At 61.8% G+C, this 111,882-nt stretch carries 107 protein-coding genes, 5 tRNA genes, 1 other RNA gene and 1 riboswitch (2 of these 114 running past the window's edge); of the genes, 64 read left to right on the top strand and 49 right to left on the bottom strand.

Annotated features, from left to right (window positions below):
• A protein-coding gene (locus tag ACVDHI_RS07485) for a class I SAM-dependent methyltransferase (protein WP_010675078.1) crosses the window boundary here: on the top strand, positions 1–363 show its 3' portion. It extends 387 nt beyond the left edge of the window; the window shows 363 of its 750 coding nt (coding positions 388–750); its start codon lies beyond the left edge, outside the window; its stop codon occupies positions 361–363.
• A 124-nt stretch (positions 364–487) separates the two neighbouring features.
• Here ACVDHI_RS07485 and ACVDHI_RS07480 read toward each other — a convergent pair whose 3' ends face one another.
• Entirely contained in the window at positions 488–733 is a 246-nt protein-coding gene (locus ACVDHI_RS07480; protein WP_214005624.1) for a hypothetical protein, read from the bottom strand.
• Positions 734–848: 115 nt separating this feature from the next.
• Here ACVDHI_RS07480 and ACVDHI_RS07475 point away from each other — a divergent pair, with 115 nt between their 5' ends.
• Entirely contained in the window at positions 849–2,168 is a 1,320-nt protein-coding gene (locus tag ACVDHI_RS07475; protein ID WP_447211917.1) for an MFS transporter, read from the top strand.
• Positions 2,169–2,239: 71 nt separating this feature from the next.
• Here the strand turns inward: ACVDHI_RS07475 and ahpF are convergent, their stop codons facing one another.
• The 3 genes from ahpF to ACVDHI_RS07460 all read right to left on the bottom strand — a co-directional run bounded on the left by ahpF (position 2,240) and on the right by ACVDHI_RS07460 (position 5,612).
• The gene (gene ahpF / locus ACVDHI_RS07470; RefSeq protein ID WP_447211916.1) at positions 2,240–3,826 is read right to left on the bottom strand and encodes an alkyl hydroperoxide reductase subunit F; all 1,587 of its coding nucleotides are present in this window, start codon (positions 3,824–3,826) and stop codon (positions 2,240–2,242) included.
• 142 nt (positions 3,827–3,968) lie between these two features.
• A complete protein-coding gene (gene ahpC / locus ACVDHI_RS07465; protein ID WP_010675074.1) occupies positions 3,969–4,535 on the bottom strand; it encodes an alkyl hydroperoxide reductase subunit C in 567 nt (188 codons plus the stop codon).
• Positions 4,536–5,165: 630 nt separating this feature from the next.
• A complete protein-coding gene (locus tag ACVDHI_RS07460; protein ID WP_010675073.1) occupies positions 5,166–5,612 on the bottom strand; it encodes a CBS domain-containing protein in 447 nt (148 codons plus the stop codon).
• Between the two features lie 211 nt (positions 5,613–5,823).
• Between ACVDHI_RS07460 and queA the strand changes: the two genes are divergently transcribed.
• From queA to nlpI, 7 genes are all read left to right on the top strand, one after another.
• Positions 5,824–6,891: a tRNA preQ1(34) S-adenosylmethionine ribosyltransferase-isomerase QueA gene (gene queA / locus ACVDHI_RS07455; protein ID WP_183149846.1), complete on the top strand. Its 1,068-nt coding sequence runs from the start codon at positions 5,824–5,826 to the stop codon at positions 6,889–6,891.
• A 118-nt stretch (positions 6,892–7,009) separates the two neighbouring features.
• Positions 7,010–8,146 carry a tRNA guanosine(34) transglycosylase Tgt gene (gene tgt / locus ACVDHI_RS07450; protein ID WP_447211915.1) on the top strand — a complete coding sequence of 379 codons (1,137 nt, stop codon included), beginning with the start codon at positions 7,010–7,012 and terminating at the stop codon, positions 8,144–8,146.
• A 50-nt stretch (positions 8,147–8,196) separates the two neighbouring features.
• Positions 8,197–8,532, top strand: a complete 336-nt coding sequence (yajC, locus tag ACVDHI_RS07445; protein WP_010675070.1) for a preprotein translocase subunit YajC — start codon at positions 8,197–8,199, stop codon at positions 8,530–8,532.
• A gap of 18 nt (positions 8,533–8,550) precedes the next feature.
• Positions 8,551–10,404: a protein translocase subunit SecD gene (gene secD, locus ACVDHI_RS07440; protein WP_183149847.1), complete on the top strand. Its 1,854-nt coding sequence runs from the start codon at positions 8,551–8,553 to the stop codon at positions 10,402–10,404.
• Positions 10,405–10,413: 9 nt separating this feature from the next.
• Entirely contained in the window at positions 10,414–11,361 is a 948-nt protein-coding gene (gene secF, locus ACVDHI_RS07435; protein WP_039038736.1) for a protein translocase subunit SecF, read from the top strand.
• Between the two features lie 100 nt (positions 11,362–11,461).
• The gene (locus ACVDHI_RS07430; protein WP_041213021.1) at positions 11,462–11,830 is read left to right on the top strand and encodes a rhodanese-like domain-containing protein; all 369 of its coding nucleotides are present in this window, start codon (positions 11,462–11,464) and stop codon (positions 11,828–11,830) included.
• 90 nt (positions 11,831–11,920) lie between these two features.
• Positions 11,921–12,853, top strand: a complete 933-nt coding sequence (gene nlpI / locus ACVDHI_RS07425) for a lipoprotein NlpI (RefSeq protein ID WP_280520777.1) — start codon at positions 11,921–11,923, stop codon at positions 12,851–12,853.
• Positions 12,854–12,928: 75 nt separating this feature from the next.
• Here nlpI and ACVDHI_RS07420 read toward each other — a convergent pair whose 3' ends face one another.
• Both ACVDHI_RS07420 and ubiU read right to left on the bottom strand, forming a co-directional pair.
• Positions 12,929–13,801, bottom strand: coding sequence for a U32 family peptidase (locus ACVDHI_RS07420; RefSeq protein WP_183149848.1), 873 nt, complete (start codon positions 13,799–13,801; stop codon positions 12,929–12,931).
• A gap of 12 nt (positions 13,802–13,813) precedes the next feature.
• The gene (ubiU, locus tag ACVDHI_RS07415; protein WP_447211914.1) at positions 13,814–14,809 is read right to left on the bottom strand and encodes a ubiquinone anaerobic biosynthesis protein UbiU; all 996 of its coding nucleotides are present in this window, start codon (positions 14,807–14,809) and stop codon (positions 13,814–13,816) included.
• A gap of 188 nt (positions 14,810–14,997) precedes the next feature.
• Between ubiU and ubiT the strand changes: the two genes are divergently transcribed.
• The 21 genes from ubiT (at position 14,998) to ACVDHI_RS07310 (ending at position 34,743) form a co-directional block, all read left to right on the top strand.
• Complete coding sequence (gene ubiT / locus ACVDHI_RS07410) at positions 14,998–15,510, top strand: ubiquinone anaerobic biosynthesis accessory factor UbiT (RefSeq protein WP_201888248.1); 513 nt, start codon at positions 14,998–15,000, stop codon at positions 15,508–15,510.
• 190 nt (positions 15,511–15,700) lie between these two features.
• Complete coding sequence (gene trmJ, locus ACVDHI_RS07405; protein WP_447211913.1) at positions 15,701–16,435, top strand: tRNA (cytosine(32)/uridine(32)-2'-O)-methyltransferase TrmJ; 735 nt, start codon at positions 15,701–15,703, stop codon at positions 16,433–16,435.
• 93 nt (positions 16,436–16,528) lie between these two features.
• The gene (gene iscR, locus ACVDHI_RS07400) at positions 16,529–17,032 is read left to right on the top strand and encodes a Fe-S cluster assembly transcriptional regulator IscR (protein WP_025327241.1); all 504 of its coding nucleotides are present in this window, start codon (positions 16,529–16,531) and stop codon (positions 17,030–17,032) included.
• Between the two features lie 52 nt (positions 17,033–17,084).
• Positions 17,085–18,299: an IscS subfamily cysteine desulfurase gene (locus tag ACVDHI_RS07395; RefSeq protein ID WP_010675060.1), complete on the top strand. Its 1,215-nt coding sequence runs from the start codon at positions 17,085–17,087 to the stop codon at positions 18,297–18,299.
• A gap of 54 nt (positions 18,300–18,353) precedes the next feature.
• Positions 18,354–18,737: a Fe-S cluster assembly scaffold IscU gene (gene iscU, locus ACVDHI_RS07390; protein ID WP_010675059.1), complete on the top strand. Its 384-nt coding sequence runs from the start codon at positions 18,354–18,356 to the stop codon at positions 18,735–18,737.
• A gap of 15 nt (positions 18,738–18,752) precedes the next feature.
• Positions 18,753–19,076: an iron-sulfur cluster assembly protein IscA gene (gene iscA, locus ACVDHI_RS07385; protein WP_010675058.1), complete on the top strand. Its 324-nt coding sequence runs from the start codon at positions 18,753–18,755 to the stop codon at positions 19,074–19,076.
• A 190-nt stretch (positions 19,077–19,266) separates the two neighbouring features.
• Positions 19,267–19,785 (top strand): co-chaperone HscB, encoded by a 519-nt coding sequence (gene hscB, locus ACVDHI_RS07380; protein WP_042863981.1) that lies wholly within the window; start codon positions 19,267–19,269, stop codon positions 19,783–19,785.
• Positions 19,786–19,813: 28 nt separating this feature from the next.
• Positions 19,814–21,661 (top strand): Fe-S protein assembly chaperone HscA, encoded by a 1,848-nt coding sequence (gene hscA, locus ACVDHI_RS07375; RefSeq protein WP_104453035.1) that lies wholly within the window; start codon positions 19,814–19,816, stop codon positions 21,659–21,661.
• 1 nt (position 21,662) lies between these two features.
• Positions 21,663–22,001 (top strand): ISC system 2Fe-2S type ferredoxin, encoded by a 339-nt coding sequence (fdx, locus tag ACVDHI_RS07370; RefSeq protein WP_005299781.1) that lies wholly within the window; start codon positions 21,663–21,665, stop codon positions 21,999–22,001.
• A 157-nt stretch (positions 22,002–22,158) separates the two neighbouring features.
• Positions 22,159–23,460, top strand: coding sequence for an aminopeptidase PepB (pepB, locus tag ACVDHI_RS07365; RefSeq protein ID WP_109112004.1), 1,302 nt, complete (start codon positions 22,159–22,161; stop codon positions 23,458–23,460).
• A complete protein-coding gene (gene pepB / locus ACVDHI_RS07360) occupies positions 23,457–24,740 on the top strand; it encodes an aminopeptidase PepB (RefSeq protein WP_039038726.1) in 1,284 nt (427 codons plus the stop codon). The genes pepB (ACVDHI_RS07365) and pepB (ACVDHI_RS07360) overlap by 4 nt, the downstream gene beginning before the upstream one ends.
• Positions 24,741–25,017: 277 nt before the next feature.
• Positions 25,018–25,446, top strand: a complete 429-nt coding sequence (gene ndk, locus ACVDHI_RS07355) for a nucleoside-diphosphate kinase (protein ID WP_039038725.1) — start codon at positions 25,018–25,020, stop codon at positions 25,444–25,446.
• A gap of 167 nt (positions 25,447–25,613) precedes the next feature.
• Entirely contained in the window at positions 25,614–26,717 is a 1,104-nt protein-coding gene (locus tag ACVDHI_RS07350) for a bifunctional tRNA (adenosine(37)-C2)-methyltransferase TrmG/ribosomal RNA large subunit methyltransferase RlmN (RefSeq protein WP_039038724.1), read from the top strand.
• A gap of 11 nt (positions 26,718–26,728) precedes the next feature.
• On the top strand, positions 26,729–27,520 hold the full coding sequence (tapF, locus tag ACVDHI_RS07345; protein WP_080768047.1) for a PilW family type IVa pilus biogenesis/stability lipoprotein TapF: 792 nt from the start codon (positions 26,729–26,731) through the stop codon (positions 27,518–27,520).
• Positions 27,510–28,430 (top strand): RodZ domain-containing protein, encoded by a 921-nt coding sequence (locus ACVDHI_RS07340; RefSeq protein ID WP_041213013.1) that lies wholly within the window; start codon positions 27,510–27,512, stop codon positions 28,428–28,430. Before tapF ends, ACVDHI_RS07340 begins: the two co-directional genes overlap by 11 nt.
• Before the next feature lie 10 nt (positions 28,431–28,440).
• Positions 28,441–29,571, top strand: coding sequence for a flavodoxin-dependent (E)-4-hydroxy-3-methylbut-2-enyl-diphosphate synthase (gene ispG / locus ACVDHI_RS07335; RefSeq protein ID WP_010675049.1), 1,131 nt, complete (start codon positions 28,441–28,443; stop codon positions 29,569–29,571).
• Between the two features lie 138 nt (positions 29,572–29,709).
• The gene (hisS, locus tag ACVDHI_RS07330) at positions 29,710–30,987 is read left to right on the top strand and encodes a histidine--tRNA ligase (RefSeq protein ID WP_324061931.1); all 1,278 of its coding nucleotides are present in this window, start codon (positions 29,710–29,712) and stop codon (positions 30,985–30,987) included.
• A gap of 3 nt (positions 30,988–30,990) precedes the next feature.
• The gene (locus ACVDHI_RS07325) at positions 30,991–31,641 is read left to right on the top strand and encodes a YfgM family protein (protein WP_039038720.1); all 651 of its coding nucleotides are present in this window, start codon (positions 30,991–30,993) and stop codon (positions 31,639–31,641) included.
• Positions 31,634–32,818: an outer membrane protein assembly factor BamB gene (gene bamB, locus ACVDHI_RS07320; RefSeq protein WP_039038719.1), complete on the top strand. Its 1,185-nt coding sequence runs from the start codon at positions 31,634–31,636 to the stop codon at positions 32,816–32,818. The genes ACVDHI_RS07325 and bamB overlap by 8 nt, the downstream gene beginning before the upstream one ends.
• 74 nt (positions 32,819–32,892) lie before the next feature.
• Positions 32,893–34,389, top strand: a complete 1,497-nt coding sequence (der, locus tag ACVDHI_RS07315; RefSeq protein ID WP_010675045.1) for a ribosome biogenesis GTPase Der — start codon at positions 32,893–32,895, stop codon at positions 34,387–34,389.
• A 123-nt stretch (positions 34,390–34,512) separates the two neighbouring features.
• On the top strand, positions 34,513–34,743 hold the full coding sequence (locus tag ACVDHI_RS07310) for a zinc ribbon domain-containing protein (RefSeq protein ID WP_039038718.1): 231 nt from the start codon (positions 34,513–34,515) through the stop codon (positions 34,741–34,743).
• Positions 34,744–35,065: 322 nt separating this feature from the next.
• Here the strand turns inward: ACVDHI_RS07310 and mltF are convergent, their stop codons facing one another.
• On the bottom strand, positions 35,066–36,559 hold the full coding sequence (gene mltF / locus ACVDHI_RS07305) for a membrane-bound lytic murein transglycosylase MltF (RefSeq protein WP_198497801.1): 1,494 nt from the start codon (positions 36,557–36,559) through the stop codon (positions 35,066–35,068).
• A 149-nt stretch (positions 36,560–36,708) separates the two neighbouring features.
• Between mltF and purL the strand changes: the two genes are divergently transcribed.
• Positions 36,709–40,602, top strand: a complete 3,894-nt coding sequence (gene purL, locus ACVDHI_RS07300) for a phosphoribosylformylglycinamidine synthase (RefSeq protein WP_183149852.1) — start codon at positions 36,709–36,711, stop codon at positions 40,600–40,602.
• A gap of 269 nt (positions 40,603–40,871) precedes the next feature.
• On the opposite strand, the gene nuoN is transcribed toward purL, so the two are convergent.
• The 21 genes from nuoN to mepA all read right to left on the bottom strand — a co-directional run bounded on the left by nuoN (position 40,872) and on the right by mepA (position 61,876).
• Positions 40,872–42,335 (bottom strand): NADH-quinone oxidoreductase subunit NuoN, encoded by a 1,464-nt coding sequence (gene nuoN, locus ACVDHI_RS07295; protein WP_039038715.1) that lies wholly within the window; start codon positions 42,333–42,335, stop codon positions 40,872–40,874.
• A gap of 43 nt (positions 42,336–42,378) precedes the next feature.
• The gene (nuoM, locus tag ACVDHI_RS07290; RefSeq protein ID WP_010675038.1) at positions 42,379–43,896 is read right to left on the bottom strand and encodes an NADH-quinone oxidoreductase subunit M; all 1,518 of its coding nucleotides are present in this window, start codon (positions 43,894–43,896) and stop codon (positions 42,379–42,381) included.
• Positions 43,897–43,965: 69 nt separating this feature from the next.
• Positions 43,966–45,813, bottom strand: coding sequence for an NADH-quinone oxidoreductase subunit L (gene nuoL, locus ACVDHI_RS07285; RefSeq protein WP_201926024.1), 1,848 nt, complete (start codon positions 45,811–45,813; stop codon positions 43,966–43,968).
• Positions 45,810–46,118: an NADH-quinone oxidoreductase subunit NuoK gene (gene nuoK / locus ACVDHI_RS07280; RefSeq protein ID WP_010675036.1), complete on the bottom strand. Its 309-nt coding sequence runs from the start codon at positions 46,116–46,118 to the stop codon at positions 45,810–45,812. Before nuoK ends, nuoL begins: the two co-directional genes overlap by 4 nt.
• 79 nt (positions 46,119–46,197) lie before the next feature.
• A complete protein-coding gene (gene nuoJ, locus ACVDHI_RS07275) occupies positions 46,198–46,737 on the bottom strand; it encodes an NADH-quinone oxidoreductase subunit J (protein ID WP_010675035.1) in 540 nt (179 codons plus the stop codon).
• 9 nt (positions 46,738–46,746) lie between these two features.
• Entirely contained in the window at positions 46,747–47,289 is a 543-nt protein-coding gene (gene nuoI / locus ACVDHI_RS07270; RefSeq protein WP_010675034.1) for an NADH-quinone oxidoreductase subunit NuoI, read from the bottom strand.
• 90 nt (positions 47,290–47,379) lie between these two features.
• Positions 47,380–48,345, bottom strand: coding sequence for an NADH-quinone oxidoreductase subunit NuoH (gene nuoH, locus ACVDHI_RS07265; RefSeq protein ID WP_010675033.1), 966 nt, complete (start codon positions 48,343–48,345; stop codon positions 47,380–47,382).
• Entirely contained in the window at positions 48,342–51,071 is a 2,730-nt protein-coding gene (nuoG, locus tag ACVDHI_RS07260) for an NADH-quinone oxidoreductase subunit NuoG (protein WP_324061929.1), read from the bottom strand. The genes nuoH and nuoG overlap by 4 nt, the downstream gene beginning before the upstream one ends.
• Before the next feature lie 57 nt (positions 51,072–51,128).
• Positions 51,129–52,514, bottom strand: coding sequence for an NADH-quinone oxidoreductase subunit NuoF (gene nuoF / locus ACVDHI_RS07255; protein WP_324061927.1), 1,386 nt, complete (start codon positions 52,512–52,514; stop codon positions 51,129–51,131).
• Positions 52,511–53,050: an NADH-quinone oxidoreductase subunit NuoE gene (nuoE, locus tag ACVDHI_RS07250; protein WP_010675030.1), complete on the bottom strand. Its 540-nt coding sequence runs from the start codon at positions 53,048–53,050 to the stop codon at positions 52,511–52,513. Before nuoE ends, nuoF begins: the two co-directional genes overlap by 4 nt.
• Positions 53,051–53,122: 72 nt before the next feature.
• Positions 53,123–54,928, bottom strand: a complete 1,806-nt coding sequence (gene nuoC, locus ACVDHI_RS07245; RefSeq protein ID WP_410488116.1) for an NADH-quinone oxidoreductase subunit C/D — start codon at positions 54,926–54,928, stop codon at positions 53,123–53,125.
• A 2-nt stretch (positions 54,929–54,930) separates the two neighbouring features.
• Positions 54,931–55,605 (bottom strand): NuoB/complex I 20 kDa subunit family protein, encoded by a 675-nt coding sequence (locus tag ACVDHI_RS07240; protein ID WP_010675028.1) that lies wholly within the window; start codon positions 55,603–55,605, stop codon positions 54,931–54,933.
• Between the two features lie 29 nt (positions 55,606–55,634).
• Positions 55,635–56,039: an NADH-quinone oxidoreductase subunit A gene (locus tag ACVDHI_RS07235; RefSeq protein ID WP_039038710.1), complete on the bottom strand. Its 405-nt coding sequence runs from the start codon at positions 56,037–56,039 to the stop codon at positions 55,635–55,637.
• A 256-nt stretch (positions 56,040–56,295) separates the two neighbouring features.
• On the bottom strand, positions 56,296–57,171 hold the full coding sequence (locus ACVDHI_RS07230) for a flagellar motor protein MotB (protein ID WP_041211562.1): 876 nt from the start codon (positions 57,169–57,171) through the stop codon (positions 56,296–56,298).
• On the bottom strand, positions 57,149–57,907 hold the full coding sequence (locus ACVDHI_RS07225; RefSeq protein WP_039038709.1) for a flagellar motor protein: 759 nt from the start codon (positions 57,905–57,907) through the stop codon (positions 57,149–57,151). The genes ACVDHI_RS07230 and ACVDHI_RS07225 overlap by 23 nt, the downstream gene beginning before the upstream one ends.
• Positions 57,908–58,576: 669 nt before the next feature.
• Positions 58,577–58,705, bottom strand: a non-coding RNA gene (locus ACVDHI_RS07220) — RtT sRNA.
• Positions 58,706–58,760: 55 nt separating this feature from the next.
• A tRNA-Ser gene (locus ACVDHI_RS07215) sits at positions 58,761–58,848 on the bottom strand.
• A gap of 265 nt (positions 58,849–59,113) precedes the next feature.
• Entirely contained in the window at positions 59,114–59,731 is a 618-nt protein-coding gene (locus ACVDHI_RS07210; RefSeq protein WP_039038708.1) for a TPM domain-containing protein, read from the bottom strand.
• Between the two features lie 22 nt (positions 59,732–59,753).
• The gene (locus ACVDHI_RS07205; RefSeq protein WP_182936180.1) at positions 59,754–60,488 is read right to left on the bottom strand and encodes a TPM domain-containing protein; all 735 of its coding nucleotides are present in this window, start codon (positions 60,486–60,488) and stop codon (positions 59,754–59,756) included.
• Entirely contained in the window at positions 60,485–61,090 is a 606-nt protein-coding gene (locus ACVDHI_RS07200) for a LemA family protein (protein WP_324061925.1), read from the bottom strand. Before ACVDHI_RS07200 ends, ACVDHI_RS07205 begins: the two co-directional genes overlap by 4 nt.
• A 42-nt stretch (positions 61,091–61,132) precedes the next feature.
• Positions 61,133–61,876 (bottom strand): penicillin-insensitive murein endopeptidase, encoded by a 744-nt coding sequence (gene mepA, locus ACVDHI_RS07195; protein ID WP_041215028.1) that lies wholly within the window; start codon positions 61,874–61,876, stop codon positions 61,133–61,135.
• Positions 61,877–62,050: 174 nt separating this feature from the next.
• Between mepA and ACVDHI_RS07190 the strand changes: the two genes are divergently transcribed.
• Both ACVDHI_RS07190 and ACVDHI_RS07185 read left to right on the top strand, forming a co-directional pair.
• The gene (locus tag ACVDHI_RS07190; protein WP_447211912.1) at positions 62,051–62,593 is read left to right on the top strand and encodes a hypothetical protein; all 543 of its coding nucleotides are present in this window, start codon (positions 62,051–62,053) and stop codon (positions 62,591–62,593) included.
• Between the two features lie 212 nt (positions 62,594–62,805).
• Positions 62,806–63,084 carry an RNA recognition motif domain-containing protein gene (locus ACVDHI_RS07185; protein ID WP_029314670.1) on the top strand — a complete coding sequence of 93 codons (279 nt, stop codon included), beginning with the start codon at positions 62,806–62,808 and terminating at the stop codon, positions 63,082–63,084.
• Between the two features lie 69 nt (positions 63,085–63,153).
• Here ACVDHI_RS07185 and ACVDHI_RS07180 read toward each other — a convergent pair whose 3' ends face one another.
• Positions 63,154–64,053 carry an aldo/keto reductase gene (locus tag ACVDHI_RS07180; protein ID WP_324061921.1) on the bottom strand — a complete coding sequence of 300 codons (900 nt, stop codon included), beginning with the start codon at positions 64,051–64,053 and terminating at the stop codon, positions 63,154–63,156.
• A gap of 166 nt (positions 64,054–64,219) precedes the next feature.
• Between ACVDHI_RS07180 and ACVDHI_RS07175 the strand changes: the two genes are divergently transcribed.
• From ACVDHI_RS07175 to ltaE, 3 genes are all read left to right on the top strand, one after another.
• Complete coding sequence (locus tag ACVDHI_RS07175; protein WP_039038703.1) at positions 64,220–64,627, top strand: transcriptional regulator; 408 nt, start codon at positions 64,220–64,222, stop codon at positions 64,625–64,627.
• A 75-nt stretch (positions 64,628–64,702) separates the two neighbouring features.
• Positions 64,703–65,410 carry a short-chain dehydrogenase gene (locus tag ACVDHI_RS07170; RefSeq protein ID WP_221435764.1) on the top strand — a complete coding sequence of 236 codons (708 nt, stop codon included), beginning with the start codon at positions 64,703–64,705 and terminating at the stop codon, positions 65,408–65,410.
• An 86-nt stretch (positions 65,411–65,496) separates the two neighbouring features.
• Positions 65,497–66,513, top strand: a complete 1,017-nt coding sequence (gene ltaE, locus ACVDHI_RS07165; protein ID WP_324061919.1) for a low-specificity L-threonine aldolase — start codon at positions 65,497–65,499, stop codon at positions 66,511–66,513.
• Between the two features lie 63 nt (positions 66,514–66,576).
• Here the strand turns inward: ltaE and ACVDHI_RS07160 are convergent, their stop codons facing one another.
• From ACVDHI_RS07160 to ACVDHI_RS07145, 4 genes are all read right to left on the bottom strand, one after another.
• Positions 66,577–67,008 (bottom strand): PAS domain-containing protein, encoded by a 432-nt coding sequence (locus ACVDHI_RS07160; protein ID WP_039038700.1) that lies wholly within the window; start codon positions 67,006–67,008, stop codon positions 66,577–66,579.
• Positions 67,009–67,040: 32 nt separating this feature from the next.
• Positions 67,041–68,063: a response regulator gene (locus tag ACVDHI_RS07155; protein ID WP_042016635.1), complete on the bottom strand. Its 1,023-nt coding sequence runs from the start codon at positions 68,061–68,063 to the stop codon at positions 67,041–67,043.
• Positions 68,064–68,109: 46 nt separating this feature from the next.
• On the bottom strand, positions 68,110–69,054 hold the full coding sequence (locus ACVDHI_RS07150; protein ID WP_039038698.1) for a LysR family transcriptional regulator: 945 nt from the start codon (positions 69,052–69,054) through the stop codon (positions 68,110–68,112).
• Positions 69,055–69,136: 82 nt separating this feature from the next.
• On the bottom strand, positions 69,137–69,685 hold the full coding sequence (locus tag ACVDHI_RS07145; RefSeq protein WP_447211943.1) for a DUF2982 domain-containing protein: 549 nt from the start codon (positions 69,683–69,685) through the stop codon (positions 69,137–69,139).
• Between the two features lie 322 nt (positions 69,686–70,007).
• Here ACVDHI_RS07145 and ACVDHI_RS07140 point away from each other — a divergent pair, with 322 nt between their 5' ends.
• The 5 genes from ACVDHI_RS07140 (at position 70,008) to ACVDHI_RS07120 (ending at position 75,924) form a co-directional block, all read left to right on the top strand.
• Positions 70,008–71,948: a putative bifunctional diguanylate cyclase/phosphodiesterase gene (locus tag ACVDHI_RS07140; protein ID WP_201893876.1), complete on the top strand. Its 1,941-nt coding sequence runs from the start codon at positions 70,008–70,010 to the stop codon at positions 71,946–71,948.
• A 154-nt stretch (positions 71,949–72,102) separates the two neighbouring features.
• Complete coding sequence (locus ACVDHI_RS07135) at positions 72,103–73,665, top strand: AbgT family transporter (RefSeq protein ID WP_010675009.1); 1,563 nt, start codon at positions 72,103–72,105, stop codon at positions 73,663–73,665.
• Positions 73,666–73,732: 67 nt separating this feature from the next.
• Positions 73,733–74,458, top strand: coding sequence for an oxygen-insensitive NADPH nitroreductase (nfsA, locus tag ACVDHI_RS07130; RefSeq protein ID WP_041215036.1), 726 nt, complete (start codon positions 73,733–73,735; stop codon positions 74,456–74,458).
• 153 nt (positions 74,459–74,611) lie between these two features.
• The gene (locus ACVDHI_RS07125) at positions 74,612–75,376 is read left to right on the top strand and encodes a hypothetical protein (protein ID WP_010675007.1); all 765 of its coding nucleotides are present in this window, start codon (positions 74,612–74,614) and stop codon (positions 75,374–75,376) included.
• Positions 75,370–75,924, top strand: a complete 555-nt coding sequence (locus ACVDHI_RS07120; protein WP_447211911.1) for a VOC family protein — start codon at positions 75,370–75,372, stop codon at positions 75,922–75,924. The genes ACVDHI_RS07125 and ACVDHI_RS07120 overlap by 7 nt, the downstream gene beginning before the upstream one ends.
• Here ACVDHI_RS07120 and ACVDHI_RS07115 read toward each other — a convergent pair.
• On the bottom strand, positions 75,909–77,162 hold the full coding sequence (locus tag ACVDHI_RS07115) for an MFS transporter (RefSeq protein ID WP_447211910.1): 1,254 nt from the start codon (positions 77,160–77,162) through the stop codon (positions 75,909–75,911). The genes ACVDHI_RS07120 and ACVDHI_RS07115 overlap by 16 nt on opposite strands.
• 93 nt (positions 77,163–77,255) lie before the next feature.
• Between ACVDHI_RS07115 and ACVDHI_RS07110 the strand changes: the two genes are divergently transcribed.
• Complete coding sequence (locus ACVDHI_RS07110; RefSeq protein WP_109112336.1) at positions 77,256–78,158, top strand: LysR family transcriptional regulator; 903 nt, start codon at positions 77,256–77,258, stop codon at positions 78,156–78,158.
• 66 nt (positions 78,159–78,224) lie between these two features.
• Here the strand turns inward: ACVDHI_RS07110 and ribA are convergent, their stop codons facing one another.
• On the bottom strand, positions 78,225–78,818 hold the full coding sequence (gene ribA, locus ACVDHI_RS07105; protein WP_010675003.1) for a GTP cyclohydrolase II: 594 nt from the start codon (positions 78,816–78,818) through the stop codon (positions 78,225–78,227).
• Positions 78,819–79,081: 263 nt separating this feature from the next.
• Between ribA and cmk the strand changes: the two genes are divergently transcribed.
• The 6 genes from cmk (at position 79,082) to pyrF (ending at position 84,352) form a co-directional block, all read left to right on the top strand.
• Positions 79,082–79,774 (top strand): (d)CMP kinase, encoded by a 693-nt coding sequence (gene cmk / locus ACVDHI_RS07100; protein ID WP_041215039.1) that lies wholly within the window; start codon positions 79,082–79,084, stop codon positions 79,772–79,774.
• A gap of 93 nt (positions 79,775–79,867) precedes the next feature.
• The gene (gene rpsA / locus ACVDHI_RS07095; RefSeq protein ID WP_010675001.1) at positions 79,868–81,538 is read left to right on the top strand and encodes a 30S ribosomal protein S1; all 1,671 of its coding nucleotides are present in this window, start codon (positions 79,868–79,870) and stop codon (positions 81,536–81,538) included.
• Positions 81,539–81,630: 92 nt separating this feature from the next.
• Positions 81,631–81,915 carry an integration host factor subunit beta gene (ihfB, locus tag ACVDHI_RS07090; protein WP_005299934.1) on the top strand — a complete coding sequence of 95 codons (285 nt, stop codon included), beginning with the start codon at positions 81,631–81,633 and terminating at the stop codon, positions 81,913–81,915.
• Between the two features lie 156 nt (positions 81,916–82,071).
• Positions 82,072–82,356, top strand: a complete 285-nt coding sequence (locus ACVDHI_RS07085) for a LapA family protein (RefSeq protein WP_010675000.1) — start codon at positions 82,072–82,074, stop codon at positions 82,354–82,356.
• A 9-nt stretch (positions 82,357–82,365) separates the two neighbouring features.
• The gene (gene lapB, locus ACVDHI_RS07080; RefSeq protein ID WP_010674999.1) at positions 82,366–83,532 is read left to right on the top strand and encodes a lipopolysaccharide assembly protein LapB; all 1,167 of its coding nucleotides are present in this window, start codon (positions 82,366–82,368) and stop codon (positions 83,530–83,532) included.
• Between the two features lie 121 nt (positions 83,533–83,653).
• On the top strand, positions 83,654–84,352 hold the full coding sequence (gene pyrF, locus ACVDHI_RS07075; protein WP_042863968.1) for an orotidine-5'-phosphate decarboxylase: 699 nt from the start codon (positions 83,654–83,656) through the stop codon (positions 84,350–84,352).
• 86 nt (positions 84,353–84,438) lie between these two features.
• Here the strand turns inward: pyrF and rrtA are convergent, their stop codons facing one another.
• Entirely contained in the window at positions 84,439–85,017 is a 579-nt protein-coding gene (gene rrtA, locus ACVDHI_RS07070) for a rhombosortase (protein WP_447211909.1), read from the bottom strand.
• Here rrtA and ACVDHI_RS07065 point away from each other — a divergent pair.
• From ACVDHI_RS07065 to ACVDHI_RS07045, 5 genes are all read left to right on the top strand, one after another.
• Positions 84,983–85,636, top strand: coding sequence for a tRNA-uridine aminocarboxypropyltransferase (locus ACVDHI_RS07065; protein WP_174722086.1), 654 nt, complete (start codon positions 84,983–84,985; stop codon positions 85,634–85,636). The two genes, rrtA and ACVDHI_RS07065, sit on opposite strands and share 35 nt — an antisense overlap.
• 22 nt (positions 85,637–85,658) lie before the next feature.
• Positions 85,659–86,366, top strand: coding sequence for a 7-cyano-7-deazaguanine synthase QueC (gene queC, locus ACVDHI_RS07060; RefSeq protein WP_042863967.1), 708 nt, complete (start codon positions 85,659–85,661; stop codon positions 86,364–86,366).
• Positions 86,367–86,427: 61 nt separating this feature from the next.
• Positions 86,428–87,099 carry a 7-carboxy-7-deazaguanine synthase QueE gene (gene queE, locus ACVDHI_RS07055; protein ID WP_010674994.1) on the top strand — a complete coding sequence of 224 codons (672 nt, stop codon included), beginning with the start codon at positions 86,428–86,430 and terminating at the stop codon, positions 87,097–87,099.
• Position 87,100: 1 nt separating this feature from the next.
• Entirely contained in the window at positions 87,101–87,331 is a 231-nt protein-coding gene (locus ACVDHI_RS07050; protein WP_183149860.1) for a DUF3820 family protein, read from the top strand.
• The gene (locus tag ACVDHI_RS07045; RefSeq protein ID WP_041211547.1) at positions 87,328–87,891 is read left to right on the top strand and encodes a cob(I)yrinic acid a,c-diamide adenosyltransferase; all 564 of its coding nucleotides are present in this window, start codon (positions 87,328–87,330) and stop codon (positions 87,889–87,891) included. Before ACVDHI_RS07050 ends, ACVDHI_RS07045 begins: the two co-directional genes overlap by 4 nt.
• A 79-nt stretch (positions 87,892–87,970) precedes the next feature.
• Here the strand turns inward: ACVDHI_RS07045 and ACVDHI_RS07040 are convergent, their stop codons facing one another.
• Positions 87,971–88,369, bottom strand: a complete 399-nt coding sequence (locus ACVDHI_RS07040; RefSeq protein ID WP_041215041.1) for an H-NS family histone-like protein — start codon at positions 88,367–88,369, stop codon at positions 87,971–87,973.
• A gap of 317 nt (positions 88,370–88,686) precedes the next feature.
• Positions 88,687–88,858: riboswitch (Lysine riboswitch) on the top strand.
• 87 nt (positions 88,859–88,945) lie between these two features.
• Between ACVDHI_RS07040 and ACVDHI_RS07035 the strand changes: the two genes are divergently transcribed.
• Both ACVDHI_RS07035 and ACVDHI_RS07030 read left to right on the top strand, forming a co-directional pair.
• Complete coding sequence (locus tag ACVDHI_RS07035; RefSeq protein WP_447211908.1) at positions 88,946–90,526, top strand: Na+/H+ antiporter NhaC family protein; 1,581 nt, start codon at positions 88,946–88,948, stop codon at positions 90,524–90,526.
• Positions 90,527–90,611: 85 nt separating this feature from the next.
• Positions 90,612–91,193: a thymidine kinase gene (locus ACVDHI_RS07030; RefSeq protein ID WP_324061907.1), complete on the top strand. Its 582-nt coding sequence runs from the start codon at positions 90,612–90,614 to the stop codon at positions 91,191–91,193.
• A 70-nt stretch (positions 91,194–91,263) separates the two neighbouring features.
• On the opposite strand, the gene ACVDHI_RS07025 is transcribed toward ACVDHI_RS07030, so the two are convergent.
• The gene (locus ACVDHI_RS07025; protein WP_183149861.1) at positions 91,264–92,601 is read right to left on the bottom strand and encodes a flavohemoglobin expression-modulating QEGLA motif protein; all 1,338 of its coding nucleotides are present in this window, start codon (positions 92,599–92,601) and stop codon (positions 91,264–91,266) included.
• Between the two features lie 155 nt (positions 92,602–92,756).
• On the opposite strand from ACVDHI_RS07025, the gene ACVDHI_RS07020 reads away from it, so the two are divergent.
• Both ACVDHI_RS07020 and ACVDHI_RS07015 read left to right on the top strand, forming a co-directional pair.
• Entirely contained in the window at positions 92,757–93,212 is a 456-nt protein-coding gene (locus ACVDHI_RS07020; protein WP_160839247.1) for a type III secretion system chaperone family protein, read from the top strand.
• 248 nt (positions 93,213–93,460) lie between these two features.
• Positions 93,461–93,548 (top strand) — tRNA-Ser (locus ACVDHI_RS07015).
• 215 nt (positions 93,549–93,763) lie between these two features.
• Here ACVDHI_RS07015 and ACVDHI_RS07010 read toward each other — a convergent pair.
• On the bottom strand, positions 93,764–94,279 hold the full coding sequence (locus ACVDHI_RS07010; RefSeq protein ID WP_368219754.1) for a phosphoribosyltransferase: 516 nt from the start codon (positions 94,277–94,279) through the stop codon (positions 93,764–93,766).
• Positions 94,276–94,602, bottom strand: a complete 327-nt coding sequence (locus ACVDHI_RS07005) for a hypothetical protein (RefSeq protein ID WP_447211907.1) — start codon at positions 94,600–94,602, stop codon at positions 94,276–94,278. Before ACVDHI_RS07005 ends, ACVDHI_RS07010 begins: the two co-directional genes overlap by 4 nt.
• Before the next feature lie 213 nt (positions 94,603–94,815).
• On the opposite strand from ACVDHI_RS07005, the gene ACVDHI_RS07000 reads away from it, so the two are divergent.
• Both ACVDHI_RS07000 and ACVDHI_RS06995 read left to right on the top strand, forming a co-directional pair.
• Positions 94,816–95,268 (top strand): HAD family hydrolase, encoded by a 453-nt coding sequence (locus ACVDHI_RS07000; protein ID WP_447211942.1) that lies wholly within the window; start codon positions 94,816–94,818, stop codon positions 95,266–95,268.
• A gap of 43 nt (positions 95,269–95,311) precedes the next feature.
• Positions 95,312–96,076: a DeoR/GlpR family DNA-binding transcription regulator gene (locus ACVDHI_RS06995; protein ID WP_128343605.1), complete on the top strand. Its 765-nt coding sequence runs from the start codon at positions 95,312–95,314 to the stop codon at positions 96,074–96,076.
• Between the two features lie 113 nt (positions 96,077–96,189).
• Here ACVDHI_RS06995 and katG read toward each other — a convergent pair whose 3' ends face one another.
• The 4 genes from katG to ACVDHI_RS06975 form a co-directional block, all read right to left on the bottom strand.
• A complete protein-coding gene (gene katG, locus ACVDHI_RS06990; RefSeq protein WP_447211906.1) occupies positions 96,190–98,364 on the bottom strand; it encodes a catalase/peroxidase HPI in 2,175 nt (724 codons plus the stop codon).
• Positions 98,365–98,883: 519 nt separating this feature from the next.
• Positions 98,884–98,959: transfer RNA gene (locus ACVDHI_RS06985), tRNA-His, on the bottom strand.
• A gap of 46 nt (positions 98,960–99,005) precedes the next feature.
• Positions 99,006–99,082: transfer RNA gene (locus ACVDHI_RS06980), tRNA-Arg, on the bottom strand.
• Positions 99,083–99,118: 36 nt separating this feature from the next.
• Positions 99,119–99,195, bottom strand: a tRNA-Pro gene (locus ACVDHI_RS06975).
• A 203-nt stretch (positions 99,196–99,398) separates the two neighbouring features.
• Between ACVDHI_RS06975 and folD the strand changes: the two genes are divergently transcribed.
• On the top strand, positions 99,399–100,256 hold the full coding sequence (gene folD, locus ACVDHI_RS06970; RefSeq protein WP_010674955.1) for a bifunctional methylenetetrahydrofolate dehydrogenase/methenyltetrahydrofolate cyclohydrolase FolD: 858 nt from the start codon (positions 99,399–99,401) through the stop codon (positions 100,254–100,256).
• A gap of 84 nt (positions 100,257–100,340) precedes the next feature.
• Here the strand turns inward: folD and ACVDHI_RS06965 are convergent, their stop codons facing one another.
• The 3 genes from ACVDHI_RS06965 to ACVDHI_RS06955 all read right to left on the bottom strand — a co-directional run bounded on the left by ACVDHI_RS06965 (position 100,341) and on the right by ACVDHI_RS06955 (position 103,605).
• Positions 100,341–101,504: a trans-sulfuration enzyme family protein gene (locus ACVDHI_RS06965; protein ID WP_447211905.1), complete on the bottom strand. Its 1,164-nt coding sequence runs from the start codon at positions 101,502–101,504 to the stop codon at positions 100,341–100,343.
• A gap of 92 nt (positions 101,505–101,596) precedes the next feature.
• Entirely contained in the window at positions 101,597–102,619 is a 1,023-nt protein-coding gene (locus ACVDHI_RS06960) for an isopenicillin N synthase family dioxygenase (RefSeq protein ID WP_104454277.1), read from the bottom strand.
• A gap of 347 nt (positions 102,620–102,966) precedes the next feature.
• Positions 102,967–103,605, bottom strand: coding sequence for an NAD(P)-dependent oxidoreductase (locus ACVDHI_RS06955; RefSeq protein ID WP_323921717.1), 639 nt, complete (start codon positions 103,603–103,605; stop codon positions 102,967–102,969).
• Between the two features lie 100 nt (positions 103,606–103,705).
• Between ACVDHI_RS06955 and ACVDHI_RS06950 the strand changes: the two genes are divergently transcribed.
• Positions 103,706–104,605: a LysR family transcriptional regulator gene (locus tag ACVDHI_RS06950; protein WP_042016607.1), complete on the top strand. Its 900-nt coding sequence runs from the start codon at positions 103,706–103,708 to the stop codon at positions 104,603–104,605.
• 116 nt (positions 104,606–104,721) lie between these two features.
• Complete coding sequence (locus ACVDHI_RS06945) at positions 104,722–105,621, top strand: helix-turn-helix domain-containing protein (RefSeq protein ID WP_447211904.1); 900 nt, start codon at positions 104,722–104,724, stop codon at positions 105,619–105,621.
• Here ACVDHI_RS06945 and ACVDHI_RS06940 read toward each other — a convergent pair.
• Positions 105,618–107,186, bottom strand: coding sequence for an EAL domain-containing protein (locus ACVDHI_RS06940; RefSeq protein WP_202043579.1), 1,569 nt, complete (start codon positions 107,184–107,186; stop codon positions 105,618–105,620). The two genes, ACVDHI_RS06945 and ACVDHI_RS06940, sit on opposite strands and share 4 nt — an antisense overlap.
• Positions 107,176–108,699 (bottom strand): diguanylate cyclase, encoded by a 1,524-nt coding sequence (locus ACVDHI_RS06935; RefSeq protein ID WP_447211903.1) that lies wholly within the window; start codon positions 108,697–108,699, stop codon positions 107,176–107,178. The genes ACVDHI_RS06940 and ACVDHI_RS06935 overlap by 11 nt, the downstream gene beginning before the upstream one ends.
• Positions 108,700–109,125: 426 nt before the next feature.
• On the opposite strand from ACVDHI_RS06935, the gene ACVDHI_RS06930 reads away from it, so the two are divergent.
• A complete protein-coding gene (locus ACVDHI_RS06930) occupies positions 109,126–111,270 on the top strand; it encodes a TonB-dependent siderophore receptor (protein ID WP_447211902.1) in 2,145 nt (714 codons plus the stop codon).
• Positions 111,271–111,308: 38 nt separating this feature from the next.
• On the top strand, positions 111,309–111,882 hold the 5' portion of the coding sequence (locus ACVDHI_RS06925) for a siderophore ferric iron reductase (RefSeq protein WP_447211901.1). It continues 239 nt past the right edge of the window; 574 of the gene's 813 nt are visible here — the first part of the coding sequence; its start codon is at positions 111,309–111,311; its stop codon lies beyond the right edge, outside the window.

Raw genomic sequence — 111,882 nt, 5'->3', positions numbered from 1 at the left:
GGTGGCCAGGTCGCCCTCATCTGGAATGACAGGCTGACGAACACCCCGTTTCTCAAGGCCTATGAAGAGGGGCTGCACGCCTACTCGGGGGATTACGAGGAGGTCAATCATCGCAACCTCGGTGAGGCGGATTTTCGCGCCTTCTTCACCGGGGAGTACCGGCTCGATCGCTTCGAGAACAGTCAGCTGTTCGATCTTGACGGGGTGCTTGGACGGCTCAACTCCTCCTCCTATGCGCCTGTGGCGGGCACGCCGGCCCACGATCAGATGACGGCGCTCGTTCGCCGCGAGTTTGCTCGCCATGCCGTTGACGGCAAGATAGCCTTCAACTATTGCACCCTGGTCTACAGTGGCCGGGTGTAGAACCGTTCAGCGCTGACATCCGCAGTGAAAAGGCCCCCGCCAGTGATGGCGAGGGCCTTGTTTCATTTTGGCGGTCTGTATCCGGGCGATGCGAAAGAGACCGTCGCGCGGCGAAGGGGCGGTATCAGCCCTGATCGATGCCGAGAATGGCCATGGCCTTGGCCAGTGTATCGACCGATTCCTGATGCTTGCCCGCGTTGTGCAAGGTCTCTCCGTCCGCTCTCAACTGTTTTACCTCGGCCAGTTGTTCGGCACTGAGGGCGGGGCCTGCGGCCAGGGCGTCGTCTATCTTCTTCATGTCCATGGGGCAGTGGAAGGCGAGGGCGCTGCCGCAAAAGAGCAGGACGGCCAACAACAGCATGAGTCTCATCTTTCGGATCTCCATGTGGGGTTCCCGTCAAGCATAGCCCGCAGGGGGAGGGCATTCGGGTTGAAGGGGGCGGGAGGCAGGGGCTACCATGACCCTTTTGTTGCGAGGAGGCTCCATGGCACTGACAAGGTTGCTGTCCCCCCTGACCAGTCTGGTGATCTTCATTCTGGGTCACGGTCTGTTCAATACCCTGCTGACGGTGCGTCTCTCCGCCGAGCAGGTGTCCGCCCAGGCCATCGGTCTGGTGTCGGCTGCCTATTTCGGCGGCCTGGTGCTGGGGACCTTCATCAATGCCCGCCTCATCATCCGGGTGGGTCATATCCGGGCCTATGCGGCTTACGCCTCCCTGCTCTGTTTTCTGTTTCTGCTGCACGGCATGGTGGTGGAGCCTGTCACCTGGGCGGCGCTGCGGCTGATCGGGGGGTTTGCCACCGGCGGCCTGTTCGTGGTGCTGGAGTCCTGGATGCTGGTCTCAAGCACCCCGGCGAACCGGGGGCGGTTGATGTCCCTCTACATGATCCTGCTGTACGGCTCACTCGCCCTTGGCCAGCTGCTGCTCAAGCAGGTGGACCCCATGGTGCTGACGCCGTTCGCCCTGTGCGCCATGGCGGCGACCCTCTCCGTGGTGCCTCTGGCTCTCTCCCGGGTGGCGACGCCGGCCATGGTGGCACCCCAGCCGGTGGGAGTGCTGGAGCTGGTGCGTCTCACCCCGGCGGGAATGGGCAGCAGCTTTACCTCGGGCCTCATCCTCGGGGCCATCTATGGGCTGTTGCCGCTCTATTTCACCGACAGCGGCGCCTCCCTCTCCCAGGTGGCGGACATGATGGCGCTGGTGATCCTGGGGGGGATGTGTCTGCAATATCCCATCGGACGTGCATCTGATCGTTACGACAGACGGTTGGTGATCCTGCTGCTCTGCGCCCTGCTGACCCTGATCGCGTTGTTGATGGTGCTGCTGCCGGGGCCCTGGCGCGAGCCAGTCGAGGGGACTCTTGTCTTCTTGCTGGGGGGCATGGCGTTCTCCATCTATCCCTTGAGCCTCAGCCATGCCTGCGATGAACTGCGCCCGGATCAGGTGCTGGGGGCAAACCAGGGGTTGCTGCTTGCCTACAGCCTGGGGGCCATGACGGGTCCGCTGCTGGCCCCCTTTACCATGGCAACGTTCGGACCACAGGGGCTGTTCGTCTACTTTGCCCTGTGCGGTCTGCTGCTGTCGGCCTATCTCGGCTGGCGCAGGCGTAAGCGAGCCCCCATTCCGCTGACGGAGCATCAGGTCTTCATGCCTGTGCCCCCCAACACCCCCATGACGGCGGAGCTGGAGCCAAGAACGGATCTGGAAGGGGAGGCAGTGCCGGCGAGCTATGCCGTGCCTGATGCAGAAGAGTGCGCGGTGAGTGAAGAGGGGCAGGAGAGGGACGCGCCGCAAGGGCGCTGAAGGCTGGCGACCCAACGACAGGGATAAAAAAACCGACTCCAGGGAGTCGGTTTTTTGTTGGGCGACGGTTATCAGGCGGTCACGGCATCGGCCTGGGTAGCTTGTGCTTCCGGCGCCGGGTTGCGAATGAGGTAATCAAACGCACCCAGGGCGGCGGTGGCACCTGCCCCCATGGAGATGATGATCTGCTTGAACGGTACCGTGGTGGCATCCCCTGCGGCATAGACGCCGGGCAGGGAGGTGGCACCCTTGGTATCGATCTCGATTTCGCCAAAGCGGGTCAGGGCAATCTCGCTTCCTTTGAGGAACTCGGTGTTCGGCACCAGGCCTATCTGCACGAAGATACCGGCTACCGCCAGGTGCTTGATCTCGCCGGTAGTGCGATCCTCGTAATCCATGCCGACCACCTTGCTGCCATCGCCGATCACTTCGGTGGTGCGGGCGCTCATGATGATGTCGATGTTGCCCATGGAGCGGGCCTTCTTCTGCAGCACCTCGTCGGCACGCAGGGTATCGGCGAACTCCACCACGGTGACGTGCTCGACGATGCCGGCCAGATCGATGGCCGCCTCGATGCCGGAGTTGCCGCCACCGATCACCGCCACGCGCTTGCCCTTGAAGAAGGGGCCGTCACAGTGGGGGCAGTAGGCCACACCCTTGGTACGGTACTCGAGTTCACCCGGCACGTTCAGGTCGCGCCAGCGGGCACCGGTCGCCAGGATCACGGCGCGGCTCTTCAAGGTGGCACCGGAGGCGAGGTCCACGTTGACGTAACCATCCTTGCTGATGGCGGCGGCGCGCTGCTCGGTGATCACTTCCACGCCGTACTGCTTGACGTGCTGCTCCAGGCTGGCGGCCAGCTTGGGGCCCTCGGTGTAGGGCACGGAGATGAAGTTCTCGATGCCGACGGTGTCCATCACCTGGCCACCGAAACGTTCGGCGACAATGGCGGTGCGAATGCCTTTGCGGGCGGCATAGATGGCCGCGGCGGCGCCGGCCGGGCCACCGCCCACCACCAGCACGTCATAAGGCGCTTTTTCGCTCAGCTCTTGCGCCTTGCGCTCGGCAGCGCCGGTGTCGAGTTTGGCAACGATCTCTTCCAGCGAGATGCGGCCCTGGCTGAACGGCTGACCGTTCAGGTAGACGTTCGGGACCGCCATGATTTGACGCTCGTTCACCTCATCCTGGAACAGGGCACCATCGATCATGGTGTGGGTGATGCCGGGGTTCAGGGTGGACATCAGGTTCAGGGCCTGTACCACGTCCGGACAGTTGTGGCAGGAGAGGGAAATATAGGTCTCGAAGTGGAACTCGCCCTTGAGGTTCTTCACCTGCTCCAGCACGGCCGGATCGGCCTTGGAGGGGTGACCGCCGCTTTGCAGCAGGGCGAGCACCAGGGAGGTGAATTCATGACCCATGGGAATGCCGGCAAAGTGCACGCGCGGGGCCTGGCCCTGGGGCGCGATGCTCATGGAAGGCTTGCGGGCGTTACGACCATCGGTCAGGGAAATTTTGGGGGACATCTCGGCTATCTCGCTGGCCAATGCCAGGAGTTCGGCGGATTTGTCGCTGTCATTGCCGGACACGCTGATCTCGATGGGATTGACGATGTACTGCAAGTAACCGTTGAGTTGTTGTTTGAGGTTGGTATCTAACATGGTCGAATTCCTTCTTGCTGAATGCGGGTCGGCACGATGACCGGATACAGAAAACAGAGGTCCACACAGCAGACCGGCGCATTTTCTGAGGGCCGTAAACAAGACCGGCCCTTGAACGGGCCGGTCTTCAGAGCGGGGAGGCTTAGATTTTGCCTACCAGATCCAGGGACGGGGCCAGGGTGGCGTCGCCTTCTTTCCACTTGGCCGGGCACACTTCACCCGGGTGGGAAGCAACGTACTGGGCAGCCTTGACCTTGCGCAGCAGTTCCAGTGCGTCACGGCCGATGCCGCCAGCGTTGATTTCAACGATCTGGATGACGCCTTGCGGGTCGATGACGAAGGTACCGCGGTCAGCCAGGCCAGCTTCTTCGATCATCACGCCGAAGTTGCGAGTGATGGTGCCGGTGGGGTCGCCGATCATCGGGTACTGGATCTTCTGGATGGTGTCAGAAGTGTCGTGCCAGGCCTTGTGGGTGAAGTGGGTGTCGGTGGAGACGGCGTAGATCTCGACGCCCAGCTTCTGGAATTCGGCGTAGTTGTCGGCCAGGTCGCCCAGCTCGGTCGGGCAGACGAAGGTGAAATCAGCCGGGTAGAAGAACACCACGGACCACTTGCCTTTCAGGTCAGCGTCAGACACCTGAACGAATTTGCCATTGTGGTAGGCGGTGGCGTTGAACGGCTTGATTTCAGTGTTGATGTAGGTAGACATGTATTTGCTCCTTGGTGATGTACATATGCCTGTCTGGTGTTGAAGAGTCGTGCCAGACGAGGCGCTTAACTTTCGATGGAGTCATCATAGTGACTTTTTCTAATCGGTCAAAGCCACAATTTTGAATCACATAAATCTATTTATTAGATAGACCATCACAACTGTACCTAACATGAATATCTCAGGCCTTCGGAGATAACTCATTGTCGAAGTTCAATTTCTGTCCTGCATGTCACATTTTCAAGGGCTGGGCCGGATTTGTTTTCATTGCGTGAGCAGAGAAGGGGGCAGACGAGGCGGCGCAGTAGAAAAAAATAGGGATAAAAAAATCCCGGCGCAGTCGCACAGACAGGGCCGGGTCATCAAACAAGGAATGGCGATAAATATGCTTTACAGCAAAGACTAACTACGGGGTGTGCAAACTTGCAGACATATGAAGAGAAGATGGCGGGTGCACAATCCTCATCTCCTCTTCGGCAACCATTGCATGGTGGGCATCATAGTGTGATGAATGTCACAATGCAAGTTTTGTGGTGTAATTTTACAGTCAAATTGAAAGTGTTTCACTTAAATAGCCGTTAAATTAGGCTGAAAACGCTTTTATTGTAATTTTATTACAGAGTTTTAAGATCAAAAGTCGGTTGGGGGCTCCTGCTCCTCCATCAGCTCCAGCAGATTGATGGCCACGGCGATGAAGTCCGACTCGGTGACGATGCCAACCAGCTTGCGCCCCTTGAGTACCGGCAGACAGCCATATTTGTGGCGCTGCAGATACAGGGCCGCCTCCTTGATGCCGGCGTGGGGATCCACGCTCGCCACCTGACGGGTCATGATCTCGTCGAGCTGGACGCTGTCGGTGAACTCTGCCTCCCGCTCGGGGTTGATCAGCAGCAGCTTGGATTCACGGGTGGCCAGGATGTCCGAGAGGGTGACCAGACCAAGCAGATGCTGGTGTTCATCGACGATGGGAACGTGACGGATCCGCTCCTGCTGCATCAGCTCCATCGCCTGCTTGACGCTGTTTTCCGGACCCAGGGTAAAGGGGTGTTCAGTCATGATCTCGGAGAGGGTCATCATGGTGGGCCTCCTTGTGTGTCTGCTTCCACCCTAGCCCAGCCCCCGTCGCCAGAACATGATCGGGGTCAATACAAAACCTTAAAGGTTTTTTAACGGGCCCAGCCTCACAAAATGGCCCGCTATCCCTTGTCTTCCTTGGGTTTTTAGTCTTTTGGGTTGCCTTGGAAGAGGGGGATAACTAGACTAGCCGCCGATTCCCCCGAGGTGAAAGATGCAAGTATCCGATTTTCATTTTGATCTGCCAGACGAGCTGATTGCCCGCTACCCCATGGCGGAGCGTACCGCCAGCCGCCTGCTGCAGCTCGATGGTCAAACCGGCGCCCTGCGCCACGGTCATTTTGTCGATGTGCTTGACCAGCTCAACCCCGGCGATCTGCTGGTGTTCAACAATACCCGGGTCATTCCGGCCCGCATGTTTGGCCAGAAGGCCAGCGGCGGCAAGCTGGAGGTGCTGGTGGAGCGCATTCTGGACGAGCACAGCGTGCTGGCGCACGTCCGCTCGTCCAAGTCCCCCAAGCCAGGTACCCGTCTCCTTCTGGATGGCGGTGCCGACGGCGTGCCCGTCGAGGCCGAGATGCGTGCCCGCCACGACGCTCTGTTCGAGATCCACTTCCTCGACCCGCGCCCTGTGCTGACCATTCTGGATGCCATCGGCCACATGCCGTTGCCTCCCTATATCGACCGCCCCGACGAGGATGCCGACAAGGAGCGCTACCAGACCGTCTACAACCAGAAGCCGGGTGCCGTGGCGGCGCCGACCGCCGGTCTGCACTTCGACGAGCCGCTGCTCGAGCAGATCCGTGCCAAGGGCGTGGAGATGGCCTTCGTGACCCTGCACGTGGGGGCGGGCACCTTCCAGCCGGTGCGCGTCGACAAGATTGAAGATCACCACATGCACTCGGAATACGCCGAAGTGCCCCAGGAGGTGGTGGATGCCATCGCGGCGACCCGCGCCCGCGGCGGTCGGGTGGTTGCGGTGGGCACCACGTCGGTACGATCCCTCGAGAGCGCAGCCAAGGCGACCCTGGCCCAGGGCAAGCCGCTGGCGCCCTTCTTCAATGACACCGACATCTTCATCTTCCCCGGTTACGAGTTCCAGGTGGTCGATGCCATGATCACCAACTTCCACCTGCCCGAATCCACCCTGATCATGCTGGTCAGCGCCTTTGCCGGCTATGACAACGTGATGGCCGCCTATCAGGCCGCAGTGGCGGGACAGTACCGTTTCTTCAGCTACGGGGACGCCATGTTCGTCACCCGTCGCCGGGGGCAGGGTTAAGCCTTGCCCTTCAGAAGTCGTTCAGGCTCTGCTTGTCAGTATGCCGACCGGCTTCATATTACCGGGCCCCTCGGGCCCTTTGTTGTCAGACTGTTTCTCTGACTGAATAGAGGTAGCAATGAAATTTGAATTGAAAACCACCGATGGGCGTGCCCGTCGCGGTCAACTGGTGTTCGAGCGTGGCGTGGTCCAGACCCCAGCCTTCATGCCGGTCGGCACCTACGGCACCGTCAAGGGGATGACACCGGAAGAGGTACGTGAGACCGGTGCCCAGATCCTGCTTGGCAACACCTTCCACCTCTGGCTGCGCCCGGGTCAGGAAGTGATGCGCGCCCACGGCGATCTGCACGACTTCATGAACTGGCAGGGGCCGATCCTGACCGACTCCGGTGGTTTCCAGGTGTTCAGTCTGGGGCACATCCGCAAGATCACCGAGGAGGGGGTGCACTTCTGTCATCCCATCAACGGCGAGAAGATCTTCCTCGACCCCGAGAAGTCCATGGAGATCCAGTACGATCTGGGTTCCGACATCGTGATGATCTTCGACGAGTGCACCCCGTACCCGGCCACCTACGAGGAAGCGCGCAAGTCCATGGAGATGTCCCTGCGCTGGGCCAAGCGCTCCCGTGACAAGTTCGATGCGCTCGGCAACAAGAACGCCCTGTTCGGCATCATCCAGGGTTCTGTCTACGAACCGCTGCGGGATGTGTCGCTGGACGGTCTCCTTGAGATCGGCTTCGACGGTTACGCGGTCGGCGGTCTCGCCGTGGGTGAGCCCAAAGAGGACATGCATCGCATCCTTGACCATGTCTGCCCGAAAATTCCGGCCGACAAGCCGCGCTACCTGATGGGGGTGGGCAAGCCGGAGGATCTGGTGGAAGGGGTACGCCGCGGTATCGACATGTTCGACTGCGTGATGCCGACCCGCAACGCCCGCAACGGTCATCTCTTTACCACCGATGGCGTGGTCAAGATCCGCAACGCCAAGTACCGGGAAGACACCAGCACCCTGGATGCGGACTGCGATTGCTACACCTGCAAAAACTACACCCGCAGCTATCTGTACCATCTGGACAAGTGCAACGAGATCCTCGGTGCCCGTCTGAATACCATCCACAACCTGCGTTATTACCAGCGCGTGATGCAGGGTTTGCGGGACGCGATCGAGCAGGGTAAATTAGACGACTTTGTAACTGAGTTTTACCGTCGGCAAGGGAAGCCTGTGCCTCCACTGGCTGAAAATGACGTGAAATAACAACGACATATAAGTTATTATTCAAATCTACATCAATAAGAGGTTGTTAAATGAGCATTATCTCCAAGGCGTATGCAGAAGGCGCGGCTCCGGCAGCACAGGGTGGTGGCATGGAAATGATCATCATGCTGGCCGTGTTCGGTCTCATCTTCTACTTCATGATCTACCGTCCCCAGGCCAAGCGTGCCAAGGAGCATCGCAATCTGATGAGCTCCCTCTCCAAGGGCGACGAAGTGCTCACTTCCGGTGGCCTGGTCGGCAAGATCGCCAAGGTTTCCGCCGACAGCGACTACATTGTGCTGGCCCTGAACGATCAGACCCAGGTCACCATCAAGCGTGACTTCGTCTCTGCCGTTCTGCCCAAGGGTTCTATCCAGTCCCTCTAATCTCCCGAGGAGCACAGCGTGTTAAATCGCTATCCGCTGTGGAAATACCTGATGGTGATCGTCGTGATCGCCATCGGTTTTCTATATGCAGCCCCCAATCTTTACGGCGAAGACCCGGCCTTGCAGGTCTCTGCCAGCCGTGGTGCCGAAGTCAAACTAGAAACCCTCGATCAGGTGAAGGAAACCCTCGACGAGGCGAAGATCCCGGTCAAGCATGCGGCGTTCGAGCACGGCTTCATCCTGATCCGTTTCAACAACACCGAAGACCAGCTCAAGGCGCGCGACATCGTGGCCAACAAGCTGGGCGACAATTTCATCACCGCCCTCAACCTGGCACCCTCCACCCCCGCCTGGCTTGAGGCCATCGGCGCGGCGCCCCTGAAGCTCGGTCTTGACCTGCGGGGCGGTGTGCACTTCCTGATGGAAGTGGACATGGCCGAAGCGCTGGCCAAGCAGCAGGAACAGATGGTGCAGGATTTCCGCGCCGAGCTGCGCACCCAGAAGATCCGCTACTCCGGTGTACGCCGGGTCGGGGAGCAGGTGCAGGTGGTCTTCCGTGACGAGGCCGATCAGGCCAAGGCACTCTCCTTCCTGCGTCGCCAGAATGCGGATCTTGTCTTCACCACAGACCAGAAAGGGGATGACTTCATCCTGCTGGCCAGTCTGAGCGAAACCAAGGTCAAAGAGGTGAAGAAGTATGCCCTCGAGCAGAACATCACCATCATCCGCAACCGGGTGAACGAACTGGGTGTGGCCGAGCCGTTGGTCCAGCAGCAGGGCGGTGAGCGTATCATCGTCGAGCTGCCGGGGATCCAGGACACCGCCCGTGCCAAGGAGATCCTGGGGGCCACCGCGACCCTGGAGTTCCACATGGTCGATGAGGCTGCCGATATCCAGGCCGCTGCCGCAGGCCGCGTGCCGCCGAGCTCCAAGGTCTACAACGATCGCAACGGTCGTCCCGTGGTACTGCAAAAGCGCGTGATCCTGACCGGTGACCACATCGTGGGTGCCCAGTCCGGTTTCGATGAATACAGCCGTCCCCAGGTCAACATCAAGCTCGATGGTCAGGGTGGCAACAAGATGGCCAACTTTACCAAGGACAACGTTGGCAAGGGCATGGCGACCGTCTTCATCGAGTACAAGCCGGTGGGTCAGCCTGGTCCGGACGGCAAGCGCAAGTTCCGCAAGCAGGAGGAGGTGATCAACGTCGCCACCATCCAGTCTCGCCTGGGTAGCCAGTTCCGCATCACCGGGATCGACAACGCCAACGAAGCCCACAACCTGGCGCTGCTGCTGCGTGCCGGTGCCCTGATTGCCCCCATCCAGATCGTCGAAGAGCGCACCATAGGCCCGAGCCTGGGTCAGCAGAACATCGACAGCGGGATGGAAGCCATCGGCTGGGCCATGCTGGTTATCGTGCTCTTCATGGGGATCTACTACCGTGCCTTTGGCTGGGTGGCCAATCTGGCGCTGACCATGAACCTGGTGCTCATCGTTGGTATCATGTCGATGATCCCGGGGGCCACCATGACCCTGCCGGGCATCGCCGGTATCGTGTTGACGCTGGGCATGGCGGTGGATGCGAACGTACTGATCTACGAGCGTATTCGTGAAGAGATCCGCAATGGTCGCGGGGTGCAGCAAGCCATTCACCTGGGCTTTGATCGCGCCTTCTCCACCATCGCCGACTCCAACGTCACCTCGCTCATCACCTGCGTGATCCTGTTCGGTATCGGTACCGGTGCCATCAAGGGCTTCGCCCTGACCCTCGGGATCGGCCTGACGGCGTCCATGTTCACTGCCATCACGGTATCCCGCGCCATCATCAACCTGGCCTGGGGTGGACGGCGCATCGACAAGCTGCCGATCTAAGGAAGAGACATGTTTCAAATTCTACATTTTGAAAAGCCCATCCCCTTCATGCGTTTCGCCAAGCTGGGTATGGTCCTCTCTGCTCTGGTGACGGTGCTCGCACTCTACGTTCTGTACGATCGTGGCCTGAACTGGGGGCTGGACTTCACCGGCGGTACCACCATCGAGGTGGGGTTCCAGCAGTCGGTGAGCCTGGACAAGATGCACGAGGCGCTGGATCAGCAGAAGATTGACGGGGCGACCCTGCAGTTCTTCGGCTCCAGCCGTGATGTGCTGGTGCGCATGGCCCCCCAAGAGGGCGTCAAGGTCGAGCAGCAGGGCAACGAGGTCCTGGCGGCCGCCAAGCTGGTCGACGAGAGCGCCGTGCTCAAGCGTGTCGAGTTCGTCGGTCCCTCCGTGGGTGACGAGCTGGCCACCGACGGTGCCCTGGCCATGCTGGCCTCCATCCTCTGTATCCTGATCTACGTGGCGGTGCGCTTCGAGTGGCGTCTGGCCACGGGGGGCATCCTCTCCCTGGCTCACGACGTGATCATCACCCTCGGCATCTTTGCCTACTTCCAGTACGAGTTCGACCTGACCGTGCTGGCGGCGCTGATGACGCTGGTGGGGTACTCCCTGAACGACACCATCGTTGTGTTCGACCGGGTGCGGGAGAATTTCCGCAAGGTACGCCGTGGGGACACCGCGGAGATCATGGATCTCTCCATGACCGAGACCCTGAGCCGGACCATCATCACCTCGGGGTTGACCTTCGTGGTGGTGGTGGCGCTGCTGCTCAAGGGGGGGCCTCTGATCCACGGTTTCTCCATCGCCATGGTGATCGGGGTGGCCTTCGGGACCTACTCCTCCATCTATGTGGCGAGCGCCTCAGCCATGTTCCTCGGGATCAAGCGGGAGCACATGCTGCCGACCCAGGTGGAAAAAGAGGGCGCGGATCAGCAAGAGATCCTGCCGTAACAGACAAGGGCGCCGCAAGGCGCCCTTTCTCTTGTGGCCGGGGTGAGTCATGATGCTCCCCACAACCCAGCATCCATTACCCAAAGCAAGGAGCAAGCCCATGCAACACAATCCCCGTTTTCTGGCCCTGGTAGAGGCCATCCGCCCACAGGTGCAGGAAACCGATGTGCACCAGATCAAGCGCTGGCAGGATGAGGGCCGAACATTTCATCTGATCGACGTGCGCGAAGAGAGCGAGTGGGCCAGGGGCCATCTGCCGGGGGCCGCCTATCTCGGGCGCGGGGTGATAGAGCGTGACATCGAGACCCGGTATCCGGATCCCGACACCGAACTCTACCTCTATTGTGGTGGGGGATTTCGCTCCATCCTGGTGGCGGATAACCTGCAGAAGATGGGTTATTCCCGGGTCGTCAGCGTCGATGGAGGCTTTCGCGGCTGGAGCGATGCCGGATACCCTGTCGAATCCTGATTTATTTGAGGGAGAGGGGCTGCGCCACATGACAAACGGCCCCGTGATCTTTACCATATGCGGGGTCAAGCGTAAGCGTCGGAGTGTTCATTGAACGTCAGGATAGGGATTGGATACCTCACGGGTATCCTGTTGTTGCTCCCCTTGTGGGGTTGCAGCAGTAGCAGTCAGGTAAAAGCGCCTCAAGTTCCCAAGCCGCAACCCGCTTCACTGGTATTGGCGACCCCCTTGCAGGTCTCCTACCAGAGCGAGTTGGCGTTGGCGCGACTCGGGCAGATGCTCAGTGAAATGGAATTGACGACCGAACAGCGGGCAGAACTCTTCTATGAGCGTGCCGTGGTGTTTGACCGGGTGGGCTTGCGTTCCCTGGCGCGACTCGACTTCAACCGCGCCCTGCGGGAGAAGCCGGATTTTGCCGAGGCCTACAACTTCATCGGTGTCTATCTGGTTCAACAGCAGAACTACGACGAGGCCTATGAGGCGTTCGACTCCGCCCTGGAGCTCGCCCCGGATTACGACTACGCCTATCTCAACCGGGGAATCGCGCTCTATTACGGCAATCGTCCCGAGCTTGCCGCGGCGGATATGAAGCGCTTCTACGAGGCGCAACCAGAAGACCCTTATCGGGTGATCTGGCTCTATCTGGCCGAGCAGAAGCTCAACGGACCGGCGGCCATGAGCCGGATGCGCGAGCGGCTCAACAAGTATGACGACGACGCCTGGAACTGGGATCTGGTGCGCCTCTATACGGGCGACATCAATGCCACCCAGTTGATGAGCAACGTGGTGAAAGGGGTCAAGGACAACAGGGAGCTCGCCGAGCGCCTGTGCGAGACCTACTTCTACCTCGGCAAGTTCGAGCTGGCCAAGGGCAACCGCAAGGAAGCCATCAGCTACTTCAAGCTGGCGCTGGCCAACAACGTCTATGACTTCATCGAGCATCGCTATGCCTTGCTGGAGCTGGAACTGATGGCGCGCAAGCCCCAGCCACCCGGAGCCCAGGGCAAGAGCGGCAAAGCGTGACTAAACGGGTTTGATCCCCACGAAAAAGGCCTCTTGACGAGGCCTTTTTGCTGTCTGGTGACACGGGGTGTGCCGCTACTCCACTAGGCTCATGCCGGGGATCTGGCGCCAGTAACCGTTGCAGTCCCGCTCCTGCAGCAAGGGCAGGGGGGCCATCCCCTGTTCGTTGGCCTTGAAGCGCTCCAGCATCGTCAGGGTCTCCATGCCTTCGGGCGAGAGGCGCACCACATCCACCAGGCCCTCCATCCCCTTGAGCTCGTTACCCAGGTTGTAGCAGTAACCGGACTGGGTCTGGATGCCGTTGAGGTTGAACACCTTCTGCCCCTCACGACTGCTGGCAAGTCGCCCGGTGGGGTAGTCGATGCAGGCCAGTTCGCAGTTGTCCTTGGGCCGGTCGAGGGAGCGGGCGGTGAAGCAGCGTGCCGAGTAGGCGAGCGGCAGATGACCATAGGCGAACACCTCCACCTCGAACTGCTGGCGCTCCCTGCCCAGATCCTGATTGAGCTGCATCAGCCAGTCGCGGGAGAGCTCCACCGGCATCACCCAGCGCTGCATTCCCTGTTTGAGCAGCATGCGCAGCACGTCGGCGTTGTAGGCGTTGATGGCGGGGCCGCAGACGAACGGCAGCCCGGCTGCACTGGCGAGCTGGACCGCCCCCAGATCGTTGGCCTCGATCATCAGCTCGCCGTTGTCGACCAGCCGCTTGACCTCCTTGAGCTCGGAGGGAGCTGAGATCAGCGCCAGCGTGGAGAGTACCGCCTGCTTGCCGGAGCCCGCCACCTGACGGGCGAGGGCAATCCAGTCATCCACTTTCAGTTCGCGCCGCTTGCTGCAGACGGTTTCCCCCAGATAGACGATGTCGGCCTGGCTGGCGGCGGCCGCCTGATAGAAGGCCTGGGTGTCGGCCTTGGGCCAGTAGAAGAGCAGGGGCCCGAGTGAGAATTTCATGAACAGGGCTCCTTATTGCCACTGGCGATGATAGGCACCGAGGGTGGTCTGGCTCCCCTCGGAGACACGGGCGAGCTGGGCATCCCACTCAGCCTTGACCTGATAGGCCTCGGGGTTGGCCTGATAGGCGTCGATGGCGGCGCGCCAGACCCGGGTCACCTGCTCCACATAGGCGGGGCTGCGCTGGCGTCCCTCGATCTTGACTGACTGGATGCCGGTCTGGAACAGCTCGGGCAGAAGGCCGAGGGTGTTGAGGCTGGTGGGCTCCTCCAGCGCGTGATAGGTCTGGCCATCCACCTCGAAGCGGCCCTTGCACAGGGTCGGGTAGCCGGCATTTTCCCCCGGGCCGTAACGATCGATCAGCACCTCGTTGAGGCGGGATTCGAGGCCGCTCGGGGTCTCCTCCCAGCGCACGAACTTGGCCGGTGAACAGGCACCGACGGTGTTGGGGCTCTCGCCGGTCATGTAGGAGGAGAGGTAGCAGCGCCCCTCCGCCATGATGCAGAGGCTGCCGAAGGCGAACACCTCGAGGCCGACGTCGGTCTCGCGGGCAAGCTGCCTGACCTGATGCATGGAGAGCACCCTCGGCAGCACCACCCGGCCGACGTTGAAGTGCTGCTGGTAGAAGCGGATGGCAGCGGCGTTGGTGGCGCTGGCCTGGACCGAGACATGCAGCTCCATGTCGGGATGGCGGCGGCTGGCATAATCGAGCACGGCGAGATCGGCGATGATCAGGGCATCGGCACCGAGCGTCACCCCTTTGTCCACGGCCTGCTTCCAGCGGGCATCGGAGCCCGGGTGGGCAAAGGTATTGATGGCGATGTGCAGCTTGCGGCCATGCTGGTGGACATAGTCAACCGCTCTTTCCAGCTTGCTGTCGGTGAAGTTGAGCCCGGCGAAGTGGCGGGCATTGGTGTCATCCTTGAAGCCGATGTAGACCGCATCGGCCCCGTTATCCACGGCTGTCTTCAGTGCCGGCAGGCTGCCTGCCGGGCAGAGTAATTCCATCGGGTACGCTCCGAGAGGGCAAAAATGCAAAGTGGCCCGATTGTATTCATGCTTGCCCTCCCGCTTTTTGACCTGAGGCAGCTTTAGGTGGCTTTACCCTTCTTGAGGTAAGTGGGCACAAGTTTGATTTTCAACAGGATCTTGCCGAAGGGGCTGTGCTTGAATGCGCAAAAAACTGGGAGTTTATCGTGTTTCAACATCTGCAACGTCGCCTGGTCGAACAGGCACCCCGTCTCTTGCGCCACCCCCTCAAGCTGGTGCCCTTCCCTTTGCAACAAAACCTGATGGAGGCCCTGCTGGGCAGGGTATTCCGGGAGGCCATCGAAGAGGGGGAATTTGCGTTTCTTGCGGGCAAGTGGCTGAAAGTGGAAGTCAGCGATCTGGGACTATGCTGGTTTATCAGCGAGCAGGAGGGCAAATTGGTAGTGGCGAGGAAGTGTGAGCACGTCGATGTCTGTTTCAGCGGCAATAGCCAGGATCTTGTTCTGATCGCCGGGCGCCGTGAAGACCCGGATTCCCTCTTCTTCCAGCGCCGACTGAAGATAGAGGGGGATACAGAGTTGGGCCTGGAGGTGAAAAATCTGATGGACAGCCTGGATCTGGACGGGCTGGGATTGATGAAATACCCCCTGATGGATCTGGCGACCTTTATCGAGCGGGCCCGCGAGACGCACGTGCCCACTGCCGCGACAATGAGCTGAGCCGTTTTCTTGCCCGAGTGCTGCGGAACAGGCGAACTTGAGCCGCAGTACCCCACTGTCAGCGTGACCACGCAGGGTGGGGAGGCGTCATCTGCCTGTCTGTGCAGAAATGCTTGGTTGGAAGCGGTGCCAAAATAGCGATTGGTTATGTTACAATTGCGCGCCATTTTTGACTGAAGATTGACTGGGCATGTTGGATCAGATTCGTATCGTGTTGGTAAACACCTCTCACACCGGCAACATGGGATCCGCGGCGCGGGCCATGAAGACCATGGGGCTGACTCAACTGGTACTGGTCGATCCCCAGGCCCAGCCGGATGAGGAGGCCGTCGCCTTGGCGGCGGGGGCCAGCGATATCCTGGCTCGCGCTCGTATCGTGCCGACCCTGGATGAAGCCATTGCCGACTGTACTCTGGTCATCGGCACCAGTGCCCGTTCCCGCACCCTGAGCTGGCCCATGCTGGATCCCCGTGAAGCGGGCGAGAAGCTGGTTGCCGAGGGCATGGAGCACCCGGTCGCGCTGGTGTTTGGCCGTGAACGTACCGGCCTCACCAATGACGAACTGCAAAAATGCCACTTCCATGTGGCCATTCCCGCCAATCCAGAATACAGCTCCCTCAATCTGGCCATGGCAGTGCAGACCCTTTGTTACGAGGTGCGGATGCGCTGGCTGGAAGTACAGAACCAGGAGCATTCGGCCCCGGAGGATGAGCGGGTCGAGTACCCCAGCGCCCAGCAACTGGAAGGGTTTTATCAGCATCTGGAGCAGACGTTGCAAAAGACGGGGTTCATTGCCGATGACCATCCAGGCCATGTGATGAGCAAACTGCGTCGTCTGTTCAATCGGGCCAGACCCGAAGCGGTGGAGTTGAACATCCTGCGGGGCATTCTCACCTCTGTCCAGAAGTCCAGGGCACAGGATTAATCCCGACTGATTTACTCAAGCATATACTTGACTGATTTAGTCGGGTATGTGACCATATGCCACATATTGATTGGTTCGCAAACGGTAAGGCATATGAGACTGACCTCAAAAGGACGTTACGCGGTGACAGCCATGCTCGACGTGGCGTTGCATGCAGAGCAGGGGCCCGTGCCCCTGGCTGATATTTCAGAGCGCCAGGGCATCTCCTTGTCCTATCTGGAACAACTGTTTGCTCGTCTGCGCAAACATGGTCTGGTGAGCAGCGTACGTGGCCCCGGTGGCGGCTATCGCCTCGGTCTGGCCCCTGGCGAGATCTCGGTCGGTCAGGTGATCACCGCGGTCGATGAATCGGTCGATGCGACCAAGTGCCTCGGCAAAGGGGGCTGCCACGGTGGTACCCAGTGCCTGACCCACTCCTTGTGGCGGGATCTGAGCGAACGCATCTCCAGTTTCCTGGGGGATATCACCCTGGCCGAGCTGGTTGGTCAGGCCGATGTACGCCGTATCGCCGGCAAGCAAGATGAACAAATGAAGACCGTGTTGTCCCTGGTTGATCGGGCCGAACGCGGTGATGTGAGCTTGAAAGTCCAACTATAAACGTGCTTTCCACGACGAGTCGCTGTGTGACCCCGTCGTAACGGAGAAAAAGATGAAACTGCCTATTTACCTTGATTATTCGGCAACCTGTCCGGTGGACCCGCGTGTCGCAGAAAAAATGATGCAGTGCCTCACCATGGACGGCCTGTTCGGCAACCCAGCCTCCCGTTCCCACCGTTTCGGCTGGCAGGCCGAAGAGGCGGTGGATCTGGCCCGTAATCAAGTGGCAGAGCTGATCGGCGCGGACCCGCGCGAGATCGTCTTTACCTCCGGTGCGACCGAGTCCAACAACCTGGCCATCAAGGGCATCGCCCATTTCTACGCCGGCAAGGGCAAGCACATCGTCACCTCCAAGACCGAGCACAAAGCCGTGCTGGATACCTGCCGCCAACTGGAGCGGGAGGGCTATGAGGTGACCTACCTCGAGCCCATGCCCAACGGCCTGTTCACTCTTGAGCAGATCGAAGGCGCCCTGCGTGATGACACCATCCTGGTCAGCATCATGCACGCCAACAACGAGATCGGGGTGGTGCAAGACATCGCTGCCATCGGCGAGCTGTGCCGTTCCCGCAAGATCCTGCTGCACGTGGACGCCGTCCAGAGCGTGGGCAAGATCCCGGTCGACGTGGAAGCACTCAAGGTTGATCTGCTCTCCATGTCCGCCCACAAGGTATACGGCCCGAAAGGCATTGGCGCCCTGTATGTGCGCCGCAAGCCCCGTGTTCGTCTGGAAGCCCAGATGCACGGCGGTGGCCACGAGCGCGGCATGCGCTCCGGTACCCTGGCAACCCACCAGATCGTCGGCATGGGGGAAGCCTTCCGCATCGCCAAGGAAGAGATGGCGAGCGAGAGCCAGCACATCATGGCCCTGCGCCAGCGTCTGTGGGATGGCATCAAGAACATCGAAGAAGTCTATATCAACGGGGATCTGGATCAGCGTGTACCGGGTAACCTGAACGTCAGCTTCGCCTATGTGGAAGGGGAATCCCTCATCATGGCACTGAAGGATCTGGCGGTCTCTTCCGGTTCTGCCTGTACCTCGGCCAGCCTGGAACCTTCCTACGTGCTGCGCGCCCTGGGTCTGAACGACGAGCTGGCACACAGCTCCATCCGTTTCAGCATTGGTCGCTTCACCACCGAAGAAGAGATCGACTACGCAATCAAGCTCATCTGCGACTCCATCGGTCGTCTGCGCGAGATGTCCCCCCTGTGGGAGATGTTCAAGGATGGCGTCGATCTGAACACGGTCGAATGGGCACATCACTGATCCTTGCCAGCATGGCAAGGATCTGGTGAACAACGGAATTAGCAGGAGTTAGATATGGCTTACAGTGAAAAAGTAATCGACCACTACGAGAATCCCCGCAACGTCGGTGGTTTTGACAAGAACGATCCCAGCGTCGCCACCGGCATGGTCGGTGCACCGGCCTGTGGTGACGTCATGAAGCTGCAACTGAAGATCAGCGACGATGGCATCATCGAAGATGCCAAGTTCAAGACCTACGGCTGTGGTTCCGCCATCGCCTCCAGCTCCCTGGTGACCGAGTGGGTCAAGGGCAAGACCCTGGACGAAGCGGCCGGTATCAAGAACACCGACATCGCCGAAGAGCTGGCGCTGCCGCCGGTGAAGATCCACTGCTCCATTCTGGCGGAGGATGCCATCAAGGCCGCCATCGCCGATTACAAGCAGAAGAAAGGTCTTTAAGGTCCGGAGAGCAGTATGGCCATAACCATGACAGATGCCGCAGCGGCGCGGGTTTCCTCCTTCATGATCAACCGGGGCAAGGGCATCGGCCTGCGCCTCGGCGTCAAGACGACCGGCTGTTCTGGCCTTGCCTATGTGCTCGAGTTCGTGGATGAGCTGGCTGCCGAGGATCAGGTGTTCGAGCAGAAAGGCGTCAAGATCATCGTGGATGCCAAGAGCCTGATCCACCTGGATGGCACCGAGCTGGACTTCGTGAAGGAAGGCCTCAACGAGGGCTTCCAGTTCAACAACCCGAATGCCAAAGGCGAATGTGGTTGTGGCGAAAGCTTCAGCGTGTAAGTGGTTCGATTGACCGATCGCCCATGTTTGCAACGCCTCGCAGCCCCAAGGGTGAGCCCTGTTGCGGCGAGTCTCTTGTGATCAACACCTTGCTCATCAACACAGTGGTGTGGACGCCAGTCCATGCCACTGCTTTCAAGTTCAAGACGAGTGTGGTTGCACTCCCAGCGCTATTGTCTGAGGACGAAGGATGAATCATTTCGAGCTGTTCGGGCTGGCTGAGGGCTTCGAGCTCGATACTCGCCAACTGGCTGACACCTATCGTCAGCTGCAGACCCAGTTCCATCCCGATCGTTTTGCGACTGCCCCCGAGCGGGAGCAGCTTGCTGCCGTGCAGCGTGCTGCCCAGATCAACGATGCGTTTACCACCCTCAAGGCCCCCTTGCGCCGAGCCGAGTACCTGCTCTCCTTGCGGGGCACCGATATTCGCGGCGAGCAGCAGACACTGCAAGATCCAGCCTTTCTGATGCAACAGCTGGAGTGGCGAGAGCGGCTGGCTGATCTCAAGGACGACGCCGACCCTGAGGGGGCCATCAAGGATTTTCGCCAGGAGATCAGGCATGATCACCAGGCGTTGATGCAACGGCTGACCGACTCTCTCACCAGGGGTGAGGATCTGCAGGCGGCGGATTGCGTTCGCAAGCTCAAATTTGTCGACAAGCTCCTCGAGGAGCTGGAACGATTCGAAGACTCGCTGTTCGAGTCTTGACCCTCTAACGCAGGAATTGTGATTACCCATGGCATTACTGCAAATTGCCGAGCCAGGCCAGAGCGCCGCGCCTCACCAGCATAAACGTGCCGTCGGCATCGATCTTGGCACCACCAACTCCCTGGTCGCCGCCGTGCGCAGCGGCCAGGCCGACACCCTCTGTGACGAGCAGGGGCGTGATCTGCTGCCTTCCGTGGTCCATTACCAGGCCGATACCATCCGGGTTGGCTTCGATGCCAAGCGTGAGGCGGCCCTCGATCCCCACAACACCATCGTCTCGGTCAAGCGGATGATGGGCAAGGGGCTGGCCGACATCGATACCCGCCAGCAGCCTTACGAGTTCGTGGCTACCGAGACGGGCATGCCCCAGTTGCGGACCCGCCAGGGGCTGGTCAATCCGGTGCAGGTCTCGGCCGAGATCCTCAAGAAACTGGCCGAGCGCGGTGCCGCGTCCCTCGGGGGAGACCTCGACGGCGTGGTCATCACGGTGCCCGCCTATTTTGACGATGCCCAGCGTCAGGGTACCAAGGACGCGGCCAGACTGGCCGGTCTGCACGTGCTGCGGTTGCTCAATGAACCCACGGCGGCCGCCATCGCCTATGGCCTCGACTCCGGTCAGGAAGGGGTGATCGCCGTCTATGACCTGGGTGGCGGAACCTTCGATATCTCCATCCTGCGCCTGCATCGCGGGGTGTTTGAGGTGATGGCCACCGGTGGCGACTCGGCACTCGGTGGTGACGATTTCGACCATCTGCTGGCGGACTGGCTCAAAGAGCAAGCCGGGTTGTCCGGTCAGCTCGATGCCCGTACCCAGCGCGAGTTGCTGGATGCGGCGGCCAGCATCAAGCACGGCCTCACCGATGCCGATGCCGTTGCCTGCACCTTTGCCGGCTGGCAGGGTACCGTCACCCGCAGCCAGTTTGACGAGCTGATCCAGCCCCTGGTCAAGCGCACCCTGCAGGCCTGTCGGCGCGCCCTGCGCGATGCGGGTCTCGAGCAGGAAGAGGTGCTGGAAGTGGTGATGGTCGGCGGCTCGACCCGGGTGCCGCTGGTGCGCGAGCGGGTGGGTGAATTCTTCGGCCGCACACCATTGACCAGCATCGACCCCGACAAGGTGGTGGCCATCGGTGCCGCCATCCAGGCCGACATCCTGGTGGGCAACAAGCCCGATGCCGAGATGCTGCTGCTGGACGTCATTCCGCTTTCCTTAGGGTTAGAGACCATGGGCGGCCTCGCCGAGAAGGTGATCCCGCGCAACACCACCATTCCGGTGGCCCGCGCCCAGGAGTTCACCACCTTCAAGGATGGCCAGACCGCGATGGCGATCCACGTGGTGCAGGGGGAGCGCGAGCTGGTGGCGGATTGCCGCTCCCTGGCCCGCTTCACCCTGACCGGCATTCCGCCCATGGCGGCTGGCGCCGCCCACATTCGCGTCACCTTCCAGGTGGACGCGGACGGTCTGCTGTCGGTCAGCGCCATGGAGAAATCCTCCGGCGTGCAGGCCGAGATCCAGGTCAAGCCCTCCTACGGGCTGGGGGAAGATGACATCCTCAACATGCTGAGCGCCTCCATCGCCAATGCCCAGCAGGACATGGACGCCCGCATGCTGGCGGAGCAGCAGGTCGAGGCCGACCGGGTGGTCGAGAGTCTCAACGCCGCCCTGGCCGCCGATGGCGAGGCCTTATTGAGCCCCGCCGAGCGGGCCGAGCTGGATGCCGCCATCGCCCATCTGCTGACCATGCGCAGCACGGGCACCACCAACCAGATCAAAGAGGCCATCGAGGCGGCGGACGCTGCCAGTGGCGAATTTGCAGCCCGCCGGATGGATGCCTCCATCCGCAAGGTGCTGACCGGACAAAACGTCAACAAGGTGTGATATGCCAAAACTGATTATTCTGCCCCATCCCGAGCTCTGTCCGGACGGCGCAGCCCTCGAAGGTGCGACCGGTGAAACCATTCTGGATATCGCACTGCGCAATGGCATCGAGATCGAGCACGCTTGCGAGAAGTCCTGTGCTTGTACTACCTGCCACTGCGTGGTGCGGGAAGGGTTCGACTCCCTCGAGCCTAGCGACGAGCTGGAAGACGACATGCTGGACAAGGCGTGGGGGCTGGAGCCGGAATCCCGTCTCAGCTGCCAGGCCAGACTGGCGGACGAGGATCTGGTGGTGGAACTGCCCAAGTACACCCTGAATCTGGCGTCCGAGCGCCACTGATGACCCCTTAATTACACATGAGTGAATTGCGCGTGCAGCATCTCATGGTGCAGTAATGATATGGTGAAGGCCGTGACCCTTGAGGGAGCGGCCTTTTTTGTGCCCGTGATTTCCCTATTCGTTGATGAAAGTGCCAATAAAAAGGAAGCAAGAGAACATGGCTGACATGATGAACGTAAGGTTGTCGTCCCAGGCTGCCGCCGCCCAGTGGGGCGAGGGTGCCCTGCTCAGTTTCAACGGGGACGAGGCCCATCTCCATCTGGCCGCTGGCCAGGAGAAGGAGGCGCTGCGCGCCATCCAGCGCGGGGCCAGACGCCTCGAGTCGAGCGGCATCAAGCGCATCAAGCTGGTGGGCGAGGGGTGGAATGGGGAGCGTCGTTACGCCTTTGCCCAGGGCTTCTATGCCGCCAAGGGGGTTCGCGAGCTCGATTTTGGTGAACAGAGCGAACAGGAAGCGGCCGAACTCGCCGCCTTGCTCAAGGCGACCCACTGGGTGCGCGAGGTGACCAACGGCTGCCCGGAAGCCATCTACCCCATGAGCCTGGCGGAGTCCGCTCTGCTGCTCATTCGCAGCCTCGGCGGTGACAAGGTGACCGCCCGCATCACCGCTGGCGAAGCCTTGCGTGAATCGGGTCATATCGGGATCTGGTCGGTGGGCCGTGGCAGCGAGCGCGAGCCGGTGCTGCTGGAGCTCGACTACAACCCGACCGGGGATGCCAACGCCCCCGTGGTCGCGGCGCTGGTGGGCAAGGGGATCACCTTCGATTCCGGCGGCTACTCCATGAAGTCCTCCGACAACATGCTGCCGATGAAGTCCGATATGGGCGGCGCCGCCATGGTGACCGGCGCCCTGGCGCTGGCCATCAGCCGTGGCCTGAACAAGCGGGTCAAGCTCATCCTCTGCTGCGCCGAGAACCTGGTCTCCGGCCACGCCTTCAAGCTCGGCGACATCCTCACTTATCGCAACGGCATCTCGGTCGAGATCCAGAATACCGACGCGGAAGGTCGCCTGGTGCTGGCAGACGGCCTGCTGGCCGCGAGCGAAAGCGGGGCTGCCTACATCCTCGACGCTGCCACCCTGACCGGCGCCGCCAAGACCGCGCTGGGCCGCGACTACAACGCCGTGTTTGCTCTCGATGAGGCGGAGCAGGTGCGCGCGCTGGCTGCCGCCAACGCCGAAAACGAGAAGGCCTGGCCGCTGCCGCTCGAACCCTGGCACGCAGGCCAGCTCACCTCGGCCTTTGCCGAGCTGGGCAATGTGGCATCCGCCGAAGGTACTGCCGGCGCCACCACGGCAGCGGCGTTCCTGTCGCGCTTCGTCCGTGACGAAGGCAAGGGCTGGGTGCACTTGGACCTGGCCGCTTCCTATCAGAAGTCGGGCAATGAGCTCTGGGCGACCGGGGCCAAGGGCCATGGTCTTCGCACGATTGCCCGCTGGTTGCAGGAGGTGTGCGCATGAACGTCTGGTTGAGCCGAGAGTTTGCACCGGCCGAGTGGGGGGAGGGGGCACTGCTCTCCCACCGTGCCGACGGCATGGTGATCCATCTGGTGAGCGCCACTCCCTTGCTGGATATCCAGCAGGCGGCGCGGCGCCTGTGCAGCCAGGGGATCCAGCAGGTGGTGCTGGCTGGCCACTGGGAGCGGGAGCAGCAGTGGGCCTTTGCCCAGGGGCTGCAGACGCCCAAGGCGGAAGTGGGGTTGCAGTGGGCCACTTCGTCCGAGGAGGACAGGGAGGAGCTGGAGGCGCGCTGGCTGTGCGGGCGCTGGGTGCGGGAGATGACCAACGCCACCCCGGAGCAGCTGGGGCCGCTGGAGTTGGCGGTCGAAGCCGCCGCCTTCCTCACCGAGCTGGCACCGGACCGGATCAGCCATCGCATCCTCAAGGGAGAGGCGCTGCAACAGGCGGGCTGGGTCGGTCTCTATCAAGTGGGTCGTGGCAGTGACCGCGAGCCCGTGATGCTGGAGCTGGATTTCAATCCGGGCAAGGATCCCAAGGCGCCGGTAGCGGCCGCCCTGGTGGGCAAGGGGATCACCTTCGATTCCGGCGGCTACTCCATGAAAACCTCCCAGGGCATGCTGACCATGAAACACGACATGGGCGGTGCCGCCATCGTCACCGGCGCGCTGGCGCTGGCCATTCTGCGTGGCCTCGACAAGCGGGTGAAGCTCATCCTCTGCTGCGCCGAGAACCTGGTATCCGGCCATGCCTACAAGCTGGGTGACATCCTCACCTACAAGAACGGCACCACGGTGGAGGTGGTCAACACCGACGCCGAAGGGCGTCTGATCCTGGCCGACGGCTTGCAACTGGCCGGCGAGTCTGGTGCGCCGCTCATCATCGACGCCGCCACCCTCACCGGGGCGGCCGTGATGGCGCTGGGGGGGCGTTACAACGCCCTGTTTGGACTGGACAAGGGGCTGGTGAGCCGCGCCATGGCCTATTCGGATGCGGAGCAGGAGCCAGCATGGCCGCTGCCGCTGGAGCCCTGGCATCGCCAGCAGTGCCCGTCCCACTATGCCGACACCGCCAACAGCCGCCCCGTGCCGGGCGGCGGACCGGGGGGGGCCTCCAATGCGGCAGGCTTCCTCTCCCGCTTTGTCCCTGATGAGGGAAGAGGCTGGCTGCATGTCGATCTCGCCGCCTGCTTCAGCGAGAACGGCGACAGTCTGTGGGCGCCAGGGGCCAATACCCTGGGGATGCGCACCATCGCCCATACCCTGATGGCGGAGACGCGCTGAGTCAGTGAACGGCATCACAAGGGCACCTCAGGGTGCCCTTTCCAGTGCTGCTTTGCTGAGCAATTGATACGGTTTTGAGGCATTAGCATGCCGATCGTGCGCAAGCGCACATTTTTTCTCTTTGCCCTGGCACAAGATGAGTCACCATGTTGTTTCAAGGATTCTTTTGTTTAACAAAAAGTTGATTTTTTGTGTGTTATTTCGTTTTTTGTTTACGTATAATCGCCGCCGAACATGGATTCCTACAATAAAACTCTGTAGTTAAGGAAAGAACTCAATGGCTATCGAACGTACCTTCTCCATCGTCAAGCCGGATGCGGTCAGCAAGAACCTGATTGGTGCCATTTACAGCCGCTTCGAAAGCGCCGGTCTGAAAGTGGTTGCCGCCAAGATGCTGCACCTGACCAGCGAACAGGCCGCCGGTTTCTACGCCGAGCACCAGGGCAAGCCGTTTTATGATGCTCTGGTCGGTTTCATGACCTCTGGCCCCGTCATGGTACAGGTGCTGGAAGGTGAAGACGCCATCCGCCGTCACCGTGAAATCATGGGCGCCACCAACCCGAAAGAGGCTCTGGCCGGCACCCTGCGCGCCTGCTACGCCGAGAGCATCGATCGCAACGCCGTCCATGGCTCCGATGCCCCGGCCTCTGCCGCCCGTGAAATCGCCTACTTCTTCTCCGACGACGAGATCTGCCCGCGCGGCTGATGTTGTCTGCTGGTGACCAAGGGAGCTTCGGCTCCCTTTTGTTTTTTGGTCATCCTGCCAATATCCACTTATTCTCCAGGTGGAAAGCCAGACCCATTATTTGTACAATGCCGCCCCCTGACGTAGGTCAGCCGATAATTTATGAAGTGTGTGAGCTGAGGCCCCTGATGAGCGAAACAAAAACCAACCTGCTGGATCTCGACCGGGATGCCATGCGTGCCTTCTTCGTCGAGTTGGGCGAGAAGCCGTTCCGGGCAGACCAGATAATGAAGTGGATCTATCACTTCGGTTGTGATGATTTCGATCAGATGAGCAACGTCAACAAGGCGCTGCGCGAGCGGCTCAAGGCCATTGCCGAGATCCGAGCCCCCGAGATCAGCCGTGAACAGCGCTCCGCCGATGGCACCATCAAATGGGCGCTGCAGGTGGGCGATCAGGAGGTGGAGACCGTCTACATTCCGGAAGCGGACCGCGCTACCCTGTGCGTCTCCTCCCAGGTGGGCTGCGCCCTGGCGTGCACCTTCTGCTCCACCGCCCAGCAAGGGTTCAACCGCAACCTGAAAGTCTCCGAGATCATCGGCCAGGTGTGGCGTGCCGCCAAAGTGGTGGGTGGCAAGCGCCCCATCACCAACGTGGTGATGATGGGTATGGGTGAGCCGCTGCTCAACCTCGCCAACGTGGTACCTGCCATGAAGCTGATGATGGATGACTTCGGCTTCAGCATCTCCAAGCGCCGCGTCACTCTCTCCACCTCCGGTGTGGTGCCGGCGCTGGACATGCTGGGGGACCAGATCGACGTTGCCCTGGCCATCTCCCTGCATGCGCCGAACGATGCGCTTCGCTCCGAGATCATGCCGATCAACGACAAGTACAACATCGAGTCCTTCCTTGCCGGGGTACGCCGCTATCTGGCCAAGTCCAACGCCAACGGCGGCCGGGTGACCGTGGAGTATGTGCTGCTCGATCACATCAACGACGACATGCAGCATGCCCATGAGCTGGCCAAGGTCCTCAAGGAAACCCCTTGCAAGATCAACCTGATCCCGTTCAACCCCTTCCCGGGCAACCCGTTTGGCAAGCCGAGCAACAGCCGTATCGACCGTTTCTCCAAGGTGTTGATGGAATACGGCCTGACCGTCATCGTGCGTAAGACCCGTGGTGACGACATCGACGCCGCCTGCGGCCAGCTGGTGGGGGAGGTGATCGACCGCACCAAGCGCACCATGAAAAATCGGATGCAACAGGATGGGATTTCCGTCAAAATGGTTTAACTCCTAAGCCATTGTATAGACAGGAAATGGATATCCGTACATTGATCGTAGTGGCAGCGCTCTGTGCGCTGCCAGGCTGTGTCACAGAGACCACTTACGCTGGCCAGAATTCGACCCAGCGTGAAGTGGGTCCTGACCTCAAGGCCGCCGCCCAGACTCGTCTCGATCTGGGTATCCAGTATCTGCGCCAGGGCAATGCCGAGCAGGCCAAATTCAACCTCGACCGCGCCCTTCAGTACGATCCCAACAATCCTCAGGTCTACATCGGTTTTGCCTATTTCTACCAGCAGGTGTCGGATTTCAAGGCCGCCGAGGCGAGCTACAAGAAAGCGCTGGCCATGGATCCGTCCAATGCTGACGCGATGAACAACTATGGCGCCTTCCTCTGCAACCGTGGCCGCTTCGACGAAGCAGAAAAGGCGTTCTTGCAGGCCGTCAGCCAGCCCGATTACGTGAAGATCGCCGATACCTACGAGAATGCGGCGCTCTGCTCGATGCAAAATCACAGAAATGACAAGGCTGGCGAGTATTATCGTCTGGCCTTGGGGTATAATCCCCGCAATCCTAGGTTATTGCTGGACATGGCCGAGCTTTCCATGAAAGATGGCAAGCTTCCTGATGTCCAGTCTTACCTCGCGCGCTTTGCCGACGTGGCAGAGGAGAACGAGGAGAGCCTCTGGCTCCGGCTGCGGCTGGCCCAGGCCATGGACAAACCGGCATTACTTCACCAATTCGGGACTGAGCTGGTAAGGCAATATCCCACTTCGCAACAAGCCAAGCGTTACTTAGCCAATGACTACTGAACAGCCACACGATTTCCAAGACGACTCCCAGGCAGCGGGCCCAGGCCAGCTGCTGCGCAACGCCCGTGAACAGCTCGGCTGGACCCGGGAACAGGTTGCGTCCCGCATTCACCTTCGTCTGACCCTGATCGCCGCCATCGAAGCGGATACCTATGACAAGCATACGTCCCATACCTTCATTCGTGGCTATCTGCGGGCCTATGCCAAGCTCGTGGGCATCCCCGAGGAGACCATCCTCGCCGCCTACGAAAAGCTGGGGCTGACTCCCCCCGACAACATCGACATGCAGAGCTTCTCCCGTCGCTCCCGCCAGCAGGCCAATGACAGCCGGCTCAAGGTGGTGACCTGGCTGGTGATCCTGGTGCTGATCGGGCTCTCCGTCGCCTGGTGGTGGCAGAGCACGGCGCGCCGCTCCGCCGGTGACGACGCCCTGGCGGCGACCGAGATGAGCGCGACCGTCAATACGCCGGAAGCGAATGTTGCCCCCGCCGTGGAGGTCGCCGAGCCCGTGCTGCCCGCAGCGTCCGATGCCGTGTCCACCCAGGTTGTGGTGAGCGGTGCCACCGCGACCCTGCCTGTGGTCGCTACGGATGCCAGCGCAGCCGTCCCGACGGACGTTTCCGGTGCGGTCTCGACTGCCGAGAGCACGACCACCGAGCCCGCCAAGGCGCCCCAGCTCAAGATGAGCTTCACCGCCGATTGCTGGCTGGACGTCAAGGATGCCAACGGCAAGACCCTGTTCAGCGGTCTGAAGAAGGCGAACGACGAACTGGTACTGGAAGGACCCGAGCCACTCAGATTCATCATTGGCGCGCCCATGGCGGTCAATCTCGAATATCAGGGCAAGTCCTTCGACATGAGCCGTTACAACAACGGCCGGACTGCCCGCTTCTCACTGCCGCAGGAGTAATCAGTCCGCCATGTCTGTTCACGAAAAGCCCGCACACGAATCACCCATCGTTCGTCGCAAATCCAGACAGATCATGGTCGGCAACGTGCCGGTTGGGGGCGATGCCCCCATCACGGTACAGACCATGACCAACACCAAGACCACGGACGTGGCTGCTACCGTCGAGCAGATCCAGCGGATCGAGCGGGTCGGCGCCGACATCGTCCGGGTCTCCGTCCCCACCATGGAGGCGGCGGAAGCGTTCAAGCTCATCAAGCAGCAGACCCGCATCCCCATCGTGGCCGACATTCACTTCGACTACCGCATCGCCCTCAAAGTGGCCGAGTACGGGGCCGACTGCCTGCGCATCAACCCGGGCAACATCGGCAACGAAGAGCGGGTGCGTGCGGTGGTGGATTGCGCCCGTCACTACAATATCCCCATCCGCATCGGCGTCAACGGCGGTTCCCTTGAGCGTGATCTCCAGGAGAAATACGGCGAGCCGACCCCAGAGGCGCTGCTGGAGTCCGCCATGCGTCACGTGGATTACCTGGATCGCCTCGACTTCCAGAACTTCAAGGTGAGCGTCAAGGCGTCCGATGTCTTCCTGGCGGTCGGTGCCTATCGCCTGCTGGCCAAGCAGATCGATCAACCCCTGCATCTGGGCATCACGGAAGCGGGCGGTTTTCGCGCCGGCGCGGTCAAGTCCGCCATCGGTCTTGGCATGTTGCTGAGCGAAGGGATTGGCGACACCCTGCGCATCTCCCTGGCCGCCGATCCGGTGGAAGAGGTGAAGGTGGGCTTCGACATCCTCAAATCCCTGCGCATCCGTTCCCGCGGCATCAACTTCATCGCCTGTCCCTCCTGCTCCCGTCAGGAGTTCGACGTCATCGGCACTGTCAACGCCCTGGAAGAGCGGCTCGAAGACATCATCACCCCGATGGATGTCTCCATCATCGGCTGTGTGGTGAACGGTCCGGGGGAGGCGCTGGTCTCCGATCTCGGCCTTGCGGGCGCCGCCAACAAGAGTGCCTTCTACGAGGGGGGCCAGCGGGTCGACCGGCTCGACAACAAGGATTTGATCCCGACCCTGGAGCGTCGCATCCGTGCCCGGGCCGCCATGCTGGATCCGGCCAACCAGATCCAGGTGGACAAAGGTTGAACCATGACGGGGCCACCTGGGGTGGCCCCGGCTTTAGGTTGTTGATTTTACATCCCGCATCCGGGCACCCGATTTTACCTCGGGGTCGAAAATCCCTATAATGCGGCCAAATTTTACCTCTTTTTCTCGAGTATCAACGTGGCAAAACAGATCCAAGCTATTCGCGGTATGAATGATTGCCTGCCGGAGCAGAGCCCGGTATGGCAGAAAGTAGAACAGATCCTGCGCCAGGTCGTGGCCAGCTATGGCTACAGCGAAGTGCGCATGCCCATCGTCGAGCAGACCCATCTGTTCAAGCGTGCCATCGGTGAAGTGACCGACGTGGTCGAAAAAGAGATGTACACCTTTGAAGACCGCAACGGCGACAGCCTGAGCCTGCGTCCGGAAGGGACCGCCAGTTGCGTGCGTGCCGGCATCGAGCACGGTCTGCTTTACAACCAGGAACGCCGGATGTGGTACATGGGCCCCATGTTCCGTCACGAGCGTCCCCAGAAAGGTCGCTATCGCCAGTTCCACCAGTTCGGGGTCGAGCTGTTCGGCATCAACGGGCCGGACATCGATGCCGAGCTCATCATGCTGACTCACCGCCTGTGGCGCCTGTTTGGCATCAGCGATCACGTGACTCTGCAGCTCAACACCCTCGGCCAGAGCAGCGAACGTGCCGCCTATCGCGATGCCCTGGTCGCCTATCTGGAACAGTACAAGAGCGAGCTGGACGAAGAGAGCCAGCGCCGCATGTACAGCAACCCCCTGCGGGTGCTCGACTCCAAAGACGAGAAAGTACAGGCCATCCTGGCAGGTGCCCCCCGTTTGTTCGACCACCTGGGCGAAGAGAGCCTGGCTCACTTCGAAGGGCTCAAGCGCCTGCTCACGGCGGCCGGCATCCAGTTCGAGGTGAACGAGCGTCTGGTGCGCGGCCTCGACTACTACAACCTGACCGTGTTCGAGTGGGTGACCAACAGCCTGGGGGCCCAGGGCACTGTCTGTGCCGGTGGTCGCTACGACGGCCTGGTGGAGCAGCTCGGTGGCCAGCCGACCCCGGCGGTGGGCTTTGCCATGGGCATGGAGCGTCTGGTGCTGATGCTTGAAACCCTCGCACTCAATGCTGACATCCGCCCGGCGGTGGATGTTTATCTCTGCATGGTGGGTGAGGGGACCGAGCAGGCTGGCTTTGCCCTGGCAGAGCGCCTGCGCGATGCCCTGCCGGACTTGCGCCTCATGAGCCACTGCGGCGGCGGCAATTTCAAGAAACAACTCAAGCGTGCCGACAAGAGCGGCGCGGCCATTGCCCTGATCCTTGGGGAGACCGAGGTGCAAAGCGGGGAGATCACCATTAAATATCTGCGTGGCCAGGCCGAGCAACAGACCGTCTCGGTCGATGCCGCCATTGCCCTGCTGGCAGCGAAAGGAGAGTAAGCTGTGGAAGTGTATACCACTGAAGAACAACAGGTTGAGGTCATCAAGAGCTGGTGGAAAGAGAACGGCACCTCGGTGATCGCAGGAACTGTTATCGGTCTGGTCGGCCTCTTTGGCTGGCGCTACTACAACGAGATGCAGCAGAACAACCAGGAAGCCGCCTCCCAGGCTTACAACGAGATGACCGCCCAGCTCGCCAAGGGGGACGACGCCGCCCTGGAGCAGGCAAAGAGCTTCATTACCGCTCACAAGGGTGACGCCTATGCCGAGCTGGCCGCCTTGCAACTGGCCGCGGCCGCCGTCAAGGCGGGCAAGCTGGATTTGGCTGCCGAGCAGCTGACCCAGGTGGCCGCCAGTGGCGACGACAGCATCAAGCCCATCGCCGCCCTGCGTCTGGCCCGGGTCCTGAGCGATCAGGGCAAGGCAGACGAGGCCCTGGCCCAGCTTGGCAAGATCAACAACGACGCCTTCAAGGCCCAGGTGGCGGAAGTGCGCGGCGATATCCTGCAAAAGCAGGGCAAGGCTGAAGAAGCGCGCGATGCCTATCAGGCGGCGGCGGATGCCGGCGGCCTGCAGAGCAGCGCCGAACTCAAGCTGAAAATGGATGATCTGGCGCTGCCAGCCGTCACTGCGGGCGAGGCTCCGGATGCGTAATCTGTACAAGCGAATGGCGCTGGGGGTGGCTGTCTCCTTCGCCTTGCAGGGCTGCTCCCTGTTCAGTTCGGAAGAAGATCTCAACCCCATGGCACCCCTGCCCAAGGTCGAGTCCGCGTTCACTGCCGATACGGCATGGTCCTCCTCGGTTGGGGATGGCATCGGCAACTTCTACTCCCAGCTCAAGCCGGTGGTGGAAGAGGACCGCATCTATGCAGCGGCCCGCGATGGCGATGTGACCGCCTTCGAGCGCGAGAGCGGCAAGGAGCTGTGGAGCGTGGATCTGGCAGATCTGCCCATCAACGCCGACAAGCGCAGTGCCCGTCTCTCCGGTGGCCTGGTCTCCCGCTACGGCAAGCTGTTCCTCGGGTCCGAAAACGGGGTGGTCTACGCCCTGAACGAGGCCAACGGTGAAGTGCTGTGGCAGACCACGGTGCCGGGTGAAGTGGTGGCGAGCCCCGCCGTTGAGGATGGCCGCGTGGTGGTGCTGACCACCTCCGGTCGCCTGGTGGCGCTCGATACCGACGAGGGCAAACTGCAGTGGACCCTGTCCGAAGAGCAGCCGCCCCTGACCCTGCGCAGTGCCGGCGCCCCCATTATCACCAACGGTGCCGTCATCTATGGCCGCGCCGATGGCAAGGTGGGCATCGCTCTGCTGAGCAACGGCCAGCCTGTGCGTCAATCCAAGGTGGCTGACCCGCGCGGCGCCACCGAGCTGGATCGGATGGTGGACGTCGATGCCAGTCCGCTGATTGCCGGTGATGAGCTCTACGCCATCGCCTACAACGGCCAGTTGATGGCGCGCAAGCTGATGAGCGGCGACGAAGTGTGGAAGCGCAAGTATTCCGGTTATCGCGACATGGCGGTGACCGGCAATGCCATCGTGCTGACCGACAGCCGCAGCCATCTGTTTGCGGTCGATCGTCGCAACGGTCTCGAGCTGTGGTCCAACACCCAGCTGGAAAACCGCACCGTGACTGCCCCCGTCATCCTGGGTGACTATGTGGTGGTCGGCGATGTGGAAGGTTACCTGTATTGGCTGGACCGTACCGACGGGACCATCAAGGCCATGCAGCAGCTCGACAGCAGTGGTCTCTATGCCGCTCCGCTGGTGGAGGGTGACACCCTGTATGTGCAGAGCCGTGACGGCAAGTTGTACGCCCTCAAGCGTCCTTGATCGTCCGATAATGTGAATATCCGGCTCCTGGTCTTCGGACCCGGAGCCTTTGTCGTCTTGAGAATGAGGCTTTTATGACTCCTGTAGTTGCCCTGGTGGGCCGCCCCAACGTGGGGAAATCCACCCTGTTTAACCGCCTGACCCGTACCCGGGATGCCCTGGTTGCCGACTTCCCCGGCCTGACCCGGGACCGCAAATATGGCCAGGCGAAGCTGGGCGAGCTGGAATTTATCGTGGTCGATACCGGCGGTATCGATGGCACCGAGGAGGGGATCGAGCTGAAGATGGCCGAGCAGTCCCTGCTGGCCATCGAAGAGGCCGATGTGGTGCTCTTCATGGTGGATGCCCGTGCCGGTCTCACCGCGGCGGATCAGGCCATCGCCGAGCACCTGCGCAAGACCCACAAGAAGGTGTTTCTGGTGGCCAACAAGACCGACGGCATCGACGGTGACTCCGCGGTGTCCGAGTTCTACGGTCTGGCCCTGGGCGAGGTCTACCAGATGGCGGCCGCCCACGGCCGTGGCGTACTGAGCCTGCTGGAGCTGGCCTTGGCCCCCCACCTCGAGACCCTGGTCGGCTCTGCCACCGAGGCACAAGAGGAAGAGGAGCTGGAGGAGTTCGACGAAGAGGCCCTGCTGCGCATGGTGGCTGCCGGTGAGCTCGACACCCGGGAAGACACCAAGGAGACGCCGTTCGCCGACCTGCCCATCAAGTTCGCCATCGTCGGTCGTCCCAACGTTGGCAAATCCACCCTGACCAACCGCATGCTGGGTGAAGATCGGGTCATCGTCTACGACATGCCGGGTACCACCCGCGACTCCGTCTACATCCCCATGGAGCGCGACGATCAGAAATACGTGGTCATCGACACCGCCGGCGTGCGTCGCCGTGGCAAGGTGCACGAGACGGTGGAGAAGTTCTCCGTCATCAAGACGCTCAAGGCGATTGAAGATGCCAACGTCTGCCTGCTGGTCATTGACGCCCGGGAGACCATCACCGATCAGGACTTGAGCATCCTCGGCTTCGTGCTCAACAGCGGCCGCTCCGTGGTACTGGTGGTCAACAAGTGGGACGGCCTGGATCAGAAGGTGAAAGAGGACGTCAAGAACGAGCTGGACAGACGTCTGGGCTTCATCGACTTCGCCCGGGTGCACTTCATCTCCGCCCTGCACGGCAGCGGCGTCGGTCACCTGTTCGAATCCATCAACGAGGCTTACGAGTCCGCGACTCGCCGTACCAGCACCGCCATGCTGACCCGCATCATGCAAATGGCCCAGGAAGATCACCAGCCGCCCATGGTGAATGGTCGCCGGGTCAAGCTGAAGTATGCCCACGCCGGTGGCTACAACCCGCCGCGCATCGTGATCCACGGCAACCAGTTGAACGACCTGCCGGACTCCTACAAGCGCTACCTCATCAACTACTTCCGCAAGTCGTTGAAGATCATGGGTACCCCGATCCGGGTGGAGTTCCAGGAGTCGGTCAACCCGTTCGAGGGCAAGAAGAACACCCTGACCCTGAGCCAGGAACGCCAGCGCAAGCGCCTGCTCAAGGCCAAAGCGAAGAAATAAAGCCCTGCGGCTGCCCTTACCGGCAGCCGTTTTTCTTGGTGGCCCTCTTCAGGGCAGACAAACCGGGGGAGGGGCTGCGGGTAATGCCGGTGCACAGTGACGTAAAGAGGAGTCGAGAAGAGAATGAACACGCTGACCTGCCCTGCCTGTCAGGGCGAACTGGACAGCCGCAGCCGGGAGACGACGTGTGGCCAGTGTCAGGCCCGTTATCGCATCCGGGCCCTGTGTCCTGCCTGCGGGCAGGAGCTGGAACGGCTTCGGGCTTGCGGCGCGGTGGATTATTTTTGCAACCACTGCAACACCCTGGTCTCCAAGCGCACCGTTCTGTTTGAAGCGCAGCCTGACAAGGCATAAAAAAACCCGGCTGATGCCGGGTTTATACTGTGTGCTCCGCTATCAGCAGCGTGAAGGAGCGGTTTCTGTGCCAGATCTTGCGTTTCATGTCGGCCAGCTTGAGCTTGCGTCTCGGGCTCCAGGCACATTTGGTTTTTCGGGCCAACATGGCTCTTCTGCGTGCTCGCATCCTGTTCTCCTCCCTGGTCTTGCGTGGGGTCGAAAGGGCCCTTGGCAGGAACTGCAACGCAATGAATACATTGCAATAAGTTCGCTCCAGCGCCCCTCGTATACCCAAGGATGGTAACAGAGAACAGGGCAGGAAAACACACCCCCGGCGAGGCTAGGGGGTGATGATCTGTTTGACCACTTCGGCGATGATGGCCGGACGCTGCGCTTGCACGTCCGGCTCGCTGCTGTCGTCCTCGTCCAGCTCCTCCCGACGATGGGCCTTCTGCTGTTCGTTGTCGAGCCAGAGCAGGCTCTGGTAGTACTGGCGCACGTTGTTGACATAGTTGCGCGCCTCGCCGCCACGGGCATAGCCATAGCGTACCTTGCGATGCCAGCGTGACTGCTGCAGCAGCGGCAACACCTCTTTCACGTCGCTCCAGGCGTCCGGGTTCTTGCCCAGCTCCTTGGTCAGGCGGCGGGCATCCATCATGTGGCCGTAGCCGATGTTGTAGGCGGTGAGGGCAAACCACACTTTCTCGTCCGCCGGGACCGAGTCGGGCACCTTCGCCATCATCTCCTGCAGGTAGCGGGCGCCCCCCTTGATGCTCTCTTCCGGGTGGGTGCGATCGTTTACCCCCATCGCCTTGGCGGTCGGACCGGTGAGCATCATCATGCCGCGCACCCCGGTGTAGGAGCGAGCCTGGGGATCCCAGTGGGATTCCTGATAGCTGATGGCGGCCAGCAGCCGCCAGTCGATATCCTTGGCGTGGGTTTGGAACAGAGCCTGGTACTTGGGCAGCAGGCTCTTGGCCCGTTGCAGGAAGGTACGGGTGTCGACGAAGTCGAAGTTCTGCACGTGGCCGAAGTACTTCTCGTCGAGCTTGGCGATGGCGCCATCCATGAAGCGCTGACCGAAGAAGTCGATGATGCTGGCGTAGAGGCTGTCGTCGGGCAGCTTGGTCATGGCCCAGGCCACGGTCTGCTTGCTGGCGAGGGTCAAGCCTTCGGTGAGTTCGGGGTAGTAGCGCTGGGTACGGGCCAGTATGGTGTCCTGCACCACGGTGTAGTCCACCTTGCCGTCGGCCACCTGCTTGAGCAGCTCCTCCACGTCCGCATCCCGATTGGTGCTCCACTTCAGGTTGGGGTACTGCTTGGCCAGCTCCTTCATCAGGTCCTCGCCGGTGGAGCCCGCCGGCACCACTATGCTGCCCTTGATGTCACCGAGGTTCTTGGGCCTGGGGGAGCCGTTGCGATAGACCAGCTTGGGGGAGACCTGGTAGAAGCCTGGGCCGAAGCGGAACAGCTTGCGCCGCTCCGGGGTCACGACGATGGCGGCGGCGGCGAGATCCAGCTTGCCCTTTTGCAGTTGCTCGACCAGCTCGGCGGTGCTGTAGGCCGGTACTATGGTCAGCTTGACCCCCAGCCAGTCGGCGTAGAGCTGCGCCAGCTCGTAGTCGAACCCCAGTGCGGTGTCGTCACGCTGGTAATAGGAAGTGGGGCCATAGAGGGTGCCAACCCGGATCTCGCCTCGCTGGCGGATCTGCTCCAGTTGGCTGGAGGGGTGGTAGAAGTCGCAACCGGCCAGGGCCAGCGTCAACATCATCCCGATGAACAGTCGAAAAATGCAGCGCAAGTAGGTGAGTACCCTTGTTGAAAAAAACGGCATTTGTCAAAAAAGAGGCACCTTTATACCAGAGAGTATGAAGGGAGTCACACCGCGCGAGATGAGAAAAACGTTTGTTCAGGATGGGCCTGATCCCTATAATACGCGCGTCTCAAATCCCCCCACACTCTAAAACTTGGTGAGAAAGGTATATGGAAATCTTGCGTGGTGCCCCAGCACTGTCTGAGTTTCGTGTCCACAAGCTGCTGCAGAGCTGCGCACAGAGAGGAGTAGAGATAGCAAGCGTCTATGCGGAATACGTGCATTTTGCCGAACTGACGAGCCCGCTGTCGCCCCCCGAGCGAGCGACCTTGGGCCAGCTTCTGCGCTACGGCCCGACCATCCCGGAACACACCCCCAGCGGTCAGCTGTTCCTCGTTACCCCCCGCCCCGGCACTATCTCCCCCTGGTCTTCCAAAGCAACCGACATCGCCCACAACTGCGGCCTGAAACAGGTCAAGCGGCTGGAGCGCGGCATTGCCTATTACGTGCAGGCCAAGGGTGAGCTGAGCGTGGCCCAGCGCAGCGAGATCGCGGCCCTGCTGCACGATCGCATGATGGAAGTGGTCTTTGCCGAGATGAACGAGGCCGCCGCCCTGTTTGCTCACCACGAGCCGCGCCCCTTTACCCAGGTAGATGTGCTGGGTGGTGGTCGCGCCGCCCTGGAAGAGGCCAACGTGACCCTGGGTCTGGCCCTGGCCGATGACGAAATAGATTACCTGGTGACCAACTTCACCCGGCTGGGTCGCAATCCCAACGACATCGAGCTCTACATGTTTGCCCAGGCGAACTCCGAGCACTGCCGTCACAAGATCTTCAACGCCGACTGGACCATAGACGGTGAACAGCAGCCCAAGTCGCTGTTCAAGATGATCAAGAACACCTTCGAGCAGACGCCGGATCATGTCCTGTCTGCCTACAAAGACAACGCCGCGGTGATGGAAGGCAGCCAGGGTGGCCGCTTCTTCCCGAGCCCCGCCAACGGTGAGTACCAGTATCACCAGGAGCGCGTCGACATCCTGATGAAGGTGGAGACCCACAACCACCCGACCGCCATCTCTCCCTTCCCGGGTGCCGCCACCGGCTCCGGCGGCGAAATCCGCGATGAGGGTGCGACAGGCCGTGGCGCCAAGCCCAAGGCGGGCCTGGTGGGCTTCTCCGTATCCAACCTGCGCATCCCCGGTTTCGAGCAGCCCTGGGAGCAGGACTTCGGCAAGCCGAGCCGCATCGTCAGCGCCTTTGACATCATGCAGGAAGGGCCCCTTGGCGGCGCCGCTTTCAACAACGAATTCGGTCGCCCTGCCATCCTGGGTTACTTCCGTACCTTCGAAGAGCAGGTGCCGAGCCACAACGGCGTCGAGGTGCGCGGCTACCACAAGCCCATCATGCTGGCGGGCGGTATCGGCAACATCCGCAGCGAGCACGTCCAGAAAGGGGAGATCCCGGTGGGGGCTGCCCTCATCGTGCTGGGCGGTCCGGCCATGAACATCGGCCTGGGTGGCGGCGCAGCCTCCTCCATGGCGTCCGGTCAGTCTGCCGAAGATCTCGACTTCGCCTCCGTGCAGCGTGACAACCCCGAGATGGAGCGTCGTTGCCAGGAAGTGATCGACCGCTGCTGGCAACTGGGGGACGACAATCCCATCGTCTTCATCCACGACGTGGGCGCCGGTGGTCTCTCCAACGCCATGCCGGAGCTGGTGAGCGACGGGGATCGCGGTGGTCGCTTCGACCTGCGTGCCATCCCGAACGACGAGCCGGGCATGAGCCCGCTGGAAGTCTGGTGCAACGAATCCCAGGAGCGCTATGTGCTGGCCGTGGCCCAGGACAAGCTGCCTCTGTTCAAGGCCCTGTGCGAGCGCGAACGCGCCCCCTATGCCGTCATCGGCACCGCCACCGAAGAGAAGCATCTCACTCTCTCTGATGATCACTTTGACAACCAGCCCATCGATCTGCCGCTGGACGTGCTGCTTGGCAAGGCGCCCAAGATGCACCGCGACGTGCAGAGCCTGCCCGCCCAGGGCAAGGCGCTGCAACTGGACGGCATCACCCTCGGCGACGCCGCAGAGCGCGTGCTGCGCCTGCCGACCGTGGCGGAGAAGTCCTTCCTCATCACCATCGGCGATCGCACCGTAACGGGCCTCGTCAACCGCGACCAGATGGTCGGCCCCTGGCAGATCCCGGTGGCTGACTGCGCCGTCACCGCCGCGACCTACGACAGCTACCACGGTGAAGCCATGTCCATGGGCGAGCGCACCCCGGTGGCGCTGCTCTCTCATGCCGCCTCCGCCCGCATGGCGGTGGCCGAGGCCTTGACCAACCTGGCACCAGCCAATATCGGCTCCCTCAAGCGGGTCAAGCTCTCCGCCAACTGGATGTCCGCTGCCGGCCATCCGGGGGAAGATGCGGGTCTCTACGAAGCCGTGAAAGCGGTGGGCGAAGAGCTCTGCCCGGCCCTTGGCATCACCATCCCGGTGGGCAAGGACTCCATGTCCATGAAGACCCGCTGGCAGCAGGACGGGGAAGAGCGCAGCGTCACCTCGCCGCTCTCCCTGCTCATCTCCGCCTTTGCCCGGGTCGAGGACGTGCGCAATACCGTGACTCCGCAACTGCGCACCGATCTCGGTGAGACCGACCTTATCCTCATCGACCTTGGCAACGGCAAGCAGCGCCTCGGCGCCTCGGCCCTGGCCCAGGTTTACCGCCAGCTTGGGCAAAGCGCTCCGGATCTGGACAACCCGGTCCAGCTCAAGGGCTTCTTCAACGCCATCCAGGCGCTGGTGGCGGATCGCAAGCTGATTGCCTACCACGACCGCTCCGACGGCGGCCTCTTCGTCACCCTGACCGAGATGGCGTTTGCCGGTCACTGCGGCCTCGACATCCAGCTCGATCGCGTGGGTGGCGACCTGCTGCCGGCCCTGTTCAACGAGGAGCTGGGTGCCGTCATCCAGGTTCGTCGCGAAGACAAGGAAGCGGTGCTGACCCTGCTGGCCGGTCACGGTCTGGCAGCCTGCTCCCATGTGCTGGGCACGGTGCGCGAAGACGACCTCATTCTGTTCCAGCGTGCCGGCAGCGAAGTGTATCGCGCCAGCCGCACCGCCCTTCGCACCATCTGGGGCGAGACCAGCTGGCAGATGCAGCGCCTGCGCGACAACCCGGAATGCGCCGATCAGGAGCATGCCGCCCGCCAGGACGCCACCGATCCGGGTCTGCAGGCCAGGCTCACCTACAACCCGTCCGACGACGTGGCCGCGCCCTATATCGCTCGCGGGGTTTCTCCCCGTCTGGCGGTGCTGCGCGAGCAGGGGGTCAACTCCCACGTGGAGATGGCGGCCGCCTTTGACCGCGCCGGCTTCACCGCTGTCGACGTGCACATGAGCGACATCCTCGAGGGGCGCATCAAGCTGGAAGATTTCCAGACCCTGGTGGCCTGTGGCGGCTTCTCCTACGGCGACGTGCTGGGGGCGGGCGAAGGCTGGGCCAAGTCCATCCTGTTCAACGACAACGCCCGTGAGCAGTTCCAGCGCTTCTTCGAGCGCGGCGATACCCTCTCCCTGGGGGTGTGCAACGGCTGCCAGATGATGTCCAACCTGCGTGACCTCATCCCGGGGGCCGATCTCTGGCCGCGCTTCGTGCGCAACCGCTCCGAGCGCTTCGAGGCGCGCTTCAGCCTGGTGGAAGTGCAGGACTCCCCATCCGCCTTCTTCGCCGGGATGGCGGGTTCCGTGATGCCGATTGCCGTCTCCCACGGGGAAGGGCGCGTGGAAGTGCGCGATGCCGCTCACCTGGCTGCGCTGCAACAGAGCGGTCTGGTGGGGCTGCGTTTCGTGGACAACCGCGGCAACGTCACCGTGCAATACCCGGCCAACCCCAACGGCTCCCCTGACGGTATCACCGCGGTGACCAGTGCGGACGGCCGCGCCACCATCATGATGCCGCACCCGGAGCGGGTGTTCCGCACCGTGGCCAACTCCTGGCACCCGGACAACTGGGGTGAGGATGGCGCCTGGATGCGCATGTTCCGCAATGCTCGGGTTCGCCTGGGCTAAGCGCCAGCAAGAAACCAAAAACCGGCCCCAGTGGCCGGTTTTTTTATGGGCATGGGTCTGAGAATGGGGAGGGCAGGAGGAGACGATCACGATGGGGGCGAGGCCATCTTCAGCTCGCTGCTCCGCCAGCTGCTTGCTGGAGGATATGGGATGGATTGAGGGGAGGGATCTGGTATCGCCTGCCAGATAGGCAAGCCGGACCGGGCCTTGGCGGACATAAAAAAAACCGGCCATGGAGGCCGGTTTTGCTGTGTGAGCTGAACCTGAGGCTAGCGCAGCACCACGTGTTGGAAGCCCTGCACCAGGCTGATGACGGGCTGGGGGTAGATGCCGAGCAATACCACCAGAATGGCGGAGAGCAGCACCACCAGGCCCCCGGAGGAGAAGGCCCAGTCGGCCCTGGCATCGCGCAGTTGCATGCCGGGTTCACGCAGGTAGAGGGTGACCATGACCCGCAGGTAGTAGTAGAGCCCCAGGGCACTGCCGAGCACGATGGCGCCACTGAGCCACCACAGCTTGGCATCGACGGTGACGCCGATGAGGTAGAACTTGCCGATGAAGCCCAGCGTCATGGGGATACCCGCGAGGGAGAGCATCATCACCGTCATCACCGCCGTCAGATAGGGGCGCTTCCAGAACAGACCGCGATAACTGTGCAGGGAGTCCGCATCCTTGCCGCGATAGGGGCTGGACATCATGCTGATGACGCCGAAGGCCCCCAGGCTGGTGAACAGGTACATCAGCAGGTAGACACCCGCCGCTTCCACCGGCATCTCGCCGAGGCGGCTTGCCACCACCACTGCCAGCAGATAGCCGAAGTGGGAGATGGAGGAGTAACCCATCATCCGCTTGATGTTGGTCTGGATCAGCGCCAGGAGGTTGCCGACCACGATGGAGATGACTGCCATGGCCGCCAGCAGCCAGTGGATCATGGGATCCGAGGTGGCGGGTACCGCCAGGTAGAAGCGCAGCAGCACGCAGAACACGGCGATCTTGCTCACGGTGGCGAGGAAGGTGGCCACCGGTGCCGGCGCCCCTTCATAGACGTCCGGGGTCCAGAGGTGGAAGGGGGCGAGGGACAGCTTGAACGCAAAGCCGACCAGCATCAGGCCAAAGCCCCCCATCAGCAGCGGATGGTGAGCCGGGCTCTGGGCCAGGGTCACACCGAGATCGCTGAAGCTCAGGCTTCCGGCCTGGGCGTAGAGCAGTGCCATGCCGAACAGCAGGAAGGCGGTGGCACTGGCGGAGAGCACCATGTACTTGATGCTGGCTTCCAGCGAGTGCCGCTCGCGATAGGCATACCCCACCAGACCGAACATGGGCAGGGTCAGCATCTCGATCCCGATGAAGAGCGAGGCGAGGTGACGGGAGGCCGCCAGCACCAGACCACCTGCGGTGGCGATGAGCAGCAGCAGGTAGAACTCTTCCCGGTTGTCCGGATAGCCCTTGAGCCAGGTGCGACCGAAGGTACAGGTGGCCAGGGCCCCGATGAGCACCAGCCCCATGTAGAAGACCGCGTAAGCGTCCACTTGCAGCAGGGGAGTGACCCCCTGATCCCCCTGGGCCATCACGATGGGCAGGGAGAAGAGCGCGAGGTTGAGGCCGATGATGGTGACCACGAAGGCGGTGTCGTCACAGCGCTTCCAGGCGATGGCCAGCATCAGGGCCACCATGGCCCCCGTGGTCAGCAACAGGGGCAGCAGGGCCAGCAGTTGAGAAACAGTAAACGTCATGACAGTGCTCCCGACATGGACAAGGAAGGCGAAAGAGAAAGCATCATTGCAGCGCCCCCGTGCCCGGCAGCGCGTACCAGTGCAGCACGCTCAGGAGGCTGCTGCTGGCGGTGTCGAGCACCGGCTGGGGATAGAGACCGAGCAGTACCAAGAGGCCGGCGATGGTCAGCATCATGGTCAGTTCCCGGGTATCCAGCCCCTTGAGCATGCTCTCCTCCCGGGGCGTCCCGAAGCAGGCCCGTTGCAGCATGATGAGGGAGTAGACCGAGGCCAGCACCAGCCCGAAGGTGGCGATGACGGTGATAACGGGGGCCACCTGGAAGCTGCCGATGAGGATCAGGAACTCGCCGACGAAGTTGCCGGTCCCCGGCATCCCGAGGGATGCGACGGAGAAGAACAGCATCACGCCGGGCAGGTAGCGCAGCCGTCCCCAGAGACCGCCCATCTGGCGCAGATCCCGGGTGTGCAGGCGCTCGTAGAGCTGACCGCACAGGATGAAGAGGCCGGCGGCCGAGAGCCCGTGGGCAATCATCTGTACCACTGCCCCTTGCAGGGCGAGCTCGCTGCCGGAGTAAATGGCGATCATCACGAAACCCATGTGGGAGATGCTGGTGTAGGCAACCAGCCGCTTGATGTCGGTCTGGGCAAAGGCCAGCAGGGCGCCATAGACGATGCCGATGAGGCCGAGCACCATGGCGTAGGGGGCAAACTCGGCGGACGCCTCGGGGAAAAGCGGCAGAGTGAAGCGCAGCAGGCCGTAGGCCGCGGTTTTCAGCAAGATGCCCGCGAGATCCACGGAGCCTGCGGTGGGCGCCTGGCTGTGGGCATCAGGGAGCCAGCCATGGAGCGGCACCAGGGGCATCTTGACCGCGAAGGCGATGAAGAAGCCCAGCATCAGCAGCCACTGTACCGTGCTGCTCATGGGGGTGTTGAGCAGTTCCTGATAGTTGAAGGTGAAGACACCGGTGGCGGCGTGGTGGGTCAGTACCAGGCCCAGGATGGCCACCAGCATGATGAGGCCGCTCGCCTGGGTGTAGATGAAGAACTTGGTGGCGGCGTTGATGCGCGACTTGCCATCGGTGACCGAGTGGCCCCAGAGCGCGATCAGGAAGTACATCGGCACCAGCATCATCTCCCAGAAGAAGAAGAAGAGGAACAGATCCACCGCCATGAAGACGCCGAGCACGCCCCCCAGGATCCACAGCAGGTTGAGGTGGAAGAAGCCGATGCGCTGGACGATCTCCTTCCAGGAACAGAGGATGGCCAGCACGCCGATGAAGCTGGTGAGGATCACCATCAGGAGCGACAGCCCGTCCACAGCGAGGTGCAGGGAGATGCCGAAGCGGGGGATCCAGGGTTGTTGCCACTCGGCTGCCCAGACGGGGAGGCCGGGGTTGGCGAGGGTGAAGTCACCACCGAGCCAGATGGCGCTGGAGAGCACCAGACAGGCGCTCATGGAGGCGAGGGCCACCCAGCGGACAAACTGTCCGCCGAGCCGCTCCATCTGCCAGCAGAGCAAGCCGCCGATGAAGGGAATTAGCAAGATCCAGAGTAAGGTCACGATATCAGCTCTCATCTAGGTTCTAGTCGGGCAGGCGCTGAGCCTGCCACACAATATTGGGCTCATGGATCAGCCGAGCAGCAGCAGGGCCAGGATCAGGGCGGCGCCCATCCCCATGGAGGCTGCGTACCAGCGCAACTTGCCGGAGACGGTCCAGGCCAGCAGCTGATGCCCCCCCTGGGCCAGCACGGCGGGCAGGTTCATCATCCTGTCCAGCGGATCCTTGCCGAGCAGGCGAGTCGCCAGCAGGTAGGGTTTGACCCAAATCAGGTCATAAAGCCAGTCAAAGCCCCAGGCATTGAACCAGAGGGTGGACAGAGCCCGCCCCGGTGCACTCTCGGCGATCCCCTTCGCCAGGCGACGTTCGCCGAGGAAGAGGAAGGCGGCCAGCGCAATGCCTGCCACGGCGATGACGCCGGAGAGGATCTCGAGGCCATGGCGTCCCTCTTCGATGTGATCCCCGGGGCCTGCCGGCAGTACTCCGGCGAGCGGCGGCACGATGAGGGCGCCGACGCCGGTGGAGAGCACCAGCAGCACCAGCAGTGGCAGATGGTGGGCAAGGCCCTGTCCGGCGTGAGCCTGGGTCTGCTCCTTGCCGTGGAAGGCGATGAAGATGAGGCGGAAGGTGTAGAGGGAGGTCAGGAAAGCCCCCCCCAGACCGGCCCACAGCAGGGCGCTCTGGCCACTGGCCTGCACCTGCCAGAGGATGGCGTCCTTACTGTAGAAACCGGCGGTCACCAGCGGCAGCGCGGCCAGGGCCGAGCCCCCCACCAGGAAGCAGGCGTAGACCAGCGGCAGGCGATGCCGCAGACCTCCCATCTTGAAGATGTTCTGCTCGTGGTGGGTCGCGATTATGACGGCCCCGGCGGAGAGGAACAGCAGCGCCTTGAAGAAGGCGTGGGTCATCAGGTGGAAGATGGCCCCTTCCCAGGCACCGACCCCCAGGGCCAGGAACATGTAGCCAATCTGGCTCATGGTGGAGTAGGCCAGGATCCGCTTGATGTCGGTCTGTACCAGGGCGGCGAAGCCCGCCAGTACCAAGGTAATGGCACCAACCAGCGCCACCAGATGGAGGATCTCCGGTGCCAGCAGGAAGAGGCCGTGGGTGCGGGCGATGAGATAGACACCAGCGGTCACCATGGTGGCCGCGTGGATCAGCGCCGAGACCGGGGTCGGGCCCGCCATGGCGTCCGCCAGCCAGGTCTGCAGCGGCAGCTGGGCGGATTTGCCGACCGCGCCGCCGAGCAGCATCAGGCAGGCGAACGACAGGGCAGGGGAGCCTTCTGCGAACATCGCGGGGGCGCGCACCAGCAGCTCGTGAATGTTGAGGGTGCCGAGCTCGCGATAGAGCACGAAGAGCCCGATGGCGAGGAAGACGTCGCCGACCCGGGTCACCACGAACGCCTTGAGGGCGGCGGCGCCGTTGTTGCGATCCTTGTAGTAGAAGCCGATCAGCAGGTAGCTGCACAGCCCCACTCCTTCCCAGCCCAGATAGACGAACAGCAGGTCATCGGCCAGCACCAGGAACAGCATGCTGGCGATGAAGAGGTTGGTGTAGGTGAAGAAGCGTGAATACCCCTCTTCCCCACGCATGTACCAGGAGGCGAACAGGTGGATGAAGAAGCCCACCCCGGTCACGACCCCCAGCATGGTCAGTGACAGCCCGTCCAGGGAGAGACGGAAGGCGGGCTGGAACTCGCCCACCGTCATCCACTGCCACAGGGTCTGGGTATAGACGCCGCCTTCCGGCATGGTATTGAGAAAATCGATGCCGACCCACAGGGTAGTGAGGGCCGAGAGACCGATGCTGCCGACACCGATGAGCGCCGAGGTGCGCTCGCCGAGGCGGCCGAGGGAGAAGGCCAGCAGCAGCCATCCCAGCAGCGGGAACAGGAAAGTCAGATATAGGAGGCTCATCCGCGCATCTCGCTCACAGTGTCCACGTTCAGGGTGTGGTAACGACGATAGAGCAGCAGTAACAGGGCGAGGCCGATACTGGCCTCCGCTGCCGCCAGAGAAATCACCAGTATGTACATGATCTGGCCGTCGGCCTGGGCCCAGCGGCTACCCGCCACCACGAATGCCAGGGCGGACGCGTTCATCATGATTTCGATACTCATGAGGATAAACAACAGGTTGCGGCGTATCAGCAGGCCGCACAGGCCGATGGCAAACAAAATGGCCGCCAGCAGGAGGCCGTGCTCCATGGGAATTCCACTCATCGCCATGCTCCTTGTGCTTGCTGGATGGAAAGGGGGCGGGCTGCCGGCAGCAGGCCATGCCTCACCACGGGGATGTCGCTCATTGCTGACCTCCTTCCTGTGTGGTGCGAGGCACGGAGAGCACTTCCCCGCTCTTGTCCTCGCGGCCCAGGTGATAGGCGGTGACCAGACCCGCCAGCAGCAGGATGGAGGCGAGCTCCACCGCCAGCACATAGGGGCCGAACAGGGCGATACCGACTTCCTTGGCGCTGACCTCGGTCAGACCCAGTTCACCGCCGGTCACGCCGAGAATGCCGTGGGCCAGAAAGCCCAGCAAAATGAGGGAGAGCAGGGCCGGGCCACCCCAGGTCATGGGGGTGAGCCACTTCTTCTCCTGATCCTGGGCGCTCCCCAGGTTCAGCATCATCACCACGAACACGAACAGCACCATGATGGCGCCGGCGTAGACGATCACCTGCAGGGCCCCCGCAAAGGCGGCGCCCAGGCAGAAAAAGATCATGGCCACGGCGATGAGGGAGATGATGAGATTGAGCAGCGCATGCATGGGGTTGCTGGTGCTGATCACCCGCAGCGTGCTGTAAACGGCGACCAGGGCCGCGGCATAGAATGCCAGTTCCATGATTGACTCCTAGGGCAGCAGGCTCTTGACATCGATGGGCTTGGCTTCGTTCTCGGCATCCCCTTTGGGTTTGCCGTCGATGGCCATCCCGCTCATGCGGTAGAAGTTGTAGTCCGGGTATTTGCCGGGGCCGCTTATCAGCAGATCTTCCTTCTCGTACACCAGATCCTGGCGACGATACTCCCCCATCTCGAAATCCGGCGTCAGCTGGATGGCGGTGGTGGGGCAGGCCTCCTCGCACAGGCCGCAGAAGATGCAGCGGGAGAAGTTGATGCGAAAGAACTCCGGGTACCAGCGGCCATCTTCCCGCTCCGACTTCTGCAAGGAGATGCAACCGACCGGGCAGGCGACCGCACACAGGTTGCAAGCCACGCAGCGCTCGTCGCCGTCAGGATCCCGGGTCAGTACGATGCGACCGCGAAAACGGGGGGCGGCGTAGACCGGCTGCTCCGGGTAGCTCAGGGTTTCACGGGGGCGCCAGGCATGGGAGAAGACCATCCCAAGACTGCGCAACTGGGTGCCAACACCCTTGATAATGCTCGTAATTTTCATAGGTGCCTCACTGCACATTTATCAGCACTGGCGTCTGGGCGTTTCCTTGCCGCAGACGGCCGAATCATCGTCATGTCCATCTCGTTTTGCTCACGCATTCATCAGCACCACGGCAGCGGTGACCAGCATGTTGAGCAGGGTCAGGGGCAGGCACACTTTCCAGCCAAAGGACATCACCTGGTCGAAGCGCGGGCGGGGCAGGGAGGCCCGCAGCAGGATGAAGAACACCATGAAACAGGCGGTCTTCAGGGCGAACCAGATGAAGGGCGGCAGCCAGGGGCCGTGCCAGCCACCGAAGAAGAGGGTCACGATGAGGGAAGAGATCAGCACGATGCCGATGTACTCCCCCACGAAGAAGAGACCCCACTTCATGCCCGCGTACTCGATGTGATAGCCGTCGGCGAGCTCCTGCTCGGCCTCCGGCTGGTCAAACGGGTGGCGGTGGGTGACGGCGACCCCGGCAAACAGGAAGGTGACGAAGCCCAGGATCTGGGGGATCACGTTCCACATGCCGGCCTGGGCCTCGACGATGTCACGCAGGTTGAAGCTGCCTGTCTGGATGACGATGCCCATGAGCGAGAGGCCAAGGAACACCTCGTAGGAGAGGGTCTGGGCCGAGGCGCGCAGGCTGCCGAGCAGGGAGTACTTGTTGTTGCTCGACCAGCCGGCGAACAGCACGGCATAGACCGCCAGCCCGGCGATCGCCAGGATATAGAGCAGCCCCACGTTGAGATCCGCCACGCCCCAGGTGGGGGTGATGGGCACCACCGCAAACGCCAGGATGAAGGCGGTGAAGGCGATGATGGGGGCCAGCACGAAGATCCGGCGATCCGCAAAGGGCGGGATCCAGTCCTCCTTGAAGAACATCTTGACCATGTCGGCCGCCAGTTGCAGCAGGCCGAAGGGGCCAACCCGGTTGGGGCCGTAACGGTCCTGCCACAGTGCCAGCAGGCGGCGCTCAATGAAGCTCATGAAGGCGCCAGCCCCCACGATCCCCACGAGCACGACCAGGGCCTTGCCGACCTCGATCAGCAGATCCATCAGAGAGTCGCTCATGCGATGACCTCCTGCAGGTTATCGATCAGGGCGTGGTGCAGGGCGGTCGGCAGGCCGTTCACCCCGAGTGGCAACCCTGCCAGACCCGGAGCCAGCGCATCGCTCAGGCGCAGACGCAGACGCCAGTGGTTGCCACCCCAGGAGAAGGCCACCAGTGCGTCAGGGGACAGTGCCAGGCGCGCGGCATCCGCCGGGTTCAGTACCAGGGTGGGTTCCCCCATGCGAGCCTGGATGACCGGGCTTCTGGCGGAGAGCTCCTCGCCCCCGAACAGCTGGTCATAACTCACCACCTGGAGGGAGGCGGTGGGCTGGAAGGGGACCGGGATGGCGCCAAACCAGCCCAGGTTGCCTTCGCCCGGCTCCAGCAGGCGGCGACCGGGATCCCCGGCACGCAGGTTGCCACCCACCTCGTCCTGGAACTTGTTCCAGGCGGAGGGGGAGTTCCAGCCCGGCGCCCAGGCAAACGGTACCTGGGAGAGGGGCTGGCGGGCACCGGCGTAGCCTTCCATGGAGAAGGCGAACGGCGAATCGGGATCCTGGGCGACTCTGGGCTCGCTCACGTTCTGGTTCGCCAGCATGGAGGTGCGACCACTGTAGCGGTGCGGCTCCCGGGCGAGCTTCATGCCGCGAATGCGCAGGCCGGCGTTGGGTGCAGCTTCACCCATGGTGGTGAGCAGCGGAGCGCTGGCGGCGCAATCGCGACTCACATCGTCGAAGGTGTTCCAGCGAACCGGACGCGGTTGCTGGCTCCCTTGCAGGGCATCCAGCCAGCGCCAGCTTTCGCGCACCTGGATATCGGCGTTGTAGAAGGCGGGAGCATAGACCTGGAAGAAGCGCTGGGCGCGGCCTTCCATGTTGACCAGGGTGCCATCGCCTTCGGCAAAACTGGCGGCAGGCAGCACCAGATCCGCCTTCTTCGCGGTGGCCGTCTCCTGATGGTCGATGACCAGCAGGTGTTGCAGGCGATCCAGGGCGGCGTCCACCCGGCTGCGGGGGGCTCGGCGGTAGAGGTCGTTCTCAAGAATGACCAGGGCAAGCCTCTCTTCCCCTTCCATGCGCTCGAGGGCTGCCTCCAGCGGGGCGGCATGCCGGGCCAGCATGGCCAGTCCCAGGCTGTTGGCTTCCTGAGCCACCAGGGCAAGCTCCGCGGCCTGGCCACGGCCCTTGAGGGCGCGGGCGATGTTGCTGGCCGCTTCGATCAGCGCCTCGTTGCGGGCACCATTGCCTGCGATGATGAGGGGCTTTTTGGCGTTGCCAAGCAGGTCTGCCCATTGGGCGGCGAGGGCCTGCTGTTCGGGGGAGAGAGCCGTTGGCGCCGGTGCACTGGCGTCCAGCAGATGAGCGATGGCAAACCCGAGGCGCGCCTGATCCGCGTGGGGGGCGTGCAGGGTGCTGCTCGCCACGTCATCCAGGCGGGTGGCATCCAGACTGGTGATGAGCAAGGGGTAGCGCTGGTTCTGGGCCAGGGTCTGCACGGCAGCGACCTGCCAGAGATCCACCTTCAGCTTGCGGGCAATGTCGCGCCCCTTGCCTTTCACCGCCTGGCGCAGGGCCAGGGCGATGCGGGCGGCGGTCTGGGTGACATCTTCCCCGAGCACCAGCACGGCGTCGGCCTCTTCCATGTCGCGCAGGCTGGGAGTGCGCACGCCGCCGTGCTCCAGAATGTCCAGCATCTTCTGCAGGCATTTCCATTCGCTCTGCTCGACCCCGGAGTAGAAGTTGGCGGCCCCCACCAGTTCGCGCAGGGCGAAGTTGCTCTCCAAGGAGGCGCGGGGTGAGCCGATGCCGATGACGCCGCTGGCGGTGCGCAGCGCATCCGCGGCCCGGTTCAGGGCACCATCCACCGTGATGGCCAGCCTGTCACTGCCATCCTGCAGCAGGGGCTGGCGCGGGCGGTCGGTCAGATTGACGTGACCGTAGCCGAAGCGGCCGCGATCGCAGAGGAAATAGTGGTTCAGGGCGCCGTGGAAACGGTTCTCGATGCGGCGCAGCTCGCCGTAGCGCTCACCCGGGCTGATGTTGCAGCCGACCGAGCACCCCTGGCAGATGCTGGGGGCGAACTGCATGTCCCACTTGCGGTTGTAACGCTCGGAGTGGGTCTTGTCGGTGAAGACGCCGGTGGGACAGACCTCCACCAGGTTGCCGGAGAATTCGCTCTCCAGGGTGCCATCCTCGACCCGGCCGAAGTAGACGTTGTCGTGGGCGCCATAGACCCCGAGATCCTCGCCACCGGCGTAATCCTTGTAATAGCGCACGCAGCGGTAGCAGGCGATGCAGCGGTTCATCTCGTGGTTGATGAAGGGACCCAGATCCTGATTCTGGTGGGTGCGCTTGGTGAAACGGTAGCGGCGGCTGTTGTGGCCCGTCATCACCGTCATGTCCTGCAGGTGGCAGGCGCCACCCTCTTCGCACACCGGGCAGTCGTGGGGGTGGTTGGTCATCTGCCACTCCACCACCGTCTTGCGAAACTCCTTCGCCTCTTCATCCTCGATGGAGATATAGGTGCCATCGGTGGAGGGGGTCATGCAGGACATGACCAGGCGGCCGCGCTTGTCGTCGGCATTCTGATACTGTTTGACCGCGCACTGGCGGCAGGCACCGACGCTACCCAGCGCCGGGTGCCAGCAAAAATAGGGGACGTCCAGACCCAGCGACAGACAGGCTTGCAGCAGGTTGTCTGCCCCGTCTACCTCGTACTCTTTACCGTCTACATGAATGGTTGCCATACAACTTCCCTGAAACCTGTTTTATGAAATCGGCTATTGCCCGATGCGTCCTGGCGCTTACCAGCGCTCGCCCAGCAGGTTGGGCTGGATACCCTTGAACAGCTTGTGATTGTCATGGGGGGCCTTGACCCCGGCCTCGAACTCGGACCGGAAATACTTCATCGCACTGCCAAGGGGCTCGACGGCGCCGGGGGCATGGGCACAGAAGGTCTTGCCCGGGCCCAGGAAACTGACGAGTTGTTCCAGGGTCGCGAGATCCTCGGGTTGGCCCTCGCCCCGCTCCAGCGCCCGCAGGATCTTGACGCTCCAGGGCAGGCCGTCGCGGCAGGGGGTGCACCAGCCGCAGGATTCGCGGGCAAAGAACTCCTCCATGTTGCGCAGCAGGGAGACCATGTTGATGCTGTCATCCACCGCCATGGCAAGACCCGTACCCATGCGGGTGCCCACCTTGCCGATGCCGCCTGCATACATCTGGGCATCCAGGTGCTCGGGCAGCAGGAAGCCGGTGCCGGCGCCGCCCGGTTGCCAGGTTTTCAGGCGATAGCCGGGCTTCATGCCGCCTGCGTACTCCTCGAACAGCGCGCGGGCGGTGATGCCAAAGGGCAGCTCCCACAGGCCGGGATTGTTGACCTTGCCGGAAAAGCCCATCAGCTTGGTGCCGTGATCTTCCGAACCCGGCAGTGCCAGCCCCTGATACCAGGCCACACCGTTGCCGATGATGGCGGGGACGTTGCACAGGGTTTCGACGTTGTTGACGCAGGTCGGCTTGCCCCAGACGCCGGAGACGGCGGGGAAGGGGGGTTTGGCCCGCGGGTTGGCGCGCCGTCCTTCCAGGGAGTTGATGAGGGCCGTCTCTTCGCCGCAGATGTAGCGACCTGCGCCGGTGTGGACGAACAGCTCGAAGTCAAAGCCCGAGCCCAGGATGTTCTTGCCAAGGAACCCCGCGGCCTTGGCCTCTTCCACGGCGCGGCGCAGGTGGATGGCGGCATCCACGTACTCGCCGCGCAGGAAGATGTAGCCGCGATAGGCCTTGAGAGCACGTGCACTGATGATCATCCCCTCGATCAGCAGGTGGGGCAGCTGCTCCATCAGCATGCGGTCTTTGTAGGTATTGGGCTCCATCTCGTCGGCGTTGCAGAGCAAGTAACGGATGTTCATGCTCTCGTCTTTGGGCATCAGTCCCCACTTCACGCCGGTGGAGAAACCGGCGCCACCGCGTCCCTTGAGGCCGGCATCCTTGACGGTGCTGACGATGTCATCCGGGCTCATCTGGCCAAGGGCCTTGCGGGCGGCCTCATAGCCCTGTTTTGCCTGATACTCTTCGAGCCACACCGGCTGGCCATCGTCCCGCAGGCGCCAGGTGAGAGGGTGAGTCTCGGCGGTGCGGGGGATGCGATTGGCGGTGCCGAGGGAGGCAAGCGTCTTGCCTGGCTGAATGCTCATGGGTAAGCCTCCAGGGTTTTCAGCAGGCTGACGGCATCGAGTCCGCCATAGGTATCGTCATCGATCATGATGGCCGGCCCCTTGTCGCAGTTGCCAAGGCAGCAGACGGGCAACAGGGTGAAGCGGCCATCCGGGGAGGTCTGACCGGGGGCCAGATTGACGACCTCTTTCAGACCGGCAAGCAACTGCTCGTGGCCGTTGATGTAGCAGACCATGCTGTCGCAGACGCGGATGATGTGACGACCCACCGGCTGGCGGAAGATCTGGCTGTAGAAGGTGGCGACCCCTTCCACGTCGCTGGCGGGGATGCCGAGCTCGGCGCCGATGGCGTGAATGGCGCCGTCAGGCACCCAGCCACGGGCCTGTTGCACTATCTTGAGCGCTTCGATGCTGGCTGCACGGGGATCTTCGTAGTGGTGTTTCTCGTGTTCGATGGCATCGCGCTCAGCCTGGCTCAGGACGAAATCTCCCTGCTGGCTGCTGCATGCCCCTTGCCCTTGTGGGGTCTGGTTATTGTGACACTGACATTGGCTCATGACTTGACCTTTTGTGGCTTGTCCCTTTACTGCGCGTCTTGCCCTTCGCCCCGGCTGCCGGGGCGAGAGGACTCAACGATCCACATCTGACATAACGAAATCGATACTGCCCAGGTAGACGATAAGATCCGACACCATCTGGCCGCGGATCACCGAGGGGATCTGCTGCAGGTGAGCAAAGCTCGGGGTGCGGATCCGGGTCCGGTAGCTCATGGTGGATCCGTCGCTGGTCAGGTAATAGCTGTTGACTCCCTTGGTCGCCTCTATCATCTGGAAGGACTCGGCGGCCGGCATGACAGGCCCCCAGGAGACTTGCAGGAAGTGGGTGATCAGGGTTTCGATGTCCTGCAGGGTGCGCTCTTTGGGCGGTGGCGTGGTGAGCGGATGATCCGCCTTGAAGGGGCCCTCAGGCATGTTTTTCATGCACTGCTCGATAATGGACAGGCTCTGGCGGATCTCCTCGATGCGCACGGTGGCGCGGTCGTAGGCGTCCCCGTTGCTACCCACCGGCACCTCGAACTCGAACTGATCGTAACCGGAATAGGGGCGCCATTTGCGCACGTCAAAGTTGAGCCCCGTGGCCCGCAGACCGCCCCCCGTGGTGCCCCAGGCCAGGGCCTGGGCCGTGTTGTAGGCGGCGACGCCGATGGTGCGGCCCCGCAGTATGCTGTTGCGCATAGCCGCCTTTTCATACTCCATCAACCGCTTGGGCAGCCAGCTCAACAGGTTGTCCTGGATGAGGCGGGTCCAGCCGGCAGGCAGATCGTGGGCCACGCCGCCGATGCGGAACCAGGCCGGGTGCATGCGGGCCCCGGTGATGGCCTCGATGATGGTGTAGATCTTCTGGCGGTCCGTGAAGGTGAAGAAGACCGGGGTCATGGCCCCCACGTCCTGAATGTAGGTGCCAAGGAACAGCAGGTGGCTCTGGATGCGGAACAGCTCCGCCATCATCACCCGGATCATATCGACCCGCGCCGGCACCTTGATGCCGGCCAGCTTCTCGACCGCCAGTACATAGGGCAGGTTGTTCATCACGCCGCCCAGGTATTCGACCCGGTCGGTGTAGGGGATGTAGCTGTGCCAGGACTGGCGCTCGCCCATCTTCTCGGCGCCGCGGTGGTGATAGCCGATGTCGGGCACGCAGTCGCGGATCTCTTCTCCGTCGAGTTGCAGCACCAGGCGGAAGGCGCCGTGGGCGGAGGGGTGGTTCGGCCCGAGGTTCAGGAACATGTAGTCCTCGTTCTCGTTGCCGCGGGCCATGCCCCACTCTTCCGGCTTGAACAGCAGGTTGTCCTGCTCCTGATCCTGCTTGACCGCATCGAGCATGAAGGGATCAAACTCGGTGGCGCGCGCCGGGTAGTCCTTGCGCAAGGGGTGCCCTTGCCAGCTCTTGGGCATCATGATGCGGGTCAGATGGGGGTGGCCATCGAAGGTGATCCCCATCAGATCCCACACTTCCCGCTCGTACCAGTTGGCGTTGGGGAAGTGGCGGCTGACGGTGGGCAGATGGAGATCACTCTCCTTGAGCGCCACCTTCAGCATCACGTCGGCGTTACGGTCGATGGAGATGAGGTGATAGAAGACGGTAAAGTCGCTCTCCGGCAGGCCGTGGCGATGGCTGCGCATCCGTTCGTCGGTGGCGCTGAGATCGAACAGCATCACGAAGGGGGAGGGCAGCTTTTGCAAGAAGCCCATCACGTCCAGCAGCAGATCCCGGGAGAGCCAGATGACCGGCACGCCGGTACGGGTGCTCTGCACGGTGAAGCGCTCGGCACCGAAGTAGGCGAACAGCTCGCCGACCACCTGGGCATCGGCGTGATCGGCGGTTTGCCACTGGGCCATGGTGTAATTGCTTGGGAATTCTCGAGTCAGTTTCATGATCAGATCTCATCCGGCGTGCGCAGGTTGGTCACGTTGATCCGCTCGCCGCGCTTGCGTTCCTTCTCGGATTGCATCTGGGGACGGTAGATCCCCTGATCCCCCACCACCCAGGAGAGGGGGCGGCGTTCCTTGCCGATGGACTCCTGCAGCAGCATCAGGGCTTGCAGGAAGGCCTCGGGGCGGGGCGGGCAGCCCGGAATGTAGACATCGACCGGCAGGAACTTGTCCACCCCCTGTACCACGGAGTAGATGTCATACATGCCGCCGGAGTTGGCGCAGGCCCCCATGGAGATGACCCACTTGGGTTCGAGCAACTGCTCATAGAGCCGCTGGATGACAGGGGCCATCTTGATGAAGGGGGTGCCGGCAATCACCATGAAGTCGGCCTGACGGGGGGAGGCTCGTATGACCTCAGCGCCGAAGCGAGCCACGTCGTGGGGAGAGGTGAAGGCGGTACACATCTCCACGTAGCAGCAGGAGATGCCGAAGTTGTAGGGCCAGAGGGAGTTCTTGCGGCCCCAGTTGACGGTGTCTTGCAGCACCTCTTCGAGGCGCCCGATCATGATGCCGCGGGTCGCTTGTTGCGCCAGTGGATCATCGACGGTCTGGCGCTGTTCCTGGGGGTAGCGCTCAACGGGCGCATCCGGGTCAATCCGGGTCAGGGTGTACTTCATGGTGCAACCTCAAAGAGATAATCGGTAGTTCAGTCTGGTTTCTTGTCAGTCAGGACACGCTTTTTCGGGGCCCAGTCGAGGGCACCAATGCGCCACAGGTAGAGGAGGCCTACCAGCAGCAGGGTGATGAAGATGGTGGCTTCGATGAAGCCGACCCAGCCGCTCTCCCGAACGGAGACGGACCAGGCAAAGAGATAGAGGGCTTCGACATCGAAGATGACGAAGAACATGGCGACCAGGTAGAACTTGGCGGAGAAGCGCAGGCGGGCGTTGCCGACGGAATCCACCCCGGATTCGAAGGGTTTGTTCTTGGCACGGCCATAGGCGCGTCCCCCCAGCAAGGCCGCCAGGCCTATCATGGTCAAGCAGATACAGATGGCGCCAATGACATAGACAGCAAAAGCCCAGTGCTGGACGGCAATATCAGCAAACATATAGGTTTTTCCCTAACCAAATTAATCATGTGACTTAACAATGACGTTACGTAGTATGCCACTTTCGTACTGATTTACATGTCATTTCAAAGGATTAATTATTAATCAACGGGATGAAAATTGTGTTTTGCTAGCGGGGTCAACTTTCTCGTTTGAGAATTGTTTTCAATCGTTTTTATTTAGCAGAAAAAAACCGGATAGTTTGAAAATCCGGTGGATGGCAGGAAACAAAAGACCCCGCATGGCGGGGTCTGTTTCAGGGTTGGAGAACGGGGAGGCTCTGCTCTGCCGCCTTGCCCTGGGAGAGCACGATCTCCACCCGGCGGTTGGCCTGGCGGTGAGCCGTGGTATCGTTTGGATAACGGGGTTGGGTATCCGCCACCCCCTGGGCGATCAGCCGTCGTGAATCCAGTTTGGGGTTGGTCAGTAGGGTGTGGGTGATGGTGGCTGCCCGCAGCACCGACAGCTCCCAGTTGTTGCGATAGAGCTCCACCGGCGCCTGGGAGTTGTCGGTGTGACCGGTGACCACCACCATGCCGGGGATGTCTGCCAGTACGTCCGAGACCTTGTTGACCAGGGGAATGAACTGGGGCTGCAAGAAGGCGGAGTCGGCGGGGAACAAGGTCTTTTCGCCGATGCGGATGACTAGCTGGCTGCCAAGCTGCTCCACCTCGATCTCCTTGGACTCGATTTGGCTCTTGAGCTGCTGATCCAGCTTCTGCTTGGTGACCGTGACCCAATCCTGCTCCTTGGTCTTGTGGGGCCAGGACTCCGTGGCCGTAGGTTTCTCCGAGGAGCCGATGGTCTCGTTGAAAGGGTCGGCCGCCGCTGCGGGCGTCTGGGTATCCAGCACCTGCTCTTTCTGGGAGGTATTGGGGGTGGTCTTGGACTCGGGTTCCAGTATGCCTGTGCCCCCCTGCATCACGGGGGAGCCGGCGGGAAGGGAGACCAGCCCTATCTTGCCAAGAGATTCGATAAAGCCCTGAATGAGCACGCGAGTCTCCGACTGCTTGGCCATGGCGAAGGAGTAGAGCACCACGAACAGGGCGAACAGCAGTGTCATGAAGTCGGCGTAGGAGACCAGCCAGCGTTCGTGGTTCTCCGGCGCCTCAGCCTTTTTCTTTTTCGCCACTGTGGCCTCCGAGGTAAGGCTCAAGGGTCACTTGCAGCCGTTGCTGTGACTCGCCGTCCACGATGCAGAGGATGCCGGTGAGGGTCATCTCCTTGTAGTGGCGGATCTGGTGGGCAAACGACTTGTAGCGGTTGCCGAAGGGCAGGAAGATGAGGTTGGCGGCCGACACCCCGTAGATGGTGGCGATAAAGGCCACCGCGATGGCGCCCCCCAGCTTGTCGGGGGCATCCAGCAGGCCCATGGCGTGAATGAGACCAAATACGGCCCCGACGATCCCCATGGTCGGGCAGTAGCCCCCCATGGCCTCGTAGAATTTGACGGTCTGTTCGATATCTTCCTGCTCGAACTCGATCTCGTTTTCCAGTACCTCGTGGATCTTGGTCTTCTCGTAGCCATCGACCATCATCTGTACCCCTTTTTGCAGGAAGGGATCCTTGATGTCGTCGATCATGCCCTCCAGTGCTAGCATGCCACTGCGCCGTGCATTGCCCGCCAGGGTTTCAAGCAGTTGGGCCTGCTCCAGCATGTCGAGGCGCAGGGGAGTGATGAGCCACTTGAAGCGCTTGAGGGTTTTACCAACCACGGAGAAAGGAAACTGGGTCAGTGCGGCACCGACGGTACCGCCGATCACGATGAGAAAGGCGGGCAGATCGAGCAGGGCGCTGGGGTGCCCCCCTTCTATCATGTTGCCACCCAGAATGGCTGCCAGGGCCAGCAGCAAGCCAATAAGACTCATTTGTCCATATCCCTATGCGATGTGTGAGGCTAGTGTAGCCATTTAACTATCAGTTTTTCAAAACGATATCCAATCGGTGAGCAATATCCGAGAGGTTGCGCAGACCCGGTAGTGTCCGGTGGCATCGGCCTGTGCCGCCTGATCTGCAGAGCAGGTTGACGGTGCCGGCATGGCAGGACGAGGCGGTTATCCAAGTGATATCACAATATACTGTGCTATCTGTGAGAGGGTGTTGGTTATTTATATCGTCACTTTCTCTTTGATTGGCGTAATGCGCTGTCAACGAGAGAGGGCTGGCTGCCCTCGGGGCATATCCCTTGTCGGCAGAGAGCAGAGAGCAGAGAGCAGAGAGGCGGAAGGGGTGGGATTGGCTGGGCGGCACTTGGCCAGGTATCGCGGCAAGCCGTTTTTTCTGGCCCCGCCGATGACGGGTTTCTCCTGCCAGGGGGTTGGCAGACTCCTTGAAGCAAAAACCGACCCTGGGGTCGATTCTTCAAGCTGTAAGCTGGTTCGGGATTGACTCGCACCATCCCTGGCGCTCGCCCTGCGGGCGGCCTCTGGCCGTCCAGTCGGGCTATCCTGCCCGCCTGTCGACAGGGTTCGAACCGAGCCGCCCATCTTCGGAAGAAGTAAAAGGCCCCGTCTTGCGACGGGGCCTTTTACTTTATTTGGCGGTGAGGGAGGGATGATTCACCACTGCGTGGCTCACCCCTTCGGGGCGACCTGCGGCCGTTCATCGCAGCAAGCTGCTCTGCTCGAACCCGACGAGGCTTCTCACCCTCCCTCCATCGGCATCGGATGTTGCCATGTCACCAGATGCAAAAAACCGACCCTGAGGTCGGTTTTTACAATTTGGCGGTGAGGGAGGGATTCGAACCCTCGATACGTTGCCGTATACACACTTTCCAGGCGTGCTCCTTCAGCCACTCGGACACCTCACCAAATTTTTACTGCTTGAAGTGGTTTTCGAAGCGCGCTGCGCGTGCATCTTGCCGACTTCGTCGGTGGGCAGCCTCTCGGATACCGCACCAAATTTTGTCTGTGGTTTAACGTGTTCAGCCAACACGGTGTTCGCTGCGCCGTTGCGCTGGAACGGGGCGTAATTTAGGGGAAAGGGCTGCCTGGGTCAACCACTTTTCCCCTTATTTTTCATAATCTTTATCGAGTGCCTATCCCTTGAACAGAATGCTGGTTTTTTAAGCCCATTCAGGGCTTGTCGAGAATGATCAGGCTGTCAGGCAGCTCGTTCTGATCCCGGGTTGCGGGGAAGGCGTCGGTCAGAATGGCGCTGGTGCGCTCCACGCACTCCAGGAACCCCTGCTCGACCTCCTTGTTGCGTACCCGAACCACGAAGTCGTCGATGATCTGCTGCCACTGGGTGTTGTCGATGTGCTGGGCGATCCCGTCGTCTACCAGGATCTCCACATAGTGCTCCGCCACCGAGACGAAGATAAGCACACCGAGCCGGTCCCGGGTGCGGTGAAGTCCCTGCTCGACAAACTGCAGGCGGGCCATCAGGGCGGCCCGGTGACGGCGTACCTTGTGGGGGATGAGCCGCATCTTGATGGGCGTCCAGTGGAACAGCAGGCTCAGCAGCAACCAGACCGACCACTGCACCAGCAGGATCTCGTACCAGCCAAGCCAGAAGCCGAGCTGGAAGACCAGCAGGGGGGTGAGCATGGCCAGCAGGGCGGCCCACAGGGTCGGGATATAGCGATAGCCATCGCTGGCCGGGGCCAGCACGGTGACCAGTTCGGCATCCGTGGCCTGCTCGGCCTGTCGAACCCTGGCCTGCAAGGTGTGGAAAAACTGTTTCGAAATCATCTTGTTGTCTCTTTTTCCCTGATTACCAACCGCCAGATGCACCGCCGCCGCCAAAGCTGCCGCCGCCACCACTGAAACCGCCACCACCACCGCCAGTGCGGCCGCCAAAGGAGCCGGCACCGAATCCACCGGCCATGTAGGCGGCCCGGCGACGTCCTCCCGGCCCACCGCCGCCGCCGCGTAGGTTGTGCAGCACGATCATCGCAATCACCACCAGGATGAAGAGCCAGGGACCTCCCTGCTTGTCGGCCTTGCTGGCGTGGTCCACGGGCTGATACTCCCCGGCCAGGGCCTGCATGATGCCCTGGCTGCCGGCGAGGATGCCGGCCACCATGTCACCGCGCTTGAAGGCGGGCAGGATCCGGGTCTGGATGATATTGGCGGCGATGGCGTCGGGCAGGGCACCTTCCAGGCCATAACCCACCTCGATGCGCACCTTGCGCTCGTCCTGGGCGATGATCAGCAGAACGCCGTTGTTCTTGCCTTTTTGGCCGATGCCCCAGTGGCGACCGAGCTGGTAGCCGTACTCTTCGATGGTATCCCCCGCCAGCGTGTCGATGGAGACCACCACCAGCTGGACGCCGCTGCGCTTCTCGAAGACGGCCAGTTGCTGTGCGAGTTGGTGGGCCTGCTTGCGGGACATCAGATTGGCCTCGTCCACCACCCGCCCGGTCAGGGCCGGGAAATCGGGGGCGGCATGCAGTGCCGTGGCACAGAGCAGCAGACAGAGCGCCAGCCAGTGTCTCATCACGTTCATTGGAAGCTGACCTTGGGCGCCTCATCGGCACCGGGTTTGGCGCTGAAGGTGGGTTTGGCTTCCAGATCGGAGTAAAGCAGCTTGGACCAGATGACCCCGGGGAAGGTACGGATCTCGGTATTGAACTGGCGTACTGCCTCGATGTAATCCCGTCTGGCCACCGCGATGCGATTCTCGGTGCCTTCCAGCTGGGCCTGCAGGGTCAGGAACTGCTGATCGGCCTTCAGATCCGGGTAGCGCTCGACCACTACCATCAGCCGGGAGAGGGCGCTGGAGAGCTGCTCCTGCGCCGCCTCGAACGCCTTGAGCTGGGAGGGGTCACTCACCTGCACGCTGCCGACTCGGGCACGGGCATCGGTGACAGCCTTGAGGGTCTCCTGCTCGTGGCTGGCGTACCCCTTGACGGTGGCCACCAGGTTGGGAATGAGATCGGCCCTGCGCTGGTACTGGTTCTCGACCTGTCCCCAGCTCGCCTTGACCTGCTCATCCAGGGTCGGAATAGTGTTCATGCCGCAGCCGGTCAAACCCAGCAGCAGGGTCAGGGTCAGCAGGGCATGGGTACCACGCTGCCAGAGTGAAGTGGCCATCTTGTTGTTCTCCATTGATATTTCTCTCGGAAATAGGTTCACCATAACAGCTTGTGGTCAGCCCTCACAACGCCTGGGTAAGAGGGGGGCGCGGTAGCTCATCGACACCTTGGGCAGCTGGGGTTTGTCCTTGAGCCAGGAGGCCAGCTCCTCCCCACAGCCATTGCCGGGGGGAATGGGAGCCTGGGGCTGGCAGTCCGGACTGTTTGCCGGGCAGCGCAGGCGCACGTGAAAGTGGCTGAAGTGGCCGACCCAGGGGCGCAGCTTGCCGACCCAGGCTTCACCGGGTGCCTGTTTGCACACCTCGGCCTTGATGACGGGGTTAACGAAGATACGCGCCACCTCGGGGCGATCAGCCGCAAGGCGCAGCAGATTGAGCTGCCTGGGGCCGAATCGGCCGGGCAGCATCCGGTAGCTGGGTTCGTCGATCAGCGCCCACTCCCTGGGGGCATCCTGCTCCCAGCGGCTGATGGGCCTGTCAGCCATCCTGAACCAGATGTCGGCATCCAGGCCGGTCTGGTGGCTGCGATGACCTGAGGTAAAGGGCCCCCCGTGCATCATGGCGAGGTCGGCGATATAGAGATCCGGCATGCCGGCCAGTCTGGTCTGGTTGGCCAGATGCTGCAGGTAATGGATGAGGTCGGGGTGACCGTAATAGCGCAGCCGTTTGGTGCGGATCACCTGATAACCAGGACCTTCGAGGGGCAGGGCCACGGCATTTTTCAGGCAGCCGGCGGAGTAGCCGCCGATGGCCTCGGCATAGAGTGTGCTCGCGGACAAGAGCAGGGCGGTGGCGAACATGGGACTCCCGGGATGGCGCCCAGTGCGGGCTCAGACAGCCCCAAGCATACCAAGAGTGGCCGCTGGCCGTCATCCGTGTCGCGGTGGCGGTTGCATCGCGGCGCGTCGCTCGCGCACAATGCGCGGCAACGCAGCGACGGCAAGGCCGTTCGCATCACAGAAGGAGAAGAGAAGATGAGAGTCAGTGAGCTGGCAGCGCAAGAGAACGTGAGCTGGCTGATGCCCCCGGCCCGGCGGTTTTACGGGGTCATGATCTGCCTGTTGCTGGCGAGTCTCGCCACTGTGGTGGCCGCCCTCTGGCTGGGATATCCCGACATGGGCCTGCTGCCCTGGGTCGGGGTGGTCTTTGGCGGCATCGTGCTGGTGATGATGGTGTTGCCGCGCAACTGGCAGCGCTGGCGTCTGGCGGAGCTTGCCTGGGATGAACGCCATCTCTATCTGCTCAATGGCGGCGAAGACCGGGCGTTGGCCCTGCCCAGAGCCGTGCTGGTGGGCATGGAGCGGGATCGCAAGGTGGGACACGATGGTCAGTGGCTCGATTTCAGCCTGGATCTCGGGCTGGATGAGGTGACCCTGGCGACGGCCACCAGCCTGCTCGGGTTGTCCCGGGAAGGGACTCACGAAGTGGCCCCCGGGGTCTATCGATTCGGGTTCAAACGTGCCTGGCATGGGCGTCGTGCCCTCGGCACATTGCTGGCCGAACTGCACCCGCGCTGACTATTTTCTCGACAATTCATCCCAATGCTCAGATACTGCCTCTGATTCGATTTGATCTTTCCTGCTCCGATAGCCCAAGAGATCAAGGACTTGGGATACGAAGCTGGAAGTGCCATGGCATGATGCCGTGGCTGGTCCGGCAGGGGGGTTGTGCCCTTACTCCCAGGTCGGTGGATGCATAGATAAGGCACCTTGAATCGAGAGTGGATGGCATGAAGATTTACGTAGGTAATCTGTCGTACCGGATGACGGCCGACGAACTGACAACCGTGTTCAGCCAATTTGGGCAGGTAGACAAGGTCGATATCATCATCGACCGCGATACCGGTCAGTCCAAGGGGTTTGGTTTCATTGAAATGCCGGTCAATGGTGAGGCCGAGAAGGCCATCGCCGAGTTGCACGGCACCGAGGTCGGCGGCCGCACCATCACGGTCAATCAGGCCAAACCGAAGACGGATGCACCCCGTGGTCGCCCCCAGCGCCATCGTTGAATCGTCTCGATAACGGAAAACGGCATGGAATCCTCCATGCCGTTTTTGTTTTCAGGGTCTGGTGCAGACTCAGGGAACGTCATAACCCAGAGCGGCCTTGCGGATGCGGAACCACTGCTGGCGAGTGAGCTCAATGGACTCGGCTGCCACGGCGGCGGCGATCCGCTCCCGTTTGCCGGAGCCGATGAGGGGCAGCGGCTGACTCGGCAGCATCATCACCCAGGCGTAGACCACCTGCTCCAGACAGTCGCCGCCCACCTCCTGGCGGATCTGCTCGAGTTCCGACCGCAGCGGGGCATAGTCGGGGGCATGGAACAGCCGCCCGCCGCCAAGGCAGGACCAGGCCATGGGCTTGATGCGCAGTTGCTGGCATTGATCCAGGGCACCATCCAGCGTCCCCTCCTGATGGAGCGGGGAGATCTCCAGCTGGTTGGTGACCAGGGGGAAGGGCAGGCGGGATTGCAGCAGGGCGAACTGGTGGGGCGTGAAGTTGGAGACCCCGGCGTGCTTGATCTTGCCTGCCTGCTTGAGGGTGATGAAGGCGTCGGCCACCTCGTCGGCGTTCATCAAGGGGTCGGGGCGATGGATCAGCAACAGATCCAGATGATCGGTGCCGAGCTTTTGCAAGGAGGCTTCGGCACTGGCGACGATGTGTCCCTTGCCGGTGTTGTAGTGATTCAGGGCGTGGGCCGGATTGGCGGTGAGGGCGATGCCGCACTTGCTGACGATCTCCATGCGATCGCGCAGGGAGGGCTCCAAGCGCAGGGCATGGCCGAAGGCCTCCTCGCATTGGTAGCCACCGTAGATGTCGGCGTGATCGATGGTGGTGACCCCGAGATCAAGGTGATATTTCATCAGGTCCAGCAGGGCGGTGGGGGAGAGCTGCCACTCCATCAGGCGCCAGTAGCCCATGATGAGGCGGGAGAAGGTGGGGCCTTGCTCATGCAGGGCCAGACGGGATACGGACATGGTGACTCCTCTGGAGATAACAATGCGAAAAGAAAGGGGCAAAATCATGTGCCAGCATCTTGGTCTCTTCCGGCGGACAAGGCAATAATGCCCCCTTCGCGAATTCGAACTATGGTTCTGACTCCGACGGGTCAAGATCCCGGTGTCAGTGAGAGGAGAAGGGGTGATGGAAGGATTTGCCGCCAGGCTGCAAAGCCTGATCGGGGAGGGGAGTGTGAGCGCCTTTGCCCGCAAGGTGGGGTTGAGTGAAGCCCTGATCCGCAAGTATCTGAAAGGGGCCGAGCCCGGCCTTGGCAAGGCGAACCAGATTGCCATGGGGGCCAACTGCTCGCTGGAGTGGCTCGCCACCGGTTGCGGGTATCTCTATCGTCAGGCCGAGGTGGTGGACAGGGACGCGCTGGCGGCGGCGGGGGCGCTGGTGCAGGAGACCCGTCCGGGAAAGCCCATGCCGGACGAGGAGCAACTGGTGACCTTGCTCGCCTATTACCAGTTCCTGCGCAGCCACAAGCAGGCGGACGGTTTTCTGGACCTGGCCCGGGCGCGGGAGTTTGGGCGCCATCTGGCCGAGGCCTGAGCCTGACGGGGGCTCCCGGCAGTCCGCCATTCTTCTGATACCCTCTAAGCAGTGATCAAATCCAAGGACACGCAGATGAGCTATCTGATCCTGGGCAGTGGCGGGTTGGGCAGTGCGCTGGCACGGGAGCTGGCCAGACGGGGCGAAGAGTGGTTGCTGGCGGGCAGGCAACTGCCCAGGGGGCTGGATCCCGCCTGCTACTTTCCGCTGCAGGAGGTGGACTCGCTCTCTTTTGAGGCCCTCTTCACCCTCTATGACAGCACCACCCTGCCGACGGTGGTGATCAACACCATAGGCCTGCTCCATGATCTTGCCCACATGCCGGAGCGGCGGGTGGAGGAGGTGACCCCCCAATGGCTCGAAGAGAGTCTGCTGGCCAATGCCTGGCCCCACCTGGCCCTTGGTGCCAATCTGAGCCGGCGCATGATGCCCCAGAGCACGCTCTGGCTCTGCACCCTCTCGGATCGGGCGGGAAGCCTGGAGAAGGGGGGCCAGGAGGCCATGTGCCATTACAGCTACCGCATGAGCAAGGCCGCCCTCAACATGGGATCCCGGATCCTGGCGGGTGAGTGGGCCGGACGTTTTCCCGGCGCCGGTGTCATCACCGTGCATCCCGGCCTCATGAATACCCCCATGCAGCAACCTTTTCTTCAGGAGATGGATCCCGCCCTGCTGCAGGATCCCGCCGAGGTTGCCGTCCGCCTGCTGGATCTGATGGCCACACTGACGCCCGCGCACTCGGGCCGTTTCGTGGATCTGCAGGGTCAGTCGCTGCCCTGGTGAGCCGCCGGGCTCACATTCCCGCTTGCCGTTTCTTGCCAGCCGGGTGTCGGCTGGTTAATGTCATCGTCCTGCATCAGGAGGATGACATGCGCTATATCGATTTACGAAGTGATACCGTGACCCAACCCACGGAAGCCATGCGCCAGAGCATGCTGCATGCCGAGGTGGGAGACGATGTCTATGGGGAAGATCCCAGCATCAATGCGCTGGAGCGCCGCGGCGCCGAACTGCTTGGCAAGGAGGCGGCCCTGTTCGTGCCCTCCGGCACCATGTCCAACCTGCTGGCCATGATGAGTCACTGCCAGCGTGGGGAAGGGGCCGTGCTGGGGGCGGCCTCCCACATCTATCGCTATGAGGCTCAGGGCTCTGCCGTGCTGGGCTCGGTGGCCCTGCAATCCGTCCCCATGCAGGCGGACGGCACCCTGGCCATCGAGGATGTGCGGGGGGCCATCGCTCCCGATGATCCCCATTTCGTCCAGACGCACCTCGTCTGCCTGGAAAATACCCATAACGGCAAGGTGCTGCCATTGACCTACCTGCGCGCCATGCGCGAATTCGTCGACGAGAAGGGACTGAAGCTGCACCTGGACGGGGCTCGCCTCTTCAATGCGGTGGTGGCGAGCGGGGAGCCGGTGGCCGCCATCGCGGCGCCTTTTGACAGCATCTCTGTCTGCCTCTCCAAGGGACTGGGGGCACCGGTGGGTTCCCTGCTGGTGGGATCGGCTGCGTTCATCGCCCGCGCCAGACGGCTGCGCAAGATGCTGGGGGGCGGCATGCGCCAGGGAGGGATCCTGGCCCAGGCCGCACTGTTCGCGCTGGATCAGCACGTTGCCCGGCTGGCGGATGATCATCGCCGCGCCAGGCGTCTGGCAGAGGGGCTGGCCGCGTTGCCAGGCATCGCACTCAACATGGGGGAGGTGCAGACCAACATGGTGTTCCTGCGCCTGACCCAGGGGGATCCCGCCACCTTGCTGGGTTTCATGAAGGAGCGCGGCATTCTCTTCTCCGGCTACGGGGAACTCAGGCTGGTGACCCACCTGCAGATCACCGACGATGACATCGACGAGGTGATCGACGCCTTCACCGAGTACCTGAGTGGCTGACGCCATTCCCCATCGCAACAACAAGGGCGCCATCGGGTGCCCTTGTTGTCATGGCAGGGTCGGTCATCCCTGGCGCTGGCCGGTGATCAGCATGGCCTCGTCGGTGGCGTCATAGATCATGATGGCCAGGTGGGTGACCTCTCCGGCGAAGTCGGCCAGCGGCACCAGGGTCAGGTTCTGGTACATGTAGGGGGCTGATCCCGTGATGGGGCGGTAGTTGGAGAAGCGCAACAGGTAGGGGCGCTGCTCCCAGGTGCTGAAGGCACGGTTGTTGAGCTTGAACACCATGTTGGCCTTGCGCTCGAACCAGGCCTTGTCCACATCGGGGAAGAGCGAGAACAGCCCTTGATCGCGCACTTCGCCTGCCAGTCGGCCGCTGTGACTCTCCATGAAGCCGTTCCACACCTGGATCCGGTACTCCCTGTCGAGCACGACCAGCCCCACGTCCAGATTCTGGACGATGTTCATCAGCCAATGAAATTCCCGAATGTCCATGGTCACTCCTGGTGGTTGCTGCCGCGGGGCGGTCAGAGCATGTGCATGATCTTGTTGTTCATGGTGGCGATGGAATCTTCGGTAAACAGCAGCAAGAGATCGCACTGCACCGCATAGCCCTGCACCCGATAGTTGATCTCGATGGCCAGAGTGCGGCGCCAGCGGCTCTGGTTGGTCCGAATGAGATCCTGAATGGGCCTGTGCTGGCCCAGCACCACGGGGTGACCCTGGCTAAAAGGGGTGTCGAGCTGGTTGGCGTAGCCGCGCAGGAAGGCTCCGATCAGCACGTTGGCGGTGTCCATCAGCAGTTCCAGTTCGGCGCCGTGATCCAGCTCCCCCTGATGGTTCATCAGGCGGGCCAGGTCCTGGAAGCTGGCATCGTGGAACAGCAGCAGGGCCTCCCCGGCGATCCCGGCCCCGATGAAGCCTTGACAGACCGCAGAGAGCGTCTCCGACTCGGCGGCGGCCGAGAGCGCCATGTGCAGCTCGGAGACCTCCAGCACGTTGACGTTGGGGATGGGGAGCAGCACGAAGGCGCCGAGCAGGCGGGCCAGCAGATCCGCCCCCTGGCCCATGGCGACGTTGGCCAGTTCCTGATAGACATCCCGCAGCTCGGGGGTGAACTGGATGCTGCTCTGGGCAGCCTGGTGGCTGGCGACGGGCTGGGGCTGGATGGCCGTCACCTGGGTGGCTGATTGCCACAGACCGTGGCGCTTGAGCAGGGCAAGGAGGGTGTCCGGGGAGGCCGGCTTCTTGATGAAATCGAGGGCGCCAAGAGCCATGACACGCTCATGGGCTTCCGGCTGGATGTCGCCGGAGACCACGATCACCTTGCTGCGCACCCCTTCTCGCTTGAGGGTCTCGAGAACCCCATATCCGTCCATCTCCGGCATGGTGAGATCGAGAAAGATCAGGTCCCCGTGCCCCATCAGGATCTGCTCGACCCCTTCCAGCCCGTCCGCGGCCTGGTGCAAGGTGACATCCCAATCGGCGGGCAGGGCGCGCACCAGCTGTTTGCGCGCGAACCCGGAGTCATCACATATCAATACATTCATAGTGTTAGCCGACCAGTGCAACGAGGATTGCGCTAAGTGTGGGTCATCAGCCGTCAGATGCAACGGGCAGCGGCTGCGCCGGTGAAAATTGATCGTTCTGCTGACGGGTACGATAGCGCTCGGAGTGCTTCTCGACGAAATCGGCGAACATCTTAACACGCAACGGGGTGAACCGGGGCTGGCAATGGAGCATGTAGAAGGGACGTTTTCCCGACTGCCAGTCCGGCAGGACGGGGACGAGCTGACCATCTTGCAGGAAGGGGTGCACATAGTGCTGCGGGGCGTTGACGATGCCGAGGTGGCGCTGGGCTGCTCGCACGGCGGCCTGGGTCTGGTCGATGCAAAGGCGGGGTGTGCGCTTGATGCAGACCGTCTGTTCGTCCCGCCCGCTCAGTTGCCAGTGCTGGTGGGGCCAGCAGTAGATGAGATCGTGCTCTTCCAGCTGGGTCGGGTGGGAGGGCACCCCCATCTTCTCCAGATAGAGGGGGGAGGCGAACAGACCGTACTGGATGTGGCCCAGGCAGAGGGCGTTGGGTAGGGTCTGGGGAAGCTCGCCGTTGAAAAAGACCAGGTCCCTGTCCTGATCCGCCTGGAGGGCATGATCGTTGGACTGGCGGATGTCGAACTGTACCCCGGGATAGCGCAGGCCGAAGTCCGCCAGCATGTCGACCAGGATGGTGTTGGAGAGGGCGATGGGGGCCGCGAGGCGGATGAGGCCGCTGATGTCCGTCTCCTCACCCCGGATTTCGCCGGTGGCCTGCTCTATTTCCGCAAGGGGGGTACAGAGGCGCTCGTAATAGCGCAACCCTTCGTCGGTGAGACGCAGCTTGCGGGTGGATCTGTGCAGCAGGCTGCATCCGAGCTGCTCTTCCAGTTGGGAGATACGTCGACTGATGGTGCCGGTCGGCATGCCCAGCGCAGCGGCGGCGTGGGAGAAACCGCCCTCTTGCACCACCTTGACGAACAGATAGAACTCTTCGATGTACTTCATAGCGGTTTTAGGGGGTGTTCTGACTGTAACAAGCCAGTGACCTTATGAAGAGTCACCGGGCTTGGCAAGCGCAATCCGGCGTTTAATTGATCTGGATTAGATTCGACTCGCGCTGGTATTGCTGGAGCAGATGGACGAAATCTTCCGGGGATCTGTCCAGGCTGTTGTCGGGCACCAGCAGATCGTACCCCAGCAGATCTCGCAGCCGTGCCATGCGGTTGCCGAGCATGGCGATCACCCCCTCATAGCGCTGGCCGGAGGGTGAGCAGAAGCGGCTCTCCTCCAGCAGTCCCTCTCCCAGGAGCCCACTGCCGCACCCTCCGGTCGGGCAGTCGGGGCGCTCGCTTCGCATGGCCTGCATCAGCACGGCGCGCTGCTCGGTCAGCAGACGGACGGCGAGCCGGGGTGTGATCAGCGTCAAAAAAGCGTCGTAATCCTTTATTTTCAAACCGATGTAGGGCAGCTCCACCAGATCCCACCCCAAATGGATACGTGGTTGGTCAATTCGCTGAATATTTCTCCATTTCAGGATCCAGCCGCCGTACTTGTGATGGTATTGCAGGCAGTCCTGACACAAAGAGAGACTAAAATGAGGCTCACCCAGTTTCCAAGCCCCGACAAGAATTGTCATCAGGCCCGCCAGGAGGAGGGAAATGGCGGGGATTAGTAGTTGTTCACGAAGAAAAAAAAGTATAAAAATCATAGCAATGGTTATCACCATGCCCAACAATACCAGTGTGAGTCCATTTCTTCGTACCATGGGGATCACATGTAGCGTTTTCATATGATTTCGGCCTTTTTTCATCCGTTTGTTATCCGATTATGGGCCGGAACGGATTTTGTACCAGCGTGAATACTCCTGTCAGGGGGCGCAAGCGACTGGTTCGACCATGAGCTTTCAGCATGAATCATCACTCAACATGAATACGCTAGACGAACGCCTGCTCACCGTGATGGATGTCCTCCACACGCCGGTCTGGGTCTATGACATCCAGCGTCATCATATTTACTGGGCCAACGATGCTGCCCTCGGGCTCTGGGAGGCGAGCTCCCTGGCCGAGCTGAAGTCCCGGGATTTCTCCGCCGACATGGCCGCCGCCATCGATCTGCTGCTGCAGCGCTATCTCGGCGATTTCCAGCAGGAGCGCAGTTACAACGAGTGGTGGACCCTCTCGCCCAAGGGGGTCAAGAAGCAGGTCTATCTGCGTCTTTCCGGGATCCAGCTTGCCGGACGGCAGATGATGATGGCGGAAGCGGTCATCGATGCCGACACCCTCTATCAGGAGTCCTCCCTCGCCACCGGCGACACCCTGGCCTGTCTCTTTGACAACGAGGGGCGCCTCGAGAGCGGCAACCATCACTTCGACATGTGCTTTGGCACCGGCATTCTGACGCTGCCCCAGATCTTCTCCGGTGCGGACGAGGCCTTCTATCGTCGCCTCTCCCGTCTGGACGAAGTGGTGGCCGAAGGGGAGTGCCGCACCCAGAAGGGGATGCGCTGGTTCCAGTACCAGTTTCGCCATATCCAGCAGGGGGCACGGATCCTGCTGACCATGCGGGACATCACGGATCGCAAGCTCGAAGAGCTGGAGCATCGCCACCTGGCCTGGCACGACTCCCTCACCGGGTTGCTCAATCGCTACGGCCTGATGAAATCCCTGGAAGCCTATTGCGGCCTCGGGGGGCGCTTTGCCCTGGTGTTCATGGATCTGGACAACTTCAAGCTGGTCAATGACAACTACGGCCACAAGGCAGGGGATCGCCTGCTGGAGCGGGTCGCCGGACGGCTCAAGCAGATCTGCCCGCGGGACGTGGAGCTGGCGCGCCTTGGCGGGGACGAGTTCACCGCCCTGGTGCCCCTCAACCAGGCGAGCGATCGGGCCCAGGAGGTGGCGGATCTCATGCTCTCCCAGATGAGCAAGCCACTGCAGCTGAGCGGTGTCCCCGAGGTCACCATCGGCGGCAGCATCGGCATCGCCATCTACCCGGACGACGCCGATGATGGCGATAACCTCATCACCCGTGCCGACATGGCCATGTACCAGGCCAAGCAGATGGGGCGGCTTCGCTGGCAGCGCTTCACCCCCAGCATGCAGCAAAGCCTGCATCGCAAGCTGACCCTCAAGCAGTTTCTGGCCAAGGCCGTCGGTCGGGGGGAGCTCAGCCTGCGCTATCAGCCCCAGGTGGATGTGGCGCAAGGTCAGGTCATCGGTTTCGAGGCCCTGGTACGCTGGTACAATCCCGTGCTCGGCCATGTGTCGCCGGCGGAGTTCATTCCGCTGGCCGAAGAGATGGGGCTCATCCGGGAAATTGGAAGCTGGGTGCTTTCCACCGCATTGGCCCAGATGGGGGAGTGGCAGCGACAGGATGGGGTGAGGGTGCCGGTGTCGGTCAATCTCTCGGGCTTCCAGCTCTCTGCCAGTTTGCCGGAGCTGGTGGCCCAACTGCTCGAGGCATTCTCGGTGGAGGCGGCACTGCTGACCCTGGAGCTGACCGAGACGGTGCTGATGCTGGACATGAAGGGGTGCATCGAGATCCTCGACGCCCTGAGCGAGCAGGGGATCAAGATCGCCATCGACGACTTCGGGACGGGCTACTCGTCGCTTGCCTACCTCAACCGGTTGCCCATCGACACCATCAAGCTGGACCGCTCCTTCGTGGTGGGGCTCAACCTGCCGGTGATCCGGGCGACGGTGGCCATGGCCACCAGTCTGGGGCTCGGGATCCTGGCGGAAGGGGTGGAGGAGGAGCACGAGCTCGCGGCCCTGCAGACCCAGGGTTGCCATGTCTTCCAGGGATTTCTGTTCAGCCGTCCCATGACACCGGAAGAGGTGGCGGCGGCGGGGTTCGCAGTACAGTGCCGGCTGGGCCGCTATCCCCTCGCAAACCATTGAGAAAGTTGTCGATAAATGTGCGGCATCTCCCATTTATGAAGTGCGAGATGCCAAATTAAACATAATTAATCGAATTTTTGTCTCATATCATGGGATCCATTAGACGTTATCGCTAGTATGCGCGCTCATTCCTTGGTAATGGAGTATCACCATAATGAGTCAAGCTGCAGTGAACGAGCGTCCGGCCCCTCCCAACGGCTGGTTGAACCGCTTTCTGAACGGGGTGGAGAAGGCGGGCAACAAGCTGCCGGATCCCGCCATGCTCTTCCTCTATGCCTTGCTGATCGTCTGGGTCGGCTCCTGGATAGGCTCCCAGTTCTCCTTCGATCTGGTCAATCCCCGCACCGGAGAGGCTGTGGTCATCAACAACCTGTTGACCGGGGCAGGGCTGGCGGACTTTCTCGCCAGCATGGTCACCACGTTCACCGGGTTTGCTCCCCTTGGCATCGTGCTGGTGGCCATGCTGGGGGTCGGGGTGGCTGAACAGTCCGGTTTCATCAACACCGGGCTCAAGAAGCTGCTCAAGGTGACGCCGGCGCGCTTTCTGACCCCCATGCTGATCCTGGTGGCCATCGTCAGCCATACCGCCGCCGATGCGGGCTATGTGCTGGTGATCCCCATTGGCGGCATCATCTTCCATGCGGCGGGTCGTCACCCGCTGGCGGGGATTGCCGCAGCCTTTGCCGGGGTTTCCGGCGGGTTTGCCGCCAACTTCCTGCCCTCCGGCGGGGATGCGCTGCTTCAGGGGTTCACCCAGTCTGCAGCCCAGTTATTCGACCCTGACTACATGGTCAACACCCTGTGCAATATCATCTTCACCGGCGCTTCTTCCTTGCTGATCATCTGCGTGGGCTGGTTTGTCACCGAGAAGATTGTCGAGCCGCGCCTCAAGCAAGTGCCCCTCAACGAGGATCTGGAGAGCGCCGACGAGATGGGTCGTTACAGCGCCCAGGAGAGCCGGGCCTTCAACTGGGCCGGGTTTGCCATGCTGGCGGCCGTGGTGCTGCTGGGGCTGGCGCTGGCCCCCGGCGACTCGCCGATGAGGGCACCGGACGGTTCCCTCACCACCTTCGCCGCGCCGGTGATGAAGTCCATCGTGCCCCTCATTTTCCTGCTCTTCATCCTGCCCGGGATCGTCTATGGCTTTGTCGCCGGCAGCTTCAAGAGCGGCAAGGATGTGATCGACGCCATGTCGGCCACCATGAACAAGATGGGCTCCTACATGGTGATGGCCTTCTTCTGCGCCCTCTTCATCAAGGCGTTCGGGGATTCCAACCTCGGTACCTTGCTGGCGCTCTCCGGTGCCGAGGTGCTTCACGCCCTGGCGCTGCCGGGAGAGGTGACCATCGTCGGCATCATACTGCTGACGGCTACCGTCAACCTGGTGGTGGGCTCGGCCTCCGCCAAGTGGGCCCTCATCAGCCCCATCCTGGTGCCCATGCTGATGGCGGTGGGCATCTCGCCCGAGCTGACTCAGGCCGCGTATCGGGTGGGGGATTCCGCCTCCAACATCATCACCCCGCTGATGGTCTTCTTCCCCCTGGTGGTGGTCTATTGCCAACAGTATGTGAAGAGCACAGGCATCGGCACCCTGGTCTCCATGATGCTGCCTTACTCCCTGGCCTTCCTGGTGAGCTGGACGGGCTTCCTGCTGCTCTACTGGGCGCTGGGGTTCCCGCTTGGGCTACAGGCCCCCTATGTCTATCCTGCCCCTTGAGGGTGATGGGGGGCCTTGGGCCCCCCGCTTTTTTTGGGTAGAGTGTGACCTTCATCCCGGAGGTACCATGAACCCGACCATCGATCTCATTCTTTCCCATCGCTCCATTCGCCAGTTCACCTCAGAGCCCGTCAGCGCAGAGCAGTTGGATCAGATCCTGAGCGCCGCCCAGAGCGCCGCGAGCTCCAGCTTCCTCCAGGCCAACAGCATCATCCGGGTCACCGACAAGGGGTTGCGGGCCACCCTGGCGGAGCTGGCCGGCCATCAGGCCTATGTGGTCGAAGCGGCGGAGTTTCTGGTGTTTTGCGCCGACTACCATCGTCACAGCCAGATAGTGCCGGAGGCCCGCACCGGCTTTGTGGAGCAGCTCATGATCGGGGCCATCGACGGCGCCCTGATGGCGCAAAATGCCTTGCTGGCGGCCCAGTCACTTGGGCTGGGGGGGGTCTATATCGGCGGCATTCGCAACAATCCGGCCGAGGTGAGCGAGGTGCTGGGTCTGCCCCATCAGGTGATCCCGCTGTTTGGCCTCTGCCTGGGCCATCCCGCCCAGCGGCCGGAGCAAAAACCGCGGCTGCCCCGGGCGCTGGTGGTGCACGAGAACCGCTATCCTGCCACCCTGGACCGCGCCCTGCTTGCCCGGTACGACGGGCAGATCCACGACTACTACCAGGCCCGCAGCAGCAACAACAAGGATCAGACCTGGAGCGGACAGATCAGGGGGATCCTGGGCAAGGAGGCGAGGCCCTTCATGCTGGGATTCCTGCAGTCGAAGGGTTTTTGCCTCAAGTAATGGGGGCGGCGGGCGATATGGAGCATGACGCACCGGATGCGGTCACCGCCTGCGAGCGTTCTTGTGAGGCAATACGGGATCTGGGCGCTACCCTATGAGGCTAAGCTGTTGTAGGATCTCGCAATTGGATTGGGACTGGAGTGTGAACACCCTATGATTTTAACCCTGATATTGCTGTCAATCGGCGCACTCCTGTTTCTGGTCATCGCCTATAACGTGGTGCAGCAATACAAGCAGAAGGCCGAATCGGACAAGCGCCAGGCCATTGCCCGTCACAAGGCGGTGGCAGACGAGACCGAAGAGGTGTTGCTGAACGTCAACCTGGTGCCCTTTTCCAAAAACATGGTGCTGCTGTTGCAACACCGGATCCTGGATGCCTACCGCGCCATCGCGCTGGTGATGCCCAATGCGCAGGTCAAGCAGCGCATCGCCGATGTCCAGCTCCAGATCAAGAACGTGCAGGAGAACTACAGCAGCCAGGACGAGGGACATTTCAAGACGCCGGAGTCCGACCGCCAGGCCATCCAGATGCTGCAACTGGCCAAGAAGATGCGGGCCGTGCTGCGGGTCGAGCACAACAAGGGCAAGATAGATCCCCAAGGCTTTGCCCAGGAGGATCGCCGCCTCGAGCTGATGCAGCTCAAGATCAACATCGCCAACCTGCTCAAGCGGGCCATGGATGCCCAGATCCAGGGGCAGTACGGCACCTGCCGGCAGCTCTACACCAAGGGGCTGGGGGCGCTGGCCAATGTCACCGACAAGGATCCCTACCTGCTGGCGCGGGAAGAGGACATGCGTCAGGGGATGCGCCAGCTGGAAGAACACCTGCAGCAGCACAGCGAGAAGGAGCTGCAAAACATCAAGGACAAAGAGACGGACGAACTGGACGTCCTGTTCCAACCCAAGAAGAAATGGTGATCATGTCACATCCCCTGGATTCCACACTGGGGCCTATGGCCCCATTTGTTTGCCAACTGCTCACGGAAATGCATGCCGTCATGGGAGTCAATGACTCCCCCGTGGTGGATCACCTCTGCTACCGCGCCGCCACCCTGCCGGAATATCTGGAGTTGAAAGCGGTGCTGGCCGCCCACGGAGTCTTGCTGGTGGAGGGGATGATAGGCGGGCGTCCCATCGCCACCTATCGCCTGCACCAGCCCGTCTGCTGGGAGCAGGTGACCGTACCCTGCATCGAACTGGCCGCCCCCAAGGCGGGCCGAAGCCATCAGGCCGGGCTCGAACATATCGAGCTGGTGGTGCCCTCGCTCACGGCCTTGGTGGCGACGCATCCCGATGTCCCCTTCAAGACCGGCAACATCGATGACGGACGCAATCCGGATATAGGATTGATGCTGCCCTCTGGGCAGATCAAGCTTCATCTGCGCCCGCTTGAGGAGGTGATAGATGAAGAGCTCTGTACCGGCGCCGTGGTGCCGGTACCGGCGGACTATTATGACGGTCTGTGAGGGGAGGGCCCGTTGACGGGAGCCTGACCCTGTGGCGTCAACGTACAAGTGGGCGCCACACGTCCTTTCAAGTGACCGAGCCAGAGGCTCAACCCCGCGGTGATGATCAACACCAGCTCGATGCCGAGTACCAGACCCCAGAGCCCCCCTTGCTCCCAGAAGGGGTGCAGATAAAGCCCGCCCAGACTGGCCCCCAGGTAATACCCCACCAGATAGAGCGACGAGGCGAGCGCCCGGTTGTGCTCCACGTGCTGGCCGACCCAGGCGCTGGCACAGGCGTGGGCGAGGAAGAAGCCAAAGCTCGAGACAAGCAATCCCCCGATGATGGCGACAAGGCTCCCCTGCAACAGGGCCAGGCTGCCGAGTGCCATCAAGGTTATTCCCGCCAGCAGCAGGCGTTGTGCTCCCCAGCGATGGGCCCCGCGGCCGCTCAGTGAAGAGGCGACGGTACCGGTGAGGTAGGTCAGAAACAGCATGCCGAGCCACTGGGTCGGCAGGGAGAAGGGGGCCTTGGCCAGCAGAAAGGTGAGATAGCTGTACTGGTTCAGGAAGACCATGAAGTTGAGGCCGCCGATGAGATAGGCCCCCACCAGCAAGGGGTTGCCAAGGTGACTCTGGATGGCACGGCGCAGTTGCCCAGGCGCTGCCTCCACGGCCACGAAGCAGCGTTGGGCGGGCAGCAGCCAGATGACCAGTGGCAGCAGGGCGAGGCTGATGATCCCGATACCGAGGAAGGTGTGCTGCCAGTCACCAAACCAGCCAGCCAGCAGACCGCCGACCACCCGGCCCGCGATGCCCCCCAGGGAGTTGGCCGCGATATAGACGCCGACGGCTACGATGAGGGCACGTTTGCTGAACTCTTCCCCCATGTAGGCAATGGCGGTGGCGGGCAACCCTGCCAGCAGGACGCCTTGCAGGATGCGCAGGCTCACCAGCACATCAAAGTGGGTGACCCAGGGGATGCACAGGGAGAGCAGGATGGCGGCCGCCAGGGTCCACAGCATGATCCGCCGCCGTCCGAACCGATCAGCCAGACGGGCACAGACGAGCAGGGAGCCTGCAAGCCCTGCGGTGCAGCCTGCCAGCGTCCAGCTGGCGGACAGGGCGCTGACGGAGAAGACCTCTGCCAGGAGCGGCAGCAGGGGATGGGTCTGGTAGAGATTGAGGAATACCAGGAAGGAACCCAGGCTGAGGGCCAGGGTGGCGCGTATCCATTCGCGACTGCCTACTTCGATCATATGGAGTTGTCCCGACGACTTTTGTGCAGGGTAGTGCGACGAAACGTATAAATATAATATATTTAAGTTATCACCCTGATAAATGAAATTGATATGGATCTGAAACAGCTCGGATACCTGCTGGCGGTGCGCGATGCCGGCTCCTTCACCAGGGCGGCCCAGGGGCTGAACGTGGCCCAGCCTGCCGTCAGCATGGCCATCGCCAAGCTGGAGCAGCAGCTCGATCTGCGGCTGTTTGACCGGCAGGACCGCAGCGTGCGCCTCACCCCGGAGGGAGAGGTCCTCTGTCGCCACGCCGAACGGCTGCTGCGCCAGATGCACCAGGCCGAGGCCGAGATGGCCGAGCTCAAGGGGCTGGAGCGGGGGGAGGTGCGCATCGGCATCCCCTACATGATGGGATCCTATTACTTCCCGCCAATCCTGATGGCGTTCAAGCATCGCTACCCCGGCTTGAAGATCCGGGTGGAGGAGGCGGGCACCCGGGAGCTGCTCAGCCGCATGGTGGATGGCAGTCTGGATCTCGCCATCCTCATCACCAGCGATCTGCCACCGGCCCTCGAGGGGGCGCAACTGCTGCGGGAAGAGATGCTGATGGTGGTGGGGGAGGAGCACCCGCTGCGCGGCGCTGAGTCGGTCTCGCTGCCACAGTTCTTCGGCCAGGAGCTCGCCATGTTCCGGCGAGGCTTCTACCACAGGGAACACATGGAGGTGTTGGCGCAGGGGCTGGGGGTAGAGCCTGACATCGCGTTCGAAAGCAATCTCATCCCGCTGCTCAAGGCGGTGGTGCGTCAGGGATTCGCCGTGACCACCTTCCTGCGCATGGCGCTGGAAGAGGAGCCGGCCCTCACCGGCATCCCTTTTTCACCCCCTATCTTCCTGGATCTCTGCGTAGCCTGGCGACGGGGGGATCCGCTCTCCATGGCGAACCGAGCGTTGCGGGATTTTTTGCTGGCGCAAGGGGACGTGTCTAATCATTACGCTACAGATACTGAATGATTCAGTGGTATCACCAATAAAAACGCCTCCAATCTGGAGGCGTATGCTGACAAGGTGGATGCAACCTTATTTCTTGAACAGGTGATCCAGCTTGTTTGCCTTGGTGGAGAGATAAAACTCGTTGTGGGGATTGCGACCTTCCTGAAGGGGCACGCGCTCCGCCACCGGGATGCCAAAGGATTCCATCGCCTTCAACTTGCGCGGGTTGTTGGTCATCAGGCGCAGGGACTTGACCTCGAGCGCCTTGAGCATGTCGGCGCAGATGGTGTAGTCACGCATGTCGGCGGCAAAGCCAAGCGCCACGTTGGCCTCCACGGTATCGGCCCCCTGATCCTGCAGATGATAGGCCCGGATCTTGTTGAGCAAGCCGATGCCTCGCCCTTCCTGACGGACATACAGCAGGACGCCGCGGCCCGCCTTGGCGATGTTTTCCAGCGCGGCCTGCAATTGGAAGCCGCAGTCACAACGCAGACTGAACAGGGCATCCCCGGTCAGACACTCGGAATGAATGCGTCCCAGCACGGGTTCGCCGTCTGCGATATCGCCCATCACCAGCGCGGCATGATCCTTGCCCGTGCCGGTTTCCTGAAAACCAACCAGCGTAAAAGTGCCCCAGGGGGTCGGCAACTTGGATTTGGCCACGAGGGTAACGCTGCTCATATGGTTGCTCCTGACTACAGCTGCTTAAAAAAGGGCGGCCAGTTTAGCGCGCATTGTTCGGAACAACCATAAGAACAAAACCTTGCGTGAGAAGTGGGTTAACCCGATTGGTCAGAATAGGTGCAATCGCGACGACTTTTGCGCAATTGTGTGCCCTGACAACTGCCAGCGACGGCGCATTCGGGTATAATCGGCGCCCATTACCCCATCCCGACAGGGATGTGTGCAACCAGTCAAGATGCCGAGTGCGCAGGAGAAACGTTATGGCTCAGATGGCCCCCGTGATGACTATTGATGGCCCAAGTGGAGCAGGAAAAGGCACCTTGTGCCAGTTGCTGGCTGAAAAACTGGGCTGGCACCTGCTCGATTCCGGTGCCATCTACCGGGTGCTCTCCCTGGCAGCCCTGCATCACGATGTGGAGCTCGATTCCGAAGCCGCATTGGTTCCCCTGGCCGCCAATCTGGATGTGCAATTCCAGGTAGAAGGGGAGCTGGTCAAGGTGATCCTCGAAGGGGAGGATGTTTCCCGCACCATTCGTACTGAAGAAGTGGGCAACGCGGCCAGCAAAATCGCGGCGTTTCCCCGGGTACGTGAAGCCCTGCTGCGTCGTCAGCGTGCATTTCGCCAAGCCCCCGGTCTCATCGCCGACGGTCGCGACATGGGTACCGTGGTTTTCCCCGAGGCGGATGTGAAGATTTTCCTCGACGCCAGCGCCGAGGAACGGGCCCAGCGCCGCTATAAGCAGTTGCAAGATAAGGGCTTTGATGTTAACTTTGAGCGTCTTTTAACCGAGATTCGGGAACGTGACGATCGCGACAGAAATCGCGCCGTCGCTCCCCTGAAACCCGCGGAAGATGCTCTTGTTGTAGACTCAACGTCCATGACCATAGATGAAGTGCTGGCAACGGTGCTTGCCTATGCAGAGCAACAACTTGGTGATGTCAGCGCAAACTGATGTCAGTCGTCTGCACCAAGGATGGCGCAGATAATTTAAAACAACCCCGCTTGTGCCGGATTGCAAGTGGATGTTTCATTTGTGACATAAACAATGATCGAATCTTTTGCTCAACTCTTTGAAGAGTCCCTGAACGCCGTTGAAACCCGTCAAGGTTCCATCGTCAAGGGCACTGTCGTTGCTATCGAGAACGGTTTCGTACTGGTTGATGCCGGTCTGAAATCCGAGTCTGCTATCCCGGCTGAAGAATTCAAGAACGCCATGGGCGAGCTGGAAATCAACGTAGGTGACTCCGTTGACGTGGCTCTGGACTCTATCGAAGATGGTTTCGGCGAAACCAAGCTGTCCCGCGAAAAAGCCAAGCGCCACGAAGCCTGGCTGCAGCTTGAAAAAGCTTACGAAGAGCAAGCTACCGTTATCGGTATCATCAACGGCAAGGTCAAGGGTGGTTTCACCGTTGAGCTGAACGGCATCCGTGCCTTCCTGCCGGGTTCTCTGGTTGACGTGCGTCCGATCCGTGACACCGCTCACCTGGAAAACAAAGAACTCGAGTTCAAAGTCATCAAGCTGGACCAGAAGCGCAACAACGTTGTTGTTTCCCGTCGTGCCGTGATCGAGACCGAGAACACCTCCGAGCGTGAAAGCCTGCTGGCCAACCTGCAAGAAGGTCAAGAAGTTAAGGGTATCGTCAAGAACCTGACCGACTACGGTGCATTCGTAGATCTGGGCGGTGTTGACGGCCTGCTGCACATCACCGACATGGCGTGGAAGCGCGTTAAGCATCCTTCCGAAATCGTCAACGTTGGCGACGAGATCGCTGTCAAGGTTCTGAAGTTCGACCGCGAGCGTACCCGTGTATCCCTGGGCCTGAAGCAGCTGGGCGAAGATCCCTGGGTTGCTATCGCCAAGCGTTACCCGGAGACCACCCGTCTGTCTGGCCGCGTGACCAACCTGACCGACTACGGCTGCTTCGTTGAAATCGAAGAAGGCGTGGAAGGCCTGGTACACGTATCCGAGATGGATTGGACCAACAAGAACATCCACCCGTCCAAGGTTGTCAACGTTGGCGACGTGGTTGACGTGATGGTTCTGGACATCGACGAAGAGCGTCGTCGTATCTCCCTGGGTCTGAAGCAGTGCAAATCCAACCCGTGGCAGCTGTTTGCCGAAACTCACGCCAAGGGCGACCGTGTTTCCGGCAAGATCAAGTCCATCACTGACTTCGGTATCTTCATCGGTCTGGATGGCGGCATCGACGGCCTGGTTCACCTGTCTGACATCTCCTGGAACAACCAGGGCGAAGAAGCCGTGCGTGAATTCAAGAAGGGCGACGAAATCGAAGCCGTTGTTCTGCAAGTGGACCCGGAGCGTGAGCGTATCTCCCTGGGCGTCAAGCAGATCGAAGAAGACCCGTTCAATAAGTACCTGTCTGACAACAAGAAAGGTGCTATTGTGAAGGGCAAGGTTACCGAGGTTGATGCCAAGGGTGCCGTGATCGAACTGGCTGACGGCGTAGAAGGCTACCTGCGTGCCTCCGACGCTGCTCGTGACCGTGTAGAAGACGCCACTCTGGTGCTGTCTGTTGGTGACGAAGTTGAAGCCAAATTCATGGGCGTTGATCGCAAGAACCGCACTGTGAGCCTGTCTGTCCGTGCCAAGGACGAGGCTGACGAGCGTGTTGCCATCGACAGCCTGAACCAACAAGAAGAAGTTGTGTTCAGCAATGCCATGATGGAAGCGTTCAAAGCCGCCAAGGGTGAGTAATCCTTGATGCAAGAAAAGGGCGGCATTGCGCCGCCCTTTTTTATCTTGGCAAAATGATTATTGCATGTGATCGGGGAAGGAGATTTAACCTTATGACCAAATCAGATCTCATCGAACAACTGGCAGCCAGCCGCATGCATATGCCGGCCAAGGATGTCGAAGCCGCTATCAAGGAGATCCTTGAGCAGATGGCATCGACCTTGCAAAACGGCGACCGGATTGAAATCCGAGGATTTGGCAGTTTCTCGCTGCACTATCGTGCGCCCCGCGTGGGTCGCAACCCCAAGACCGGGGACAAGGTTGAACTGACCGGGAAATATGTCCCGCACTTCAAACCTGGCAAAGAGTTGCGCGAACGCGTCAACATCATCGAATAATGCAGAAAACGGCATACCTGAGTATGCCTTTTTCATTTTTATGGCCTGGAGTCTGCCCGTTGTCGGGTTTCTCACACTCTTTTCCCATTCGCGCTAGAGTCTGCCTGTGATTTTAAGGATAATCAGTCACTCATTCGCTACAGACAGGGAGCTCCCATGAAGCGTATCTTGGCCCTCATTCCACTGGTGCTGGTGTTTGTCCTGACCCTTGCCATCGGTTCTCAAAATGGTCAGCTGGTGCAGTTCAACTACCTGATTGCCCAGGGGGAGTTCTCGCTCTCCATGTTGCTGGGGTTCTTCTTCGCCGGCGGTTTTCTGCTGGGCTGGCTGGTATTTGGTCTGCTGTTCCTGCGTCTCAAACTGCAAAATCGCACCCTGAACCGAACCATGCGTCGTCAATCTCGCGAGTTGGAGCTTGCCCGGTCGACAACCAAGGAATAATGTCCCTCGATGCTTGAACTGCTTTTCCTGCTGTTGCCCATCGCCGCCGGTTATGGCTGGTACATGGGCCGCAGGAGTGTTCGCCAGGACACCCAGCAACAGAGTAACCAGTTTTCCCGCCAGTACGTGGCGGGCCTCAACTATTTGCTCTCTGACGAGTCGGACAAGGCGGTGGATCTCTTTATCCAGCTGCTGGAAGTCGACAGCGAAACCATCGAAACCCACCTCTCCCTCGGCAACCTGTTCCGTCAACGGGGCGAAGTCGATCGCGCCATCAAGATCCACCAGAACCTGGTCGCCCGTCAGCTGACCCGTGAGCAGCGTCAGCTTGCCTTGCAGGAGCTGGCCCGTGACTTTCTGGCTGCCGGCTTGCTCGATCGGGCCGAAGCACTCTGGAAAGAGCTGTGTGATGACAGCGATTTCGAAGAGACGGCTCTGGCACAGCTCCTGATCATTCATCAGCAGTTGCGTGACTGGGACAATGCCATCGCCGTGGCGGTGCGTCTGCAGAAATTCCAGGGCAAGAAGCTGGCCGAGCCCATTTCCCACTTCTATTGCGAACAGGCGGAGAGTGCCTTGCGCGATGGCGACAAGCCTGCGGGCATCGCCAAGCTCAAGCGTGCGCTCGGTGCGCACCCGGCCTGTGCCCGCGCCAGCCTGCGGCTGGCCGATCTGGCGATGGAGGAGGGCAGGTTCGAGGATGCGGCCAAGGAGCTGTTGCGGGTGTTCGAGCAGGACATCGACTTTGCCTCCGAAGCCATGCCAAAACTGCTCGAATGCTATCGCCAGCTTGGTCGCAGCCAGGAGCTGATCCCGCTGCTTGAAAAAGCGGTAGAGGATCATGCGGGGGTCAGCGTGACCCTGGCGCTGGCCAATCTGGTGGAGGCGCGCGATGGGTTGAGCCAGGCTCGGGCCCTGGTGCTGCGCCAACTGCGTCGCCACCCCTCCATGAAGGGCTTTTATCAGCTGGTCGGTTTCCAGTTGGCCAGTGCCGAGGAGGGGCCTGCCAAGGAGAGCCTGGAGCTGCTGCAACAGCTGGTCGGCGAGCAGATCAAGATCAAGTCGACCCACAAGTGCCGTCAGTGCGGCTTTGCCACCCATTCGCTGTTCTGGCAATGCCCTTCCTGCCGGCAGTGGGGCACCATCAAGCCGATCCGAGGGCTGGATGGGGAGTAAACGCCAGCGAGGCCAACACGCCCGGGCGAGCACGGATACCCAAGAATTTCAGATGCCAGCGTGCAACCGGGCCCCGGCTCTGCTGCGCCTGGCTGTGGCATAACAATCCATAGGAAGTGACATGCAAGACCCCAAAGTACTGGTCGCGCTGGATTATCAGCACGAAGCCGACGCCTTTGCCTTCATTGAGCAGATCTCACCGGCCCAGTGCCGCCTCAAGGTAGGCAAGGAGATGTTTACCCTGTTTGGTCCCCAGTTCGTTCGCCAACTGGTGGGCAAGGGGTTCGACGTCTTCCTGGATCTGAAATTTCACGACATTCCCAACACCGTCGCCAAGGCGGTGGCGGCCAGTGCGGAGCTGGGCGTCTGGATGGTGAATGTCCATGCCAGCGGTGGCGAACGCATGATGCGTGCCGCCAGAGAGGCGTTGCTGCCATACGGCGACAAGGCGCCCCTGCTCATCGGGGTAACCGTGCTGACCAGTATGGAGCAGTCCGACATGGCGCCCCTGGGTCTGGATGTGACGCCGGCAGAACAGGTGATCCGCCTGGCCACCCTTGCCAAGACGGCCGGGCTGGATGGAGTGGTCTGCTCCGCGGAAGAGGCGAGTGCGCTGAAGGGGCTGCTGGGGGCCGAATTCAAGCTGGTGACGCCGGGCATTCGTCCGAGCGGATCGGCTGCCGGCGATCAGCGCCGCGTCATGACGCCGCTGGCAGCGGTGGAGGCGGGTGCGGATTATCTGGTGATCGGGCGTCCCATCACCCAGTCCTCGGATCCCGCCGCCGTGCTTGGGGCGATCAATGCCGAGCTTTGCCGGTAACGGCGTCATGGGCGAATGAGCGCAGGCCGGATCCCAGATCCGGCCTGCTGCATTTTGGCCGTGGGCTGGCCTTGCCTATGGGGAGCTCAGGAGTGGACGGCCTGGGCGTCCAGACGAATGGGGAAGAGGCCGAGGAGCAGGCCGGCGAGTGCACCGATGAAGTGTGACTCGATGTGTACCCTGGCACCGATCAAGGCGGAGACCGGGCTCTCGCCGGCACTGTAAAAGTCCACACCGAGCTTGATGGCGACGCCCGCCAGCATCAGCCAGCCGGAGTGACGGCGAAAGCGGATGTCCTGCATGGCACCCCATACGAACAAGCCGTGCAGCAGGCCGGAGAGTCCCATGTACCACTGGGTTTGCGGGCAGCCCCACCAGATGCCGAGTCCGACCGCCGTCCCCAGCAGCAGCAGCAGCACGGGCAGGCGCCATCCCGTCAGGTACTCCTGAAACAGGCTGTAGAGCACGGCCACACCGCTCAGGTTGAGCAGCAGATGCCATCCATTGGTGTGTGCCAGATTGCCTGTTATGATGCGCCACCCTTCGCCCTGGGCGATCAGGTCGCGATCGAAGGCGAGCTGATGATTTGGCACGGTGAAAAAGAGCAAGGCAGTGACGAGCGAAAGCGCGATGACCCAGAGCAGACCCGATTTTCCTGACAACATGAAGCAGCCCAACGACAAAGAGAGCCGATACTGTACACGCTGTACCCGGGCCCTCAAAGCGTGCCTGTGCGATTATATTCAGCGGGTGCCGAACCTGGCTGCGCTCCATATCCTGCAACACCCTGCCGAAGTAGGTCACCCCAAGGGGACGGCTGCGTTGCTGGCGGCGTCCCTGACCGATGTGCGCATCCATGTGGGGGAGGACTTTTCCGACGATGAAGGGCTCAATGCCCTGCTTGCCGACCCCGCTGTCCAGTGCTATGTGCTGTGGCCCGATGAGGAGGCCCTGACCCTGATAGAGGCAAGGGAGCATCTCCTGAGGCGTGGGCGCACCGTGCGAGCCCACTTCATCCTCCTCGATGGTACCTGGCGCAAAGCCTATCGCATGTTGCACAGCTCGCCTGCACTGCTCGGGTTGCCGCGGATCACCCTCGGCGCCATTGCCGGGCAATATTCCATTCGCAAGAAGCCCTTTGAGGAGGCATTGTCCACCCTGGAAGCGGGCTACCATCTGTTGTCCCGGTGGGAAGGAGAGCCTGAGCGCTTCGCCCCGCTGATGACCCTGTTTACCCATTTGAACCGGCAGTGGCATGACTTTGCACAAGGCCGCCGCCGTTGAGTTGCCCAGAGGAGTGAAAAACATGAAAAAAGCCGTCGTGGTCTTCAGTGGCGGGCAGGACAGCACCACCTGTCTGGTGCAGGCGCAGGCCCGCTATGACGAAGTGCATGCCATCACCTTCGATTACGGCCAGCGCCACCGGGCGGAGATTGACACCGCCCGCCATCTGGCGACGGCGCTCGGGATCGCCGCCCACAAGGTAATGGATGTGACCATGCTCGGGGAGCTGGCCATCTCTGCGCTGACCCGGGACGACATACCGGTGAGCTTCGAGCTTCAGGAGAACGGCCTGCCCAACACCTTCGTGCCGGGACGCAACATCCTGTTCCTGACCCTGGCGGCCATCTATGCCTATCAGGTGGGCGCCGAAGCGGTGATCACCGGGGTGTGCGAGACCGACTTTTCCGGTTATCCCGATTGCCGCGACGAATTCGTCAAGGCGCTCAATCAGGCGGTCTCCCTGGGGCTGGATCGCCCCATCCGCTTCGAAACCCCCCTGATGTGGCTCGACAAGGCCGAAACCTGGGCGCTGGCGGATCATTACGGTCACCTCGATACCGTGCGTCACCAGACGCTCACCTGCTACAACGGAATCCAGGGAGATGGTTGCGGGGCCTGTCCGGCCTGCGAGCTGCGTCGCCGTGGCCTGGATCACTATCTGGCTGACAAGACCGGCATCCGTGCCAGACTGTACGAGAAGAGCGGACTGGGCGAGAAAAGCGGATCCTGAGCCTGTGCCTAGCCCGGGTTTGGGGTATAATCCGCCCCTTTTGCAGCAAGTCGTGACCAAGATGCACTACCCAATCAACGAGATCTTCCAGACCATCCAGGGGGAGGGGGTATTTACCGGCCTGCCCGCCATCTTCGTTCGCCTTCAGGGCTGCCCGGTGGGCTGCCCCTGGTGCGATACCCGCCACACCTGGGTGGTGGACCCCGAGCGTGAGGTGGCCCCTGGCGAGGTGCTCGATCGTTCCAATGAGTCCGACGGCTGGAGCAAGATGAGTACGGAAGATATCCTGGCCAGCTTTACCCGGCTCGGTTACCGGGCCCGTCACGTGGTGTTGACCGGTGGTGAGCCCTGCCTCTACGACTTGCGTGAGCTCTCTTCGGCCCTGGTGGCATCGGGTTATCAGGTGCAGATCGAAACCAGCGGGACCAGCGAGGTGCTGACCCATGAGCAGACCTGGGTGACTGTTTCCCCCAAGATCGGCATGAAGGGTGGGTTGCCGGTGCTGGTCTCTGCCCTCGAGCGGGCCAACGAGATCAAGCACCCGGTGGCCACCGAGCACCATATCGAGGAGCTGGATGCCCTGCTGGCCACCGCCAGGCTGCGCCCCGACGTGATGATTGCGCTGCAACCCATCAGCCAGAAAGCCAGGGCCACGGAGCTGGCCATGGCGACCTGCATCGCCCGTAACTGGCGACTCTCCATCCAGACCCATAAATACCTGAATATCGATTGATATGGATGGACTCAGTGATGAGCGCATCTTGCTGACGCTGGCCAGCAAGATGCCTTACGGGAAATACAAGGGGTGGCGCATCATCGATATTCCCGAACCCTATCTGGTATGGATGGCGCGAAGCGGTTTTCCGGCCGGTACCCTGGGCCAGTCTCTGGCACTGGCCTACGAGATAAAGCTCAATGGACTCGAGTCCATGATTATTCCCATTATTAACAGGATGTCAGAATGAGAATATATACAAGGCAAGGGGACAAAGGGCTCACGCGACTGGCCGATGGCACTTCCCTGGCCAAAGACGATAAACGTGTCGAGACCTATGGTGCCATCGACGAGCTGAATTCCCAAATAGGCTTGTTGATGGCTGAAATACCCGCCGGGGAGACGACACTCCTGGCCGATCTCATATTGTTGCAGCAGGAGCTGTTTGATCTGGGCGGGGAGCTGGCATTTTCCAGTGAATCGCAAACGGATACGCTGTGGCAGGTGAACGAGGCTTGGACGAACAGGCTCGAGCAACAGATCGATGCCTACAGTGCCGGGTTGCCGGTGCTGCGCAATTTTATTTTGCCGAGCGGTTCGCGGGCGGCGGCCCAGGCACATGTGGTGCGTACCCTGACCCGTCGCTGCGAGCGTCTGCTGCTTGGGTTGAGCCGCGTAGAGCGGGTGAATCCGGCCGTTTTGCCCTACCTCAACCGGCTGAGCGACTGGTTTTTCACCATCGCCCGATACCTGCTGGTATCGTCGGGCACCCCGGAGATCCTCTGGGTCAAGGCGGCTGACAGAGGCTGACCACCGCTCGACGCAGCAATAAAAAAACCTCGCCTTGCGAGGTTTTTTTATTGCTGTGGAAAGGGGCCTGATATTGCTGTCAGATGGCAAAGGCTTCCACGGATTTGCCCTCGGCAACGGCCTTGGCAATGACCGAGGGCATGCGGCCCTGACCGGTCCAGGTTTTTTCCACACCATTGTCCAGATAACGATATTTGGCGGGGCGGGGCGCACGTTTGCTGACCTTGGTATTCTCGGGCACCACGGTGTTGACCAATTCGGCGGGATCGATCCCTGCGGCCTTCAGCATTTCGGCATATTCGGCAATTTTCTTTTGATGTTCTTCACGGGCCTGGCGTTCGGCGGATTCATCTTGCCGACGTTCATCGACGATGGCGGAGAGCTTTTCCAAGCCTTCTTCCAGTTGTTCCAGCGTCAAATCGCGGCAAGCTGCACGCAGGCTACGGATATTCAACAGCACTTTCAGAAATTCGTTCATATTGGCTACCACGCGAGCAAAATATTAAGGGAAGAACTGGTTTTTCGATAATTTATAGGGGTGATTGGCACCAAGTCAAGCCTGCCAAAATAATTAATTAGGCTGATAAATTAAGTCTTGAAATAGATATGAAGGATATTTTTTTCCGTTTGACGGGCCAACATCTTCGAATGGATTCATGTCAGATGAAAATATCGCCAGCGGAGTCTTTGATGAACCATTTGACTACCTTTAAAGATATGGGGGCCACAGAAACCTTGAAATTTAATCAAAAAACTTGCTATCACCCGGTGGCTCGATAAAATGTGCCGCGAATACCTTTAAGTAGAGGCGCGCTGCCTATGAGTAACCGAGCGGAGGGTGATGCCTGCGATGCTCGATGAAAGGAGTCGGCGCCGAAGTGACCAGGCCATCATACCGGGTTGCTGGTTCTGCATCTAATAGGTGCAGGACTGCCATAGTCATCCACTATGGAGCGCTACCTGAAGGGGCTGAGGAGTATACCCTCCCCATGGGTTTTGTTTCTTTGATCCTCTCGGTAGATCTCCACCTGTTGTCTTTAGGTGCAAAGAGATCATGGACATCGTTCATTACGCCGACTCCGGTTGGTCCGTCGTTCCCCCCCTGCTGGCCGTTGCGCTGGCGATCATCACCCGCCGCGTCCTGGTGTCGCTGGGGGTGGGCATAGTCGCAGGCAGCCTGCTGCTCAACCAGTTCTCTCCCCTTGCGTCCCTGCATTACATGCTCGATACCGTGCTCAGGATCTTCTGGGTCAACGGTGCGCTCAATCGTGACAACGTCAACATGATCCTCTTCATGTTGCTGCTGGGCGGCCTCATCAGCCTGATGAGCGTCTCCGGTGCGACCCGGGCGTTTGCCGAGTGGGCGGAGCGCCGCGCCAAGACCCGCAAGGGTGCCAAGTCCCTGACCGGTCTGATGGTGTTCGCCTTCTTCATCGACGACTTCTTCCACAGTCTGTCGGTGGGGGCCATCTGCCGTCCGGTGACCGATCGCTTCCAGATCTCCCGCGCCAAGCTGGCCTATCTGCTGGACTCCACCGCCGCGCCGGTCTGCGTGCTGATGCCGATCTCCTCCTGGGGGGCCTACATCATCGCCCTCGTCGGCGGCATCATGGCGGCTCATGGTCTGACCGACCAGAGCCCCATCTCCGCCTTCGTCGAAATGATCCCCATGAACCTCTATGCGGTGTTCACCCTGATCATGGTGCTGGTGGTGATCGCCTTCCAGCTCGACATCGGCCCCATGCGCCAGCATGAGCAGTGGGCACTGGAGGGCAAGCTGTGGGACGAGTCCAAGGGGCGCCCCATCGGGCTCGACATGGAGAGCCCGGAGGAGAGCAATGGCGGCATGATTGACATGGTGCTGCCCATCCTGACCCTGACCCTGGCCACCGTCTATTTCATGATTGACTCCGGGTCTGCGGTGCTGGCCGACAAGGGGCTGCCGTTCAGCGTGCTCGGCTCCTTCGAAAACACCAATGTCGGCTCCTCCCTGGTCTATGGTGCCCTGTGCAGCCTGGTGGTCTCCATCGGTCTGGCCATGCGCCTCAAGCTCGGGGCAAGCAACTGGATGAAGGCGGCTCCGCAGGGGATCATGGCCATGCTGCCCGCCATCAACATCTTGCTGTTCGCCTGGACCATCGGCGCCGTGGTGCGCGATGTGGAGACCGGTAAATACCTGGCCTCCCTGGCCAATGGCAATCTGCCGGTGGAAGTGCTGCCCGCCGTGGTCTTCGTGCTCTCCTGTGCCATGGCGTTTGCCACCGGCACCAGCTGGGGTACCTTCGGCATCATGCTGCCGCTGGCCGGCGACATGGCGGCCGCCAGCGACATCAGTCTGATGCTGCCCATGCTGGCCGCCGTACTGGCAGGGTCCGTGTTCGGAGATCACAGCTCCCCCATCTCCAGCACCAGCATCCTGTCTGCCACCGGGGCCGGTTGCCATCACATCGATCACGTGATGACCCAGCTGCCCTATGCCCTGGCCATCGCCTTTGGCGCTGCGCTCGGCTACCTGGTGATGGGGCTGATGCACTCCGCGCTGGCCGGTTTCACCGTGAGCGGGCTCTGGTTCCTGATCTTCTCCGGTTACCATTTGCGCAAAGCCCGGGCGTATAGCGCCGTGGCAGTCGCATAAGAGAACAAGGGGCCTGCGGGCCCCTTGGTTTTGGCAGGGGCTTTGGTTAGCATGCGCCCCATCACTCCCGTTTCGGAACCCCATCATGGCTTCACTGCACTACAAATTTGCCACCATGAACTCAGGCAAATCGACCCAGCTCATCCAGGCCCACTTCAACTATCTGGAGCGTGGCATGTATCCGCTGGCCATGACCCCCGCCATCGACGATCGCTTCGGTGCGGGGATCATCAGCGCCAGGGTCGGCCTTGAGCTGAAAGTGGAGGTGTTCAGCGACAGCTGCGATCTCTTCGAGATGGTCAAGGCGCGTCACGCAAAGCGGCACATCGATGTCTTCATCGTTGACGAGGCGCAGTTCCTGACCCGTGAGCAGGTCTACCAGCTCGCCCGCATCGTCGACGAGCAGGACATTCCGGTGATCGCCTATGGTCTCAAGACCGATTTTCGCGGCGAACTGTTTCCCGGCTCCTACCACCTGCTCTGTCTGGCGGACAAGTTCGAGGAGCTAAAAAGCATCTGCTGGTGCGGCAACAAGGCCCACATGAACTCGCGGGTCAACGAGGCGGGGCAGGTGATGCGCGACGGTGAGCAGGTGGAGATCGGCGGCAACGATCGCTATGTGTCGCTCTGCCGCAAGCACTATCTGGAAGGACGGGCCTTCAAGTAACCCGTGGCTGGCTCGTGCAGCCTGGACACCAAAGAGGGCGCCCATCTGGCGCCCTCTTTGTCTGTGGGGGTCAGTCGATCTCGATGTCCACAGGGGCGATGATGGGGTCGGCCGCCGGCAGGCGGTGGAAGAGCTGGCGAAAATGCTGCTGTACCCGGCCTATGTCCACCAGGGACATGCCGGAAGCGAAGCCGAACCAGACGTAGAGCCCGGTGAGGTCGCGAAACATGGGAGGGAGGTAGCGAGGGGCGTCGATGAGCCCCTCCAGATAGTGCTGATAGAGCACGGGGATGTCGTCCAGGGTCACCTTGCCGACGAACAGCATGGGCAGGATCTCCGGCACCCCCTCCAGCACGGCGCTGCGAATGAAGTTCACCGTCTCCACATAGCCCTTCACATAGGAGAGATCCTTGGTAAAGCAGGCGCCCCCCTCGACCATGCCACCGCGAAACACCCGCTGGGTGATCTTGTAGGCGTCGTGCTCGCTGGCCCCCTTGGCCACGAAGTGGCGGAACACCTCGATGAAATCGGCGCCACGCTCCGCCATGTCGATGGCCATGACCCGATCCGATATGCGCTTGGCCCTGTCCGGGAAGGAGCTGAAGGTGAGGGTTTCTATCAGCACCGCCAACCCCTCCTGACAGGCGGTAATGCGCGGCGAGCCGGCGCCGAGCCAGGTGGCGTAAGATTGCTGACGGCCGTTGAGGGTGGTGCCGACGTGAACCCAGCCTTCGTGTACCTCCAGCACCTGCAGATCGAGTTCCGAGAAACGGGCGTGGGAGTTGAGCTTGATGTAATCCCCACCGGCGGCGGCATCGGAGACGATGCCATCGCTGAGCTTGACCTGGACTGTGCCGTCGCTGAAGTAGCTCGACAGCTTGCCCTGCAACCTCGCCACCGCGACTTCCCCCTCGAACTCCTTGGGGTAGGGGCGCACCAGGTGGCGGGCGCCGGGCAGGGAGAAGATGTCGCACAATCTGGCCCCCAGCTCCTTCAGGGTCTTGCGATCCCCGCGCAGGTGATCGCTTGCCGAGCCGTAGAGCCGCTGGCTGTAGCGCTGGAAGTCAGGCTGCCCGCGCTGGCGCAGCATCTCGATGACCACCATGTACTGATCCACCGTCTCTTGCAGGATCCGGCCGAGATCGTCCTGAGGGCCGAGGTGCCGGCGGATCCTGTCCCTCAGCTCCTTGAGCTCAAGGTACTTGTTGCGGGGATCGAACCCCAGGGGGAGGGATTCATAGAAGTGCCTGTCGATGGCGGGCAGTGCCTTGCCGCCACTTGCCAGAAAGTCGCTTTGCAGGTGACGGGGCCATTTGATGGCATCCAGGATGCGGATGGGTTTTTGCAGGGCGAGCAGTTCATCCGAGAGGGATTTGAGGTGCAGGCGATACTTTTCTTGGATGGTCATCGGGCTCTTTGGAGGCGAGTGCGCTACGAGAATGGCTGAGTATAGGCACAGGGCCTGTCAAAAAGAAGCGAGACGACGGGGATCCGGCCTGTGTGCTTTTGGTTGTCTGAAAATTGGTTTAGACTGCGCCCCTTGATCTCTACCGTGTCGTGAAAATGATGAATATCCCCAGCTCTGAAATGATAATGCGTTGGTTGCAACAGGCCCGGATCGAGCACTATGTGTGCGATCAGTGTCATGGCATCCACATGGTCTCCCTGCAGTCCGTCGAGGGCATCCAGGAGAGCCGGATCTTCGTGGAAGAGGAAGGGCTGCTGTTCTCATCCGAGCTGGAGGTGCGCCCCTCATCGCTGCTGCCCCTGGTGGCCGAACTGGGTCGTCTCAACATGCAATATCCGTCCCTCAAGGTGTTCCTCGACATCATCGATGACAACCTGCCACGCCTCGTTGTGGGTCACACCGTCTTTACCAAGGCGGGTCTCACCGTCGAGCAGTTCCTGCTGTTCGTTGAAAGCACCACGGCAGCCACCCATGAAGTGGTTTCCGAATGTGAACGCCTTGGCTTCCTCAATCTGCCGGAAATCCAGGTCGCACCGGAATCCGTTCACTGACCTCAGCACCTGAACTGTGCGTTTAATGTGCGAACGGTTCGCTGCGGCTAAAAAGCCGTTGACGGCGGCGGGGCTTTCCCCTAAATTACGCCCCGTTCCAGCGCAACGGCGCAGCGAACACCGTGTTGGTTGAACACGTTAAACAACAGACCGAAATTTGGTGCGGTGTCCGAGAGGCTGCCCACCGACGAAGTCGGCAAGATGCACGCGCAGCGTGCTCCGAAAGCCACTTCAAGCAGTAAAAATTTGGTGAGGTGTCCGAGTGGCTGAAGGAGCACGCCTGGAAAGTGTGTATACGGCAACGTATCGAGGGTTCGAATCCCTCCCTCACCGCCAAATAAAACAAAAGGCCCCGTCGAAGACGGGGCCTTTTGTTTTTCCGGTAACCGGCAATCTGGTCTCTACCCGGTATCGACAGGCGGGTGGACTAGCCCTGCTGGAGTGGCATAGGCCGTACACCGGGCGACACCGGGATGTAGTCTGGTCAATGCCTCCCTTGCTGTCAGGTTTATCCTGATCGGTTTATCGCTCCCTAACCTTGTCCCGTCCCGTTATCTCTTCAACCTGGAGACATAGGGGATATTCCGGTACTTGTGCTCCCAGGGCAGGCCGTAGCCCACCAGCAGGTCATCGCTCGTCATTTCATAGGCATAAAACTGCTCGGCGGGGATAGCCACGCGCCCTGGTTTGACAAACAGGGTCGCGATGGACAGGGAACGTGGCGCGAACGCCTGCAGGTGCGCGACCAGCCGCCTCATGGTACCCCCCGATTCGATGGCGTCGTCCATCAGGATGACGTCTCTGCCCCGGATGCCGACATTGTTGTGAAAGACGATGGGAGAGGCATTGTGGCGCTCCCCCGGAGTGTGGGGGCAGGAGATGTAGTCCATGGCGATATCAAAGCGCAGCGCCCTGACGACATCGGCGGTAAACAGCATGCCGCCCGGCACCACGGTGATCACCACCGCCTCCGTGAATCGCTCGTTGAGCCGTTTGGCGATGACCTCGACGCCGAGCGCAATGTCTTCGGTATTTAATACCACGTCGCCGAAAACAGGGTTTCTCATGGCAGCTCCTGACAGGTTGTAGAAAGAGGGGTGGCCCGGGGTGCCAGCCCCACGCCTCTGCTGAGGAGCAGGGCCAGCACCATCAGCAAGACGACGCCGTGGAGGGCTGCCGGCAGGCCGAAGGCGTCGGCGCCAAAGCCGACCAGGGCGGGGCCGGAGAGCACGCCGACATAGTCCAGGGTGGCGTCGCTTATCTGCGCGTTCAGTTTGGCTAAGGGGATGATGGAGGCCCAGGCCGCCGTGGCAAAGCCCGAGCAGAAGAAGGTGGCTCGGGTGGCGAGCCGCTCACCCCGGGGCCGCCGGCTGGAGAGTGTGGACAACATGGGGTCTCCTTGGATGACAGTCGAAGGAGGGGGCTGTGCCTGGGATCCTCCGAGCGAGGAGGTCATGCTATGATCATTTAGAGTTCATATGAACAAAAATGATCTTGCATTTGTTTATATGTGTTCATTGTGGCGATATGATGACCGCGATCAGAATGCATACATCCGAGGTAACAGCATGATCAAACTCATCATCACGGAGATGGACGGCACCTGCCTCATATAGCAGGGGGGGATGACAACCGAGCCCTGTTCGCCGAGGTGGTTGCCGCCATGGCGCAGCAGGGGATACATTTTGCGCCCTGCACGGGAAAACAGGTCGAACGGGTCGAGGCGCTGCTGGACAACGCCCTGGGCCTGGCCATCATCCGTCGGTTGGAGCGTCTGCCGGGCGAGCATATCGTCATCGCCAATGCCGGCGTGCACAAGGGGACAACGGTGGCCAGGTTGCAGCAGCTGGTCGGCGCCGGTCGTCATGAGACCCTGGTCTTTGGCGACGGGCTCAATGACATCGAGCTGATGGCGTGCGCCGACTTCAGTTTCGCCATGCGCAATGGCCACGACGAGACCAAGGATGCCGCCCATTTCATCACCCGCTCGAACGATGAAGACGCCGTCATGCATACCATCTTGCAACTGCTCGCACTGCAGAGGCAGGGGGCGTGAGGCGGGCCGGGCGATGATCGCCCGGCCATTACAAGGGAACACCATGGACAAGTATTCACCGGAGGAGCGACGGCTCCTCATTCTGGATCTGCTGGCCGCGCACCACAAAGTGATGGCGGCGGAGCTGGCGGAGCCGCTGGGCACCACGGAGGCGACCATCAGGCGGGATCTGCGCTATCTGGCCGATGAGGGACGCTGCAAGCGCATTCACGGTGGCGCCATCTCCCTGTCGCCCCAGACGGGGACCCTGACCGAACGCAGTACCCAGCATGTGGCGCAGAAGCAGGCCCTGGCCGTGGCCGCCCTGAGCCTGGTCAAACCGAACCAGCTGATCTTCCTGGATGCCAGCAGCACCCACCTGCTACTGGCCTCCCTCATGCCGGAACACCAGGGTCTGACGGTGGTGACCAACAGCCCGGCCATCGCCTGCCGGCTGCTGGAGAGACCCGGCATCAGGACCATCCTCATCGGTGGCGAGCAGGATCCGCTGGTCGGCGGGGCCGTCGACATCACGGCGGCCGAGGGCATCAAAAAGTTCCGCTTCGACCTCGGTTTCCTGGGGGTCTGTGCCTGGTCCTCGGATCTCGGCTTCAGCGCCGTGCATTACCAGGACAGCGAGTTCAAGCGCCGGGTCGCGGAGCGTTGCGGCTCGCTGGCGGTGCTGTGCAATGACGACAAGCTGGAGTCCCTGGCCTCCTACCCCTTCCTGCACGCTGCGGATCTCGACTACCTGATCTGCACCCGGCAGGATCCGGTCCTGGTCAAGACGTTCGAAGGGGAGGGCTGCACCGTCATCACCGCCGGCTGACGCCGGGCAGGCTGCGCCGTCGCGAGAAGAGCGGGGAGAGGCCGGGGGCTGGGAGCGGCCATAAAAAACGCCCCGTTAGCGGGGCGTTGGGAACGGGGCGCCTGCCAGCGTCCTCAGGCGAGGTCGAAGCGATCCAGGTTCATCACCTTGGTCCAGGCCGCCACAAAGTCCTTCACGAACTTCTCCTTGGCATCCGCACTGGCGTAGACCTCCGCCAGGGCGCGAAGCTGGGAGTTGGAACCGAACACCAGATCGACCCGGGTTCCGGTCCACTTCACCTTGCCGCTCTGGCGAGCACGGCCTTCATAGACACCCGGGCTGCCCGCCGCCGGCTTCCACTCCGTGCCCATGTCGAGCAGGTTGACGAAGAAGTCGTTGGAGAGGGTGCCCGGGGTGGCGGTAAAGACCCCGTGGCAGTTGCCCGCGTTGGTGCCGAGCACCCGCATACCGCCCACCAGTACCGTCATCTCGGGGGCACTCAGGGTGAGTAGCTGCGCCTTGTCGATCAGCATGGTCTCCGCGAAGCCCGCGCACTCGCCCGCGTAGTTGCGAAATCCATCTGCGAGGGGCTCGAGCACCGCGAAGGAGTCCACATCTGTCTGGGCCTGGGAGGCATCCATCCGGCCCGGAGTGAAGGGCACGGTCACGGCGACACCGACTCTCTTCGCGGCCTGCTCGACCCCCACGCCGCCCGCCAGCACGATGAGATCGGCGAGGGAGACCCGCTTGCCGCCGGTGGCGGAAGCGTTGAAGGTCTGCTGTATCCCGTCGAGGGCCTGAAGCACTTTCGCAAGCTGGGCAGGCTGGTTCACGGCCCAATCCTTTTGCGGGGCGAGCCGGATGCGGGCACCGTTGGCGCCACCGCGTTTGTCAGAGCCACGGAAGGTGGACGCGGAAGCCCAGGCGGTCGACACCAGCTCGGCCACGGACAGGGAGGTCGCCAGGATCTGCTCCTTGAGCAGGGCCACGTCCTTGTCATCGATCAGGGGATGATTGACGGCGGGGATGGGGTCTTGCCAGATCAGCTCCTCTTTGGGTACTTCCGGCCCCAGGTAGCGGGCAATGGGACCCATGTCGCGGTGGGTCAGCTTGAACCAGGCGCGAGCAAAGGCATCGGCGAAGGCCTGCGGATCCTCGTAGAAGTGGCGGGAGATCTTGCCAAACTCGGGGTCAAAGCGCAGGGTCAGGTCGGTGGTGAGCATGGTCGGCTTGTGGAACTTGCCGGGGATGTGCGCATCGGGAATGATCTCCGGTGCATCCTTGGCCACCCACTGCTTGGCGCCGGCAGGCGACTTGGTCAGCTCCCACTCGTAGTTGAACAGGTTTTCAAAGAAGTTGTTGCTCCACAGGGCCGGGGTCTTGGTCCAGGTCACTTCGAGCCCGCTCGAGACGGTGTCCTTGCCATGGCCGCTGCCGTAGTCGCTCATCCAGCCGAGGCCCTGGGCCTCCAGAGGCGCGGCTTCCGGCTCTGGCCCCTTGTGGGATTCGGGCGCGGCGCCGTGGGCCTTGCCGAAGGTGTGGCCGCCCGCGATAAGGGCCACCGTCTCTTCATCGTTCATGGCCATGCGACCGAAGGTGGAACGGATGTCCTTGGCCGCCTCCATGTAATCGCCGCTGGCGTTGGGCCCTTCCGGGTTGACGTAGATGAGGCCCATGTGGGTGGCACCGAAGGGGGCCGTAAGCTCGCGATCGCCCTTGACCCGATCGGGATCGACCCCGAGCCAGGCAATTTCATCCCCCCAGTTGACGTCCTGATCCGGCTCCCACACGTCGGGCCGCCCACCGCCAAAGCCGAAGGTGCGAAAACCCATGGTCTCCAGGGCGACGTTGCCGGCGAGGATCAGGAGATCGGCCCAGGAGATCTTGTTGCCGTATTTCTGCTTGATGGGCCAGAGCAGGCGACGGGACTTGTCAATGTTGACGTTGTCAGGCCAGCTGTTGAGGGGGGCGAAGCGCTGTTGACCACGGCCGCCGCCACCGCGACCGTCGGTGGTGCGATAGGTGCCCGCAGCATGCCAGGTCATGCGGATGAACTGGGGGCCGTAGTGACCGAAGTCCGCCGGCCACCACTCCTGGGAATCCGTCATCAGCTTGACCAGATCTCTCTTGAGTGCCTTGTAATCCAGGCTGGCGAAGGCCTTGGCGTAGTCAAAGTCCTTGTCCATGGGATCGGCGCCGGGGGAATGTTGATGCAGCAGATCCAGCCGCAACTGGTTCGGCCACCAATCTCGATTGGTTCTGCCGACGCCGGCGGTGTGGTTGAAGGGGCATTTGCTTTCTTCACTCATCTCTGTCTCTCCTTGGCAGTCATGTGCAATGCAGACAACTCAGTATGGGAACTTTTCCTGCAACCGGCGGGGCATCTGACAGGTTGGGCCTTGGACCGGCATCGGGGGGTTATCAATAACTCCTTATATTTCAGCTAATTGATTAAGGATGGGATGACCGTATTACGAAAAGATGAATCGGTGCCATCGAATTTGGCTCTCCTGACATGGGATAAGAGAAGGAAGGAGCGCCCTGGCAGCCATGTTATCAATCTTTTTATCCATAACACGAGGGATCAGACCTGGACTTGCGCTGGGTCATGGCATGGGGAGGGCTTGTCTTGATCGGGGCAGAAAACCCCATTTTTGTGACGGCGGTCCGGACTGCGTCCTGAGCAGGGCGCCGAGCGCCAGAGGATGGGGTGGGGGCGTTGCGCCAAAAAGCGGGCGGCGCAGAAACAAAAAGACCGGCCAGTGGCCGGTCCAAACAGACAGCGTGCTGCTGTCTCATCAGGCTGATCCCAGCCTGGAGGGGAATAATGGGGTGGCTGATGGGGCTCGAACCCACGACAACCGGAATCACAATCCGGGACTCTACCAACTGAGCTACAGCCACCACTGAAATCTGCCTTCGATACAGCAATCAAACTCATGTGTATCGATGGCGCGCCCTGCAGGATTCGAACCTGCGACCCACGGCTTAGAAGGCCGTTGCTCTATCCGACTGAGCTAAGGGCGCGTTGTATCAAGAAATCCGGGGATTTCCCGATGAACCTGGTCGGTGATAAAGGATTCGAACCTTTGACCCTCTGGTCCCAAACCAGATGCGCTACCGGGCTGCGCTAATCACCGAAAATTCGCCATCCAGCATACCTTCGGCGGCACCACTGGGCAACGGGCGGGCATCATACCCAAGCGCCAAAGTCAGCGTCAACGACTTTTTCCGCCAGTAAATTCAAGTGCCTACTTATTGCCCTCCCTGCGAGAGCCGCTAACACCCGCGCCAAAAAAATGCGACAATGCGCCGCAGTTGAACACATGGTGAGTGAAGAACGATGTCTGCCAAAATCATTGATGGAAAACAGGTTGCGCAAACGATTCGCAATCAGGTCGCCGCGCAAGTCCAACAGCGGTTGGCGCAGGGGAAACGGGCACCGGGTCTGGCGGTGATCCTGGTGGGGCTGGATCCGGCCTCCCAAGTCTATGTGGGCAGCAAACGTCGCGCTTGTGAAGAGGTGGGATTTGTCTCCCGCTCCTATGACCTCAGCGCCACGGCGACACAAGCGGAGCTGCTGTCCCTGATCGACCAGCTCAACGAGGATCCGGAAGTGGACGGCATCCTGGTGCAGTTGCCCTTGCCGGCCCACTGCGATACCACCCAGGTGCTGGAGCGAATTCGTCCCGACAAGGACGTTGATGGCTTCCATCCCTACAACGTGGGTCGTCTGGCCCAGCGGATCCCGGCGTTGCGACCCTGCACCCCCAAGGGGATCATGACCCTGATCGAGACCACAGGCGTCAAGACCCATGGTCTGCATGCGGTGGTGGTCGGGGCTTCCAACATCGTGGGGCGCCCCATGACGCTGGAGCTGCTTCTGGCCGGTTGCACCACCACCACCTGTCACCGCTTCACCCAGGATCTGGAGACCCAGGTGCGCCGGGCCGACTTGCTGGTCGTGGCGGTGGGCAAGCCCAACTTCATTCCGGGGGAGTGGGTCAAACCCGGTGCCCTGGTGATCGACGTGGGCATCAACCGCCTTGCGGACGGCTCCCTGGTGGGAGATGTGGAGTATGAGACCGCGCGCAATCACGCCGCCTTCATCACGCCGGTACCGGGTGGCGTGGGCCCCATGACGGTCGCCAGCCTGATGGAGAACACCCTGAGCGCCTGCCAGGATTACCACGACGCCTGATGAGGGCGCCGGGCAGAAAAGAGAAAGGGAAGGCATTGCCTTCCCTTTTTTTATTGCGTCACTCGCCTGGATCGCTACTGGATATCAGAGGAGGGCCAGGGCGGCGGCCAGATCGGCAATCAGGTCGTCGGCGTCTTCCACCCCGATGCTGAAGCGGATGAGGTCGTCATTGACTCCGGCGGCGAGGCGGCTTGCCTCGTCCATGGCGGCGTGGGTGGTGCTGGCCGGATGGCAGGCCAGGCTCTCGAGATCGCCGAGGCTCACCGCCTGCACGAAGAGTTGCAGGTTGTCGAGCAGGGTAGCGCAGCGCTCAAAACCGCCTTCCAGCTCGATGCTCACCATGCCGCCAAAGCCGCTGGCGAAGGCGCCGAGGGCATCGTGGCCCGGATGGCTGGCAAGGCCCGGGTAGATCACCTTCTTCACTGCCGGGTGGGCATCCAGGAAGTCAGCCACCTTCTGGGCGTTGTGCAGGTGGGCATCCATGCGCAGGGGAAGGGTCTTGACCCCGCGCTGCAGCAGGTAGGCCTCCTGCGGGCCGATGGGGGAGCCGATGTGCTTGAGGGCCACGGTGCGAATCGACTTCATCAGCGCGTGAGAGCCCGCCACCACCCCGGCGATGATGTCGCCGTGGCCGCCCAGGTACTTGGTGCCGCTGTGCATGACGATGTCGATGCCAAGCTCGAGCGGGCGCTGCAGATAGGGGGTGAGGAAGGTGTTGTCACACACTGTGATGGCACCCACCTTGCGGGCCGCCTCCACCACCACCCGCGGATCCACCACCTTGAGGGTGGGATTGGTCAGGGTTTCAAACAGTACCACCTTGGTGGCGGGGCGGATGTTGGCCAGCAGCGCCTGATCGCTCTCGTAGGCGGTGATCTTGATGCCGGCGCGGCTGAAGGTCTGCTTGAGGAAGGCATCGGTGCCGCCGTAGAGGGGGCCGATATAGGCCACTTCATCACCGCTGTCTGCCAGGGCATACATGATGGCACTCACCGCCGCCATGCCGCTGGCCACCACCAGTGACTCATCTGCACCTTCGAGGGCTGCCAGCTTCTGCTCCAGTTCGGCGGTGGTGGGGTTGCCAAAGCGGCTGTAGATGAAGCCGGGGGCTTGACCTGCGAAGCGCTCCTTGCCCGCCTGGGCGTTGAAGTAGCTGAAGGTGCTGCTCTGGTAGAGCGGGGTGGTGAGGGCGCCGGTCTGGGGATCGATCCGCTGGCCGCTGTGCACGCTCATGGTCTTGAATTTCATTTTTTTACTCCGTCATTGTCAGGTCGTTGCCCGACTGCTTGTGTTATCCGGGGCGCCGTCGCGCCCCTTTTTTAATGTCGAGTGGCGGGTTGTCAGACTAGCGCTGGCTCGCGCTGCGGCTCGCCTGCATAGTGGCGGGCCGCCACATCCGGGTGGGAGCGCAGCCTCCCCTTGAGCACGTTCTCCCCCACCTGATAAAAGAGCGGGTTGGCGGGATCGCTCTGGGGCCCTTCGGCCAGCGCCGCCAGCTCGGGGGAGAGGCTAAGCAGTGGCACAGTCGCATCCAGCCTTGCCGCCATGAAGAAGGCGCAGGAGAGGCGCGATACCCCGGGAGGGGGGCTCACCACCCGGTGCAGGGTGGCCTTGAGGTAGCCGTCGGACGCGAGCTCCAGCAGCTCGCCGATGTTGACCACCAGGGCGCCCGGCAGGGGGGGCGCGGGGATCCAGCCATCTGCCGTCTCCACCTCGAGCCCGGAGTGATCGTCCTGCATCACCAGCGTCAGGTAGCCGGGATCCTTGTGGGCACCTACCCCCTGACCACTGCTGCCTTCCGGTTGTCCGGGGTAGTGAATGAGCTTCATGTGCTGGTAGGGGGCACCGCGAATGCTCTCGTCAAATACCCCGGCGGGCTGCCCCAGCACCTCTGCGAAGGCGTCCAGCAGGGTGAGGGTGATGTCGCTCAGTCGATCCTGCCATGCCAGCAGACGTGTCTTCATCTCGGGCAGGGCGGCGGGCCACTGATTGGGGCCGATGAGGCGCTGCCAGGGTTCACGAATGTGCGCCACAGGCAGGGCCTGGGCCTCGTTCATGATATCGAACTGCTCCCGCAGATCCGGCCGTGCCCGGGTGAGCTCTGCCCCCACCTGGTTGTAACCGCGAAAGTGGGGGGAGTGGACCATCTGCACCGCCAGTTTTTCTTCAAGTGGCAGGGCGAAGAAGCGGGCGGCGAGCGCCAGGGTCTCCTGGCGCGCCGATTCGCTCAGATCATGGCCCACCAGATAGAAAAAGCCCACTTCGCGGGCGGCCTGGCCAAGCTGCGTCAGCATCTGGCTGCGTGCAGCCGGGGTGCCCTTGAGGGCGGCGAGATCGATGATCGGCAATGATGGGGTGGTCATGGGCATCTCCTCACTTTCCGTGAACGGGGTCTGCGTGCCCCGGCGTGCGGGGTGTTGCGAAACCGGGGCGCACTCTTCTTGAGTGGCGCCGTTTGGGTTGAGGGTGATGCTACTGTTCGAGGTTATAAGGTGGAAGCAACAAAATATTCTTAGTTATATACAAAATTCGAAATGGAATTCGGACTTGAGCGAATGGAACGAGCAACGGGCGGCTCAGGCGGCGATCTGCCGTACCGGGCGAGAGCGACATTGGCGTGACGGGATAGACGCGGGAGAGAAAAGGCGGAGGGAGGCATCCGCCTCCCTCCGTGTGACTGTCATGGGAAGGGTTGCTGGCGCGCCTTTCCTCAATAACCCAGGGTGAAACGCTGGCGCAGGTGAGCCGGTGCTTGCGCCTCGTTCAGCACCCCGTCCGCCAGATCGCCGACCGTGATCCCGGCGGGCTGCTCGCCGCTGAACAACACCTGATCCGTGCCAAGGCGGTAACCGCCGCGCTTCTCGCCGGGTTCGAGGAACACGGGCGGGGAGACGAAACGCCAGTCGAGGGTGGTTTCCCGGCGAAGGGCGGTGAGACCATCCCGGGCCGCGAGGGCCCCTTGCTTCCACTCTGCCGGGAACTCCGGGGTGTCCACCAGCTGCACGCCCGGGGCGATTTCCAGACTGCCGGCACCGCCGACTACCAGCAGCCAGCTCCCGGCGTCGTTGGCGGCGGCCACGATGGCGCAGGCACCCTTGAGGTACTGATCGTAGATGTCCGGGGCACTCCAGCCCGGGTTGTAGGCACTGATCACCCGATCGTGCCCCTTGAGCACCTTGGCCAGTGCCTGGCTGTCCTGGGCGTCCACCGCCACGGCGGTGACCAGGGGATGGGCGGCGACCTTGCTCACGTCACGCACGATGGCGGTGACCTGATGACCGCGGCTGACGGCCTCCTGGAGGATGGCTGAACCGACAAAACCGCTGGCACCGATGAGGGCAATCTTCATGGGAATTCTCCTTCACTGTGGGAATGGGGTTATCCTACGCCCCCGAGTATGATTTAATAATCCACTTAAAATTGCATTCACTTGTAAGCAGGGCTTCATAATGGATCAGCTCAGACGCTACGCCATCTTCGCCGCCGTGGTGGAGGCGGGCAGCATGACCGGCGCCGCCAAGGCCCTCGGCATGACCCCGTCCGCCGTCAGCCAGCATATCAGTCAACTGGAGAGCCAGCTCGGTCTACCCCTGCTGCACCGCTCCACCCGCCGCCTCAGCCTGACCGAGGCGGGGGAGGTGGTGTGGCAGGGCTGCCAGTCGTTGCAGCAGACCTTGAACGACACCGAGCTGCGCCTCTCGGAGGTGCGCGACAGCCTGCTCGGAGAAGTGCGGATCACCGCGCCGGTGGGGATGGCCGGCCAGCCCCTGGCGCGGGCGCTCTCGCCGCTGCTGCAGGCTCACCCCGGCCTGGGCATCCAGATCATTGCCGACGACGAGAAGCGGGATCTCATCAAGGATCGCATCGACGTGGCGCTGCGGGTCGGCACGCTTGAAGATTCCACCCTGGTGGCGCGCAGGCTGGGTCAGACCCGGATGCTGCTGTGTGCCTCGCCCGCCTATCTGGCACGCAAGGGCACGCCGCGCAGCCCGGCGGATCTGCTGGCCCACGACTGGCTGGCCTCGGACATGCTGGGGGGCGGGATACTGCTGCTGGACGAAAAGGGGGAGGCCCACAAGATCAAGCCCAAGCCCAGGGTGCTGTGCAACAACGTCTTGCCCCTGCGCCAGTTTACCCTGGCAGGGCAGGGGATTTCGCTGCAACCGGAAGGTGAAATAGAAGAAGATCTCGCCACCGGTCGGTTGCTCGTGCTGCTGCCGGGCTTTTTGGCCCCTCCCATGGAGATCCATGCCATCACCCCCCAGCGGGAGATCCCGGAGAAGGTGCGGCGGGTGATCAGCGCCCTTCGCAGCCACTTTGCCGAGCATGGCCAGAGCCGTCTACCCTGAGCGGGGCGGGATGAATAGCCAGGCGGTGCGCCGGCCTTGCGGTCGGCGCGACACCCCTGTTTAATGTGGCCCTCCCGGGCCAGAGCGCCCTCTGCTGGCGTGGTCTCAAGCGCATCATGACACCGACTTCTCCCCACCCACTCCGTGAGCCGGCACCCGAGGCGCGCGCCCACCTCACCCGCATCGAGCGAGTGCTCGACTACATCCATGCCAATCTGGATCAGCCGCTCTCCCTGGAGGCGTTGGCACGGCAGAGCTGCTGGTCCCGCTGGCAGTTGCAACGGGTATTCCTGCATGAGACGGGTCAGACGGTGGCTCACTATGTGCGCGAGCTGAAGCTGAGCATGGCGGCGGAGGCGCTGCTCTCCACCCGGCTGCGGGTGCTGGATGTGGCGCTGGATCACGGGTTTGGCTCCGAAGTGAGTTTCAGCCGCGCCTTCAAGCAGCAATTTGGCTGCTCGCCGCTGGCGTATCGCAAGCGGGGCCTGCGGCTGGGGCTGCGCACGCCCCTGGTGCGGGCGGCGGTCCCCCGCTCTGCCTCTCCCAACCTGGTGCAGGTGCGCATAGAGAGCCTGCCGGTGTTCACCTTGCAGGGAGTCAGGGGCACGATCCGGGGGTTGTTCGATGCCTCACCGGATTTTCAGCAGACGGTGCCCGCCATCTGGCGAGCGCTGCGCGCGACGGGGGCGCTGGACCTGTCGAGGGAATGGCTGGGGGTGGTGGATGTGTCGGGGGCAGGGGAGCTGCTGCCTTACTGGGCCGGAGTGGCCACGACGGCGCCTACGCCCCCCGGCCTGTCGAGTCTCAACGTGCCGGCTCAGGAGTATGCCGTGCTCACCCACAAAGGACCCATTGCCCAGCTGGGGGAGAGCCTGCACTGGTTCATCCTGCACTGGCTGCCGGAGTCGGCATACCGGGGGCTGGACGGTTTCGAACTGGAGCGCTATGCCCCCGGCTTTGACGGCCAGCAGCCCGACGCCACCATGGAGTACTGGCTGCCCGTCGCCCCCCGTTAGGGAAGGAGGCTCATCCCGGCATGGCGCCGGGATGGCTCCGGGCGTGTGGCGCTGGCCAGGAGATCAGTGAACTGGGCCGGTGGCAGCGGCTTGGCGAAGTAGAAGCCCTGCAGGTAGTCGATGCCATAGTGGCGTGCCATCTCGACCTGCTCCTGGGTCTCCACCCCCTCGGCGACCAGAGCCAGCCCCATGCGATGGGCGAGATCCAGGATGTTTTCGACGATATGGCGGGAGGGGCCTTCCTCTTTCATTCCCTTGATAAAGCTGCGATCGATTTTGATGATGTCCACATGGAACATCTGCAGATAGCAGAGGCTGGAGTGGCCGGTGCCAAAGTCATCGATGGCGATGAGCACGCCCAGCTCGTCCAGGGCATCGAAGATGGCGCAGGTCTGCTCGTCCGCATCCACCATCTCCCGCTCCGTCACCTCGAGCACCAGGCGCAGATCCTGGCCCGGGAAAGCGCGAAGAAAGTCGCGGCACTCGGCGACGATGTCCTGGTTTTTGAAGTGCTGGGCGCAGACATTGACGGCGATGTGAAAGCCGGGGGGCAGCCTGTCGGCCACCCCGACCAGATAATCCCGGGTCTGGGCCATCAACTGGCGAGTCATCGGCACTATGTAGCCGCACTCCTCCGCGAGGGGGATGAAGTGGTTGGGGGCAATCATCCCTTGTGTGGGATGACGCCAGCGCATCAGCACTTCACAACCGCGCAGGCGCCCCTGCCTGTCCATCACGGGTTGCAGGTGGGGGATGAACTCCCGGGCCGCCATGGCTCTGGCAAGCTCGCTGCGAGGGGAGCCGCTGCGCCCCCTCAGATAGAAGGTGAGCAGCCCCAGCAACAGCGCCAGCACAGGGGCGGCAAGCAGGTTCTCCTGGTTGTACGCCCAGGCAAACGCCAGCACTTCCTTGTAACCGTTGAGCGCCACCAGGCGATAGGGATGAGCGGTGGGATCGCTCTGTTGCAGACGTTGTCCCCCTTCCAGCAGGCGGGCTGCGGGCAGGGTCCTGCCATGGCCATCGAGGGCCTGGTCCCCGAGGAGGAAGAAGAGGTTATCCTCTCCCATCACGGCCTGCAAGGCGCCGAAGATGTGGAAGCCGTCCAGCTCCACCAGCAGGGTGCGATCGCCGGATGGCTGACGGTAGAGGATGGCGGTCTGCCCGGTGATGGGGCTGTGTCTGGCGAGGATCAGCGTCTGGTTGCCCGCCGGGCCGCGAGGAATATCCCGGGTGAGGATGGGCCTGTGCAGGGTGGTACAGCGCAGTTGCTGCCCCTCCAGCACATAGAGTGCCCGCGCATAAGGGGAGGCGGTGATGAGGTCGCGCAGGGCCAGTTGCTCATCCTGACAGCGGCCCATGGCGAGGGGGCGGGCGGCCTCGACCAGGGACTGACTGTCGTTGATGGCGCTCTCTATCATGGCCCGGGCATGGTTCAGGCTGCGCGCGTTGTCCTTGCGAAGGCCGCTGGCCGCCTGCAGGAGGTTGAGGGCGGTGAGGCCGACCAGCAAGAGGAGCCCGAGCACGATGGCCAGACGCAGACGCTGTGCCAGGGGATCAGTCGGCATGGTGCACCCGATTCTTGCCGGCATCCTTGGCCTGATAGAGCGCCTGATCGACCCGCGTCAGCAGTTGCTCGGTGGACTCCTGTCGCCACAGTCCCAGCCCGGCAGAGAAGGTCACCACCAGGTCCGGTTCGCGCCATGGTCGCTGTGCCACCTGGGTGCGCCACTGCTCGAGCATCGTCAGTGCTCTGGTGCTGTCATCCCCGGGAATGATGATGGCCAGCTCCTCGCCGCCGTAGCGGTAGAGGGTGGCCTCCTGGCCTGCAATCTGCCGCCCTTCCCGGGCCACCGCCCGCAGGACCTCGTCACCGACCGGGTGGCCGTGGGTGTCATTGATGGATTTGAAGTTGTCCAGATCGATCAACCCCAGGCAGAAAGGGCGGCCGGCGATCAGCTGGTCGTCGAGTGCCTTGTCAAAGCAGCGGCGATTGAACAGACCCGTCAGGGCATCCGTGTTGGACGCCTCCACGGCTTCCAGCATCTGGCGATGGCCGCTCTGGATCTCCTGGCGCAACTGATCCCCCGGTTTGCCCGCGTGGATGCGTCCGGTGCGCATCAGGGCGATGATCTCGAAAATCATCTTGCTGAGCACATGACGCAAGGACCACCAGCAGAGCAGGCAGATCAGCATGCAGCCCACCAGGGTGATCTGGAGCTGGTGGGACTCGCTGCTGCTCACCTCCTTGAACCTGGCATCGCTGACGGCATAGATGACGAACCAGTCCGGGTTGGAGAAGGAGTAGTAGTAGAGGTGGGTCTGGCGCTTTGCATCGAAGAGGTGGTCGGCGCCGTTGGTCATCTGCTCGATGAGCCGGCGGTCCACGCGATGGCGAAACAGGTTCCCCACATCCGAATGCAGCAGGATGTCGCCCGCCCGATCGACCAGGTAGAACTCCCCCTTGAGAGGGCTCATGAGCTGACGCAGGGGATAGCTCATCTGCTCGAGATCCACGTTCATGGCCAGGGTGCCGAGGAAGAACCCCTCCTTGTCGAGCAGGGGGCGGGAGACGGAGACGCTGCGGCTCTTGTCATCGAACTTGCTGGTGTAGTGGTCGGTGTAGTGCACGAAGAGGGTTCGCACGGCGGCCGCGAGAAACCAGGGGCGCTCCCTGGCATCAACGTGCTCCCCGACCGGCAGATGGGGGATGGCGTTGAACCGCCCCTGCGGATCGGCGAGCAGGATGCTCTTCACATAGGGGGTGAGCGCCAACGTTTGCATCAGGGAGAGGCCAAGGGGCGTGTTGCCCTCATTGAGGAAGGCATCCAGGCCTGATTCATCGATGACACTGCCCGTTTCGTTGAGGACATGCTCCAGTGACTTGAACTGTGGCTCGATGGACTGGGTCGCCATGTTGTGCACGAACATGGCCGCCACCTTGTGGTACTTGCGCTCGGCAGAGGTCCGGATGCTGACACTGACGGCCATCAGGGCGATAAGCAGGGTCAGGATGATGACTCCGAAGGTGAAGTTGAGCTGGGTATCGCAGTGCAGGTTTTGGTGGGCGGTCTCATTCATAGGCGTGTGCTGATGGCTTGGTATTGTCTCAATCAGGGCTGATAAAAGGGTGGGCATGCTATCGCCTCCTTTATCAATAGCGATTGACCAGGATCAACAAGGGGAGGGAGAACGCGACCATACTTGTCTGATGAGTGTGAATATGGGGGTGAAAATGCCGCCATGTTCTGAATATGTGATGGTTACTTGCCGATTGGCTGTGAAAGTGAAGGCGGTGACCTTCATCAGGCGGCCATGATGGACCCTCTCAGAGAGCCTCGACGACGTTGCCATGTTGCCTCCGATAGGAGATGGCATGCCTGCCACCCTCGCTTTTCCCGCTTCCCCGCCAACATGCCCCAAATTGTTAATATCGGGGCAAAATAGAACAATAAAATGCAAATGATATTTGTTACTATTCACATGCAGTAAGTAATCGAGGATCAGATGCAGCTTGTTCACCCCCCTTTGACCCTGGTCGCCGTGACCATCTCCACCCTGCTTGCAGGCTCTGTACAGGCCGCCGCGTCCGACAGCCAGGATACGGCCACCGCCGACGAGACCCTGACCGTGCTCGGCCAGACCTATCGCAACACCGCGACCAAGACCCGGCTCGACCCCATCGAGACGCCCCAGGCCATCTCGGTGGTGGATGGGGAGACCCTGTCGCTGCGCGGTGTCAGTTCGGTGAGCGAGGCGCTGCGCTACGTGCCCGGCGTCAACACCGAGCTGCGGGGCGGGGCGGTCAACCGGCTGGATCTGTTCAACATCCGTGGCTTTGACAACTACCAGAACTTCTATGACGGCCTGCTGCTCCAGTACAACGACTGGAACCTGCAACCCCAGATAGATCCGGTGGCCATCGAGCAGCTGGAGGTGTTCAAGGGGCCGACATCGGTGCTCTATGGCAGCATGCCCCCCGGCGGCATGGTCAACCTCATCGCCAAGCGCCCCCAGCGGGAGAGCAAGCACAACGTGAGCGTGGCGACCGGCACGGGCACCCTCAAGGAGATGACCCTCGACAGCACCGGTGCCATCAACGAGCAGCTTGCCTATCGGCTGGTGGGACTGGCCCGGGAGAAGGATGGCCAGGCGGTGACCTCGAAGGAGGAGCGCTACGTCTTTGCGCCGTCCCTGGACTGGCAGCTCGGCGAGCGCACCCTGCTGAACCTCAACCTTTACTACCAGAAGGATCCCGAGGCCGGCATCTACACCACTGTGCCCGCCAGCGGCTCGGCCAAGTCCAATCCCCTGGGGCAGCTTGGCAGCGACACCTTCCTTGGCGACGAGAACTGGAACGAGTACAACCGGGATGTGACCCTGCTGGGCTACAAGCTGAGCCACGACTTCAACGAGCGCTGGCAGGTGCTGCAAAATGCCCGCTACATGGATGCGTCCGCCTATCAGCGCAACACCTACAACGCGGCCCTGGCGGCGGACAACCGCACCCTGGCCCGCAACGCCTATCTCACCGATGAAGACTCTCGCGGCGTTGTCATCGACAACCAGCTGGCGGGCAAGGTACAGACGGGCTCTGCCCAGCACAACCTGCTGCTCGGGGTCGACTACCAGTACCTGGATGCCCATGTCCTCTACCGGGATACCCTCGACTACTCGGCGCCCAGCATCGACATTTTCAACCCGAACCATAGCCAGATAGTCCCAGAGGCACTCACTTTCAACTACCAGGATAAAAAGGTGATCCGTCAGTCCCAGACCGGCGTCTATCTGCAGGATCAGGTGCGCCTCGATCGGCTGGTGGCCATCGGCGGCGCCCGCTACGACCGCTACCGGATGGACACCGACAGCCGGACCCTCTATCAGGGGGAGGACAGCCAGTCCCTGGCCCACATTGACCAGGACAACCTCTCCTTCCGTGTCGGCGCCCTCTATGAGCTGGATGGCGGCTTCTCCCCCTATGCGAGCTATGCCGAGAGTTTCGAGCCGGTGCCGGGGGCGGACAAGCAGGGTCAGGCGTTCAAACCGGCGACCGGCCATCAGTGGGAAGGGGGGGTCAAGTTCCTCTCCGATGACATGAGCAAGACGGCGACCCTGTCGGCGTTCCACATCACCAAGAAGAACGCCCTGGTGACGGATCCGGACAATGTCTACGGGCCCAAGCTGCAGACCGGGGAGACGGTCTCCAGGGGCATCGAGCTTGAGGGGAGAGCCGATCTCAGCAGCCAGCTGGATCTGGCCCTCAACTATACCCTGATGGACATGGAGATCACGCGCGACACCACCACGTTGCAGGGCAAGACGCCGGTCTGGGTCCCCAGACAGATGGCGTCGCTGTGGAGCAACTACTACCCCGGCGGCAACCTCGAGGGGATGCGAGTGGGCGCCGGCCTGCGCTACGTGGGGGAGGCCGAGATGGATGCTGCCAATACCGACAAGGTACCGGACTACCTCCTGATGGACATGTCCGCCTCCTACGATCTCGCCGCCCTCAGCGCAAGCCTGAAGGGGGTGGGGGTATCGCTTGGCGCCAGCAACCTGTTCAACAAGACCTACTACTCCTGCTACGACCAGAACAACTGCTGGTTCGGGGCCGAGCGAAGCGTGGAGGCGCGACTCAAATACGCATTCTGACCTTGCGCCCCGGCACGCGCCCGGGGCCATTTCAACGAATGGGCGAGGAGAGGGCGCGCGGTGTGCCGCGCGGCCTTGGCCGGGAGAAAGCGGACGCGGATCGCGCCCTCGTCTCGGAGCACCAGGCCCTGTTCGCGGCGGCGGCCAGCCTGATCCCGTCCCTCAAGGGGAACCTGGTGGCGGCCGGTGATGCGCGCCCGCCACTGACGGATGCCACCGGAGCGACGTCGGGCGAGGTGGCCGCAGCCCTCCATGCTCACTGGCAGCAGGCACACCCGGAGGCGGGGCCCGCCTACTGGCTCACCCGCAGCTGGGGCATGCTCTGCTGGCAGTCCATCTATCTCGCCATGGTGGCCGTCTACCGCCATCAGGCTGTGCCTGCCCTCGACAGGCTGGGACAGGGGCATGAGGCCGGCGTGGTGTCGGGCTTTACCCTGCCGGCCGAGCCCATGATCAGAGGGGAGGTCGGCGTGTTGATCAAGACGGCCGGGGAGCGACTCCAGGCGCACTGGCAGGGGCTGTTCACCCTCCTTGGGACGGCGCAGCGGCTGCGCCCCGGTTTCGTGCGCCCGCTCCTGGCGGACGATCTGCTGGCGGCCCTGGTGCGGGTGC

The sequence above is a fragment of the Aeromonas sp. 25-248 genome (assembly GCF_053005425.1).
The sequence above is the reverse complement of the archived record's forward strand: the minus strand, read 5'-3'. Positions and strand labels throughout refer to the sequence as shown.

Excerpts from the sequence above, each read along its gene's own strand:
- mltF (WP_198497801.1), bottom strand. The coding sequence starts at position 36,559 with ATGCCGTTTTTTTCAACAAGGGTACTCACCTACTTGCGCTGCATTTTT.
- ACVDHI_RS07025 (WP_183149861.1), bottom strand. The coding sequence starts at position 92,601 with ATGACCATCCAAGAAAAGTATCGCCTGCACCTCAAATCCCTCTCGGAT.
- ACVDHI_RS07350 (WP_039038724.1), top strand. The coding sequence starts at position 25,614 with ATGAGCGAAACAAAAACCAACCTGCTGGATCTCGACCGGGATGCCATG.
- ACVDHI_RS07460 (WP_010675073.1), bottom strand. The coding sequence starts at position 5,612 with ATGATGACCCTCTCCGAGATCATGACTGAACACCCCTTTACCCTGGGT.
- queA (WP_183149846.1), top strand. The coding sequence starts at position 5,824 with ATGCAAGTATCCGATTTTCATTTTGATCTGCCAGACGAGCTGATTGCC.
- ACVDHI_RS07310 (WP_039038718.1), top strand. The coding sequence starts at position 34,513 with ATGAACACGCTGACCTGCCCTGCCTGTCAGGGCGAACTGGACAGCCGC.
- ACVDHI_RS06950 (WP_042016607.1), top strand. The coding sequence starts at position 103,706 with ATGGATCAGCTCAGACGCTACGCCATCTTCGCCGCCGTGGTGGAGGCG.
- katG (WP_447211906.1), bottom strand. The coding sequence starts at position 98,364 with ATGAGTGAAGAAAGCAAATGCCCCTTCAACCACACCGCCGGCGTCGGC.
- ACVDHI_RS07035 (WP_447211908.1), top strand. The coding sequence starts at position 88,946 with ATGGACATCGTTCATTACGCCGACTCCGGTTGGTCCGTCGTTCCCCCC.
- ACVDHI_RS07050 (WP_183149860.1), top strand. The coding sequence starts at position 87,101 with ATGGATGGACTCAGTGATGAGCGCATCTTGCTGACGCTGGCCAGCAAG.
- ubiU (WP_447211914.1), bottom strand. The coding sequence starts at position 14,809 with ATGGAATTACTCTGCCCGGCAGGCAGCCTGCCGGCACTGAAGACAGCC.
- nuoF (WP_324061927.1), bottom strand. The coding sequence starts at position 52,514 with ATGAGCATTCAGCCAGGCAAGACGCTTGCCTCCCTCGGCACCGCCAAT.
- mepA (WP_041215028.1), bottom strand. The coding sequence starts at position 61,876 with ATGTTCGCCACCGCCCTGCTCTTGTCCGCGAGCACACTCTATGCCGAG.
- bamB (WP_039038719.1), top strand. The coding sequence starts at position 31,634 with ATGCGTAATCTGTACAAGCGAATGGCGCTGGGGGTGGCTGTCTCCTTC.
- ACVDHI_RS07395 (WP_010675060.1), top strand. The coding sequence starts at position 17,085 with ATGAAACTGCCTATTTACCTTGATTATTCGGCAACCTGTCCGGTGGAC.
- ACVDHI_RS07180 (WP_324061921.1), bottom strand. The coding sequence starts at position 64,053 with ATGTCCGTATCCCGTCTGGCCCTGCATGAGCAAGGCCCCACCTTCTCC.
- queE (WP_010674994.1), top strand. The coding sequence starts at position 86,428 with ATGCACTACCCAATCAACGAGATCTTCCAGACCATCCAGGGGGAGGGG.
- nuoL (WP_201926024.1), bottom strand. The coding sequence starts at position 45,813 with ATGAGCCTCCTATATCTGACTTTCCTGTTCCCGCTGCTGGGATGGCTG.
- tgt (WP_447211915.1), top strand. The coding sequence starts at position 7,010 with ATGAAATTTGAATTGAAAACCACCGATGGGCGTGCCCGTCGCGGTCAA.
- ACVDHI_RS07030 (WP_324061907.1), top strand. The coding sequence starts at position 90,612 with ATGGCTTCACTGCACTACAAATTTGCCACCATGAACTCAGGCAAATCG.
- nfsA (WP_041215036.1), top strand. The coding sequence starts at position 73,733 with ATGAACCCGACCATCGATCTCATTCTTTCCCATCGCTCCATTCGCCAG.
- ACVDHI_RS06960 (WP_104454277.1), bottom strand. The coding sequence starts at position 102,619 with ATGACCACCCCATCATTGCCGATCATCGATCTCGCCGCCCTCAAGGGC.
- ACVDHI_RS06965 (WP_447211905.1), bottom strand. The coding sequence starts at position 101,504 with ATGAAATTCAAGACCATGAGCGTGCACAGCGGCCAGCGGATCGATCCC.
- ACVDHI_RS07340 (WP_041213013.1), top strand. The coding sequence starts at position 27,510 with ATGACTACTGAACAGCCACACGATTTCCAAGACGACTCCCAGGCAGCG.
- ACVDHI_RS07150 (WP_039038698.1), bottom strand. The coding sequence starts at position 69,054 with ATGAAGTACATCGAAGAGTTCTATCTGTTCGTCAAGGTGGTGCAAGAG.
- ACVDHI_RS07420 (WP_183149848.1), bottom strand. The coding sequence starts at position 13,801 with ATGAAATTCTCACTCGGGCCCCTGCTCTTCTACTGGCCCAAGGCCGAC.
- iscR (WP_025327241.1), top strand. The coding sequence starts at position 16,529 with ATGAGACTGACCTCAAAAGGACGTTACGCGGTGACAGCCATGCTCGAC.
- nuoI (WP_010675034.1), bottom strand. The coding sequence starts at position 47,289 with ATGAAAATTACGAGCATTATCAAGGGTGTTGGCACCCAGTTGCGCAGT.
- ACVDHI_RS07210 (WP_039038708.1), bottom strand. The coding sequence starts at position 59,731 with ATGATTTCGAAACAGTTTTTCCACACCTTGCAGGCCAGGGTTCGACAG.
- ACVDHI_RS07200 (WP_324061925.1), bottom strand. The coding sequence starts at position 61,090 with ATGGAGAACAACAAGATGGCCACTTCACTCTGGCAGCGTGGTACCCAT.
- ACVDHI_RS06930 (WP_447211902.1), top strand. The coding sequence starts at position 109,126 with ATGCAGCTTGTTCACCCCCCTTTGACCCTGGTCGCCGTGACCATCTCC.
- hscB (WP_042863981.1), top strand. The coding sequence starts at position 19,267 with ATGAATCATTTCGAGCTGTTCGGGCTGGCTGAGGGCTTCGAGCTCGAT.
- ahpC (WP_010675074.1), bottom strand. The coding sequence starts at position 4,535 with ATGTCTACCTACATCAACACTGAAATCAAGCCGTTCAACGCCACCGCC.
- pepB (WP_039038726.1), top strand. The coding sequence starts at position 23,457 with ATGAACGTCTGGTTGAGCCGAGAGTTTGCACCGGCCGAGTGGGGGGAG.
- ACVDHI_RS06955 (WP_323921717.1), bottom strand. The coding sequence starts at position 103,605 with ATGAAGATTGCCCTCATCGGTGCCAGCGGTTTTGTCGGTTCAGCCATC.
- ACVDHI_RS07175 (WP_039038703.1), top strand. The coding sequence starts at position 64,220 with ATGGAAGGATTTGCCGCCAGGCTGCAAAGCCTGATCGGGGAGGGGAGT.
- ACVDHI_RS07040 (WP_041215041.1), bottom strand. The coding sequence starts at position 88,369 with ATGAACGAATTTCTGAAAGTGCTGTTGAATATCCGTAGCCTGCGTGCA.
- iscA (WP_010675058.1), top strand. The coding sequence starts at position 18,753 with ATGGCCATAACCATGACAGATGCCGCAGCGGCGCGGGTTTCCTCCTTC.
- ACVDHI_RS07005 (WP_447211907.1), bottom strand. The coding sequence starts at position 94,602 with ATGTTGTCCACACTCTCCAGCCGGCGGCCCCGGGGTGAGCGGCTCGCC.
- ACVDHI_RS07115 (WP_447211910.1), bottom strand. The coding sequence starts at position 77,162 with ATGATCGAAGTAGGCAGTCGCGAATGGATACGCGCCACCCTGGCCCTC.
- pyrF (WP_042863968.1), top strand. The coding sequence starts at position 83,654 with ATGCAAGACCCCAAAGTACTGGTCGCGCTGGATTATCAGCACGAAGCC.
- ACVDHI_RS07110 (WP_109112336.1), top strand. The coding sequence starts at position 77,256 with ATGGATCTGAAACAGCTCGGATACCTGCTGGCGGTGCGCGATGCCGGC.
- cmk (WP_041215039.1), top strand. The coding sequence starts at position 79,082 with ATGGCTCAGATGGCCCCCGTGATGACTATTGATGGCCCAAGTGGAGCA.
- ihfB (WP_005299934.1), top strand. The coding sequence starts at position 81,631 with ATGACCAAATCAGATCTCATCGAACAACTGGCAGCCAGCCGCATGCAT.
- der (WP_010675045.1), top strand. The coding sequence starts at position 32,893 with ATGACTCCTGTAGTTGCCCTGGTGGGCCGCCCCAACGTGGGGAAATCC.
- ACVDHI_RS07240 (WP_010675028.1), bottom strand. The coding sequence starts at position 55,605 with ATGAAGTACACCCTGACCCGGATTGACCCGGATGCGCCCGTTGAGCGC.
- folD (WP_010674955.1), top strand. The coding sequence starts at position 99,399 with ATGTCTGCCAAAATCATTGATGGAAAACAGGTTGCGCAAACGATTCGC.
- ACVDHI_RS07140 (WP_201893876.1), top strand. The coding sequence starts at position 70,008 with ATGGATGTCCTCCACACGCCGGTCTGGGTCTATGACATCCAGCGTCAT.
- ACVDHI_RS07120 (WP_447211911.1), top strand. The coding sequence starts at position 75,370 with ATGGTGATCATGTCACATCCCCTGGATTCCACACTGGGGCCTATGGCC.
- ACVDHI_RS06940 (WP_202043579.1), bottom strand. The coding sequence starts at position 107,186 with ATGCCGACTGATCCCCTGGCACAGCGTCTGCGTCTGGCCATCGTGCTC.
- nuoK (WP_010675036.1), bottom strand. The coding sequence starts at position 46,118 with ATGAGTGGAATTCCCATGGAGCACGGCCTCCTGCTGGCGGCCATTTTG.
- ACVDHI_RS07155 (WP_042016635.1), bottom strand. The coding sequence starts at position 68,063 with ATGAATGTATTGATATGTGATGACTCCGGGTTCGCGCGCAAACAGCTG.
- ACVDHI_RS07135 (WP_010675009.1), top strand. The coding sequence starts at position 72,103 with ATGAGTCAAGCTGCAGTGAACGAGCGTCCGGCCCCTCCCAACGGCTGG.
- ACVDHI_RS07065 (WP_174722086.1), top strand. The coding sequence starts at position 84,983 with ATGACCCAGAGCAGACCCGATTTTCCTGACAACATGAAGCAGCCCAAC.
- iscU (WP_010675059.1), top strand. The coding sequence starts at position 18,354 with ATGGCTTACAGTGAAAAAGTAATCGACCACTACGAGAATCCCCGCAAC.
- purL (WP_183149852.1), top strand. The coding sequence starts at position 36,709 with ATGGAAATCTTGCGTGGTGCCCCAGCACTGTCTGAGTTTCGTGTCCAC.
- nuoN (WP_039038715.1), bottom strand. The coding sequence starts at position 42,335 with ATGACGTTTACTGTTTCTCAACTGCTGGCCCTGCTGCCCCTGTTGCTG.
- ACVDHI_RS07125 (WP_010675007.1), top strand. The coding sequence starts at position 74,612 with ATGATTTTAACCCTGATATTGCTGTCAATCGGCGCACTCCTGTTTCTG.
- ACVDHI_RS07480 (WP_214005624.1), bottom strand. The coding sequence starts at position 733 with ATGAGACTCATGCTGTTGTTGGCCGTCCTGCTCTTTTGCGGCAGCGCC.
- ndk (WP_039038725.1), top strand. The coding sequence starts at position 25,018 with ATGGCTATCGAACGTACCTTCTCCATCGTCAAGCCGGATGCGGTCAGC.
- nuoE (WP_010675030.1), bottom strand. The coding sequence starts at position 53,050 with ATGAGCCAATGTCAGTGTCACAATAACCAGACCCCACAAGGGCAAGGG.
- queC (WP_042863967.1), top strand. The coding sequence starts at position 85,659 with ATGAAAAAAGCCGTCGTGGTCTTCAGTGGCGGGCAGGACAGCACCACC.
- nuoH (WP_010675033.1), bottom strand. The coding sequence starts at position 48,345 with ATGAGCGACTCTCTGATGGATCTGCTGATCGAGGTCGGCAAGGCCCTG.
- nuoJ (WP_010675035.1), bottom strand. The coding sequence starts at position 46,737 with ATGGAACTGGCATTCTATGCCGCGGCCCTGGTCGCCGTTTACAGCACG.
- ACVDHI_RS07045 (WP_041211547.1), top strand. The coding sequence starts at position 87,328 with ATGAGAATATATACAAGGCAAGGGGACAAAGGGCTCACGCGACTGGCC.
- fdx (WP_005299781.1), top strand. The coding sequence starts at position 21,663 with ATGCCAAAACTGATTATTCTGCCCCATCCCGAGCTCTGTCCGGACGGC.
- rrtA (WP_447211909.1), bottom strand. The coding sequence starts at position 85,017 with ATGTTGTCAGGAAAATCGGGTCTGCTCTGGGTCATCGCGCTTTCGCTC.
- ACVDHI_RS07185 (WP_029314670.1), top strand. The coding sequence starts at position 62,806 with ATGAAGATTTACGTAGGTAATCTGTCGTACCGGATGACGGCCGACGAA.
- ispG (WP_010675049.1), top strand. The coding sequence starts at position 28,441 with ATGTCTGTTCACGAAAAGCCCGCACACGAATCACCCATCGTTCGTCGC.
- ACVDHI_RS06995 (WP_128343605.1), top strand. The coding sequence starts at position 95,312 with ATGGACAAGTATTCACCGGAGGAGCGACGGCTCCTCATTCTGGATCTG.
- ACVDHI_RS07475 (WP_447211917.1), top strand. The coding sequence starts at position 849 with ATGGCACTGACAAGGTTGCTGTCCCCCCTGACCAGTCTGGTGATCTTC.
- nuoC (WP_410488116.1), bottom strand. The coding sequence starts at position 54,928 with ATGAAACTGACTCGAGAATTCCCAAGCAATTACACCATGGCCCAGTGG.
- ACVDHI_RS07085 (WP_010675000.1), top strand. The coding sequence starts at position 82,072 with ATGAAGCGTATCTTGGCCCTCATTCCACTGGTGCTGGTGTTTGTCCTG.
- secF (WP_039038736.1), top strand. The coding sequence starts at position 10,414 with ATGTTTCAAATTCTACATTTTGAAAAGCCCATCCCCTTCATGCGTTTC.
- ACVDHI_RS07145 (WP_447211943.1), bottom strand. The coding sequence starts at position 69,685 with ATGACAATTCTTGTCGGGGCTTGGAAACTGGGTGAGCCTCATTTTAGT.
- ACVDHI_RS07430 (WP_041213021.1), top strand. The coding sequence starts at position 11,462 with ATGCAACACAATCCCCGTTTTCTGGCCCTGGTAGAGGCCATCCGCCCA.
- ACVDHI_RS06935 (WP_447211903.1), bottom strand. The coding sequence starts at position 108,699 with ATGAATGAGACCGCCCACCAAAACCTGCACTGCGATACCCAGCTCAAC.
- ACVDHI_RS07020 (WP_160839247.1), top strand. The coding sequence starts at position 92,757 with ATGATGAATATCCCCAGCTCTGAAATGATAATGCGTTGGTTGCAACAG.
- yajC (WP_010675070.1), top strand. The coding sequence starts at position 8,197 with ATGAGCATTATCTCCAAGGCGTATGCAGAAGGCGCGGCTCCGGCAGCA.
- lapB (WP_010674999.1), top strand. The coding sequence starts at position 82,366 with ATGCTTGAACTGCTTTTCCTGCTGTTGCCCATCGCCGCCGGTTATGGC.
- ACVDHI_RS07190 (WP_447211912.1), top strand. The coding sequence starts at position 62,051 with ATGAGAGTCAGTGAGCTGGCAGCGCAAGAGAACGTGAGCTGGCTGATG.
- ACVDHI_RS07160 (WP_039038700.1), bottom strand. The coding sequence starts at position 67,008 with ATGGACATTCGGGAATTTCATTGGCTGATGAACATCGTCCAGAATCTG.
- ACVDHI_RS07205 (WP_182936180.1), bottom strand. The coding sequence starts at position 60,488 with ATGAACGTGATGAGACACTGGCTGGCGCTCTGTCTGCTGCTCTGTGCC.
- ACVDHI_RS07235 (WP_039038710.1), bottom strand. The coding sequence starts at position 56,039 with ATGTTTGCTGATATTGCCGTCCAGCACTGGGCTTTTGCTGTCTATGTC.
- ribA (WP_010675003.1), bottom strand. The coding sequence starts at position 78,818 with ATGAGCAGCGTTACCCTCGTGGCCAAATCCAAGTTGCCGACCCCCTGG.
- ACVDHI_RS06945 (WP_447211904.1), top strand. The coding sequence starts at position 104,722 with ATGACACCGACTTCTCCCCACCCACTCCGTGAGCCGGCACCCGAGGCG.
- pepB (WP_109112004.1), top strand. The coding sequence starts at position 22,159 with ATGGCTGACATGATGAACGTAAGGTTGTCGTCCCAGGCTGCCGCCGCC.
- hscA (WP_104453035.1), top strand. The coding sequence starts at position 19,814 with ATGGCATTACTGCAAATTGCCGAGCCAGGCCAGAGCGCCGCGCCTCAC.
- rpsA (WP_010675001.1), top strand. The coding sequence starts at position 79,868 with ATGATCGAATCTTTTGCTCAACTCTTTGAAGAGTCCCTGAACGCCGTT.
- ltaE (WP_324061919.1), top strand. The coding sequence starts at position 65,497 with ATGCGCTATATCGATTTACGAAGTGATACCGTGACCCAACCCACGGAA.
- ahpF (WP_447211916.1), bottom strand. The coding sequence starts at position 3,826 with ATGTTAGATACCAACCTCAAACAACAACTCAACGGTTACTTGCAGTAC.
- nuoG (WP_324061929.1), bottom strand. The coding sequence starts at position 51,071 with ATGGCAACCATTCATGTAGACGGTAAAGAGTACGAGGTAGACGGGGCA.
- trmJ (WP_447211913.1), top strand. The coding sequence starts at position 15,701 with ATGTTGGATCAGATTCGTATCGTGTTGGTAAACACCTCTCACACCGGC.
- ACVDHI_RS07170 (WP_221435764.1), top strand. The coding sequence starts at position 64,703 with ATGAGCTATCTGATCCTGGGCAGTGGCGGGTTGGGCAGTGCGCTGGCA.
- ACVDHI_RS07010 (WP_368219754.1), bottom strand. The coding sequence starts at position 94,279 with ATGAGAAACCCTGTTTTCGGCGACGTGGTATTAAATACCGAAGACATT.
- ACVDHI_RS07225 (WP_039038709.1), bottom strand. The coding sequence starts at position 57,907 with ATGAGTCTTATTGGCTTGCTGCTGGCCCTGGCAGCCATTCTGGGTGGC.